At 50.4% G+C, this 106,782-nt stretch carries 87 protein-coding genes, 1 tRNA gene and 1 pseudogene (1 of these 89 only partly in view); 34 read left to right on the top strand and 55 right to left on the bottom strand.

Annotated elements, in window-relative coordinates:
* The first annotated feature begins 378 nt into the window (after positions 1-378).
* Together FW767_RS01340 and FW767_RS01335 are read left to right on the top strand one after the other, a co-directional pair.
* Positions 379-849: an NfeD family protein gene (locus FW767_RS01340; RefSeq protein WP_205523765.1), complete on the top strand. Its 471-nt coding sequence runs from the start codon at positions 379-381 to the stop codon at positions 847-849.
* A gap of 65 nt (positions 850-914) precedes the next feature.
* Positions 915-1,898 (top strand): SPFH domain-containing protein, encoded by a 984-nt coding sequence (locus FW767_RS01335; RefSeq protein WP_121700062.1) that lies wholly within the window; start codon positions 915-917, stop codon positions 1,896-1,898.
* Between the two features lie 1,506 nt (positions 1,899-3,404).
* Here FW767_RS01335 and FW767_RS01330 read toward each other — a convergent pair.
* From FW767_RS01330 to FW767_RS01320, 3 genes are read right to left on the bottom strand one after another with little or no spacing between them, the layout of a single operon-like run.
* Positions 3,405-4,298, bottom strand: a complete 894-nt coding sequence (locus FW767_RS01330; protein ID WP_121700061.1) for a Calx-beta domain-containing protein — start codon at positions 4,296-4,298, stop codon at positions 3,405-3,407.
* Positions 4,299-4,329: 31 nt separating this feature from the next.
* Positions 4,330-5,856 carry a RagB/SusD family nutrient uptake outer membrane protein gene (locus FW767_RS01325; protein ID WP_121700060.1) on the bottom strand — a complete coding sequence of 509 codons (1,527 nt, stop codon included), beginning with the start codon at positions 5,854-5,856 and terminating at the stop codon, positions 4,330-4,332.
* A 17-nt stretch (positions 5,857-5,873) separates the two neighbouring features.
* Positions 5,874-8,873 (bottom strand): SusC/RagA family TonB-linked outer membrane protein, encoded by a 3,000-nt coding sequence (locus tag FW767_RS01320; RefSeq protein WP_121700059.1) that lies wholly within the window; start codon positions 8,871-8,873, stop codon positions 5,874-5,876.
* 290 nt (positions 8,874-9,163) lie between these two features.
* Between FW767_RS01320 and FW767_RS01315 the strand changes: the two genes are divergently transcribed.
* The 3 genes from FW767_RS01315 to FW767_RS01305 are packed head-to-tail and all read left to right on the top strand — an operon-like array spanning position 9,164 to position 12,777.
* Positions 9,164-9,400 (top strand): hypothetical protein, encoded by a 237-nt coding sequence (locus tag FW767_RS01315; protein WP_235897933.1) that lies wholly within the window; start codon positions 9,164-9,166, stop codon positions 9,398-9,400.
* Between the two features lie 13 nt (positions 9,401-9,413).
* The gene (aspT, locus tag FW767_RS01310) at positions 9,414-11,108 is read left to right on the top strand and encodes an aspartate-alanine antiporter (RefSeq protein ID WP_121700057.1); all 1,695 of its coding nucleotides are present in this window, start codon (positions 9,414-9,416) and stop codon (positions 11,106-11,108) included.
* Between the two features lie 25 nt (positions 11,109-11,133).
* A complete protein-coding gene (locus FW767_RS01305) occupies positions 11,134-12,777 on the top strand; it encodes a bifunctional aspartate transaminase/aspartate 4-decarboxylase (RefSeq protein WP_121700056.1) in 1,644 nt (547 codons plus the stop codon).
* Positions 12,778-12,789: 12 nt separating this feature from the next.
* Here the strand turns inward: FW767_RS01305 and FW767_RS01300 are convergent, their stop codons facing one another.
* The 10 genes from FW767_RS01300 to FW767_RS01255 all read right to left on the bottom strand — a co-directional run bounded on the left by FW767_RS01300 (position 12,790) and on the right by FW767_RS01255 (position 25,601).
* Positions 12,790-13,890, bottom strand: coding sequence for a Wzz/FepE/Etk N-terminal domain-containing protein (locus FW767_RS01300; protein WP_121700055.1), 1,101 nt, complete (start codon positions 13,888-13,890; stop codon positions 12,790-12,792).
* Between the two features lie 28 nt (positions 13,891-13,918).
* On the bottom strand, positions 13,919-16,336 hold the full coding sequence (locus FW767_RS01295) for an SLBB domain-containing protein (RefSeq protein ID WP_235897929.1): 2,418 nt from the start codon (positions 16,334-16,336) through the stop codon (positions 13,919-13,921).
* Between the two features lie 37 nt (positions 16,337-16,373).
* A complete protein-coding gene (locus FW767_RS01290) occupies positions 16,374-17,498 on the bottom strand; it encodes an MraY family glycosyltransferase (RefSeq protein ID WP_121700054.1) in 1,125 nt (374 codons plus the stop codon).
* 174 nt (positions 17,499-17,672) lie between these two features.
* Positions 17,673-18,104, bottom strand: a complete 432-nt coding sequence (locus FW767_RS01285; protein WP_235897924.1) for a D-Ala-D-Ala carboxypeptidase family metallohydrolase — start codon at positions 18,102-18,104, stop codon at positions 17,673-17,675.
* Between the two features lie 82 nt (positions 18,105-18,186).
* Positions 18,187-19,542, bottom strand: a complete 1,356-nt coding sequence (gene wzx, locus FW767_RS01280) for an O-unit flippase-like protein (protein WP_121700053.1) — start codon at positions 19,540-19,542, stop codon at positions 18,187-18,189.
* A gap of 6 nt (positions 19,543-19,548) precedes the next feature.
* A complete protein-coding gene (gene uvrC, locus FW767_RS01275; RefSeq protein ID WP_121700052.1) occupies positions 19,549-21,375 on the bottom strand; it encodes an excinuclease ABC subunit UvrC in 1,827 nt (608 codons plus the stop codon).
* Between the two features lie 25 nt (positions 21,376-21,400).
* Positions 21,401-21,919: an adenine phosphoribosyltransferase gene (locus FW767_RS01270; protein WP_121700051.1), complete on the bottom strand. Its 519-nt coding sequence runs from the start codon at positions 21,917-21,919 to the stop codon at positions 21,401-21,403.
* A gap of 60 nt (positions 21,920-21,979) precedes the next feature.
* Complete coding sequence (gene mnmG, locus FW767_RS01265) at positions 21,980-23,857, bottom strand: tRNA uridine-5-carboxymethylaminomethyl(34) synthesis enzyme MnmG (RefSeq protein WP_121700050.1); 1,878 nt, start codon at positions 23,855-23,857, stop codon at positions 21,980-21,982.
* Between the two features lie 23 nt (positions 23,858-23,880).
* Positions 23,881-24,309, bottom strand: a complete 429-nt coding sequence (gene ybeY, locus FW767_RS01260) for an rRNA maturation RNase YbeY (RefSeq protein WP_121700049.1) — start codon at positions 24,307-24,309, stop codon at positions 23,881-23,883.
* Between the two features lie 59 nt (positions 24,310-24,368).
* Entirely contained in the window at positions 24,369-25,601 is a 1,233-nt protein-coding gene (locus FW767_RS01255) for a nucleoside recognition domain-containing protein (RefSeq protein ID WP_121700048.1), read from the bottom strand.
* Positions 25,602-25,929: 328 nt separating this feature from the next.
* Here FW767_RS01255 and FW767_RS01250 point away from each other — a divergent pair, with 328 nt between their 5' ends.
* Entirely contained in the window at positions 25,930-26,679 is a 750-nt protein-coding gene (locus FW767_RS01250) for a lipopolysaccharide kinase InaA family protein (protein ID WP_121700047.1), read from the top strand.
* Positions 26,680-26,688: 9 nt separating this feature from the next.
* Here the strand turns inward: FW767_RS01250 and FW767_RS01245 are convergent, their stop codons facing one another.
* The 4 genes from FW767_RS01245 to FW767_RS01230 form a co-directional block, all read right to left on the bottom strand.
* Positions 26,689-27,663, bottom strand: a complete 975-nt coding sequence (locus FW767_RS01245; RefSeq protein ID WP_121700046.1) for a glycosyl transferase family 90 — start codon at positions 27,661-27,663, stop codon at positions 26,689-26,691.
* A gap of 141 nt (positions 27,664-27,804) precedes the next feature.
* Positions 27,805-28,836, bottom strand: coding sequence for an MBL fold metallo-hydrolase (locus FW767_RS01240; RefSeq protein WP_121700045.1), 1,032 nt, complete (start codon positions 28,834-28,836; stop codon positions 27,805-27,807).
* Between the two features lie 16 nt (positions 28,837-28,852).
* On the bottom strand, positions 28,853-29,563 hold the full coding sequence (locus tag FW767_RS01235; RefSeq protein ID WP_121700044.1) for an SAM-dependent methyltransferase: 711 nt from the start codon (positions 29,561-29,563) through the stop codon (positions 28,853-28,855).
* A complete protein-coding gene (locus tag FW767_RS01230; protein ID WP_121700043.1) occupies positions 29,563-30,591 on the bottom strand; it encodes a hypothetical protein in 1,029 nt (342 codons plus the stop codon). The genes FW767_RS01235 and FW767_RS01230 overlap by 1 nt, the downstream gene beginning before the upstream one ends.
* Positions 30,592-30,758: 167 nt before the next feature.
* Here FW767_RS01230 and FW767_RS01225 point away from each other — a divergent pair, with 167 nt between their 5' ends.
* Positions 30,759-31,595, top strand: a complete 837-nt coding sequence (locus tag FW767_RS01225) for a phospholipase A (protein WP_121700042.1) — start codon at positions 30,759-30,761, stop codon at positions 31,593-31,595.
* A gap of 22 nt (positions 31,596-31,617) precedes the next feature.
* On the opposite strand, the gene FW767_RS01220 is transcribed toward FW767_RS01225, so the two are convergent.
* The 10 genes from FW767_RS01220 to argS form a co-directional block, all read right to left on the bottom strand.
* Positions 31,618-31,995 carry a DUF2752 domain-containing protein gene (locus FW767_RS01220; protein WP_121700041.1) on the bottom strand — a complete coding sequence of 126 codons (378 nt, stop codon included), beginning with the start codon at positions 31,993-31,995 and terminating at the stop codon, positions 31,618-31,620.
* Between the two features lie 5 nt (positions 31,996-32,000).
* Positions 32,001-32,444 carry a CD225/dispanin family protein gene (locus FW767_RS01215; protein WP_148464134.1) on the bottom strand — a complete coding sequence of 148 codons (444 nt, stop codon included), beginning with the start codon at positions 32,442-32,444 and terminating at the stop codon, positions 32,001-32,003.
* Positions 32,435-33,319, bottom strand: coding sequence for a deoxyribose-phosphate aldolase (gene deoC, locus FW767_RS01210; RefSeq protein WP_121700039.1), 885 nt, complete (start codon positions 33,317-33,319; stop codon positions 32,435-32,437). The genes FW767_RS01215 and deoC overlap by 10 nt, the downstream gene beginning before the upstream one ends.
* Positions 33,320-33,343: 24 nt before the next feature.
* Positions 33,344-33,679, bottom strand: coding sequence for a nucleotide pyrophosphohydrolase (locus FW767_RS01205; RefSeq protein ID WP_121700064.1), 336 nt, complete (start codon positions 33,677-33,679; stop codon positions 33,344-33,346).
* A gap of 5 nt (positions 33,680-33,684) precedes the next feature.
* Entirely contained in the window at positions 33,685-34,137 is a 453-nt protein-coding gene (dtd, locus tag FW767_RS01200) for a D-aminoacyl-tRNA deacylase (protein ID WP_121700038.1), read from the bottom strand.
* Between the two features lie 73 nt (positions 34,138-34,210).
* Complete coding sequence (locus tag FW767_RS01195) at positions 34,211-34,672, bottom strand: Lrp/AsnC family transcriptional regulator (protein ID WP_121700037.1); 462 nt, start codon at positions 34,670-34,672, stop codon at positions 34,211-34,213.
* 190 nt (positions 34,673-34,862) lie between these two features.
* Complete coding sequence (locus FW767_RS01190; protein WP_148464136.1) at positions 34,863-35,345, bottom strand: DUF6291 domain-containing protein; 483 nt, start codon at positions 35,343-35,345, stop codon at positions 34,863-34,865.
* An 897-nt stretch (positions 35,346-36,242) separates the two neighbouring features.
* Positions 36,243-36,316 (bottom strand) — tRNA-Asp (locus tag FW767_RS01185).
* A gap of 157 nt (positions 36,317-36,473) precedes the next feature.
* Positions 36,474-37,172, bottom strand: coding sequence for a Bax inhibitor-1/YccA family protein (locus FW767_RS01180; protein WP_121697942.1), 699 nt, complete (start codon positions 37,170-37,172; stop codon positions 36,474-36,476).
* Positions 37,173-37,243: 71 nt separating this feature from the next.
* Positions 37,244-39,028, bottom strand: coding sequence for an arginine--tRNA ligase (argS, locus tag FW767_RS01175; RefSeq protein WP_121697943.1), 1,785 nt, complete (start codon positions 39,026-39,028; stop codon positions 37,244-37,246).
* Between the two features lie 183 nt (positions 39,029-39,211).
* Between argS and nadB the strand changes: the two genes are divergently transcribed.
* Positions 39,212-40,783: an L-aspartate oxidase gene (gene nadB / locus FW767_RS01170; RefSeq protein ID WP_121697944.1), complete on the top strand. Its 1,572-nt coding sequence runs from the start codon at positions 39,212-39,214 to the stop codon at positions 40,781-40,783.
* A gap of 45 nt (positions 40,784-40,828) precedes the next feature.
* The gene (locus tag FW767_RS01165) at positions 40,829-41,461 is read left to right on the top strand and encodes a DUF4294 domain-containing protein (RefSeq protein ID WP_121697945.1); all 633 of its coding nucleotides are present in this window, start codon (positions 40,829-40,831) and stop codon (positions 41,459-41,461) included.
* Here FW767_RS01165 and FW767_RS01160 read toward each other — a convergent pair.
* The 6 genes from FW767_RS01160 to FW767_RS01135 form a co-directional block, all read right to left on the bottom strand.
* A complete protein-coding gene (locus FW767_RS01160) occupies positions 41,458-41,979 on the bottom strand; it encodes a hypothetical protein (RefSeq protein WP_121697946.1) in 522 nt (173 codons plus the stop codon). The genes FW767_RS01165 and FW767_RS01160 overlap by 4 nt on opposite strands.
* Before the next feature lie 82 nt (positions 41,980-42,061).
* Positions 42,062-44,407 carry a type IX secretion system anionic LPS delivery protein PorZ gene (gene porZ, locus FW767_RS01155; RefSeq protein WP_121697947.1) on the bottom strand — a complete coding sequence of 782 codons (2,346 nt, stop codon included), beginning with the start codon at positions 44,405-44,407 and terminating at the stop codon, positions 42,062-42,064.
* A 68-nt stretch (positions 44,408-44,475) separates the two neighbouring features.
* Positions 44,476-45,054 carry a non-canonical purine NTP diphosphatase gene (locus FW767_RS01150; protein ID WP_121697948.1) on the bottom strand — a complete coding sequence of 193 codons (579 nt, stop codon included), beginning with the start codon at positions 45,052-45,054 and terminating at the stop codon, positions 44,476-44,478.
* 34 nt (positions 45,055-45,088) lie between these two features.
* Positions 45,089-47,860 (bottom strand): leucine--tRNA ligase, encoded by a 2,772-nt coding sequence (leuS, locus tag FW767_RS01145; RefSeq protein ID WP_121697949.1) that lies wholly within the window; start codon positions 47,858-47,860, stop codon positions 45,089-45,091.
* 19 nt (positions 47,861-47,879) lie between these two features.
* Positions 47,880-48,842: a quinolinate synthase NadA gene (gene nadA / locus FW767_RS01140; protein WP_121698075.1), complete on the bottom strand. Its 963-nt coding sequence runs from the start codon at positions 48,840-48,842 to the stop codon at positions 47,880-47,882.
* A gap of 655 nt (positions 48,843-49,497) precedes the next feature.
* Positions 49,498-50,511 (bottom strand): malate dehydrogenase, encoded by a 1,014-nt coding sequence (locus tag FW767_RS01135; protein WP_121697950.1) that lies wholly within the window; start codon positions 50,509-50,511, stop codon positions 49,498-49,500.
* 169 nt (positions 50,512-50,680) lie between these two features.
* Between FW767_RS01135 and FW767_RS01130 the strand changes: the two genes are divergently transcribed.
* The 16 genes from FW767_RS01130 (at position 50,681) to FW767_RS01055 (ending at position 71,016) form a co-directional block, all read left to right on the top strand.
* On the top strand, positions 50,681-52,138 hold the full coding sequence (locus FW767_RS01130) for a tagaturonate reductase (protein WP_235897923.1): 1,458 nt from the start codon (positions 50,681-50,683) through the stop codon (positions 52,136-52,138).
* Entirely contained in the window at positions 52,113-53,597 is a 1,485-nt protein-coding gene (locus tag FW767_RS01125) for a UxaA family hydrolase (protein WP_121697952.1), read from the top strand. The genes FW767_RS01130 and FW767_RS01125 overlap by 26 nt, the downstream gene beginning before the upstream one ends.
* A gap of 70 nt (positions 53,598-53,667) precedes the next feature.
* Positions 53,668-55,131: a DUF1846 domain-containing protein gene (locus FW767_RS01120; RefSeq protein WP_121697953.1), complete on the top strand. Its 1,464-nt coding sequence runs from the start codon at positions 53,668-53,670 to the stop codon at positions 55,129-55,131.
* A 9-nt stretch (positions 55,132-55,140) separates the two neighbouring features.
* Complete coding sequence (locus FW767_RS01115) at positions 55,141-56,154, top strand: NAD-dependent epimerase/dehydratase family protein (RefSeq protein ID WP_121697954.1); 1,014 nt, start codon at positions 55,141-55,143, stop codon at positions 56,152-56,154.
* 6 nt (positions 56,155-56,160) lie between these two features.
* On the top strand, positions 56,161-56,433 hold the full coding sequence (locus FW767_RS01110) for a hypothetical protein (RefSeq protein WP_121697955.1): 273 nt from the start codon (positions 56,161-56,163) through the stop codon (positions 56,431-56,433).
* A 282-nt stretch (positions 56,434-56,715) separates the two neighbouring features.
* A complete protein-coding gene (locus FW767_RS01105) occupies positions 56,716-59,547 on the top strand; it encodes a glycoside hydrolase family 2 protein (RefSeq protein ID WP_235897921.1) in 2,832 nt (943 codons plus the stop codon).
* A gap of 8 nt (positions 59,548-59,555) precedes the next feature.
* Positions 59,556-61,889: a glycosyl hydrolase family 95 catalytic domain-containing protein gene (locus FW767_RS01100; RefSeq protein ID WP_235897919.1), complete on the top strand. Its 2,334-nt coding sequence runs from the start codon at positions 59,556-59,558 to the stop codon at positions 61,887-61,889.
* 96 nt (positions 61,890-61,985) lie between these two features.
* The gene (locus tag FW767_RS01095; RefSeq protein ID WP_121697958.1) at positions 61,986-63,125 is read left to right on the top strand and encodes an AI-2E family transporter; all 1,140 of its coding nucleotides are present in this window, start codon (positions 61,986-61,988) and stop codon (positions 63,123-63,125) included.
* Positions 63,126-63,264: 139 nt separating this feature from the next.
* Positions 63,265-63,609, top strand: a complete 345-nt coding sequence (locus FW767_RS01090; protein ID WP_235897913.1) for a helix-turn-helix domain-containing protein — start codon at positions 63,265-63,267, stop codon at positions 63,607-63,609.
* A gap of 157 nt (positions 63,610-63,766) precedes the next feature.
* The gene (locus FW767_RS01085; RefSeq protein ID WP_121697960.1) at positions 63,767-64,600 is read left to right on the top strand and encodes a lysophospholipid acyltransferase family protein; all 834 of its coding nucleotides are present in this window, start codon (positions 63,767-63,769) and stop codon (positions 64,598-64,600) included.
* The gene (locus FW767_RS01080; protein ID WP_121697961.1) at positions 64,597-65,826 is read left to right on the top strand and encodes a sigma-54 interaction domain-containing protein; all 1,230 of its coding nucleotides are present in this window, start codon (positions 64,597-64,599) and stop codon (positions 65,824-65,826) included. The genes FW767_RS01085 and FW767_RS01080 overlap by 4 nt, the downstream gene beginning before the upstream one ends.
* Before the next feature lie 42 nt (positions 65,827-65,868).
* Complete coding sequence (locus tag FW767_RS01075) at positions 65,869-66,405, top strand: LptE family protein (RefSeq protein WP_205523764.1); 537 nt, start codon at positions 65,869-65,871, stop codon at positions 66,403-66,405.
* The gene (locus tag FW767_RS13090) at positions 66,402-67,193 is read left to right on the top strand and encodes a hypothetical protein (protein WP_205523763.1); all 792 of its coding nucleotides are present in this window, start codon (positions 66,402-66,404) and stop codon (positions 67,191-67,193) included. Before FW767_RS01075 ends, FW767_RS13090 begins: the two co-directional genes overlap by 4 nt.
* A gap of 12 nt (positions 67,194-67,205) precedes the next feature.
* Positions 67,206-67,556, top strand: coding sequence for a preprotein translocase subunit SecG (gene secG / locus FW767_RS01065; protein WP_121697962.1), 351 nt, complete (start codon positions 67,206-67,208; stop codon positions 67,554-67,556).
* Positions 67,557-68,044: 488 nt separating this feature from the next.
* The gene (porE, locus tag FW767_RS01060; protein ID WP_121697963.1) at positions 68,045-70,027 is read left to right on the top strand and encodes a PorE family type IX secretion system protein; all 1,983 of its coding nucleotides are present in this window, start codon (positions 68,045-68,047) and stop codon (positions 70,025-70,027) included.
* Between the two features lie 2 nt (positions 70,028-70,029).
* The gene (locus tag FW767_RS01055) at positions 70,030-71,016 is read left to right on the top strand and encodes a GSCFA domain-containing protein (RefSeq protein WP_121697964.1); all 987 of its coding nucleotides are present in this window, start codon (positions 70,030-70,032) and stop codon (positions 71,014-71,016) included.
* A 111-nt stretch (positions 71,017-71,127) separates the two neighbouring features.
* On the opposite strand, the gene FW767_RS01050 is transcribed toward FW767_RS01055, so the two are convergent.
* Together FW767_RS01050 and FW767_RS01045 are read right to left on the bottom strand one after the other, a co-directional pair.
* Positions 71,128-72,408 (bottom strand): O-acetylhomoserine aminocarboxypropyltransferase/cysteine synthase family protein, encoded by a 1,281-nt coding sequence (locus tag FW767_RS01050; RefSeq protein ID WP_121697965.1) that lies wholly within the window; start codon positions 72,406-72,408, stop codon positions 71,128-71,130.
* Between the two features lie 37 nt (positions 72,409-72,445).
* A complete protein-coding gene (locus FW767_RS01045; RefSeq protein ID WP_121697966.1) occupies positions 72,446-74,551 on the bottom strand; it encodes a glycoside hydrolase family 97 protein in 2,106 nt (701 codons plus the stop codon).
* Between the two features lie 131 nt (positions 74,552-74,682).
* Here FW767_RS01045 and FW767_RS01040 point away from each other — a divergent pair, with 131 nt between their 5' ends.
* Complete coding sequence (locus FW767_RS01040) at positions 74,683-77,091, top strand: glycoside hydrolase family 2 TIM barrel-domain containing protein (RefSeq protein WP_121697967.1); 2,409 nt, start codon at positions 74,683-74,685, stop codon at positions 77,089-77,091.
* 15 nt (positions 77,092-77,106) lie between these two features.
* Here FW767_RS01040 and FW767_RS01035 read toward each other — a convergent pair whose 3' ends face one another.
* The 12 genes and pseudogenes from FW767_RS01035 to FW767_RS00980 form a co-directional block, all read right to left on the bottom strand.
* Positions 77,107-78,084 carry a calcium/sodium antiporter gene (locus FW767_RS01035; RefSeq protein ID WP_205523762.1) on the bottom strand — a complete coding sequence of 326 codons (978 nt, stop codon included), beginning with the start codon at positions 78,082-78,084 and terminating at the stop codon, positions 77,107-77,109.
* Between the two features lie 127 nt (positions 78,085-78,211).
* Positions 78,212-78,547, bottom strand: a pseudogene (locus tag FW767_RS01030) (thioredoxin family protein); the annotation flags it as partial.
* A gap of 64 nt (positions 78,548-78,611) precedes the next feature.
* A complete protein-coding gene (locus FW767_RS01025; RefSeq protein WP_121697969.1) occupies positions 78,612-79,073 on the bottom strand; it encodes a hypothetical protein in 462 nt (153 codons plus the stop codon).
* Between the two features lie 19 nt (positions 79,074-79,092).
* Positions 79,093-79,569 (bottom strand): hypothetical protein, encoded by a 477-nt coding sequence (locus tag FW767_RS01020; RefSeq protein WP_121697970.1) that lies wholly within the window; start codon positions 79,567-79,569, stop codon positions 79,093-79,095.
* Positions 79,570-79,696: 127 nt separating this feature from the next.
* Positions 79,697-81,583, bottom strand: coding sequence for a hypothetical protein (locus tag FW767_RS01015; RefSeq protein ID WP_121697971.1), 1,887 nt, complete (start codon positions 81,581-81,583; stop codon positions 79,697-79,699).
* Entirely contained in the window at positions 81,568-83,898 is a 2,331-nt protein-coding gene (locus tag FW767_RS13085; RefSeq protein WP_205523760.1) for a hypothetical protein, read from the bottom strand. The genes FW767_RS01015 and FW767_RS13085 overlap by 16 nt, the downstream gene beginning before the upstream one ends.
* Positions 83,899-83,998: 100 nt before the next feature.
* Positions 83,999-84,901, bottom strand: a complete 903-nt coding sequence (locus tag FW767_RS01005; RefSeq protein ID WP_121697972.1) for a helix-turn-helix domain-containing protein — start codon at positions 84,899-84,901, stop codon at positions 83,999-84,001.
* A gap of 385 nt (positions 84,902-85,286) precedes the next feature.
* The gene (serS, locus tag FW767_RS01000; RefSeq protein ID WP_121697973.1) at positions 85,287-86,558 is read right to left on the bottom strand and encodes a serine--tRNA ligase; all 1,272 of its coding nucleotides are present in this window, start codon (positions 86,556-86,558) and stop codon (positions 85,287-85,289) included.
* Positions 86,559-86,583: 25 nt separating this feature from the next.
* Positions 86,584-87,033, bottom strand: a complete 450-nt coding sequence (locus tag FW767_RS00995) for a GatB/YqeY domain-containing protein (RefSeq protein WP_121697974.1) — start codon at positions 87,031-87,033, stop codon at positions 86,584-86,586.
* Between the two features lie 89 nt (positions 87,034-87,122).
* Positions 87,123-89,705, bottom strand: coding sequence for a glycoside hydrolase family 2 TIM barrel-domain containing protein (locus tag FW767_RS00990; protein ID WP_205523759.1), 2,583 nt, complete (start codon positions 89,703-89,705; stop codon positions 87,123-87,125).
* Between the two features lie 169 nt (positions 89,706-89,874).
* The gene (locus FW767_RS00985; protein WP_121697975.1) at positions 89,875-90,654 is read right to left on the bottom strand and encodes a PEGA domain-containing protein; all 780 of its coding nucleotides are present in this window, start codon (positions 90,652-90,654) and stop codon (positions 89,875-89,877) included.
* Between the two features lie 29 nt (positions 90,655-90,683).
* Positions 90,684-91,610, bottom strand: a complete 927-nt coding sequence (locus tag FW767_RS00980; RefSeq protein WP_121697976.1) for a hypothetical protein — start codon at positions 91,608-91,610, stop codon at positions 90,684-90,686.
* Positions 91,611-91,714: 104 nt separating this feature from the next.
* Here FW767_RS00980 and FW767_RS00975 point away from each other — a divergent pair, with 104 nt between their 5' ends.
* The 5 genes from FW767_RS00975 to FW767_RS00955 all read left to right on the top strand — a co-directional run bounded on the left by FW767_RS00975 (position 91,715) and on the right by FW767_RS00955 (position 95,308).
* A complete protein-coding gene (locus tag FW767_RS00975) occupies positions 91,715-92,017 on the top strand; it encodes a hypothetical protein (protein ID WP_147438677.1) in 303 nt (100 codons plus the stop codon).
* Positions 92,018-92,363: 346 nt separating this feature from the next.
* On the top strand, positions 92,364-92,918 hold the full coding sequence (locus FW767_RS00970; RefSeq protein ID WP_121697977.1) for an NUDIX hydrolase: 555 nt from the start codon (positions 92,364-92,366) through the stop codon (positions 92,916-92,918).
* Between the two features lie 36 nt (positions 92,919-92,954).
* Positions 92,955-93,479 (top strand): shikimate kinase, encoded by a 525-nt coding sequence (locus FW767_RS00965; protein WP_121697978.1) that lies wholly within the window; start codon positions 92,955-92,957, stop codon positions 93,477-93,479.
* Between the two features lie 14 nt (positions 93,480-93,493).
* Positions 93,494-94,666, top strand: a complete 1,173-nt coding sequence (locus FW767_RS00960; protein ID WP_121697979.1) for a Rossmann-fold NAD(P)-binding domain-containing protein — start codon at positions 93,494-93,496, stop codon at positions 94,664-94,666.
* Between the two features lie 3 nt (positions 94,667-94,669).
* Positions 94,670-95,308, top strand: a complete 639-nt coding sequence (locus tag FW767_RS00955) for a ribonuclease H1 domain-containing protein (protein ID WP_121697980.1) — start codon at positions 94,670-94,672, stop codon at positions 95,306-95,308.
* A 145-nt stretch (positions 95,309-95,453) separates the two neighbouring features.
* Here FW767_RS00955 and FW767_RS00950 read toward each other — a convergent pair whose 3' ends face one another.
* The gene (locus tag FW767_RS00950) at positions 95,454-96,008 is read right to left on the bottom strand and encodes a porin family protein (RefSeq protein WP_205523758.1); all 555 of its coding nucleotides are present in this window, start codon (positions 96,006-96,008) and stop codon (positions 95,454-95,456) included.
* A gap of 74 nt (positions 96,009-96,082) precedes the next feature.
* Positions 96,083-96,544 (bottom strand): lipocalin-like domain-containing protein, encoded by a 462-nt coding sequence (locus tag FW767_RS00945; RefSeq protein ID WP_121697982.1) that lies wholly within the window; start codon positions 96,542-96,544, stop codon positions 96,083-96,085.
* A gap of 218 nt (positions 96,545-96,762) precedes the next feature.
* Between FW767_RS00945 and FW767_RS00940 the strand changes: the two genes are divergently transcribed.
* Positions 96,763-98,025 (top strand): glycosyltransferase family 4 protein, encoded by a 1,263-nt coding sequence (locus tag FW767_RS00940; RefSeq protein WP_121697983.1) that lies wholly within the window; start codon positions 96,763-96,765, stop codon positions 98,023-98,025.
* On the opposite strand, the gene FW767_RS00935 is transcribed toward FW767_RS00940, so the two are convergent.
* The 6 genes from FW767_RS00935 to FW767_RS00910 form a co-directional block, all read right to left on the bottom strand.
* Positions 98,006-99,391 (bottom strand): DUF389 domain-containing protein, encoded by a 1,386-nt coding sequence (locus tag FW767_RS00935; RefSeq protein ID WP_121697984.1) that lies wholly within the window; start codon positions 99,389-99,391, stop codon positions 98,006-98,008. The two genes, FW767_RS00940 and FW767_RS00935, sit on opposite strands and share 20 nt — an antisense overlap.
* Positions 99,388-100,875: a lipopolysaccharide biosynthesis protein gene (locus FW767_RS00930; protein WP_121697985.1), complete on the bottom strand. Its 1,488-nt coding sequence runs from the start codon at positions 100,873-100,875 to the stop codon at positions 99,388-99,390. Before FW767_RS00930 ends, FW767_RS00935 begins: the two co-directional genes overlap by 4 nt.
* A gap of 22 nt (positions 100,876-100,897) precedes the next feature.
* Positions 100,898-101,929 (bottom strand): Holliday junction branch migration DNA helicase RuvB, encoded by a 1,032-nt coding sequence (ruvB, locus tag FW767_RS00925; protein WP_121697986.1) that lies wholly within the window; start codon positions 101,927-101,929, stop codon positions 100,898-100,900.
* A complete protein-coding gene (locus FW767_RS00920) occupies positions 101,926-102,990 on the bottom strand; it encodes a glycosyltransferase family 9 protein (protein WP_235897911.1) in 1,065 nt (354 codons plus the stop codon). Before FW767_RS00920 ends, ruvB begins: the two co-directional genes overlap by 4 nt.
* The gene (locus FW767_RS00915) at positions 102,974-103,582 is read right to left on the bottom strand and encodes a DUF4254 domain-containing protein (protein ID WP_121697987.1); all 609 of its coding nucleotides are present in this window, start codon (positions 103,580-103,582) and stop codon (positions 102,974-102,976) included. Before FW767_RS00915 ends, FW767_RS00920 begins: the two co-directional genes overlap by 17 nt.
* A 90-nt stretch (positions 103,583-103,672) precedes the next feature.
* Positions 103,673-105,019 (bottom strand): MATE family efflux transporter, encoded by a 1,347-nt coding sequence (locus FW767_RS00910; protein ID WP_121697988.1) that lies wholly within the window; start codon positions 105,017-105,019, stop codon positions 103,673-103,675.
* Between the two features lie 146 nt (positions 105,020-105,165).
* On the opposite strand from FW767_RS00910, the gene FW767_RS00905 reads away from it, so the two are divergent.
* Positions 105,166-106,734 (top strand): YifB family Mg chelatase-like AAA ATPase, encoded by a 1,569-nt coding sequence (locus FW767_RS00905; protein WP_121697989.1) that lies wholly within the window; start codon positions 105,166-105,168, stop codon positions 106,732-106,734.
* A 36-nt stretch (positions 106,735-106,770) separates the two neighbouring features.
* Positions 106,771-106,782, top strand: partial view of a four helix bundle suffix domain-containing protein gene (locus FW767_RS00900; protein ID WP_121697990.1) — the beginning only. 561 nt of this gene lie beyond the right edge of the window; only the first 12 of its 573 coding nucleotides appear in the window; the start codon lies at positions 106,771-106,773; its stop codon lies off the right edge, out of view.

Genomic DNA, 106,782 nt, shown 5'->3' with positions numbered 1-106,782 from the left:
TTCGTACCTTTGTTCCGAGGTTAAGTGTTTCATTTTAGCAATACAAAATTACTTAATCTTAAGGAGACTTCGGTCTCCTTTTTTGTATTGCTGTTTTACTCGTTGATGAATCTCTTGAAACGGATCGCTCTTGGGGGCGGACTCGGCCGCCCCCGCCACTACGGCATCCCCCGCCGAGGAGAGTGGGAGGCTTTGGTTATGTGGATTGAAAGCTAATACTGTGCGTTTCTATTTGGATTCTTCAGGGTGCGTTGGTGTTTCGCTTGCGGAGGGCCATGCGGTAAAGCGGCGTATTTTCAGGGCATTTGCTTGGAAATGGCGAAATTTGTTGTATATTTGCATTATAGGTATAATCTTATAAAATCATACAGGATTGCTATGGAAGGATGGATAATTTGGCTGAGCGCGGCCGCGGTGTTGCTCATTGTTGAGGTGCTTACGCAGACTATGTGGAGTCTGTGTCTGTCGGCAGGGTGCGTTGCCGCAATGATAGCGGCGCTGTCAGGCCTTGATGCCGGATGGCAGTCAGCCATACTCATAGCCGGCTCACTTATAGCTTATCTGGTGCTGATACCGCTGTTCAGACGCCGCCACGGTCATGCGAAGACCGGCGACCCGCGCACTGGCATGGACGCTCTGCTCGGACGCCGCGCTATTGTCACCCACGAGATAAAGCCCGGAGAGTGCGGACGCGCCCGCATAGACGGCGACAACTGGCAGGTGCGCGCACCGGGAGCCGACAGAGCCATAGCCCGGGGCTCGGAAGTGACCGTGACAGGCTACGACAGCATAATACTCGATGTGGCAGCAGGCAATGACAGCACCGCCCCCACCATAACCACACATTAAAACAAACGTGAGGCAACCGGCGCCCAAACAGTGCCGGAAACCTCTATAAATACTCCAATATCATCATGTCATCAATCATTATTCTGATTATCGTGGTCGTCATACTGACCATAGTCATCATCTCGGCAGGCGTCAAGGTCGTGCCGCAGTCCGAAACCCGTGTCATCGAGCGTCTGGGCCGCTTCCACAGCGTGCTGTCGCCGGGTCTGAACTTCATAATACCCTTTATAGACCGCCCGAAGACCATTTACACACGCCGCGCCGAGACAGCGATAGGAGGCCGCGTCATAGTACGCACTACCGCCACCACAATAATAGACCTGCGCGAACAGGTGTATGACTTTCCGTCGCAGCAGGTGATCACCCGCGACAATGTCACCACCGAGATCAACGCGCTGCTATACTTCCAGATCACCGACCCCAAGAAAGCCGTATACGAGATAGACAATCTGCCCAACGCCATAGAAAAGCTCACGCAGACCTCGCTGCGCAACGTCATAGGCGAACTTGAACTTGACGAGACCCTGACCTCACGCGACACCATCAACTCCAAGCTTCAGCTGATACTCGACGACGCCACCAACAAGTGGGGTGTCAAGGTAAACCGCGTCGAACTACAGGACATAACCCCACCCGAGAGTGTGCGGGTGGCCATGGAGAAGCAGATGCAGGCCGAACGAAACCGCCGTGCCGAGATACTCAACGCCGAGGGTGAGAAGCAGTCGCTCATATTGCGCTCCGAAGGCGAGAAGACCTCCAAAATCAATCAGGCCGAGGCAGTGAAGCAGACCGAAATCCTGCGGGCCGAAGGCGAAGCCCGCGCCATAATCCTCAACGCACAGGCCGAAGCCGACGCCATAATGCGCGTGGCCGAGGCAGTCAGCGCATCCAAGACCGACCCCGCCACCTACATGCTCGCCATGAAGTACATCGACACCCTGCGCGAAATGACCTCCGGCAAGGACAACAAAACCGTCTACGTGCCTTACGAAGCCTCGTCGGTACTCTCGTCAATCGGCTCTATACAGTCACTCTTCGACAAAAAATAACCCGTCATCCACTTGCCGTAGCCATTTCCCGGCGGGAAATACACCGTGTCTTCGGGGGTACCAGTATTACGGCGCCCCCGAAGACACGGCTATTTGTAAAACACATTATTCAGATTGAAAAAACGGTGGAACGATTAAAATAAGGCAAGAATGTAGGGGCGCCAGTACCACGGCGCCCGCACAGACGGACGGCTATACCGGCTGGGCAATTATAAAATACCATACGGGGCGTAGCCGGACGCCGTGATACTGGCGTCCCTACCAACATTGTCGCTGTTTAGCAACCACATTTTTACAGTAATCGTTATTCAGATTGAAAAAACGGGGAACGTTTAAAATAAGGCAAGAATGTAGGGGCACCAGTACCACGGCGCCCGCACAGACAAACGGTCATACTGGCTGGGCAATTATAAAATAACATACGGGGCGTAGCCGGACTCCGTGGTACTGGCGTCCCTACCAACATTGTCGCTGTTTAACAACCACATTTTTATAGTAATCGTTATTCAGATCGAAGAAACGGGGGAACGATTAAAATAAGGCAAGAATGTAGGGGCGCCAGTATCACGGAGCCCGCACAGACGGACGGCTATACTGGCTGGGCAATTATAGAATACCATACGGGGCGTAGCCGGACGCCGTGGTACTGGCGTCCCTACCAACATTGTCGCTGTTTAGCAACCACATTTTTACAGTAATCGTTATTCAGATCGAAAAAACGGTGGAACGATTAAAATAAGGCAAGAATGTAGGGGCGCCAGTACCACGGCGCCCGCACAGACAAACGGTCATACTGGCTGGGCAATTATAGAATAACATACGGGGCGTAGCCGGACGCCGTGGTACTGGCGTCCCTACCAACATTGTCGCTGTTTAGCAACCACATTTTTACAGTAATCGTTATTCAGATTGAAAAAACGGGGAACGTTTAAAATAAGGCAAGAATGTAGGGGCACCAGTACCACGGCGCCCGCACAGACAAACGGTCATACTGGCTGGGCAATTATAAAATAACATACGGGGCGTAGCCGGACTCCGTGGTACTGGCGTCCCTACCAACATTGTCGCTGTTTAACAACCACATTTTTACAGTAATCGTTATTCAGATCGAAAAAACGGTGGAACGTTTAAAATAAGGCAAGAATGTAGGGGCGCCAGTACCACGGCGCCCGCACAGACAGACGGTCATACTGGCTGGGCAATTATAGAATACCATACGTGGCGTAGCCGGACGCCGTGGTACTGGCGTCCCTACCAACATTGTCGCTGTTTAGCAACCACATTTTTATAGATTGGAGGAAGGAGGAGTGAAACCATGATGTAGGTGGCGGAAAGCCGACATACAGGAGCGGTGCTGCAGGGAGGTGATGGGTCAATTAGGCGGATGAGACCAATGGGGAACATGTTGGCCGACGAGGTACATGGGCGGGAAAAGAGAGCGAGGGGATGCGCCATTGCGGTGCATCCCCTCGCAGATATAAAGGAAGTATGAAGTCTAAATATTTCTTATCTTGTCATGTCTATAAGATTGAAAGAGCCCCAGCCTCCCATAAACTCGTCATCCGCTTCATTAAATACAGCAAGATATAAATAAGGCGTATTTTCAAATTTAAGAGTCTTAAAGTCATTACTCCAATCCAAACGGAAAGTTCCTTCCTCTACCAGCATACCATCCTCGACTGTAGCCGCAATAACTTTGCCCATGAAGCTACCGAAGTTGACTCCGTCGGCAATCAAAGTTCCAAGTTCCACATTGCAGAAACCAGCCTTAGTCTCAATATCAAAGTGATAAGAGAGCTCAAGCATAGCCCATGAATAGCCATTGATGCCGCTAATATACAATACGTCATTATAGCCGGGCTCACCCTCTTCATATCCAATTACTTTTACTTTCCATGTTAATGGATTGCCTTTTGCATCTGTAACATGCATATCCCAATTGCCCCATAACTTCTCATAGAACTCCGCGTCATTGTCCTTTATCGTAATATCAGTAGCAATGTCGGTACCTAAAGAAGCCCCATCAGCAGAAACAATACGAACAACAAAATTTCGAGGATCATTTATTTCCTCATTATCCTGAGTTCTAATTTCGATATTTCCCAGCTTCGAATCGGCAGGAATAATAATTGACTTGGTTGTCACATAATAGTGAACATCATCCATTGCAGGATTTTCTGATGTTTCAGCAACCTCTACAGTAACCTTTATACGGCCATTGGCATCACCGGTTACTACAACAGGGACATTAAACAGCCCCTTGCTCTCCTTAACAGTCATTTCGGGAACACCCATACTAACTGTCACCCCACCGGCTGTATTCCAATCGTTCTTGTCATCTGAACAACCGGTAAAAGCAAGAGCGGCTAAGGCAATTGCAAATATTTTAGTTAATTTCATAATTATCACGTTTTAACTGATTAACTACAATTTAGTATCCGGGATTCTGTTGTCCGGCCAATTGAGGATTTATCTCCATCTCATCTGCCGGAATAGGCCATGTGTAACGGGTGTCACCGGCTTCATAACGCACTTGAAGACCTGCATAAACCAAAATATTCTGAGGAATATAGTCTCCATAATCTCCGTTTCTTGAAAAGCCCACTTTCCAACGTCGTAAGTCACTCATACGGAATCCTTCACCAATAAGTTCCTTAGCACGTTCATCACGTATTTCCTGCACAATCTGGCCGGCGCTGTAGTTACCGTCGGCATATCCGGTTATTCTGGCACGACGCAAGTCATTAAGCGCTCCGTTTGCAGTAGTAATATCGGTAGCAGCTGTAGCCTCGGCAAGTATAAGATATTGCTCGCTCAGACGGAAAGGCTTGGGCTTATTCTTATACATGTCCGTACCATTAATTATAGATTCATTTCCCGGAAATTTATTAAATACGGTTACACCGTAAGACTGACCTTCAACCGTAGCCGGGTAAGAGTCTATAAAGAACGCATCATACCTTATATCTTCCAATGCATAAGACATCAGCACATTGGCGGCAGGTATATAGTCAACCGTCGCCGTATTTGCCCACCAATAATTATAAGTCTGGCATGAAGAACCGATAGAACTATATTCATTTTTAGGTACCGCAGGTACAAACAGCAATTCCGAACCCTCATCTATAGACCACATATCAATGTAGGCCTGACCAGTTGTCAGACTGTAAGGACCATGTTCTATTATGTCTTTTGAAAGATTGGCAGCGGTTGTATTATCTCCCGTAGCCAAAGCAATACGAGCTTTTAAAGCCTTTACAGTCCATGTGGACAGATATGAAGCATTAGGCTGGCAGTTTTCTTTATTGCCTGCATTTTCATACTCTGTAAGCGCATCAAGAGCAGCGGTAAGATCGCTGTCAATCAACGAAAGGACGTCATTCATCGAACTACGTCCGGGATATGAACTTGTATCGCCGGTAGGATTAAAACGTTCAACGATAGAAAGGCCAAGTCCTTCCTGATCTCCCTTGTCAGATGAGTAAGCCTGACAATAGTGATCCATCAGCCAATAATAGTAATATGCACGAGCAAACTTGGCTTCACCTATGTAACGTTTGAGTCTTAACTGATTCTCGGGCGTCAGGCTACCGCTTTCAAGCATAGGCTCGGCATTTTCAAGAAAGAAAAGCACACCGTTAATAGCAGAATACAATGAAGCGTAGGGTGTTGTTATATCACTATAACCTGATGTTATCTGACTGTTGGAAAAATATGCCCCGCGCGCACCATTGCTGGTAAGGCCCAAGAACTGGTCCATCTGAAGCTCTGTATTTCCAATCCAGCTTCCACAACCAAGTGAACGAAGATTACTGTAAAATCCATTGCGGAAATACTCGCAATCCTCAATCGTATTTATAGCAGAAGTTGTATCTATTACACCTTCCGGCTTCAAATCCATATCGCAAGAGGTCAGTAACCCGCCCAGAGCGATTATTGAGAATAATATTTTTTTCATGTGTTTTTAATCAAATTTTAGAATGTAACTTCAAGACCAAACTCATACTGGCGAGTATTGGGATAAGAGAAACGCACACCATTGTTCTCGTACTCGGGGTCTGTTCCGGTATATCCTGAAGGTGTGAATGTCAAGAGATTACGCCCAGTAAAATGAAGGGCTAAACCCTGCACACCCAGTTTGTTGATGAGTTTTTTCTCAAAATCATACTGAAGAGTAAGATTTTTCATACGAACAAATGACGAATTCTCAAGATAACGAGAGTCAGCCTGAGGTTGCTGGTCAGCATTAGGTATGTCGGTGATATCACCGGGCTTGGTCCACACGTTAAGCATGTCAACACATTGGTTGGTCGATGTGGCACGATAAGCAGCACTTACCATCTGGTGCGCCCAGTTGAATATATACTTTTCAGCGGCCCAGTTAAAGTCTGCGCTAAGAGATATGTTTCTCCAACGGAGATTGGTGCCAAAACCACCTGTCCACGGAGCAATAAAGCTCTTGCCTGTCGAAACAGCATCACGCTCTCTGTTAAACTCTTTGGTAAGGTTACCGTCTTTGTCATACCACATCTGCTGTCCGTCGCGGGGATCCACACCGGCATACATAACGGTACGCAACTGATTGGCATCCTTTCCGATTTCGTAATACAATCCGTAATCAGGCATCGAGTAGAACTGCTTGCCGTTAAAGAGTCCGGTAATCTCGTTCTTGTTATAGTTGAAGTTCACACGTACTCCCCAATACCAGTCGCGGGTTTTAATGATGTGAGCACCAAGTTCAACATCAACACCGGTATTGCGCATGGACCCAATGTTACCCGAACCGGAATCATATCCGGTAGTAAAACTATAGGGTATCTCCATCAACATATCTTCGGTATTCTTCACATAGAAGTCAGCACTACCGTAGAGCTTGTCCAAGAACCCGAAAGAAAAACCTACGTCAAACGAGCGTACAGTCTCCCATTTCAAGTCATAATTGGGAGCCTGACCCAATATAAGAGTATTGCCTCCATTATAGAGATTACCTGAACCTATAGTACCGAAATACTTGTAGTTTCCAATGCCGGAGTTACCTGTAGTACCATAGTTGACACGGAATTTCAAATCATCAATCCAAGTATAGGGCTGAAGGAAAGACTCTGATTTGGCATTCCACATCACACCGGCCGACCAGAAAGTAGACCAACGATGATCGGGAGCAAATTTGGAGCTACCGTCGCGACGTATTGAGAAATCCAAGAAATAACGATTGTCGAAATCGTAAGACGCATTGAAGAAATAAGAGTTTATCGTTGTTTCCTCAATTTCCTGGCCTACATTATTTTTAAGGTCAATATCGGTACCATTGGTCAACAACATCTGCGAATTATTGGGTTGACCCGTAGTAGCCACATTGAACTGATTAGATTTATTGATTATAGATTCCTGACCGGCAAGTACCGATATGTTGTGAAGATTATTGATCGAGAAACGGTATTCAGCCGTATTTGTATATACGAACGAGTAGTATCTTTCAAAAGATTCTCCTCTTTGACGAGTAGTATACTGTCCGAAATCAGTGACATCACCCATTGGAGTTACAAAATTATCGACAGCAGTCCAGATAGAGGAATTGCGATAGTCATAAGCATCCAAAGCCTGCTGCGAACGGATAGTAAGCCCTTTTATCGGGGTTATGACCTCAGACAGCAACAAGTTGGCGGTAACGCTGCTTCGTTTACCTTTATTGAGCTTAGTAAGCCAATTGGCATCACCGTCACCGGTATACTTATACCATACAGCCTTATCACCATACACGATATCGCCATTCTCAATTGTATAATAATAGGGCGAATCATAAGGCATCATCATATACGACTGAACTATAGGGTTGTTGGTATAGAAAGTTCCGTCAGCTGCAGCAGCACTATTCGTCTCATATTCACGATAGCCTAAATTTCCCTGAAAGCCTATACGCAACCAATTATTGACTTTAGATTCAAGACTTGCTCTAAGTGACTCCCTACGCATACCCGAAGAGGCGATAAGACCGTCCTGATCGTAATGATTGAGAGATATAGTATAGCTCAGATTGTCACTACCGCCGGAAACTTGTCCTTCAAGAGAATATGTCATGGCATTGTCCTTGATCATCTCTTTCTGCCAGTCAGTACTGATACCATACTTTTCAACAAGTTCACGAACTTCAGCAGTTACAGGCTGATTGATCTTATCGCGGAATTCGATATACTGCTGAGAGTTCATCATTTTAATCTTATTCTCAACAGGAGAAGACCAACCTACGTTAGCACGGACAGTGACCTTAGCCTTTTGTCCGAATTTACCTTTTTTCGAAGTAATCACGATAACACCATTAGCAGCACGAGAACCGTAGATAGCTGTTGATACAGCATCTTTCAGAACCGTGACGCTTTCGATGTCATTCATGCTAAGAGTAGTAAATACAGATGAGGTTACGGGAGCTCCATCAAGGATGAACAGCGGGGTATTGCTTGCATCCAACGAGTTGACACCTCTTATACGGATGTTAGCGGGTGTTGCCGAAGGTTCACCTGTATTAGAGAAGATGCTAAGACCCGGAACCTGTCCTTGAAGAGCATCCACAAAGTTGGGCGCAGGAGAATTGGCAAATACATCTTCATTAACAACGTTAAGAGATCCTACAGCCGAGCCGAGTTTTTTGCCGGTACCGTAGCCGGTAACGATGACTTCGTCAAGGCGGTTATCGGACATCTCGAGTTTAACGACCATACCGTCGGTCAAGGGTAATGTGACGGTCTTCATGCCCACGTAAGACACTTTTACTTCTTTGACACTGCCGGGGACGGTGATATGGAATTTACCGTCGATGTCAGTGGCTGTACCGCTACCGCCTCCGACCGGCACGACAGTGGCACCGATAAGTGGCTCATTGTCGGCCGCAGCAACTACTGTACCGCTTACCGTACGTGTCTGCGCTGACACAACGGCAACCATAAGTAGCCCACAAAGCATAAGAAATAACTTCTTCATACTACAAAAATTGATAAAACTAAATAAAAATTAACCTAATAAAAATATTCGCACACTGGCGATGTCGCAAAATTACTAATAAAGTTTAATAAAATGGCAAAAAATCTAATTTATTTTCAAAAACAGATGTTTTTTAGGGCTAAAATGGCATAAAATTATCATTTTGACGAATAGGCGCGTAACATTTTAACATTTTGACAACGGGGAGTAAGATCAGGCTGATTGGCAGCGGGGCGCCATAGAACAGGATAAGGGGGTGAGGTGTTATGTTATTATTAATTTTTACCGTTATGAATGACCGATTGAGTTATGAAGAGAAGAAGGAGTTGCCCGACAGCGTATTCGGATTGCCAGAACGTCGTGAATATCCGATGCCTGACGCCGCCCATGTGAGGGCTGCGGAGGCTTACTTCAGGTATTGTCCAGAGGGTCTTAAGCCGAAATTGGCACAAGCTATCCTCGCGCGGGCCAAAGAATATGGAGTGGACGTGGAGAGTCCTACGGTATTGTCATATGCAGAAAGTTAAAACCTATTGAGTCATGTGGATCATAGATACATTCAGGGAATATCCTTCTCTGGCGATATTTCTCACCATAGGAGTGGGATTTCTGATAGGACAGCTGAAGTACAAGGGTTTTTCACTGGGCATAGTGACGTCGGTACTTCTTGTGGGTATTGTCGTGGGTCAGATGGACATATCGATTCCGGGGCCGGTGAAGTCGGTGTTCTTCCTCATGTTTTTGTTTGCCATCGGCTACAGCGTGGGGCCGCAGTTTTTTCGTTCGCTCAAGGGCGACGGCGTGAAGCAGGTGTACTTCGCGGTGCTTATGTGTGTCACGGTGCTTGTCGTCACATGGGGCACGGCCAAACTCTTCGGCTACAACACCGGCGAGGCGCTTGGACTGTTCTCTGGGGCACAGACAATATCGGCTGTCATAGGCGTCGGTGAGGATACGATAGGCACACTGGGAGTATCGGAGGAGACAAAGAAGCAGTGGCTCGACATGATACCTGTGTGTTATGCGGTGACCTATATATTCGGCACGATAGGGTCGGCCTATCTGTTAGGCAACATAGGCCCCCGGCTTCTTGGCGGACTTGACAAGGTAAAGGCACAGACAGCCGAGCTTGAGAAGAACATGAGCCAAAGCAGCATAACAAACGACCCGGCATTTATCGACGCGTCGCGTCCGGTAGCCTTTCGCGCTTATAAGGTGACGTCTGATTTTTTTGATACGCCAAAGTCGGTTGATGACATCGAGGCTCATTTCAAAGAACTTGGCCGACGTATATTTGTAGAGCGTGTAAGGACGCCCAAAGGCATAGCGGAGGTGAGTACTAAGCCCATGGTGGCCAAGGGCGACGAAATCGTGCTGAGCGGCCGCCGCGAATTTATCATCGAGGATGAAAGCTGGATAGGTCCGGAGGTATCGGATCTTGAGCTTCTGTCGTTTGCGGCGGAGGACATCCCGGTCATGATAACGAAAAAGACGGTCGACGGTCTTACGGTGGACCAACTGCGTTCAAAACCGTTCATGTACGGGGTGACGATAAAGAAGATAACCCGCGGAACAGTGTCAATACCCGTGCTTGCGCAAACACAACTTCTCGGCGGCGACATAATAGAGATTGTAGGTCTGCCGCAGGAGGTGACCGCAGCTGCAGAGAAACTCGGGTATATCGACCGTCCGACCAACAAGACCGATTTTGTCTTTGTGGGCTTCGGAATACTTATAGGCGGCCTCATAGGTGCGCTGACCATACATCTTGGCGGTGTGCCGATAAGCCTAAGTACAAGCGGCGGCGCTCTGATAGCGGGTCTTGTATTCGGATGGCTCCGGTCGAAGCATCCTACTTTCGGCCGCATACCGGATGCATCGCTATGGGTGCTCAACAATCTCGGTCTCAACATGTTTATAGCCGTCATAGGCATTACCGCCGGCCCGTCGTTCATAAGCGGTCTGAAAGATGTAGGGTTCATGCTTTTGTTTGCGGGAATTATAGCCACTACCCTGCCTCTGCTCATAGGTATATTCATGGGGGCGAAAATATTTCATTTTCATCCGGCCATAACGCTGGGGTGCTGCGCCGGCGCCCGTACTACGACCGCTGCGTTAGGAGCCATTCAGGACTCACTCAACAGCACGATACCAGCCATGGGATACACGATCACCTACGCCATAGGCAATACTCTGCTCATCATATGGGGCGTGGTGCTTGTACTTATTATGTAGAATAACCGAAAAACAAGAAAATGTCATGAGTTTTAAAGAAAGAGAGTGTCCGGTATGCCGGAGTTATGAAAAGGAACTTGAAAAGATGAGTCCTTTCGAGATAAAGAACAAACTGATAGAGATGGCACAGGAAGACGCCCGTAAGTCGACGGCCACGTTTCTTAACGCTGGCCGCGGTAACCCGAACTGGATAGCCACTTATCCGCGTGAAGCATTTTTTCTGCTCGGAAAGTTCGGCCTTGAGGAGTGCCGCCGTACTGCCGACGACAGTGACGGCATAGCCGGCATACCGTCAAAAAACGGCTGCGGCGAGCGATTTGCCGATTTTCTGAAGCGCCACAAAGACGATACTGGGGCCGCGCTGCTATCAGGTGCGTTTGAATACATAGCCGGCAAGGGCGTGATGGACCGCGACAGCCTCGCTCACGAGTGGGCCGAAGCCATAATGGGCGACCAGTATCCGACTCCCGACCGCATGCTTGCATCGGCCGAACTGATGGTGCGTGATTATCTGCAGCACGAGATGGGCGGCGATGACGACGACACGGTCTACGACCTTTTCGCCACGGAGGGAGGCACGGCGGGCATGTGCTATGCCTTTGACTCGCTACAGGAGAACTTCCTCATATCAAAGGGCGACAAGATAGCGCTGATGACCCCGATATTCACTCCCTACATAGAGATACCGCAGCTTGACCGCTTTGACTTTGACGTGATAAATATAAGCGCCAATGCCGTGGAGGGCGACGGTTACCATACATGGCAGTATCCCGACGAGGAGATAGACAAGCTGCGTGACCCGTCAGTGAAAGTGCTCTGTCTTGTGAATCCGAGCAACCCGCCGAGCTATACTCTCGCACCCGAGACGATAAAACGCATAACGGAAATAGTCAGAAATGACAATCCCGGGCTTATGATAGTGACCGATGACGTATACGGTACATTCGTTAAGGATTTTCACTCACTTATGTATGAACTGCCTGACAACTGCATGTGTGTGTACTCGTTCTCGAAGTATTTCGGAGCCACGGGATGGCGTCTTGCGGTGATAGCCATAAAACGTGACGGCAATGTCTTCGACCGTAAGACGGAAGCTCTTTCTGATGAACGCAAGGCTATCTTGGCAAAGCGTTACGGCTCTCTGTCGCTTGACCCGGCATCGATCAAGTTCATAGACCGCATGGTCGCCGACAGCCGTCTTGTAGCGCTCAATCATACGGCAGGTCTGTCGACTCCCCAACAGATGCAGATGATGCTCTTTGCCGCCTTCTCGCTCATGGACAAGGATAATGTGTATAAGTCAAAGATGCAGTCCATAATCACCGGCAGACTGGAGTCAATGTGGCAGACAACAGGCTTCACACTTCTTCCCGACCCTCTTAGAGCCGGATACTACTCGGAGATAGACATGATGGTATGGGCCAAGAAGTTTTACGGCGAGGAGTTTGCCAAGTTCATGGAAGAGCATTACGAGCCTCTTGACTTCGTGATGCGGCTTGCGGCCGACACTGCAGTGGTGCTGCTCAACGGCGACGGTTTTGACGGCCCCGCATGGTCGGTAAGGGCATCGCTTGCCAATCTGAACAAAGAGGACTATCTGAAAATAGGCAGCGCCATACGCCGCATACTCGAAGATTACTACAACGAATACAAGGCGTCGCAGGAATAAACGTATATCCCCCTATGCTTTCTTGCGGAATCCGTCGACGAGGTCGCGTCCAAACAGAATCCATGCCGACGCAGCCACGACTGCAAGGAATATAAAACCTACAAGAATGAGCATCTTGGAGGGCTTTGAGGGACGCAAGGGCACAGTGGCCGGCTGAACGACGGTATATACGGGTGTTGTCTGCTGTACTTTGGCACGTGCTATCTGAAGCTGCTGTGCCGTCTGATTATACAGGCTGAAAGCGAGTGACGCCTCATTCTGGAGGCGTTCGCTCTCGGTCTGTGCGGCACGTGTGACAAGTCCCTGATTGCGGTCCATGTATTCGGCATACTTCTGCTGCGCGTCGTAGTAGTCCTGCTTGGCTTCATCGTTGATGCGCTGTGCATACTCCATGTCGCGACGCGCTTTTTCGGTGCGATAATCGGTGACGTAGGTCTTCAGCCGCGCAGCCACCGTGTCGGCCAGCATGGCCGATACCATAGGGTCCTGCATGGTCACCGACAGTGATATGACCGAGGTCTTTGTGTCGACATCGGCGCCTATGCGGGTGGCAAGAGCGGACACTACGGCGTTTTCTTCGGGAGTGAGCTTGAATGGATTGACAGCCCCGTCGCCCTGCGCATTGTCATCGGAGCGCAAAAGCGACATGACACCGCCTATAGCCTTGCCGGGAAGAGCCATGACAGCGCTCCACCAAGGGGCCGAGGTGTCTTCCTCTATAAAGGCACGGACGGTAGTGTGACGGGCGCCGTCGGCATCGGTGACGGGCACATCAAAAAGACTAATGACAAACGGCACAGAACCGACAACATCGGGATAAAGCTGCGGATACACGGCATCGGCACCCGAACTGCCGCCGAGATTCACGCCGGCCATGGCCGCCAATGCGCCGAGGCCACCTGAACCGGCCTTATTGTCGCTCATCTCCGGAGCGAGCTTTATGGTAGTCGTGTATTCTTTAGGAATACTGAAGGCCACCACAAGTCCTACAACGGCACCTACGGCTCCCCACTTCAGTATGGTTTTGCGGCTGTCCCAAAGTTTGCGGGCAAGTTCAAGCAGGTCTATCTCCTGCTCGTCATCATTGCGCATAACGTCGTTTTCTTCCTGCATATCTAATTTTCAAGTGAAATTCAATGAATTACTTAACCATATTGGCTACTGCCGCGGCCATAGTACCGAGTCCGGTAAGAACGCTCGTCATCGACAGGATGGCCGACCAGTTGACGCCGTTGCTCTTATGCTTGGATGGCACAATAATCTGACACCCCGGCTCAATGACCGCATTGCCTTTGGCTCGGGCTATGGAGCCGTTCATATATACAATGAACGCCTTGCTCTTCTTGGCACGCTCACCGTAACCGCCGGCCTGATCTATATAGTACTTCAGCTTCTTGCCGGGCTTATACATGACTGTATTGGGAAACATCACATCGCCCGAAATCCTTACAGTGCTCACAAACTCGGGTATGACAAGTTCGTCATTTTCCTGCATCACAAGGTCGGCCTCGCTTCCGGGATGGGCAAGAGCCTCCTCAAGGTCGATGGCCACACTGTAGGAAGTGGGCAACTCGAGCTTTGATACCGCAATCGAGTCGCCGCCGCCCTGCATGGAAGTGGCAAGACGCAAAGTCTCGTCGCGGACGGCAATCTCCTCGGGGGTCATCTGACGCAATACGTGGGCTCCACGCATGTAAGCCGACTTTGTAACTCCACCTGCACGGCGTATGACATCGCTCAGACGCTCATTCTTGTTGGTAAGCGTATAGCCTCCGTCAAAGGCCACCTCGCCTCTTATGCTGATGCGTCGTTGCGGCTGGTAACCGGGACTGCGGCGCACCTCGACCATGTCATAAGGCTCAAGGGTGAAACCCGGTGTGCCGTCGATGACAAAACCGTCTTTGAGTCCAAAACTGTATACTTTGGCTATCTCGTCGGTAGGCATAAGGCTTGTGGGGTCGATAATACGCCGCGACACATCGACACGCGCGGTAGAAGCTCCACGCAGGAGGCCGCCGGCCTGAATGACGAGGTCCTCGATGGTAGTATTGCTGGCAAACGGATATGCTCCGGGCTTGTTGACCTGACCGTATATCTCAATCACGCCTTGGTCTTCAAGATCTCTTGTGTTCGGTATATCCACAATGTCGTTGCGCTTCAGCGTCACGTCGGGGCGACGGCCCGAAAGGATGCCCTCTATGTCAAGCGGTATTATCTGAAGCGACAGGTCGGGACCCTCGCGATATAGAAGGGCACGGTTGGTATAGGCGTCTTCAAGAAGCCCGTCGGCATTCTTAATAAGGTCACCTACAGTACGCAGATCGGTAGCGAGCGCATACATGCCGGGGCGGAATACAGACCCCTTCAGCTCCACACGATTGGCATACCGGTCAAGTATCGAACCTACGGTGACTATATCGCCGTCATTGAGGCGATAGTCAGAGAAGTCGCCGCTCACGATATTGAACAATTCGTTTTCGCGGCCGGTCTGACGGGCCAGTCTTACCTGCTCGGTATATGCATCGCCGGAGAATCCGCCGGCATAATCTATAAGGTCGGCAAGAGTCTCGTCGCTCTTTATTTCATATGACATGGGGCGTTTCACATTGCCTTCGACCGATACGAGCCTGTCATAGGGCGGTATTATGATGACGTCGCCCTCCTGAAGCCTTATGTTTCCGGTCTGCTTACCGCCGAAAAGGTATTCATATACATCGACGCCCACGATGCGACGTCCGCCGCGGAGCACCTCAATGTTTCTCATCGAGCCTATATCGTTGATACCGCCGGCCTTGTACAGCGCATGAAACACCGTCGAGAACGGCGACAGGCGGTATGTGCCGGGCACCACGGCCTCACCCATGACATCGACCTGAATAGTGCGCACCTGACCGAGAGTGAGGTTTATGTCGCTCTCCGGCTCGTTGCCTCCGATGCCGGCATATTTGCTCGAAAACTTGTTTTTGATATGGTTATTGGCCTCCGATATGGTCATGCCGTTAAGATAGACCGGACCTATCTGCGATACTATTATACTGCCCTCGGGCGATATCGTCTGGCGGATCTGATCCTCGCTCGCGCCCCATATATCGATCACTACCTCATCGCCGGGGCCGAGGCGGTAATTTTGCGGGGTAGCCACATTTTCATTCGGTTCAAACGAAAGCGAGCGGTTGGTAAATACATTCTGACCGAATATACGTCGGCTCGGCTCCTCAGTGACCGTATCGGTGATGACATAATCAAACCCGAGCATGGTGGAGTCGGGCTGCTGCGCGATGGCCGACGAACGCATGCGTGATTTATTGCCGGTCGCGGACTGGGTACTCTGCCCCGTAGTAGCGGTTTCTTCTTCATACCGCGATTTCAGTCGCTCGACCTGCTCCTGAGTCACACCGCGGGCTATAAGTTCTTTTCCTATCTGCTGCTTTGACTTTCCTTGTGCCGTGGCTGTCTTCACGTATTGTACTACCTGCTCGTCGGTCATGCGGGCATAGGACGACAACGACCCCAAGGACAGGGTCAGTAACAATAATGCTATTCTGAATTTACCTGACATATAAATGTATCGATTTTTGTACCTTTTATTATATACTCTATTTTGCCGCCGATATTGTATTGTCATGCGACGAAATTTTACGCGACAGCCATATATTGACCAATGTCCACACCAAAACATCGACGACAAGCAGCAAAGTCACGTTAACTGCATATGACAGCAGGATGTTGACCGCACTTATGACCAACGCTATAGCCACGATGAGAACCATGCACAGCCTCGGTTTTATGCCGAGAGCGAGCAGCTTGTGATGTATGTGGGTCTTGTCGGGCAAAAACGGATTGCCATGATGACGTATGCGACGCATAAATACCCTGACCACATCCATGCACGGTATAAGCAGAGGCGTAAAGGCGAGGATAAACGGATTGACGTCAAGCAATTTCGAAGTATCGGCCGAAGCCTGATACAGTTCAAGGCTCAGGAATGACAGCAGCAATCCCATGGTAAGGCTGCCGGTATCGCCCATGAATATCTTCTTGCGCTTCTTGACATCGCCGAATACGTTGTAATAAAAGAAAGGCACCAGCACCCCTAATGTTGAAAATGACAATATGGCGTATACATAGCGGCCTATCATGAAGAACGCACAGCCGTATATGATAAGTGCCGCGGCCGCCAGACCCGATGCAAGCCCGTCGATGCCGTCGATAAGATTGATGGCATTGACAATATAGACAATGACAATGACTGTCAGCGGCATACCCAGCCACCACGGCAAAGTATGAATCCACAACACTCCGTGCAAAGAATTAAGCCAAAGCCCTCCGGCCAGCAGCAACACCGCACAAAGTATCTGCATGATAAATTTGGCTCGGTAGCGCACGCCTATCAGGTCATCGGACATGCCGACAAGATAAAGTGTAAACAGCGAGCAGAAACCAAACGCCAATGTAGCTGCATTGCGGGCCATGTATGCGCACAGCTCTAGACGGCCGAGCAACGTGCTCACGCCCAACAGCAGCGCCAGCACCGAACATATGACCGGTGTAAAGGCAATTCCTCCCAGACGCGGCACCGCACCACGGTGAATTTTGCGTTCATCGGGCTGGTCGAAAAGATTACGTCTGAAGGCAACCAGCAGAATCTGCGGTATTAACACACCGGCAAAAAATACACTGATTAAAAAAGCCGCGATACAGTTAATAAGCCAATAGTTCATAGTCTAATAAATTAGTTCGGGTTTTAATACGACCAGCGCCCTCCCGTCATAAAGACAAGAGTCCTCTATACAAAATTTCATACCTCTAACAATTAACATATATGCTATTTGCGCTAATCTTAATCGCAAAATTAAGATATTTTAGCCGTTAAGCCAAATTTAACAATAGCAAATTTACAATGCCACATGAATCCATGCTCCGCCTCCCTCCCATATAAGCTCCGTATGAGGCAATTTATGAAGTATCGACCACAACACGCGATTGCCGGCAACGCTTCCTGTCGTTATGTCGGCCGCACGCCCCGCAAGATGATAGGAACGCTCCACTCCACCGACGGCCCTGTTGAGGGCCTTGCAGCGATATCCGCTGTTGACCTTTATGGGAGCGCCGAGCTGCCGGCGTGCCGGCTCAAGAACTTTGTCTATAAGCCTCCGCATGCACACAACCGCATCGGGCGGCGGTGTATTGTCGATGTCAAGCCTGTGGGCGGTGACACTGTATGTGAGCTCACGTATGGTGAAATGACTGACCGCCTCCTTGGTGCCTATGGGCGTGGCGATCTCCATGGCCGTTACGGCCGTAGCGATGATAGCTGTGCTTTTCATTGCGATAAGTATTGATTTTGATACCGCAAAGATAAGCCCCGCCACTGCCCCATTTATGCACAATCGGGCGTAACGGCAAAATTTAACATCTCAGGTCGCGGTATACTTCCAGCGGCCACTTCCAGTTCTGATACGCCAGTTGTACGATGCCCGGGGCAAGTATGAGCCCCCAAAGGCCCAAGTCGGTGAAATTCATGAACAGCAGAAGAAGCGCCACCGTACATAAGCCCGACACTATGGAAGGAATGAAAAACGGCACGTAGTTTTTTGTAAGAAGCACATTGCCGGCCATGGCATGGGTCATCTCCAGAAACGATATGACGGCGGCCACAGCTATCATGGCACCGGGAAGGAGCATGGTCTTGCTGCCGAGCAGCTCAAGAAGATAAGGACCGAGCGCACACAGTCCGCCCGCACTCACAATATATATCACAGCCGACACGGCCCAGCCGCGGCACACTATGGTCATTATGGGGCCCTTGTCGGCCCTGACCCTCGATGCGGTTATCTTAGGTATATAGGTCGACACATATATACCGGCCACCGAATAGATGCTCGACAGAATCTGCATCGTTATGCCGTAAGAGGCTATCATGGCAAGCGGCATAAACATCGAGCCTATGAAAATAGCCGACTTCGATATGAGAAAACTGCCGAGCGAGGTGATGCCTATCTTGACGGCGTTGGGAAACACGGTGCTCAGCACTGCCTTCGGGTCGGAACATTCCGATGCCCTTAGACGTGCTAATGTGTCGCGGTCATAGAAGAGTCTGTGGGCAAGCACACGCAGTATTATCGTGGCCGAAACCTGCGACGTGACAAGAGCCACAAGACCGCATCCGGCGAAAACAAGAACTATAGCCAAGGCAAGATAAGCGAGATGCGACACCACGATTATCTGCTTGATCTCTTTCACATAACCGCGCCCCTGAAGAAGGCCCTCGAAATAAAGTGTGTACAGTATCAGAGTATTGTTGACGATAAAGATGGCCCATGCCAGAAGCACCTCGTTGCGTATGGCGGGATAGTTTTCAAGTACCGACAGCAGATAAGGCGTGCCGGCACATACAAGCAAGAGAAAGAGCGCCGCCGCGGCTCGCTTGTAGAACCACTGCATGGCCTTTATGACTCCTTTTAGCAGCGAGTAGTCAACAGGGCTGTCGCAGTCAAGGGTCTCATAACCGCTCCTCTTTAAGGTGGTGCAACCGCTGAATATGTAGGTGACCGTACGCACAAAAGAGTTGTTGAAACCAAAATCGAGCAGATAGGTCAGCACCGATATGGACGAGAATATACTCCATACAGCCACTATGTCGGTCGGAAATTTTTTCAGAATTACCGGCAGCAACAACAGCGATGAAGCAATCTTCAGCAACGACGCGCAGAAATTCCACACGACATCGGCCCGGCCTATTTTATTTATTCTCTTTTGCTCCATAGCGGGTTATTGGTCTAATTGTTCACCCTCAGGATGCAGGGCATTGTAAATAAGCGATGCCCTTGAAGGTCCGGTTATACCGGCGATGGCGTCGATAGAGGCTTCACGTATACGCTTGACACTCTTAAAGTGCTGAAGCAGAGCCTGTTTTGTTTTTTCACCAACGCCCTTTATATCATCTAACTCGCTGACTATCTGGCCTTTGCTACGCCTGTTGCGGTGATGGGTTATGCCGAAGCGGTGAGCCTCGTCGCGCAATTGCTGCACCACTCGCAGCGACTCGGAATTCTTGTCAATATAAAGCGGCACACTGTCGCCCGGAAAGTATATCTCTTCAAGACGCTTGGCTATGCCCACTACCGCTATAGTGCCGCGCAGCCCCATGTCGTCAAGCGCCTCTACAGCGGCGCTTAGCTGACCTTTGCCTCCGTCGACCACAATAAGCTGCGGCAGCTCCTCGCCCTCCTCCATCATGCGGGTGTAGCGGCGGGTAAGCACCTCCTTCATAGAAGCGAAGTCGTCAGGGCCCTCGACTGTCTTGATATTAAAATGGCGGTAGTCGCGTTTGGATGGTTTGGCATTGCGAAACACCACGCATGAGGCTACAGGATTCGTGCCCTGTATATTGGAATTATCAAAACACTCCACATGTCGAGGCAGCACCGACAGACGGAAGTCGGCCTTCATTCGCTCAAGCGTACGTTCAACGCGTTTCTCCGGATCATGCTTCTCCATCATCTTGAGCGAGTCGATCTTGTTCTGTCGCGCATTGTGGGTCGACACTTCAAGAAGTTTCATCTTGTCGCCCCGCTGCGGCACAGTGTATATGACACCCTCAAGTTCTATATAAGGCTTAACAGGAATGACAATCTCGTCATACTCGATATCAAACTTCTCGGCGGCCTCCGTTATGGCATAGCCCAGTATGTCCTCGATCGGCTCGTCAAGACGGCGCTTGTACTCAAACGTTATGCTGCGCACGATAGCTCCGCGGCGTACATGCATGTAGTTGACATATACCATATCGCGGTCATCGTCCACGCCAAACACGTCGATATCATCGAGCGTCTGGCTCACGATGACGCTCTTTGACTGATAGCGGGCCACGAGGTCATACTTCTCTTTAAGCAACTGCGCCTCCTCAAAGCGGAGTTCGGCAGCCAGTTTTTCCATCTCGGCACGCAGGTAGTCGAGCAACTCCTGAGTGTCGCCTCGAAGTATCTGCCTTACATGATCCATCATCTCTCCGTACCGGTCCTGACCGATAAGTCCGGTACAGCACCCCATACAGTTCTTTAGATGATATTCAAGACACAGGCGCCCTTTACCCTTCGCCACATAATCGGGAGTGATGGCATGGCGGCACGTACGCACCGGATACAGCTCGCGGATAAGATTGAGCACCGCCTTGGCCACACCCGCATTGGTATAAGGGCCGAAGTATTTCGATCCGTCCTTGATGCGCGTGCGTGTCAGAAACACCCGCGGATAGTGCTCCTTGGTGACCACAATCCATGGATAGGACTTGTCGTCCTTGAGCAGCACATTGTAGTGCGGCTTGTACTCCTTTATAAGCGAATTTTCAAGATTGAGCGCATCCTGCTCGGTAGGCACTACGATATAACGCATATCGGCTATGTTGCGCACAAGCAGCATGGTCCTCACGGAGTCGTGGGTGCGGTTGAAGTATGACGACACCCGGCGCTTAAGGTTTTTGGCCTTGCCGACATATATGACATTACCGGCCGCATCATAATAAAGATAGCAGCCGGGAGTGTCGGGAAGGATTGATATTTTCTCCTTCAGCGCCTGTGATTTTTCTACTTTTGCCAATTAACGGTCAATTGTATGTATGGCGTCAATAAACTATAAGCGAGGTAACCTCGGCATCTGCGGGAAGATTTTCACGGCCATTGAGTGCGCTCAATTCCACAATGAAGTTGATGTACACCTTACGGGGGTTCATTTTTTTAACAAGCTCGTAGCAGGCGGCCATGGTGCCACCGGTGGCAAGCAAGTCATCGTGTATGACCACAACGTCGTCGGGCGTTATGGCATCGCGGTGAATCTCGATTTCGTCAAAACCATACTCCTTCTCAAACTTCGCGCTCACAGTATCGGCCGGAAGCTTTCCGGGCTTGCGCGCGGGAACGAAACCCGCCCCTATCTCATAAGCAAGGATGGAGCCTCCTATGAAGCCGCGCGATTCTATACCCACCACCTTGGTCACACCTTTGGCGCGGTAAAGCTGCGCGAGGTCCCAGCCCACTATATGCATGGCACGGGGGTCCTTAAACATCGTTGTGAGGTCACGGAATATGACTCCGGCTTTCGGGAAGTCATATACGTCCCTGATTTTTGATTTAACGTATTCCATAATGTTTATCGTGTTAATTATTTGTTTATTATTTACTTACCTATGTTTCACGTGAAACAATCATCTACCCATCAACAATAGAAGTATGTTTATGTCAGAGGGCGATATACCGGGTATGCGGCTCGCTTGAGCTACCGTCTCGGGCTGTATACGTTCGAGTTTCTGTCGGGCCTCGGTCGAAAGAGCCTTGATTGAAGAGTAATCAAACCGTCCTTTCAATTTTAGTTCCTCGAGACGGTGAAGTTTGTCGGCCACTTGCCGCTCGCGGTCAATATAGCCCTGATACTTGATAAGTATCTCCGCAGCTTCGACTATCTCTTCACGACGCAGAGGGTCGATATTCTCAACCGCACTGCGCAGAGGAGCTATAAAATCGCACAACGTCATTATCGACAATTGCGGACGCAATATAAGGTCATAGAGTTTGACACCCTGCTTCAAAGGCGACGTACCGAGAGCCTCAAGAGCAGGATTGATCAACGCCGGCTTAAGCGAGAACTCCTTGGCAAATGCTATAAGGGCGTCGCGCTGCACAAGTTTTTCCCGCATAAGGTCGTAGCGCTCTTTTGAGGCAAGTCCTATGGCATATCCTTTAGGCGTAAGTCTCATGTCGGCATCATCCTGACGGAGCAGAATCCGGTACTCGGCCCGCGATGTAAACATACGGTAAGGCTCGTCGACGCCCTTGGTGACAAGATCATCGATAAGGACCCCGATATAAGCCTCGTCACGCCCGAGCACAAACGGCTCACGTCCGAGGGCCGACGCCGCAGCGTTTATGCCGGCGACAAGCCCCTGCCCCGCCGCCTCCTCATAGCCGGTAGTGCCATTGACCTGACCGGCAAAAAAGAGTCCGGAGAGCAACTTGGTCTCAAGGGTATGATGGAGCTGTGTAGGGTCAAAGAAGTCATATTCTATGGCATATCCGGGGCGATATATCTGCACATCCTTAAGAGCGGGCACCGTCATAAGCGCGTTTATCTGGACATCAAACGGAAGCGATGACGAAAATCCGTTTAGATAGTATTCCTGCGTATCCTCTCCCTCCGGTTCGAGAAACAGCTGATGTTCATCCTTGTCTGGAAAGGTGACTATCTTGGTCTCGATACTCGGACAATAACGAGGGCCTATGCTCTGTATCTGTCCGTTGTAAAGCGGAGAGTCGGGCAAGCCTCCACGCAATATGTCATGCGTAGCAGTGTTGGTGTACACGATATGGCATTCGCGCTGCTTAAGCTCTCTATGAACGTCGGGCAGAAAGCTGAATTTATGAAAGTCGTCATCGCCGGCTTGCGGAGCGGTAAGCTCCCAGCGAACACTGCGGCCGTCGATACGCACCGGCGTACCGGTTTTCATACGGGCGGTGGCGAAGCCCAGATCGCGAAGTTGCTCCGTAATACCGTGCGACGCCGGCTCCGACACCCGTCCGCCCTCTACCTGCGCACGTCCCACGTGCATCAATCCGTTAAGAAATGTGCCTGCCGTAAGTATGACAGTCTTTGAACGGAACACAATGCCCAGAGCCGTCTTGACTCCCGTCACCCTGCCCTCATCGATAAGCAGCGACGACACCGAGTCCTGCCACATATAAAGATTGTCGGTATTTTCAAGTAAACGGCGCCACTCGGCACTGAACTTCATGCGGTCGCTCTGTGCGCGAGGACTCCACATGGCCGGTCCCTTGGAGCGGTTGAGCATGCGGAATTGTATGGCCGTACGGTCGGTGACTATAGCCATCATGCCGCCCAAAGCATCGATTTCACGTACTATCTGCCCCTTCGCTATGCCACCCACAGCCGGATTACAGCTCATCTGGGCTATCTTGTTCATATCCATAGTGACAAGCAGCGTGGACGCGCCCATGCGTGCAGAGGCCGAGGCCGCCTCGCATCCGGCATGTCCTGCTCCTACCACTATAACATCGTAGTCAAATCTCATATTTTTTATTCTATTTCCGCTTATTATACACCTGCAAGCATGGCCAGAGCTTCATCCTCATGGCGCTCCATTATGGCGCGTTCACCCGGTCCTTTGTCATTTATACCGCAGAGGTGAAGCAGTCCGTGTACTATGACCCGGAGGAGTTCGTCATCATAATTCACACCGAGCGACTGCGCATTGCTCCTAACCGTATCGAGCGAAATAAACATATCGCCGCTCACAAGCCTGCCACGCGAATAGTCAAATGTTATTATATCCGTATAATAGTCATGATTGAGAAACCGACGGTTTACATCGATTATCTCCTCGTCATTACAAAATATATATACCAACGGTCCCTTAATGCGCCCGTGAGCCGACGCCACTCTGCCAAGCCAGCTTTCAAGTCGTCCGGCATCAATCGCGGGCATCTCTACATTGCGGGTAAGCCACTCGATTTTATTATCCATAACAAATGATTATTACATACAAATGTACGTAATTTCATCAATATTGCAAAGCGAAAAAATCAGGAGAAAAACAGGTAAGCGGCTATGACACCGGCAAGCGAGCCCACGGCATCGGCAAGCAGCGCATAAGGCACAGCGTAGCGGGTCTTGACAACCCCCACGCTGCCAAAGTAAACCGCAAGGATGTAGAATGTCGTATCGGTGCTCCCCTGAATAGCGGCAGACACCCGCGACACGAAAGCATCGGGCCCGTAGGTATTCATGAGGTCCACCATCATACCGCGGCTGCCAGAGCCGCTAAGAGGCTTCATAAGGGCTGTAGGCAGAGCGCCCACCCACTCGGCGTCAAGACCAACAAAACTGAAACATGATGCTATGGCATCAGTGACCACATCCATGGCTCCCGAGGCCCGAAACATGCCTATAGCCACAAGTATAGCCACAAGATAAGGTATTATCATCACCGCAGTCTTGAAGCCCTCTTTGGCTCCCTCTATAAATGCGTCATACATGTTGATCCGCTTCTTCAGTCCGGCACATATGAACATAATTATAACACTGAACAGCAATACGTTAGCGACAAACGAAGAGTACAGCTCCACTTCCTCCTTCGGCAATGACGAAAAAAACCACACAATACCGCCCACAAGCAGGGCAAGACCGCCGAGCCATGCTGTCATCACCCTGTCCCACAGCTTTATACGCTGCTTTATACACATGGCCACTATGCCTACGAAAGTAGCTATGAACGTGGCCAGCAGTATCGGCAGAAACACATCGGTAGGATTGGCCGCTCCCGCCTGCGCCCTGTACATCATTATGCCTATGGGTATGAAGCACAGACCGGAAGCATTGAGTACCAGAAACATCAGCATAGCATCGGTAGCGGTGTCTTTCTTTTCGTTTAACGACTGCATCTCCTGCATGGCCTTAAGACCGAGAGGAGTCGCGGCATTGTCAAGACCGAGCATGTTGGCCGACACATTCATAAATATAGATCCCATGGCGGGATGTCCCTTGGGAATACCGGGAAACAGCCGGCAGAAAAGAGGGCTTATCATACGACCGAAAAACTGAATGACTCCGCCGCGCTCACCGATTTTCATCAATCCCATCCACAGCGACAGGATGCCGGTAAGTCCCAGCGAAATTTCAAAAGCAGTAGCTGCCGATGAAAACGATGCGCTCATTATTGAACTCCATATGCTGAAATCTCCGAAAAACAAAGTCTTTCCCAAAGCGACCAAAAATGCCACCAGAAAGAAAGCGATCCAAATGTAGTTAAGTGCCATTGCAAGAGTTTTTACAAATTTAATGTAAATTTCCCGTATTTCGGTATTACGCTAATTTTTTCGGAGATGCCAAGCAAGCGGGCAAATATCGCATAAACCACTGATATTAAATAAATTCCTTTATTTTTAGCTCTGTGAGAATCAAATATTTTTTCACTTTCGCACGGTTATACGGAAATTTTCAATTGTCAGAAGCGATAAACGGGCTGATGATTACAGCCGCATGACCTCTCCCCCACCCCATTCATATACGACCCGGATAACAGATTGCAATATCCGAAAAAAATAGTAAATTTGTAAATACAAGAAACCAGTACTATTGACCGCCATGATTAAGTACAAAATTCACATAAGCTCACGCTATGAACATATGCGGCCCTTGATAGAATCGATCGCAAAAAACGGTGTGCCCGAAGACACCGAAATCATATATCAGGGTCGCAATACAGTTTACCGCATGCTCACCGACAACCGGCCGATTATCATAAAGTCATTCAAGTTGCCGGGATGTATCAATTCTTACGTGTATACTACTTTGCGCAAAAGCAAGGCGGAACGCAGCTACCTGAACTCAAAAAAACTTCAGCAACTCGGATTCCGCACCCCTGCCATAATAGCATACGCTGAAGTAAGGCGCGGCCACAAGCTACTCAACAGCTATTACATATCAGAAGAGATAGCTGGCGGAAACATGCGTGATTGGGAAAACAACACCGATGCCGACCAACTGCTGCATGGTCTTGCCCAAGAGATGTTCAAGCTGTACCGCGCACAGGTGTGGCATAAAGATTTCTCCCCCGGCAATGTCATTTATACCGGCTCGGCCGAAAGCGGCTACAGATATTACTATATTGACGTAAACCGCATGAAGTTCAATGTCAGCTCACGAAAAAAACTCATGTCGATGTTTCGTTCCATGCACGACAGCTTCGAGGAGACCGCACGTCTGGCACGCTACTACGCACAGGTGTCGGGAGAACCTGAAGACCGGATAGTAGCTGAAGCTCTCGAAGTCCACAAACATTATATCGATTCACGTATCCTGCGCCGTAAGCTCAAGCACATGATTAAGCTCTGACACACGTATCTAACGACCGCCCGTCAGTCTGAAGTACTTGTCCAGCACAAGCAACGATATTATATTCTCGCGTTCTTTGTCGCGAAACTGGTCAACCCACTCATGGGCATTGTCGATTATCTTCTGCGCCTCATCATGATGCGAGGCGTAATAGCGCATTTTTTCGTCGAGGTCACTGAAGTCGGACTCTATTTCCACATAATGCACCCCGGGCTTCAGAAGTCCCTCCATAAACCATGTCTCATAAACCGGACGCGGCATTACGGCAAGAGAATTGGATGACATGACCCACTTAAGATTGCTCGCCACGTCATTTCCCTCCAAGGCCATGATAAACATGTAGTCGAGATGGTCGCTGATGGTCATCTTCTCACGATGCCACTCCGGAGGCAACTTAGGATCACGGCTCACGTCGCCGGCGTCACAAATGTCGCTTCCGTAAAATTTACGCATAAACTCCATACGCAATTCCTTGTCGCCGACTTTGCCGCGGAATATAGCTGTAGGCCTCTTGTCGGCAAACTTTTTCTTGTCCTTTACAAAGATGAAGTGGCGTATTTTGTCGAGTTTCATCACAACCGAATTCTCATTGTCGCCGGCTATCGGACGGCTCTTGACTATTGACGGACAGTCGGGTATGAAGGTCACGTCACCGGGACAGTAACCCCAATGGTAATCCTGCGGAAACCAACGGAGAAATTCATATGTGTCAAAATAATACACCTTCTGCTTGCGCGGTATGGCATGGTCCCTGACAAGCGGAGACTCCGGAGGAAGCACCACCGGACACCGGAGTTTGTTATAGTAGTCCACACGCCATTTTATATAGTCTATGTCATCACGCCGCGAGGCTTTTTCGAGCACCGACTCCAGTCTCTTCCGAAAAATAAACTCAGGGATAAGCTGACGCAGATAGTTTATGGCAAAATATTTCTGCTTCGAGTTTTTGCCGCTTCGCAGCAGGTAGGACAATTTTCCACTCATAAAGGGCTAATTTGCAGTTACGGTATCTTACGACAAAGGTAAACACAAATTAATAATTACCCCCCCCCATTAGTTAAACTAAGTTAAAAACAGAGGCTTTTTTGAAATAGCGGAAAGCCTGTCGAAACAATTGTTTGAAATCTACAGTGGACGCAGTATATACAGTTGCGAGCAATCAAAGCGTGGAAGCGCCACAAGCTGCACGTGCGAAGCATTGTCATCAGGAGTGTTTCTTCCCTCCCCTACTTTAAGCCCGAGTGCCTCGAGAGCCTTGCGCGATTCGTCGATTGCTATTTCCGGAGTATTGTTGTCCTGACTGAGATGACATAAAAAGATATATTTCAGACGCTCTGTGTATACTCTCGCGATATATTCGGCCGTCATCTTGTTGTCAAGATGTCCGTTGACATTGCGTATCCGCGACTTCAGATACTCGGGATAACGTCCGAAAAGCAACATATTAAGGTCATAATTGCTCTCTATCATAATATAATCGGCACGCCGCATATAATAGTCAGCCCGGTCAGAGATACACCCCAGATCGGTCGCTATAGCAAAAGCGCGGTCGTCATGCTGCACGTAGAAGCCCGCATTGTCAGTACCGTCATGCATAACTTCAAACGCGGTTATCGTGAAGTTGCCGAGTGTGAACGGTATCTCCTTGTATATGCTTACATGATAATCGCGAAGCCGGCGCGACACACTGTGCCGGCGCATTATACCGTTCATGGCGCGAGGAGTACAGTACAAACGCAAGTGACGGTACTTCTTCAGAAGCGTGTAAGCATAACGCATGTGATCGCTGTGGTCATGCGTTATACATATGCCTTTCACGATATCCATCGATATATTGTGCTCGGCAAGACCCTGCACTACCTGTTTGGGCTCCACACCGGCATCGATAAGAAATCCCGACAACGAGTCACCGATATATGCGCAATTGCCGCTGCTTCCGCTGCCAAACGACATAAACACTATCTTGTTGGGTACCGGCTTAACAACAATAGGACCGAGCGGCGACACCTCCGGCAATGAAAATGACGACTGGCCGCCGGTGAGTCTTACCTTCTCGGCAAGTTCTCCGCACGTCCGCACACCGTATGACAAGGGCGACTCCTCTTCATCGAAAAGTCCCGGAAAGTCATTTGGTTCATATTTGCCCCGTCGTGTCATTATATGCCCTGTATATTTATTTATAAAGTAAAAATATGGTCGGTATCTTATCGTAATTATACGAAGCGTTCTTCCAGTACGACAACGGCCGGGTGACTATGCTTTCGCGCTCACCGGTTATGTCAGAGGCCACACACAGCTTCATAGCACCCGGAAGTGCATGCGACAGTTCGCTGATGAGCCTGTTGTTTCGATACGGCGTCTCTATGAATATCTGGGTCTGATGCTCATGACGTATGCGCCGCTCCATCTCCTTCAACTTGGCCGTACGGGCTCCCGCATCAATAGGCAGATAACCGTTAAATGCAAAACTCTGCCCGTTGAACCCCGACCCCATAAGCGACATAAGTATACTCGACGGACCCACAAGCGGTACCACTTTATAACCGCGTTGCTGCGCTATAGCCACCACATCGGCACCGGGATCGGCCACAGCCGGACATCCGGCCTCCGATATAACACCCACGTCATGGCCTGCTTCAGCCGGAGCCAGAAGCTCTGACACCGCTTCGGCGGGTGTATGCTCGTTCAGTTCCGCAAAGACAAGCGAGTCTATGTCAATCGACCGGTCGCAACGTTTAAGAAACCGCCGCGCCGACCGCAGATTTTCTACAATAAAATACCGCAGCCCCCTGATAATATCAAGGTTGAAAGAAGGCAATACACGGTCGGCGTCCGTGTCGCCCAGCATAACCGGTATAAGATATACTGCAGGCACTTTATCCATTATTTTCCATTCTTTTTTAACCGTGAGTCAAGAGAGTCCATAGCCTGACGCAATTCGGAACCGCGATACACCTGCGCGCCAGTAGAGTCGGCAAGAATATAAAACGGTACACGAGGTATGTTGAGCGCGTCAAATGAGCTGTGGGCCACACCTCCGGGAGCCCACACCCGTGTCCAGCCGATGCTATCGGCAGATGCACGTTTCCACGCCGCAGAGTCGGGAGCAAACGACACCTCCACCACTCTGAACCGCCTGCGTGTATAATCGTCGTAAGGACGCTTTATCTGACGTACAATAGTATCGGACCGTTTCGTACCGTCAGTAAAATAGAGCAGAGAATACGCCGATTTATAAGGTGAATAACGCTCCAAGGAGTCACCGGCCGAATACAAAGTAAACGACCTTACTTTGGCATTCAATGCCGCACTGTTATTATATGACAGCAACAAACGGTAGTCATCAACCAATTTGGCAGGACGCGCCTCGGGCGCTATCACCGCAAAAAGCGAGTCGGCCCGCGATTCGTTATTGACCGAGTTGTAAGATGTAAGCATAAGAAGCGACGACACTATGTTGTCAGGATTGCTCTCCACATATTTCTTCACGGCAGAGTTCACCATGCCGGGAGTACCGTCATAAAGCACCGCCGCATTATCTCTGACAAACCTGCACCACTGCTCTGAAGGCTTGTTGCCTTTTATCTCGTTTTCCGAAGGGTTCTCAATGTCGAGCTTGCAATGAAGTGTTTGTCCGTTCTTGACAAGCATACGTGCCAAGGGCACATTGCCTTTGGCTCCGACAAACAGCTCCACCATTGTATAATCCGACGAATTGCCGCGCAAATCAAACTTGCCGTCTATAGCCGCCGTAGACACCGAACGCACCGAACCGTCAGCCACATAAAGCATATTGATAGCACGTGTGCCGAGCCCCTGCACTTCACCAGCAATGCGAAACTCGGTGTCATCGCCGCACGCCACAGCCAGAACAGCCAAAGCAAGAATGTATAAAGTCTTTAATATTTTCACAGCTAACTCACATTTATATTGTGTAGTACAAAGGTAGTCATAACCCGTCACCCCTCAAAGAAAAAACGGAATTATAGACGATAAAATTATACTTTTGAAATAATTGAAGTCAGTTTAAACTTTTTAACTTTGTAAAGCATTATAATTGCAATCGACAACCAACAGCTATGCGACGATTATTGCTTATAAGTGTTATAACATTAATTGCTATTGCCGCCCGCGGACAGATAATAAGTCCTTCGCCGAGTGAGGTGATTGACACCGACAGCGTGCGCAAAGCCTTCGACAACAGTCCGTTCTTCGGGCTGTACAAGGACAATTATTTTATTTTCGGTCCATCGGTAGGTCCTAAAGCCACAAAAGCCAATACAAACGTTAAATTTCAGATATCAATAGCGCAGCGGTTAACCAAGAGCGTGCTTCCTTGGCACACATACCTATATCTTTTCTACACGCAGAAATGTTTTTGGAACGTGCTCCAGAAGTCATTCCCGATGACCGACCTGAACTTCAATCCCGGTATAGGTCTTACAAAGCCGCTTTTCGTAAAAAACCGCTTTATCGGAAAGGTATCGCTTATTCTCGAACACGAGAGCAACGGCAAATCACACAAGGCGAGCCGTTCATGGAACCGCATATCGCTCGCGGCCAACATATTCATTGACCCAACGATGATGATCTACGGTAAGTACTGGATACCTATTGTCGACGGTGAAAACAACCGTGACCTCCTCGACTACTACGGCCTATACCAGTTCGGCATGAGCTACAACACTCTGTCAAAACGCTTCGGAGCGTCAATTATACTTACCAAACGCAAGGGCTGGAACCTCAACTACAATACCGTAGTCGAACTGAGTTACAAGCTCTCAAACAACGAAAACCAATATCTGTTTCTACAGTTTTACAACGGTTACGGAGAGGGGCTGCTCGATTATAATAAATTTCGCTCGCAACTGCGTGTCGGCTTTGTTATCAAACCCGTATTTTTCAGCGAATTTTAGGCCATTCACAGCCTCGCATATATCAAAATATATTGCGGCCTATCCACCATGCCGTAATGACGGCAAAACACCCCCAGATGGACCACTGCGAGTTGACGGCATGGTAAAAGCGCGGATAACGGCAGCGGAGCATCTCCGCTGTAAGCAAAACGGCTACCGGCACTATGGCCAGAACAAGCAGAGCATTGTAGCTCCACGCACCGGCTATGTCACCGTGTAGCAGGGCATGTATGGCCCGCTGACTGCCACAGCCCGGACACTGCCATCCGGTCAGGACAAGAAACGGACACTTCGGGAAAAACGCGCTGTCACCGGGATCGAAATAAAAATAGACACAACACAACAATGCCGCCGCAATGCACACAAGCAGCGCTATACTATAATTACGACCCGCAGTCATAGCTTCTAAACGAGCCAGTTAAACGGCATTCCGGTGATAAATGCAAACGGAAGCCCTATGATACCCAATACAAACGAGAGTATACACCATATCTGGGCATTCTGCGATGCCCTCTGTGCTCCGGCAAGGTCGCCCTGAGCATACTTTGACTCAACATTCGAAGAATATACTATGGCCACTATTCCCGCAGGAAGACAACAAAGCAGAGTCAGCACCACTGCCCACGCCAGATAAGTGGGCGGGCACTGCACCAATCGCGACACATGCTGAGGAAAAAGCTGCATCAGCTCCGGCACCCTATCCGCCGGCATCCATTGCCGAAGTCCTTCGCGCCATACAAGAGTGTCACGCTTTACTCCTATAGCACATAACTGGTCGAAGTAAAGCGGACCCACTTTTACGTTATTGATCAATGCCCAATACTGCATGACATCTATATCTAAAAACACTTGACGTTTTCACCCAAGATGTCGCCAAGCAGATTGTTGGCAAGACGACTCGCACCTATGCGGAACAGCGTATTGTCAAGCCATTCCTCACCAAGCACTTCCTTTATGACCGTATAGTACTTGACAGCATCGACAGTCGTCGATATACCTCCGGCAGCCTTGAATCCGACCTTGTTGCCAGTATTCTCGTAGTATTCTTTTATACACTGGGCCATAACGTAAGCTGCCTCGAGCGACGCTCCTTCATATACCTTGCCTGTAGAGGTCTTGATGAAGTCGGCGCCCGAATACATCGACAGTACCGAAGCGTTGCGTATGTTCTCGGCCGTCTTAAGGGCACCAGTCTCGAGTATTACCTTTAGATGAGCCTCGCGGCAGGCATGCTTCTGTTCGATAATTTCGTCAGCCACCTCTTCCCAGTCACCGTCAAGATAGTTGCCTACATTAAACACAATGTCGATTTCGTCAGCACCGCCTTCGACAGCCAGCGCGGTTTCGGCTATCTTGACTTCGAGAAACGACTGGGCCGAGGGAAAAGCTCCCGACACACAGGCTACCTTTACGTCCGACACATCGAGTACCGTACGCACCAGCTGGGCGAAGTTAGGATAAACACATATCGCGGCCACGTTTTTCAATTCGGGATGCTCGTTGTCAAAAGCATTGACCCTCTCCGTGAAGTCAGCCACCGACATCGGCGAGTCGGTTGTAGAGAGTGTGGTGAGGTCTATACAGTTAAGGATAGCCTTGTAGACATCCTTATTCATATTTTCAGCCAAGTGCTCCGAAAGTATCTTTTCGACTTCGGCTTTAACTACAGCGTCATCGGCAGTAACCTTTGATGCGGCTACGGTGTCATGATATTTATCGCTCATAACTAAATGGGTTTTATTGTTTATTTACAGTTTCTCATTTAAACGGTGTCGCAAGGCGTCTCGTTCGGTCTTCTTGTCAAGATTTTTGTAAAAGGCCTCAGTAAGGTCCACACCTGTCTGGTTGGCGATAGCCATCACCACCCACATCACGTCGGCGAGTTCATCGCCTAAAGTGTCGGCTTCCCCTGATTTAAACGACTGGTCACCGAATCGACGGGCCATTATACGTGCTACCTCCCCCACCTCTTCGGCAAGTATGGCCATATTGGTAAGAGGCGAGAAATATCGTACTCCTACCGTCGTTATCCAGCGGTCCACCATCTGCTGAGCCTCGCTTACAGAAAGCTCCTTGTGCTCCATATCGCTCATTCTTTAAGCCTTGAATCGATTACTATCGTTACCGGCCCGTCATTTACAAGGCTTACTTTCATGTCGGCTCCGAATATGCCTCGCTTCACTTCCCTGCCGAGAAGCCTCGACAATTCCATACAGAAATTCTCATAAAGCGGCACAGCCAGTTCATGACCGGCAGCCCTTATATAACTCGGTCTGTTGCCTTTACGCGTCGATGCCGTGAGAGTGAACTGACTTACGGCAAGTATATCTCCTCCTACATCTGCCACAGAGCGGTTCATCACGCCATTTTCATCGTCAAATATCCGCAATGACACCGTCTTGGCCGCAAGCCATTGCATATCGGCCTCGGTGTCGCCGTTTTCGACACCTACAAGTACAAGCATACCGCGGTCGACGGCTGAATGAAGTTTACCGTCGACGCTTACTGAAGCCGATGACACACGTTGTATAACAAGTCGCATTATTTTCGTATCTTATGACACAAAAATAACGATTTTTTTTGAATTGCCGCCTTTGTACGGCTATAAGATTGTATTATTCGTAGTTAATGGGTATCTCACGATCGATACTGCTGTCGAGCGAGATGAGAGTCTCTGTGCCGTTGACGCCGTGTATAGTCTGTATACGGTCATTTAACAACTCCATAAGATGCTCGTTATCACGGGCATACAATTTAATAAGCATGGTATATGGGCCGGTAGTGAAATGACACTCCACAATTTCCGGTATTTTCTCAAGCTCCGGCACTACATCGCGATACATGGCCCCGCGGTCAAGATTAACACCGATGTAAGTACATGTGCGGTAACCCAGTACTTTTGGATTGACATGGTAACCCGAGCCGGTGATGACCTTAAGATCGATCATACGCTGCAGACGCTGGTGTATGGCGGCACGCGACACACCGCACTCCATAGCCACATCCTTGGAGGGTATACGGGCGTTGCGCATAACTATTTCGAGTATTTTACGATCAAGGTTGTCAATTTTCTCCATAAAATTGCATGATTACAAATTCCTACCAATTTTTTAGCAAATGTACGCATTATTTTTAATATTTCAAGCAAAATGTTATAAAACAGCAAAAATAACCATACATCTACAATCATCACGGCGGTTTTATTCGATTCGATGGCCCTTCTGACCTCGGCATAACATGCAGGCGGCACAGATATACATCGCCGTATTATGTAGCACAGTTACCCACATCGGGTACCATGGGCGCCGTATTGCCGGCTATGTACTGTTCGAGGTACTCCTTGTACAGGAAGAGCGGTATGCGGTCTATGCCGTTGCAGGCAAGCAGCGACGACACACGGTCGACCTCCGACTTGAGCTGACCGTGCGTAAGGCTGCAGCGTTTGGCAAGATGGCGTATGTACTTACGGTCCTGCTTCACACGACGACCTGCTTCGACGACGGAGGGTGCCCGGTACACCCCAGCAGCGGCCTCGCGGCGACGGCGCTGATAGGACGCGGCCTTGGCCCGGCGGTCTATCACAGGTTTAAGAAGATTGAACACGCATTGTGCTATCGGATGCAGCCCGGCAGGACCGGCACCGGTCTTCTGATACTCCCTGATGGCATCGGTAAGCGGCTGCTGAAGTTCTGCGGGAAGCATGGCTATGGACTCGATCCATGCCCTATCAAATTTAGGCGTGCGTTTCATAATATGATGATTGGTTAAAGGGTTGTTTTCCCGCAAAGATAATATGACAGGCCACCGTTTTTATGCATAATCGGGCATTAACAGTTTATTTTCAGAATAAAGTACTGGTATTATGCGATTTAATCCGCGATTTAATGTTGGTTAATGCGAAAACGCACAATATGTTAACACATCTATTTATGAAAAAGAGCGACGGTATAGCGAGAGCCTTTTGCGGCTAATGTAAAACGTAAGCCGGAGACAAGGCATCTGCAGTATCCTGCAGCCTCCGGTAAACTACAGCCCCGCCATACGGATTCGCGGACCAATTCACTGATAACCAACCATGTTTGTGGTAGGGACGCCAGTACCACGGCGTCCGCATACGACACGCATGGCAATCCACAATTGTACCGTTCAGATAATTCTTTGGATTACAATATTGCATATGGCCACACGGATTCGCGGGCCAACTCACTGATCACCAACCACGTTCATGGTAGGGACGCCAGTACCACGGCGTCCGGATACGACACGCATGGCAATCCACAATTGTCAGGTTCGGATAATTCTTTGAATTACAATATTGCATATGGCCATACGGTTTTGCGGGCGCCGTAATACTGGCGCCCCTACCAATTTGCTGCATTCAATCTTTAACCGGATAATTGCGACGACGGAAATAGGATTGCATAAACACGACACGAATGGCAATACACAATTGTCAGGTTCGGGTAATTCTTTGGATTACAATATTGCATATGGCCATACGGATTCGCGGGCGCCGTAATACTGGCGCCCCTACCTGCCTGCTGCATTTTAATGTTTACACGGGTTACGAGGATTCGGAGGGTACAAAAAAGAATGAGTAAAAGTAAGCCGAAGCATTACAATTACTCATTCTTCCTCTCTCCTCAGCGGTGCGTACGGGACTCGAACCCGTGACCCCATGCGTGACAGGCATGTATTCTAACCAACTGAACTAACGCACCATTTTTTAGAGTTTAGCAAGCGACCTCTGTCGTTTAGCGAGTGCAAAGTTATGTATAATTTTTAATTCTCCAAAATTTTCAGACTGTTTTTTCAAAAAAATCTCGGCAAAACAGCATTTTTCACCATTTTGCCGAGATTATATCTAAAAAACAAGACTTAGTCTCTTGATGAACCGAAGAAACGAAGCAGGTACAAGAACAGGTTGATGAAATCAAGATATAGACTCAATGCACCTATCGTAGCCAGACGCGACGGTTCTATGGCATTGTACTGTGCCATCTGCTTGATTTTTTGTGTATCCCAAGCTGTAAGACCGATGAATATGAGCACACCGGCTATAGATACAATCCATTCAAGTGTACTGTTGGCCCAGAATATGTTTATCACACTTGCTATTATAAGGCCAATCAGAGCCATGAACAGAAACGAGCCTATTTTGGTAAGGTCGCGATTGGTAAAATAGCCGTACACACTCATGGCGCCGAATACACCGGCAGTAATAAGGAATGTCTTGAAAATAGACACCGGAGTATAAGCGGCAAATATCAGAGCAAACGTGACACCATTCAGCAACGAGTAGGCATAAAACAATACGGTAGCCATAGGCGAACTGATTTTATTGACTGCTCCACTGATGCCGAACACCATCAACAGTTCCACTATAAGCAATCCCCAATATACCCAACGGTGTGAGGCAAGAAAGTACATGAGATCGGGAATGCCGGCACATACCCACGCGGCTCCGCCGGTCACGATCAGAGCAAGAAACATCTTTACATAAACGCGCTTCATCACCTGAGACACTCTTGTGTCAAGCGCCTGCGATCCATAAGAATCCATGTTGTAGTTATTCATAATGATAAATCTTTAGAGAGATAACGTTTTATATAGGTCAAATATATCGTTATAAATGTTAATTTTATTTATTACATGCGCTCGGGCACCTCTATGCCAAGCAGTCCCATACCGCTCTTCACAACCTCGGCCACCTCGGCGCTCAGAGCAAGACGCATCGACCTCACAGCGTCGTCGGTCTCGTTAAGTATGGAATAGTCGTGGTAGAACTGGTTGTACTCCTTTACAAGGTCATAGACGTAATTGGCTATGAGCGCAGGCGAATAGCTGCGTCCGGCTTCGGCTACCACCGACGGATAATCGGCAAGATGCTGTATGAGCGATATCTCCTTGTCGTTGGGCACAACGGTGTCGTATCCTTCAGGCTTGTAACCGGCATCGGCGGCCTTGCGGAGAACCGAACGTATACGGGCGTAGGTGTATTGGATGAAGGGTCCCGTGTTACCGTTGAAGTCTATCGACTCCTTGGGATTGAAAGTCATGTTTTTGCGCGGGTCGACCTTAAGCAGGAAGTATTTCAGAGCTCCGAGACCAACTATACGTGCTATCTCCGCGGCCTCTTCGGTAGTGAAGTCGCCCTTGCCGCGCTCTGCCGATACCTCGCGGGCACCCTCGATCATCTCGTCCATAAGGTCGTCGGCATCAACTACCGTACCCTCTCGGCTCTTCATCTTGCCTTCAGGAAGTTCGACCATGCCGTAGGAGAAGTGCACGAGATCCTTACCCCACTTGAAGCCGAGACGGTCAAGAAGCAGTGACAGTACTTGAAAGTGATAGTTCTGCTCATTGCCTACGACATAAATCATCTTGTCGATGGGAAAATCCTGATAACGGAGTTTGGCGGTACCGATATCCTGTGTCATATATACAGAAGTGCCGTCGCTGCGCAGAAGCAACTTGTGGTCAAGACCGGCATCGGTAAGGTCGGCCCATACCGAGCCGTCATCCTTCCTGTACATGATGCCCTTGTCAAGTCCTTCGAGCACTTTCTCCTTGCCCTCGAGATAGGTATCGCTCTCGTAGTATATCTTGTCGAAGTCCACGCCGAGACGCTTGTAGGTAGCATCGAAGCCTGCATAGACCCAATTATTCATCATTTCCCACAATCCGCGCACCTCAGGGTCTTTGTTCTCCCAGCTGCGCAGCATCTCGCGGGCCTCAAGCATGAGCGGCGACGCCTTTTCAGCCTCTTCCTGCGACATGCCTTCATCCATCAGCTTTTTTATCTCGGCTTTATAGTGCTTGTCAAAGAGTACATAAAAGTCACCTATGAGATGGTCGCCCTTTTTGCCGGTCGACTCGGGAGTAGCTCCCTCGCCCCACTTGCGCCAAGCAAGCATAGACTTGCATATGTGTATGCCGCGGTCGTTGACTATATTGGTCTTTACGACACGGTTGCCGCATGCCTTGAGTATCTGCGACAGGCTGTAGCCGAGCAGATTGTTGCGCATGTGTCCGAGATGGAGCGGCTTGTTAGTGTTGGGCGACGAGTATTCCACCATGACCAGCGGACTTTCGGGAGTCACGGGCACTGTGCCATAGTCGGGAGTCTCGCTTATGTGGCGCAGCATCGACATGAAGTAAGTAGGCTCAATGACTATGTTGAGGAAGCCCTTTATGACGTTGTAGCGGTTTACTGCCGGCTCGTTGTCCACAAGCCAGTCACCTATCTCCTTGCCAACGGCTTCAGGGGCTTTGCGTGCGGCTTTCACCCACGGAAATACCACTACCGTAAGATTGCCTTCAAACTCTTTCTTGGTAGTCTGGGGCACTATTGACGACGGGTCAGTCTCAACTCCGTAAAGCGCGTTGACGGCCCGGGCCACCGCTTGCGCTATGATATTATCAATCGACATCTCTTTATCTTTTTATGTTTCAGTGTACAAAGATACTTATTTTATCGCTATTGAAAAAACAGCCTTTACCTATACTTAGACAAAAATCATGCCATAATGCCAAAATAATGTACTATTAAAACACACTTGATGCTAATTACTCAAAATTTATTACCTTTGCGCTTGATAATTAATCATTGAGCTATGACTTACGAATATGATTATCTCGTTGTAGGATCGGGTATAGCCGGCATGAGCTTTGCCCTCAAAGTAGCCCGCACAGGCAGAGTGGCGCTCATATGCAAGACCGACCTTGAAGACGCCAACACTTACTTCGCGCAAGGTGGCGTGGCTTCCGTGACCAATCTCGAAGTAGACAATTTTGACAAGCATATCGAAGACACCATGATAGCGGGCGACTTCCTTAGCGACAGAGAGGCTGTGGAAAAGGTGGTCAAAGGCGCGCCGGAGCAGATAAAAGCTCTTATTGACTGGGGTGTAAACTTCGACAAAAACGAAAACGGCGACTTTGATCTGCATCGCGAAGGGGGCCACTCCGAATTTCGTATTCTGCATCATAAAGACAATACCGGTGCCGAAATACAGGAGAGCCTCATAAAGGCCGTGAAAGCCGACAAGAACATCGACATATATGAAGGACACTTCGCTATCGAGATAATAACACAGCATCATCTGGGCAAGATAGTGACACGCCGCACTCCCGACACCACATGCTACGGCGCCTACGTACTCGACCCCAAGACAGGAAAAGTCGACACATTTCTCGCCAAAGTCACTCTTATGGCCACAGGAGGTGTAGGCGCGGTATACACCACTACCACCAACCCGCTTGTAGCGACAGGCGACGGCATAGCTATGGTATACAGAGCCAAAGGTACGGTAAAAGACATGGAGTTCATCCAGTTTCACCCCACAGCGCTGTATCATCCCGGCGACCGGCCGTCATTCCTGATAACCGAAGCCATGAGAGGATACGGAGCGGTACTGCGCAATCTGCGCGGCGAGGAGTTCATGCAAAAGTACGACCCACGTCTGTCGCTTGCTCCGCGCGACATAGTGGCCCGCGCCATAGACTCGGAAATGAAGCTGTACGGCGACGACCATGTATATCTCGACGTGACCCACAAAGATCCGGAAGAGACAAAAAAGCACTTCCCCAACATATATCAGAAGTGCCTTTCGCTCGGCATCGACATAACGAAAGACTACATACCCGTAGCACCGGCAGCCCACTATCTGTGCGGAGGCATAAAAGTGGACGCAAACGGAGAGTCATCAATCAAGCGTCTGTACGCAGTGGGCGAGTGTTCGTGCACCGGACTCCACGGAGGCAACAGACTGGCATCTAACTCATTGATAGAAGCAGTAGTCTATGCCGATGCAGCCGCAAAACACGCAATGGAGGTCAAGGATCACTATACATACCGTCATGACGTGCCCGAATGGAACGACGAAGGAACACGACACCCCGAGGAGATGGTGCTTATAACACAAAGCATAAAGGAAGTAGGACAGATAATGTCAACCTACGTAGGCATAGTAAGGAGTGATCTGCGACTAAAACGTGCTTGGAACCGGCTCGACATACTCTACGAGGAGACCGAACGTCTGTTTAAGCGCTCCAAAGCAAGCCGCGAGATATGCGAACTGCGCAACATAATCAACGTAGGATACCTCATAATGCGTCAGGCTATGGAACGCAAAGAGTCGCGAGGACTGCACTACACCGTCGATTATCCTCATGTAAGTCATTAACATTCACAATATACGATTCAGGGAACACACAGCGTTATATAACATATGAGAATATACTTCTTTCTGCTTATAATGATAGCTGGAATGCTTGGAGCCGGTGCTCAAAAAACCGACGCCAACGGTGTGCCGGTACCTCCCGATCCGAAGCAGAAAGAGGCCAAAGGCCGTTATCATTTTGTCGACGAACATGGCGACACCCTGATGATGGTCGTGCTCAACAATATAACAGTATTTCCGCAGCTTAAATTCAAAAACAAGAAGCAAGAACAGTTTTACTGGCGTACGGTACGTGATGTCAAACGCACCCTACCCTATGCCAAACTCATAGCCGAAACACTGCTTGAGACATATGAGTACATAGAGACTTTCCCGACTCAGAAAGAGCGTGAGGAGTATCTGTCACAGATGGAGAAAGAAATATTTGCCCAATATAAACCCGAACTGAAAAAGTTTACCAAGTCGCAGGGCAAAATGCTCGTAAAACTGATAAACCGTGAGACCAACCAAAACAGTTATTCTATACTGAAAGCCTTTTTAGGCACATTTCGCGCCGGTTTCTGGCAGACATTCGGACGCTTCTTCGGCGTAAACCTGAAAAGTTCCTATAGCCCCGATAAAAACAAAGATGACGCCATAATAGAACGTGTATGCGTCATGGTGGAGCAAGGACAGCTCTAAAGCATATTGAGTGACCGAAGCTGCTCGATAACCTCGCCGCGTGTAAGCCTACGCTGTTTTTTCAGTTCACGGGCAAAATCATGGGCCAGCTCCTGAACACCCGTGTGATTGAACACTCTGTAAAGATAATTGTAACTCTTATTGAACAGGCGCTCTATCTCGTCGCTTTCAAGAGAACATGTCTCGCGTCCTTCGTTATCGAAAAGCTCAAGAAGCTCCTTGCGCATGTCGGCGGTGACATCGTTGTGATGCAGCACATAACTGCGACAGAGTATATTGCCCAAAAGCATGCCCATAGTCACCTGATAATGCTGCAATATATGATTCCACGATACTTTGGCTGACAGTCCCGGATTGCCGTTGTAATAGAAATCGGGAGTAAACTCGACCGTTTCATCGGCGGGAGCATCAAGAGATACGGCCGCAAGCACATTTTCGGCATCCCATACCACCATACTTATGGCCATACCTGTTATGCCATAACATTTATCGTTTTCATCAATATATTTCAGTTTCATAATCGACGTACTATTATAGGGTCAGTTTATTAACGCCAAATATAGCTATTTGGACGGAAATAAATACATATTTTTTACTTTTTTAATTCACAACCAGTATTTTTGTCACCACGCTCTCATGACCGCTTCCGGCCGAGGACACAAGTACATAATACACTCCCGTAGCCACACGTCTGCCCGATGCCGAGGTTACATTCCAGCGAGCCATTCCACCTTGCGAACGGGTCTGATAAAACACATTTCCGGCCGCATCGGCTATCTTGACGAGAGAGCCTTCTTTAAGTCCTTTTATAACTACGTCACCGCTATAGCCGGTACGTACCGGATTGGGGTAAGCGGATATTTCCGAGTAATCTTCGGCGGCGGGAAGAGCATCGCAGCCATACTCCACCACTCCGGCACGTGTGCCTATATAAACGGAGTTGCCGCGAGGGTCACAGAGAAGCGACAGCACCTCATCAGAAGGAAGAAATCCGTTATCGGTATTGAAGTTGTAAAGTATCTCCTTGCCGTCGGCGCTTACCACATATACACCAGAGGTGTTTGTACCTAACCATTTGCGATTGCTTCCGTCGACCGACACGGCCGTCACGCTCATATTGCCGAGCAGATAGTCGGCATATGACGTACCGTCGTTTCTCGGCACTTTCACACGCTCTATAGGGCAACTGACGTCAAGCATATCGGCAGGATGTTTTATAACAAACACACCATTGTCTGTGCCTACCCATACGGCTCCCGACTTGTCTTCCGCCATAGCGAAAATACATACCGGGCCAAACGGTTTACCGTCTTGGTCATAAAACATATTTCTCACGTTGTACCGGTCATCGGAAGTACTCTCCACATTAGCGCCAGTATGATAAGTAACCAGATTACGGTCGCGGTAACCGTCTGATATCAGTACTATATCTTTATTCTGAGGCGACATACACGGAAGTATTATGGTATTTCTGGCATCGAATGAGCCGAAGCCGTCTATGTCGAGCACTATCCAGTCGGTGGCGGCGACACTTCCCGGAGTACGCCGCGAGTCAGGCAATACGGCAATTGTAATATCGCCCTTGGCATTGTATCCGTAACACCAAAGATTGTTCTGCAAGTCTATGGCAACGGCCGGAAAAGCCAATATATAATCGAGCTCCGCGGGCATATTGGTCCAGTCATATTTGTCGGTCTGCCTGCCGTCCTTGAATCTGAATATGCCTTCATACCATGTGCCTATATAAATGACTCCCTCCTCTTTGCGGTCAACCGCTATATTAAAGCCGGTTTTCAGTCTACCGCCTGAATTATGGTTACGCAAGGTCACCTCATCGGAAGCAGGTGTTACATCGCGTGTAAATCCGGCTTCGATCTCTGTCAGCGTCATAGGGCCGTTTTCGTTATAAAAACGGAGGTCATTACGCGAACTGCGGTTTGACACATAAATTTTGTCATTTAACGGATCGGCGGCAATATACCAAGCGCCGGTGTCAAGAAATGTAGCCTGAGGTCTTGCAGGCAAAACGTCTACAACACCCTCAGCCGTAAAGTGTCCGAGACCGCATGTGTTTATATACCACATGCTTCCGTCGGATGTTATCGAATGACAACGTGTATTGCCCTGTTTTCTAACGTTTTCAGGTATCTTATATGTCTTTACCGTGCCTGATGCGTCTACAATACCATATTCGTCGCGGTTTGCCAGAAGAGCCTTGCCGTCACATATCATTACATAGTCCGATGCCCCGGCTATTCTCTTCTTGACCGCTCTGCCCTCTGCAAAATCCAATTCCACCGAATATGAATCCTTACCGTCGGTGGCAATCATAAGCCTGTCAGACACAGCCTCCATCGACACGGCACCGGACTGATCCAAGACAACATACCTGTCAATATCGGAAAGACGCACATCGAAGGGTTTATACATAAGGCACCCGTCAATAGACACTACAAGCTTTCCATCGGCAACGGTAACGGCAGAAACCGGCCGGTTAAACACAGCCGACTCTTTGACAAGAAAATTCTTAAGGTCTATCCTCACTATGCCGAAATTACCCGCCACATAGCAGTCACTGCCAGAAAAAGCCACGTCATTAAGCGAACGGTCACCTATATTCGAGGCATCTTTTATATCACCTACATTGACTATGTCACCGGCATCCGTGATAACATCTATATTGCCGTTGTCATATAGCACGACAAGCAGTCCTGACGCATTATTGTAAAATATATTGTCGACGACCACATCATTAAGGCCGTTTACAAGGTTATAACCGTAAGTCTCACCGCTTTTTTTATCATAACCGTACAGATTACGGTCACAAACATAATATACCTTGTCTTTACAGTCGATCACCTTATAAGTGTCAGGACCGTAATTGTTGTAGTAACGCCACTCCCCTACCGGCACATCACCGTATAACGGCATTGTACCTGTCATCATGATACACAATGACAGTACAAAAAATCCAATAGCCGATACGACGGACCTTTTACCCAATGCCACGACTGTCAACTGACGAGTATATTCTTAAGTTTGGCGGTGGCACGCGCTCTGTGGCTTATTGAGTTTTTCTCTTTTGAGTCCATCTCGGCAAACGTCTTGTCGTAACCATCCGGAACGAACACGGGGTCATAGCCGAAACCGTTGTCACCGCGCAATTCGTCTATAATACGGCCTTTTACTATACCGTCGACAAGAGTTGCCTTATCGCCCTCCACAAGTGCTATGACGGTGCGGAAACGCGCGGCTCGATTGCTCTCTTTCTGAAGGTTCTTCATAAGAAGAGCCACATTTGCCGCAGAATCATGTCCCGGACCGGCATAACGCGCCGAATACACACCGGGAGCGCCGTCAAGCGCTTCGACTTCAAGACCGGTGTCATCGGCAAAACAGTCATAGCCGTAATGCTCTTTTACATATCTTGCCTTTATCTCGGCATTTCCCTCAAGCGTATCGGCGGTTTCGGGTATATCCTCTTTACAGCCTATATCGCCCAGTCCGAGTACCTGAAAATCTTTACCGAGTATGGCTCTTATCTCTTCAAGTTTATGAGCGTTATTGGTGGCAAACACTATTTTTCTCGTCATGAGCGATATATTTTGTAATTATTGTTTAGCGATGTTATCCTATGACTATGTTTACTATCTTTCCGGGAACTACGATAATCTTCTTAACCGACTTCCCTTCAAGCCACTTGGCCGCACCTTCGTGTTCGAGAGCTATCTTCTCTACCTCTTCGCGAGGAGTATCGGCAGCCACTTCAATATTGAAACGCGCCTTACCGTTGAACGACACCGCCATAGTTACCGTATCCTCCTTAAGATAGTCTTCATTGCATTCAGGCCATTCGGCATCGCATATGCTGCCTGAATTGCCTATGGCGTGCCATAGTTCCTCCGTGATATGCGGAGCAAATGGAGCAAGTACTACAAGCAGTTGTTCAAGTACCTCCTTGCTGTGACATTTCATCGAGGTAAGATCGTTGACACATATCATGAATGCGGCTATAGAGGTATTGTAAGAGAAGTTCTCTATATCCCAAGTCACCTTTTTTATGAGCTTGTGAAGCGCTTTAAGAGCCTCTTTCGAAGGTTTGTCATCGTTTACAAGCATTGTATCGCCTTTATAGAAAAGAGCCCACAGACGCTTCAGGAAACGATTAACACCGTCTATGCCGTTAGTATCCCAAGGCTTGCTCTGCTCCAGCGGACCGAGGAACATCTCGTACAGACGCAGCGTATCGGCTCCGTAACGCTCCACTATGTCGTCGGGATTGACTACGTTGAACATGGACTTGGACATTTTCTCCACCGCATAGCCGCATACATATCTGCCGTCCTCGAGTATGAACTCAGCATCATTGAATTCCGGACGCCATGCGCGGAATTTGTCCATATCAAGTATGTCATTGCTCACTATATTGACATCAACATGTATGGGAGTCACGTCATAATCCTTTTTCAGACCCGACGACACAAAAGTATTGGTGTCCTTAATACGGTATACAAAGTTTGAGCGACCCTGTATCATACCCTGATTTATGAGTTTCTTGAAAGGTTCGTCCTTAACCACCTTACCGAGGTCATAAAGAAACTTATTCCAGAAACGGCTGTATATAAGATGTCCTGTAGCATGCTCCGTACCGCCTATGTAAAGATCCACATCCTGCCAGTAACCGTTGGCTTCTTCCGACACGAGCGCCTTGTCATTGCGGGGGTCCATATATCGCAAATAATAGGCTGATGAACCTGCGAAACCGGGCATAGTATTGAGTTCAAGCTGATATCCGTCCTCGGTATGCCACTCTTTGGCACGTCCCAGCGGAGGCTCTCCGGTCTCGGTAGGCAGAAATTTATCCACTTCAGGCAGAAGCAGCGGCAGCTTGCTCTCGTCAAGCAGATGAGGTATGCCGTCCTTGTAATATACAGGGAACGGCTCGCCCCAGTAACGCTGACGGCTGAATATGGCATCGCGCAAACGGTAATTGACCTTCACCTTGCCTATGCCTTTCTGTTCTATAAAGCGTTTTGTAGCGGCTATGGCGTCCTTTACCTCCATGCCGTTAAGATTGAGTTCCTCGCCGGCGGAGTTTATCATTTTACCCGACTTGGCATCAAAACTCTCTTCACTTACGTCGCAACCCTCGATAAGCGGAATGACAGGCAGGTCGAAATGCTTGGCAAAGGCATAGTCGCGGCTGTCATGGGCAGGTACGGCCATGATGGCTCCCGTGCCGTATCCGGCAAGAACATAGTCGCTAACCCATACCGGTATATTCTTACCCGTAAGAGGATTTATGGCATAAGCTCCGGTAAACACACCCGATACATTCTTCTCGATCATACGCTCGCGCTCGGTCTTGTGCTTGACTTCGTTTATATAAGCCTCCACTGCTTCCTTTCGGTCAGGAGTTGTAATCATGTTCACATATGCGCTTTCGGGAGCAAGTACCATGAAAGTGACACCGAATACAGTATCGGCACGTGTAGTGAATATCTCAAGTTCCACGTCGCTGTCAGCAATCCGGAAGCGCATCTCGGCACCTTCGGAGCGTCCTATCCAGTTGCGTTGGGTCTCTTTAAGAGAGTCGGTCCAGTCTATGCTGTCAAGACCGTCGAGCAACCGCTGCGCATAAGCCGACACACGAAGACACCACTGATACATGAGTTTCTGCTCTACCGGATAGCCGCCTCTTATCGACAATCCCTCGCTCACCTCGTCATTGGCAAGCACGGTGCCGAGCTTCGGACACCAGTTCACCATCGTATTGCCGAGGTAGGCTATACGGTAATTCATCAACACATCGTTTTTCTCCTTATCGGAGTAAGCCTTCCACTCGTCTGCTGTAAACTGAAGCTCTTTTCCACAGGCGGCATTCACTTCTTTTGTACCGTTTTTCTCAAACTCGACCACAAGATCAGCTATAGGCATAGCCTTGTCGGCATTCCTGTCATAGTAGCTGTTGAACATCTGCATGAAAGCCCACTGTGTCCATTTATAATACTCCGGATCACAAGTCTTGATCTCGCGGTCCCAGTCATAGCAGAAACCTATCTTGTCAAGCTGACTGCGGTAACGGTCTATGTTCTGACGGGTGGTTACCTCAGGATGCTGACCGGTCTGTATGGCATACTGCTCGGCGGGAAGTCCGTAGGCATCGTAACCCATAGGATGCAATACATTAAAGCCCTGCAGACGTTTATAGCGCGAAAAGATATCGCTTGCTATATATCCGAGCGGATGGCCTACATGAAGTCCCGCACCCGATGGATAAGGAAACATGTCAAGAACATAAAATTTGGGTCTCGACTTATCTATTTCGGCTTTATACACATTGTTTTCTTTCCAATATTTCTGCCAGCGGCTCTCTATGTCTCTGTGATTGTATTCCATTTTTATACGGTAGTTTTATTTATATTCCTAATTTTTCGCTTATCTCAAGCATACGCTCGATAGGACGGCGTGCCTTCTCCGCTATTTCAGAGTCGACCTCCACTTTCGGGCTCTCGTTTTTAAGACAGTCATACAGCTTCTGCATAGTGTTGAGCTTCATGTACGAGCAGTCGTTGCACGCACAGGTGGAGTCATTGGGAGGAGCGGGAATGAAGGTCTTGTCAGGACAACGCTTCTGCATCTCGTGTATTATACCGCTCTCCGTGGCCACTATGAACTCATTGGCATCACTGTTCACGGCATAATTTAAAAGAGCGGCAGTGGATCCTATCTTGTCAGCGAGGATAAGCAGCTGCTTCTTGCACTCGGGATGTGCGAGCACCTTTGCCGACGGATACTGACGCTTCAGCCCGGCTATCTTTTCTATCGAGAATTGTTCATGTACATGACAGGCTCCGTTCCACAGCTTCATATTGCGACCGGTCACCGAATTTATATAGTTGCCGAGATTACGGTCGGGACCGAATATAATAGGTGTGTCCTCCGGAAAACTCTCTACTATCTGCCGTGCGTTTGATGATGTGACAAGCACGTCGGTAAGAGCCTTTACTCCGGCCGATGTATTGACATAGCTGATTACTGTATGATCCGGATTATCGTCAATGAACTTCTTGAACTCTTCGGCATCGCAACTGTCGGCCAACGAACATCCGGCATCCATGTCGGGAATCAGTACAGTCTTATCCGGACAAAGTATCTTCGCCGTTTCACCCATAAAGTTGACTCCACACAATACTATAACAGGCTGAGTGAGTTTTGAAGCTATCTGGGCCAAAGCAAGGCTGTCGCCTATATAGTCGGCTATATCCTGAATTTCGCCCTTCTGATAGTAGTGGGCGAGTATTACCGCATTCTTTTCTTCCTTAAGCCGGAGTATTTCCTCTCTGATATTTTTAATATCAGATTCATCTGACACCGCCATGGACACATAGCCTTTTTCAGTACTTGATTCCATTATTGAATATTTTATTAATCTCCTGATTGCAAAGATACGACATTTTTTCTTACTTATATATAAGTAGCAGCGCCCGGCTGTTGTCATCAACATCACTTTTTATTTTTATGAAAATTTTCTTTTAAAGATTTTCTTTTAGGGTAGTAGTTATTGATGTTGATAGTAAAGATAAAATTATAGGTGTTTTGTTGTATAATAAGTTATTACTCGAAGAATTAAGGTTATCATACTGTTATCTACATGTCAAATGACTTATAATTAAATACTTGAACTGTTTATTTACATACTGTTGATAACGCTGTGTGTAGATAAAAAACTTAGGTTGGGAAGGTTTATAAGTGTAGATTTCATGGTTTATAAGAGGGTCACATTTATTGTAAAACTTATTTTGATTATGTCATAGATGCATTGTATTGTTTATTTTCATATGAAATGCAAATCAAGTTGTCAAAAATTGCTTAAAACTTATCAAGGGTTATCTACAACTTTATTGACATAGTATTTTGACATTTATTAAAAACTGATTTATCATGGTGAATGATAGGTCTATATAAATGAACATCCGTTATACATTTGATAATGCAAATGTATAACGGATGCTTTGATTGTACTTTAATAAACTCTATATGGTAGGATTGTCGATATACTGATTGAGCTTATGCCATTCTTCGATGCGCGGCAGTACACCCATATCTATAACCTCATCACGAAGTTTGCACAGGTGTTCGTAACTCTTTTCAAGTTCTTTGTTCTCCTCGGGAGTACCGCTGACTTCTTTGTATGTGACACCGTCTTTTGTTATGGAGGTCTCCATAGCCATCATTATATGTTTGAATTTATCGTCGTTTACATATGTGCCGGCCGGCCAGCGGAACGGCTTGCCTCCCATAGCTGCGGCTATCATTTCTATCGACAGATAGGCGGGGCTTTGGAATGATGAACGTCCGCGGAGTTCTATGATATTTTTACCGCCTTGGATGACTCTTGTTTTCAATGCTTCCCAGTCGGCTGCCGGCAGTATGCCTTCATCTATAAGTTCTTTGAGAGGTTTGCCCTTTACGGTAGTTGTCGATTCAAAGACTGCCATCTGTTCGCCATGGCCGCCGTAAGTACGTGAATTGTTTATTTCCGAAGCGGGAATTTTGAAATATTTAGCGAGTTCGCTCTGCAGGCGTGTGCTGTCAAGCGCTGCAAGTGTAGTTACACATGACGGTTTTACTCCCGAATATATAAGGGTGATAAGTCCGGTGATGTCGGCCGGATTGAAAACCACTACGATGTGTTTTACATCAGGACAGTATTTGCGTACATCCTTGCCGAATTGCTCCGCTATCTCTGCATTACCTTTTAGAAGATCCTCACGGGTCATGCCTGCCTTACGCGCCGCACCGCCTGACGACACTATATATTTAGCACCGGTGAGGGCTTCTTTGATGTCGGAAGTATAAGTGATATTCACTCCTTCAAAACCGCAATGAAACATCTCCTCCGCCACTCCTTCAAGAGCGGGGGCATATGGGTCATACAGACATATGTTGGGAGTTAGGTGCATCATTAGTGCGGTCTGGGCCATATTGGAGCCTATCATACCGGCCGCACCTACAATTGTAAATTTGTCATTGGTTAGAAATTCCATAATTACGTAATTTTTGTTTGGTTTGGTAATAATTATTATGTAATATATTTCAACAATTGATAATGCCGATAGGTTTATAAAATTTATATGTTCTTGCTGATAATAGATTTTATTTTCTCCGGGTTTATGAATAAATTTGTGTACGTAAACGATACACTGTCATATTGATATGTCATATATAAAGAAATCCGTACGCCCCGTAAGGGTACTGCAGTTTGGCGAAGGCAATTTTATTCGCGGGTTTGTCGACTGGATGTTCGATATCGCCAACGAAAAAGGGCTTACCGATACTTCCGTAGCAGTTGTGTCTCCCAGATTTAAGGAAAACTCTACCATAAAAAATATGCAGTCACAGGATTGCATTTATCATGTATGGCTTGAAGGAATAGAAAAAGGTCGGCCCAAATCGGAAAAACGTCTTGTAAAATGTGTGACCGACGCATTTTCTCCGGCTGTTGATTTTAAACGTTATGAACGCTATATTCTGTCGCCTGAACTGCGGTTTGTGGTTTCCAATACCACTGAAGCCGGCATCCGTTATGAGGATGATGACATTCTTTCTGAAACACCCGTTACCTTTCCCGGTAAAATAACTTCTCTTCTGTATCGTCGGTTCAGGCACTTTAACGGCGATAAAACCAAAGGCCTCATATTTTTGTGCTGTGAGCTAATAGAAAACAACGGGTCGGCACTGCGTGAGTATGTACTTCGACATGCCGCAGCAACACACCTTGAACCTGAGTTTTCAGAATGGATAAAAGACTCGTGTATATTTTGCAATACTCTTGTGGACCGTATTGTATCGGGTTTTCCCCATGACACTATAGATGAGGTGAGAGATGAGCTCGGATTTGATGACAGGCTGGTGGTTAAGGGAGAACTGTTTCACATATGGGCCATAGGATGTGAGAAGTATGCCGAAGTGCAGAAAGAACTGCCTCTTGACAAAGCCGGACTCAATGTGCTTTTCATGCCCGACATAAAATCTTTCCGTGAAAAGAAAGTGCGTATTCTTAACGGTTCTCATACGGGTATGGCGCCCATAGCTTTGCTTTCAGGCTGTGACACTGTACTTGACGCATTTGAAACTCCCGATATAAATCGGTTCATAAATGACATGACAGAACGCGAGGTACTTTCTGTTATGGATGGTGACATATCGGAGCTAAGGAGTTTTTCAAGAGATATTCTTGAACGTTTCCATAATCCGTTCATGCGCCACATGCTAAAATCTATAGCGCTTAACTCGCTGTCAAAGTGGGAGACACGCAATTTTCCTACTGTCCGCGACTTTTACAATAAGAAAGGTCTTATAGCCGATTTCGAGATTTTTACTTTTGCCGCACTTATGGCTTTATATTCACCTTACTCCGGCTTTATAGCGGAGGATGATGCCGCTAATATTGACGTCATACAAGGTATATGGGCTGATGGCGGTGACTATATTGATATTGTAAGAAAGATAACAGGAAGCGGTATATTTACAGATAATTTTGAAGAGGCTGTTCCGGGTTTCTCACAGAGAGCCGGGGAATACCTCCGGTCAATAATGACCGACGGTATGGATAGATCGTTGACGCTGTTTTTGAATACCCGTTGTAATGAAAAGAATATTGAAAATACATGATTCCGACAATGTGGCGGTAGCTCTTTCGGATGATATAGGCAAAGGCGATACATTTGATGGAATAACCTTGTCGGAAGATATTCCGCAAGGTCATAAATTTGCATTGAAGCCTATAGGCAAAGGTGAAGAAGTAATCAAATACGGTTATCCTATAGGTCATGCCACGGTTTCGATAGCTGTCGGTCAATGGGTTCACAGTCATAATCTTGTCACTTCGCTCGGCCCTGATGTAAAGTATGGGTATCATGCGGGTACATCACACAGGTCATGGAAGGTTGACGGCGATATACCCGTTATAAACGGTTATCTGCGTACGAGCGGCAATATGGGTATACGCAACGAATTATGGATTGTACCGACTGTTGGGTGTGTCAACGGAGCTGCATGTGCCATAGCCGAACGTGTCAGAAAAGAGTGTGAGCTGGTCAACATAGATGATGTACGTGCATTTACACATAATTACGGTTGTTCACAGCTTGGCGAGGATCATGTCAACACACGCAAGGCCCTTGCGGCATTGGCAAAGCATCCTAATGCCGGCGGAGTGCTCGTGCTCGGTCTGGGGTGCGAGAACAACGGCATATCGGCATTACGCGGTGAAATGGGCGATTTTGATACATCGCGCATACGGTTTCTTAACGCTCAGGATGTTGAGGATGAAGTGTCGGCAGGTTTTGAAATATGTAAGGAACTTGCATGCGTAATGAACGGTGACAGGCGGCAACCGCTTCCTGTCAGTATGCTTAAAGTAGGATTGAAATGCGGCGGCAGCGACGGATTGTCGGGTATAACGGCCAATCCTCTTGTAGGCCGTTTTTCAGACAGGCTTGTGGAGTGGGGAGGTACTACTGTGCTGACCGAAGTTCCGGAAATGTTTGGGGCCGAAACCATACTTATGGATAGAGCCGTAGACTGCGTTGTGTTTGACCGCATGGTAAATCTTATAAACGGCTTCAAGGATTATTTTCGCTCTTACGGGCAGCCTATATATGAAAATCCTTCTCCCGGAAATAAGACTGGCGGAATTACCACTCTGGAGGAAAAATCACTGGGATGCGTGCAGAAAGGAGGCTCTTCACCTGTAGTGGATGTGCTTTCATATGCACATGCAGTGACAAAACCCGGACTTAATGTCATACAAGCTCCGGGTAACGATCTTGTGGCGTCGACGGCGTTGGCTCTTTCAGGATGCCATATGGTGCTGTTCACGACAGGACGGGGTACGCCTTTCGGTACTTTTGTGCCTACACTTAAGATATCGACCAACACTCCTTTATCAGAACATAAAGCCAACTGGATTGACTTCAATGCCGGAGAAGTAGTCAACGGAGAGTCATGGGACTCCGCTTTGGCGAGGCTTATAGACAAAATAACGGCTGTGGCAAACGGTGCCGCATTGCGTCACGAACTCAATGGCGCAAAGGATATTGCCATTTTTAAGTCAGGAGTCACTCTTTAGAATAATCTAAGAAAAAATATACCGGACAGGGTTGGATTAAAGCCAAAAACTTGTAACTTTGTAATCCGTTATGAAATACGGCTTTGACAACGAGAAATATCTCGAAATACAATCCCGACACATCAGGGAACGAATTGCCAAATTTGGCAATAAGCTTTATCTTGAGCTTGGAGGAAAGTTATTTGACGACCATCACGCGAGCAGGGTTTTGCCGGGTTTTCAGCCCGACAGTAAATTGCGCATGCTGTCTCAACTGTGTGACCATGCAGAGATCGTGATAGTGATCAGCGCGCTTGACATCGAAAAAAACAAGGTGCGCAGTGATCTCGGCATAACTTATGATATGGACGTGCTGCGTCTGCGTACGGAATTTCAGAACCGCGGTTTTCTCGTGAGTTCGGTAGTCATTACCCATTATAACGGGCAGAGCAGTGCCGACGCTTTCCGCCGTCGGCTCGAGCGTATGGACATAACTACCTATTATCATTATACAATAGACGGTTATCCGACCAATGTAGATCTTATAGCCTCGGAGGATGGATTTGGCCGCAACGATTATGTTGAGACCACGCGTCCGCTTGTCATAGTGACCGCTCCCGGTCCGGGAAGCGGCAAGATGGCCGTATGCCTGAGCCAGCTGTACAACGAGCACAAACGCGGTATAGAAGCGGGATATGCCAAGTTCGAGACTTTCCCCGTGTGGAGCCTTCCGCTCAAGCATCCGGTAAACATAGCTTATGAAGCCGCTACCGCCGACCTGAACGACGTCAACATGATAGATCCGTTTCATCTTGAGGCCTACGGAAAGACTGCCATAAACTATAACCGCGATATAGAGATCTTTCCGGTGCTTAACTCTCTTTTCGAGGGTATCTACGGTGAGAATCCCTACAAGTCGCCGACTGACATGGGTGTCAATATGGTGGGCTTCTGCATAGATGATGACGAAGTATGCCGCGAGGCTTCAAAGAACGAGATAATACGCCGTTACTATACGGCTCTCAACCGTTTGGCTCTCGGCGACGGCAATGACAGCGAGGTCAACAAGATAGCCCTGTTGCTGAAGCAGTCCAAGATTACTACTGCCTACCGCAAGACTACGGTTGCGGCAAAAGAACGTGCCGAACGCTCAGGGGTGCCGTGTTCGGCTATAGAACTATCCGACGGTACTATTATTACCGCCGAGACGAGCGCTCTGCTCGGTCCGAGTGCCGCGCTTATTCTTAACGCCATAAAGCATCTGGCGGGTATAGATCACGCCGTCAAGCTTATACCGCAATACATGATAGAGCCTATTCAGCATACCAAGATAAATTATCTGCGCAGCCGCAATCCGCGTCTGCATACCGATGAGGTGCTTGTGGCTCTGTCGGTGTTGAGCACTCATGACGACAACTGCCGCCATGCGCTTGAAAAACTTCCGGAGCTTGCCGGATGTCAGGTGCATTCTACTGTTATGCTTGGTGAGGTGGATCACAAGATATTCAAAAAACTCGGGGTAGGACTTACCTGTGACCCGGTCAAGAAAAACTGACACGGAGCTATGAAACGCGTACTTATCATAGGTGCCGGCGGATTTATAGGCGGTTTTATGGCCCGTAAAAGCCTCGATCTCGGTTACGAGACATGGGTCGGTGTCAGGGAGAGCACATCGCGCAGATATCTTGACGATGCACGTATTAAGTTTCTGATACTTGACTATGACTCGCCGCAAGCGCTTGCCGAAGCTTTTGACTCGGCATTGCCGCATGGCGACAAGTGGGATTGGATAGTGTATAATCTCGGGGCAACGAAAGTCACCAATTATTCTGACTTTAACCGCATAAACTACGGCTATCTTAAGAATACCGTAGAGGCTCTGAAGTCTTGTGACAAAGTTCCTGAACGTTTTCTATACATGAGCAGCCTGAGTGCTCTCGGACCCGGCGACGAAAAGGGGTATACTCCTTATACAGCCTCTATGATACCTGATCCCAACACCCGCTACGGAGTGTCAAAGATAAAGGCCGAGACGCTTCTTGAGATGACATCAGGATTTCCTTGGATTATCTTCAGGCCTACGGGCGTATACGGTCCGCATGAGCAGGACTATCTTATGATGATAAAGTGCATAGACCGCCATTGGGACTTCGGAGTTGGCTTCCGCAAGCAGTTGCTTACATTTATTTATGTGGATGATCTTGTCGATGCCGTGTTTGAAGCGCTTGAAAAGGGCACGGTGCATAAAAAATATATAATAAGTGAGGACAGGGCTTATACGCAAAAGGAGTTTCGCTCCATCGTGGCCCGCGCCCTTGGCAAGAAATTTGTCATTCCGGTACGGCTACCCCTGTGGGTCACCAAAATAGCTTCTTTTGTCGCCGAAAAGTATGGGGTGGCCAAACTGAAGCCTTCGACACTCAACTCCGACAAGTACAAGATAATGAAACAGCGCAATTGGAGCGCCGACATATCGGAAGCAAAGGCCAATTTCGGTTTCAACCCGCGATTTTCACTTGAAGAGGGTATAAAGATAACCGTGGCCGAGTATAAAAAATCAGTTGACAATAAAAATTGAAGTATTATGGGCAGCAATGACAACCGGCGTCCTCCCATGTGGATGACTGTAATTATGATTGTGATGCTTTTGCCGCTTTTTTCTTGGCCGTTTGTAGTATCGGATTATCCCGAAGGCAAGGACGAGTACTTGGTATTGATATATTTGTTTCCGATATATGCTCTTTTAAGCGTATATTGTGCCTATAAGACATATGTGGCGCGTAAAGAATTGAGTATTATTATTTTATCATTGCTGATGCTGTCATATATTGCTTGTGCATGGTGGCTTATTGCGTAAAAATATGTTAAATATAATAATATCTATTAAAAAATTATGTTTTATAACATAAAATGCGCTACCTTTGCATTGTGTTTTTCATGGTATTAGATTTAAGGTTAAGAAGATTATTCGTCGTGACGACGGGTAATTTTTTTTTATGCCTGATTTAAATGATAGGTCTAATTGGAGGACTAATTGGTACAATAGGTTTGGTATTAAAATGTCATGTTAATACAATATTACATGAATTGTTAATATAGCAGGGCTATTTTTGCAGTGTTAAAGACTTAAACCATGAATATGACATCACTGCAAGTATTAAAATTTATCTTTTTGTTTTCATCGGTGGGCATGTCGGCGCAGAGCATTGCCAACCGCGGTCTTACCCATCATCAGGATTCGTCCACATTGCCGCGCAGCAAAGCCGAAACAGTCATGCCGGTGCCCGTGTCTGTCAAAGCGCCTGAAGCGGTGCTTACGCCTTCAGGGAGTTCCGAGTTTGTTCTTTCCGGCGGCTGGATGCTCGCCGATAATGACTGTGTGCTTGGCGCCCGACAATCAGTTTTCAGCCATGAGTACAATCTTGAAGGATGGTACAATGCCACAGTGCCCGGCACGGTGTTGACCACACTTGTGGACATGAATGTATATCCTGATCCTTACTTCGGACTTAATAATCTTGCTATTCCCGACACACTGTGCCGCAAGGACTGGTGGTATCGTCTGCAATTCGATGCTCCCGATACGTCGGCAGGACGTCAGGCTTGGCTGATTTTAAACGGTATCAACTATGCTGCCGACATATGGCTTAACGGTACACGTGTGGGTGATATAAAGGGTGCTTTCATGCGTGGCCAATTTAATGTAACCGACATTTTACGCAAGAACGACAATGTGCTTGCAGTGCATATACTGCCGCCTCCTAATCCCGGTATACCTCATGAACAGTCGCCAAGTGCCGGCAACGGCATGAACGGAGGCCAGCTATGTCTGGACGGACCTACATTCATATCATCGGAAGGCTGGGACTGGGTGCCCGGTATACGTGACCGTAATATAGGCATATGGCAGGATGTAAGACTACGGTTTACGGGCGGAGTCAAAATAGGTGACAGTCAGGTGATGACACGCCTTAATCTTCATGATACCACAAAGGCTGAGATAACCGTCAGGGTAGATGTGGAAAATATATTGCCCGAAGCAAATGAGGCCAATGTAAAAATGTCGTTTGACGGCAAGCGTATGGAACGTCGTGTCATGCTCGCCCCACTCGAAAAGCGTACGGTGGAATTTTCTCCGGCCGATTATTCTGAACTCAAACTTGATAATCCCGAATTGTGGTGGCCTAACGGCTACGGAGCTCAGAAGCTTTATGATCTTGACTTGTCGGTAGAGGAAAAGAACCGTGTCAGTGATTCGGAGCGTGTACGTTTCGGCATCAGGGAGATGTCTTATGAAATGGAAGTCTGTTATCCTGATGAATCAGTAAAGAGGGTGGAATATCGTCCGTCAGCGGTTACCGACGGAAAGCCGGTGTTTGATAACATAAACAGAAAGTACGTGGAAGAGGGCATGTGCATGCCCCGCGTTGTGAAAGATCCGGGATGTGATGTGCTGATGCCGGCGCCTGACAGCCTGATGCGTCATTATCTGGTCATAAAGGTCAACGGCCAGCGTATATTCTGCCGTGGCGGCAACTGGGGCATGGATGACGCTATGAAGCGGGTGTCGAGGGAGCGTCTTGAGCCATACTTCCGCTTGCATAAAGATGCTAATTTCAATATGATACGTAATTGGACCGGCGAGAGTACGGAAGAAGTGTTTTATCAGCTGTGCGACGAATACGGCATGTTGGTATTCAATGACTTCTGGCTCAGTACCGCCGGTTATAATCTTGAAGTGAACGACGATGATCTGTTTCTCAAAAATGCCGGCGATGTGGTGCGTCGCTTCCGAAATCACCCGTCGATAGCCGTATGGAATCCTCGTAACGAGGGGTTTGCTCCCGAATACATAGAGCGAAAACTTGCATCAATGATTGCTTCCGATGACGGTACACGTCTTTACAGTCCTAATTCCACTCACTGTAATCTGCGGCCCAGCGGTCCGTGGAATTATTTCAAGGAACCGGCCCGATACTTCACTGAGCGGGCCCACGGCTTCAACACCGAGCAGGGTTCCACGTCGATACCTACCGAAGAGTCCGTTCTCGCCATGATGGATGTCAGCGATGCTTGGCCTATAAGTGACACATGGTATTATCATGACCTGCACGGAGGACAGGGTGAATTTATGGATGACTTGCGCGAAAAGTTCGGTGAAGCCGACAATCTTGCCGATTTCAGCCGTAAGGCTCAGATGCTCAATTATGACAGTTTCCGAGCCATGTTTGAGGCTTGGAACAGCAATATGTGGCAGTCCACGAGCGGAATGCTCCTGTGGATGAGCCATCCGGCATGGCCAAGTATGGTGTGGCAGATATATTCATGGGATTATGAACCGTTTGGCTCCTTCTACGGTTGCCGCAAAGCATGCGAGCCTGTTCATATACAGAAAAATCTTGACGACAACAAGGTCGTGGCGGTCAATACCACGCTTAAAGATATAAAGGGTGCGCGCGCGGTATATGAATTGTATGACATGTCGGGGCGTTGTCTTTCACGCCGTGAGGCAAAAGCCGATCTGTCGGCCGACAGGCTTACGGAGTGTTTTTATGTAGAGAGTACTGAAGCGGCCGATAATGTGCGTCTTGAGCGTTTGACACTGCGTGACCGCAAAGGCCGCATACTTTCTGTCAACGACTACTGGCTCCCCGGCGGAAATGGCGATTTCAAGGAGTTCAACTCACTTGAAGTACCCGAAATAAACGCACGCATGACCGATTATAAGAATGGCGCATTTGCAGTTGAGATCAGAAACACAGGTAAGGTTACCGCCGTAGCTGTCAAACTGAATCTGCGTGATGGCGCCACAGGCGAGCGTATTTTACCGGCTTACATTTCTGACGGATACTTCAATCTGCTTCCCGGCGAACGTCGTGTCGTCACTGTTGAGTATTCGCCACGCAAGGATGTGGCTGTTTCCGCCGAGGGATATAATATGCCTCGCACTACATTGTTGAACGTTAAATGAGCCGGATTATGAGAAAGTTTCTTTATGTCATTGCGGCCGTGCTGGCTGTATCGGCCGGTGCGTATGCCCAAGGTTATTCAGTTACATATCCCAGAGAGTACGGTAAATGGCAGGATGCACTTCTTGCCGGAAACGGCACCACGGGAATAATGGTATTCGGCGACCCGCAGCATGAAACGGTGGTGTTTACAGGGCGTCAGTTTAATTTTCCCGGTATAAAGCCGCGAGAATTTGCCGACGTCCCGCAAGATACGATAATGCTTATAAAACGTTATTGTGCCGAAGGGCGTTTTCAGGAAGCCAATTACCTCGCCGTGCGTTCGGCGCAGTGGAGCGACGGCGGTGAGGGCGGCCGTCATCCGGGTTTTGCTCTTGAGATTGACATGCCGGCCACAGGCGATATAACCGGTTATAGCAGAAGTACCGATTACAATACGGGAGAAATAAAAGTACAATGGACCGATGCACAGGGCGATTGGATGCGTCGCGCGTTTGTATCGCGTGTTGATGATGTGGCGGTGATGGAGATTGTGGCTCCGCGGCACGGTGTGCTTGACTGCTCGCTTGATCTGGCGCTTCTTGAAGACATGCATTTCCCCGCAGGCATGGGGGTAAGTCATAATACCGCGTCGGGCTATACCGGTATCGATATCAATTATCCGGCTCCGGCTGATAATTCGGGTTATTGCGGCGGCATCAAGGTTTATGCTTCTGACGGTGTGGTCGATATGAGAGGCGATACGATTGATGTCAAAGGGGCGTCATCGTTGCTTGTTGTAGCCATGACCGAGAAGTACAACGACCGGCCGTCATATTTTTCCGGCAGTATTAAGTCAAGACTTGAGTCCGTTGCTCCCGATTATTGCACGCTTATGTCACGTCATGCTCCTTTGCACAGCGACATAATGACACGCGTCACTCTCGATCTCGGAGCGTCGCCGCGTGAGCGGGCCATGTCTAATGAAGAATTGCTGGGCCTTCAAAAACGCAGTGCGACTATTGTGCCGGCTCTTGTCGAACGTCTTTTTACCGCCGGACGCTATCACTTTCTTGCCTCTGGCAACGGGCTTACGCCGCCCGACCTGCTCGGTATATGGACCGGTGACTGCAATGTAGGGTGGGGAGGATACTATCATCTTGACGCCAATCTTAACCTTCAGGTAAGCGGAGGTAATGTGGGTGCCATGCCCGAAGTCATGGAGGGATACTTCAATCTGAATGAGGCATGGTATGATGATTTCCGCACAAACGCGCGTAAACTGCTTGGTTGCCGCGGGCTCCTTGCGTGTGGCAACACCCCCGGACTGTCATCGGGGCTTATGGCTTCAATCAATACATTTTATCCATATCACTATGCTACGGGCGAGGAGGCATGGCTGCTTTATCCTTTCTGGGAACATTATCTTGTGACCCGCGATAAGGAGTTTTTACGTACGCGTCTTTATCCTGTGCTTAAAGAGATGGGTGATTTTTATGAAGATTATCTGAAATACCGCGACGAGGACGGATACTTCGTATTCGCAGGTTCCATATCGCCTGAAAACCAACCCTCCAATCTGAAAGTGTCGTTGCTTAACAACTCCGCTTTTGATGTGGCCGGTGCAAGGTTTATAATGTCCTCATTGATCAAGGCAAGCGATATACTTGGCGAAGATGCTTCATGTCGAGAACATTGGCGCGACATGCTTGCGTCATTGCCTCCTTACCGCATAAACGGTGACGGGGCCATAAAAGAATGGGGCTGGCCCGGTCTGGACGACAGTTACAATCACCGTCATTCGAGTCATCTGATGATGGTGTGGCCTTATAGGGAAGTGTCTGAATTCACTGCCCCCGAGTATTACGAAGCGGCTCGCAATGCCTTGAAGATGCGTGACCGGCATCCTTACGAAAATGCCGGTCATGGATTGCTGCACGGTGCGCTGATAGCCGCCGGACTGCATGATGCCGGGTCGTTGGGCGACAAGCTCGTCAGGCTTGCCGGCAGTGACTTCTATTATACGGGACTTGCCACGTCGCACTATCCTGACTTCGGGGTGTTCTGCACTGATGTGTGTCATGCACTGCCCGGCATAATAATAGAGATGCTGGTAGGGTCCGATGAAGAAACCATCGACCTGCTGCCGGCACTTGCCGAAGGGCTCGACAAAGGGTCGATAAGCGGGGTGCTTACACGCTGTGGAGTTACTGTGCGGAAGCTTTCGTGGAACCGTGCCGCTTCACACGCCGAGGTTACGCTCAACGCCGTGACCGACTGTAATATAAAAGTGCGCTGCGGCTCTGATGTGCGCGAAGTGAAGTTGAATAAAAATAAAGAAAAGAAATTGGTGTTCACTATTTAGATTGAAGCGGCCGCACCGGTGCAAGAACTTTTTGTAAGGGTTAACCATTATTAAAGTATCAACTTTGAGAATGAGGAACTTTACAAACTTGCAGTCATGTCATCTTCACGCCCTTTTACTTTTGACCGTGTAGTCCGTATACTTATTACGGTAGCATTGGTCGTGGGGCTGGTATGGTTTGTCAACATACTTAAAAACGTACTTCTCCCGTTCTGCCTCGCATGTCTTATAGCCTACATCCTTGATCCCATACTCGAATTCAACTGTAGGCTCCTGCATCTGAAAGGTAGGGTGATAGCTACTTTTGTCACTCTGTTTGAGGTCACTGTCATATCGGGCATATTGTGTTACATATTTGTGCCGTCGGTCATTGACGAGACTCACCAGCTGGCACAGATGCTCCGTGACTACTCCTCCGATACCAATACTTCTGTACCGCTTATACCCGAACGCCTGCATGATTATATACGCAATAACGTCAATCTCGACCGGCTGATAGATGCTCTTGAGGGGGAACACTTCGATACGATAATAGATAAAAGCACTACGTTCATATCGGAGTCGATCGACTTTGTGCTTCATGTGCTCGAATGGTTTCTGACATTCGTTTATGTCATATTTGTGCTCATAGACTACAAACGGCTTATGAAAGGGTTCAGGCTTCTTGTGCCGCCTAAACTACGCCCTATCGCCTATAAGGTGGGCGACGATATCAAGAACAGCATGAACCGCTACTTCCGCGGTCAGGCGCTGATAGCTTTCTGTGCGGCCATATTTTACTGCATCGGCTTCTCCATCATAGGGCTTCCGCTGGCCATAGTGCTCGGCATCGTGGTAGGCATACTGTATCTGATACCCTATTTTCAGTACATCACACTTATACCGGTGGCACTGATCTGTCTTATATCGTCGATGAGCGGCGAAGTGGCTTTCTGGCCCGAACTCGGCAAGTGCCTGCTGGTTTATGTAGTCAGCCAGTCCATATGCGACTATATTCTGACACCCAAAATAATGGGTAAGGCTCTGGGACTTAATCCTGCCATAATACTGCTGTCGCTGTCGGTATGGGGAACCTTGCTCGGACTTATAGGCATGATAATAGCCCTCCCGCTTACCACACTGCTGCTTGCTTACTACGAGGAGTACATAATAAACCGCGGCGACGAGCCTCAGTCAGAGAAGCAGGCTGTCGAAAACACCTTCAACGACATCACCAACAGCCACCCGTTGAAGTAGGGAAGTAGGCGGTCGTCTGTTGTGAAGCTTTGAAGTTAATGTTGCATGGACATTTTTTGCGAGTATTCAATAAAATGACTATATTTGTAACTGATAATATTTAATTATTATTTGGTTGTATATGGGAGTTTCAGATAATATGTTATCAGTTTTGGATGGTTATACTCTAACTGATGCTGACGATATATCGCGCAAATTGGCGGAGGATTTCCGTCACCGGCGTGTGGAGCGTGGACTGACAAGAGAGGCTGTGGCTGAGAAATCGGGTGTGGCTCTTGCCAATATCACACGTTTTGAACAAAAGGGTCTCATATCGCTGAAAAATCTTGTACTTCTCGCTATCTCGATGAATTATCTGCAAGAGGTGCGCGACATTTTTTCTACTCCCAAGTACTCCACTATGGATGAGCTTGAACAAATCCGCAGAAATTCAAGCAAGAAGAGAGCATATCCACGAAAGCCTCACTCCTATGAAGAATATTGACAAGTTATCTGTGAAATACCATGACCGGGATGTCGGCACGATATCGCTGACGCCCGACAACCGCTTATGTGTATTTGAATATGACCGTGGAAGTAACGTGATTTTGTGATATTGGGGAGTTTTTGTAATTTTGTATTTAATACATTGATACCGAATTATGGAAACCCCTATAAAACGTAGCGTCCTTGATTACAACGACATCGTGGAGATGGCGCCCAAGTTGCGCGGCCACGAGAAGCTGGTGAACCGTGTGCTTCATCTGCTGTCGGTCGACAAGGTAAACGCCGTTCACGATAAATACTGCGACAATCCGGGTCCGGAGTTTGCCTGCAACCTGCTGAAAGATTTCGATATAACTCTCGACATAGATGGTCGTGACATACTTGACAGCCTCCCTGAAGGATCATTTGTCACCGTGAGCAATCATCCTTTCGGGGCGCTCGACGGCATATCGCTGATAGCTCTTTTGGGCACTATAAGGCCCGAGTTCAAGGTCATGGTCAACATGGTCCTCAACCACATATCGGCCATGCGCCCCAATTTCATAGCCGTCGACGCTCTTGCTTCCGATGACCCGGCCAAGAAAGCCGTGTCGATGAAGGGCATCAAGGAGGCCATAATGCATGTACGTTCCGGCAAACCCATCGGGTTCTTCCCCGCGGGAGCGGTAAGCAAGCTCAACCGGCGTCTGCGTCTTGAAGACCGCGAGTGGCAGCCCTCTATAATAAGGCTTATCAAGCAGTTCGGCAAGCCTGTCATACCCATATACTTCCATGGCGGCAACAGTGCTTGGTTCAATACTCTCGGAGTCATTGACTGGCGGCTGCGCACACTGCGTCTGCCGGCCGAGGTGTGGAGAAAGTGTCACACCACTATCAGAATATCGGTAGGAGAGCCTATAATGCCTGATGAACTTGATAAATATAACGACATAAAAGAACTCGGAGAGTTTTTAAAACGTAAAACCTATCAATTGCGCGACAGAAAATGAACCGAACCGATACATCTGCCGAAATACGGCAGGCAAAGGCCCGCTTTGGCATTGTGGGCAATGCCCCGTCGCTTCTTGAGGCGGTGCAGCGTGCTCTGCGTGTGGCTCCCATCGACCTGTCGGTACTGATAACAGGTGAGAGCGGTACCGGTAAGGAATTCTTTCCGCAGATAATACACCAATACGGCTCGCGCAAGCACTCCAAGTACATTGCCGTAAACTGTGGAGCCATACCTGAGGGAACCATCGACTCTGAACTTTTCGGACATGAAAAAGGAGCGTTTACCGGGGCTGTGGCCTCGCGAAAAGGTTATTTCGAGGAGGCCGACGGCGGCACTATATTTCTCGACGAGGTGGCCGAACTGCCTCTTACCACGCAGGCCCGTCTGCTGAGAGTGCTGGAGAGCGGCGAGTTCATTAAAGTAGGCTCGTCGACAGTACAGAAGACCAATATAAGGATTGTGGCCGCTACCAATGTCGACATGAAGCGGGCCATAGATACAGGCAAGTTCCGCGAGGATCTGTACTACCGCCTTTCGACCGTGCTTATAAACGTGCCGGCGTTGCGCGACAGAGGCAGCGACATACTTCTGCTCATGCGTAAGTTTGCCGCCGGTTTCGCCGAGAAATACCGTATGCCGGCAGTGTCTTTTGACGATAACGCACAACGCGCCCTGATGCACTATTCATGGCCCGGCAACGTAAGGCAGCTTAAAAACGTTATAGAACAGATAGCCCTGTTCGAGGCCGGCAACGAAGTGACCTCCGACATGCTGAAAGGCTACATTCCCGAGGGTGCCACGGTATTTGCTCCGGTACTTCCCGCCGACGGAGCGCACTCTTACGGCGCTGAACGGGAGTTGCTGTTCAATATGATATTTCGTATGCGCAACGAGATAGACTCGCTACGCGCCACGATAGAGACCCTTGAAAACAAAGGACGCACCGCTACGTTCAACGAGGCTGTGCCGGTAGAGGATCTGCATGTGCCGCATTCGCTTGTAAAATATTCGCCCGTACGCGACATAATAAGCGACGCGGCTCCGGTAAACTTAAGCATAGAACCGTCTTTGTCCGACACCGGAAAGACCCTTGAGGACACCGAGCGCGAGACCATAATGCGTGCGCTTGAACGAAACGAGGGACGCCGCAAGGCCACTGCCGCCGAACTGAACATATCGGAGCGCACTCTCTACAGAAAAATAAAGGAGTACGGGCTTGAATAAGCCTACTGACAAACTAAGAATCTATAAATACGAACGGATATTATGACTGTTTCGCCAAAGTATAAAAAGCATCTGCCCACACTGTGTGTGCTGCTGATGACGGTAATGCTTATCGTACAGAGCTGTACGATAAGCTATAAGTTCAACGGTACGGCCATTGACTACAATGTATACAAGACCATAAGGGTATCGCAGTTTCCTATACGTGCCGCGCTTGTATATCCGCCGCTTCAGCAGACTTTTGAGAACGCTCTGCTCGATTATATATCACGCAATACGCGCCTTCAGGTGGTCGACACGTCAAGCGACCTTGAGATGGAGGGCGAGATCACCGGCTATACATTGTCGCCTCAGGCTGTTACTGAAAACGCTTTCGCGTCAAAAACACGCCTCACCATATCGGTACGTGTAAAGTATACCGATAATAAGAATGACAAGAACGACGTGGACCAGACTTTCTCGGCATATCAGGATTTTGACAGTTCCGAAATGCTTACCGACGTACAGGACCAGTTGTGTGAGGAGATTACCGAACAGCTTGTCGACCTTATATTCAACGCCACACTCGGTAACTGGTGATACATACAGCTATGGACCGCGACCTCCTCGATAAACTGAAAGAACTGCTTGCCGACAGATCGCTGCCGGTCGATGACCGTTGGGTCGACGATATGATGGCGGCTTGTCCTTACTTTACACTGCCTGCAACCATGCAGCTTGAGCGGGCCCATGACCTGTCAGAGGAGCGGCGGCATATGCTCATGCAGCGTGTGGCTCTGAGAAGCGCGTGTCCCGACATGCTTTATCGGCTTACCGAGCCGCTCGGATCGCTTCAGGCCGATTTCTATCCTCCGTCTGACGATAAGCCGGCCCCTACGACCGATGAGGCCATATCCATGTTTATCGACAATTACGGCGGCTCGGCCGATCGTGAGGAGGAGATACTCGAACGTCTCATATTCAACCCTACGCCCGATTATGCGCAGATACTTGCCGAGGAGGAAGAGCGCAGCCTGCCGTCGGCTGACGAAGCCGGCGCCGGCGGTCAGGACAGCCTCATCAATGCTTTTATTCTTAAAAGCCGCGACAATAACGGCCACTTCCCGATGACTGATGAGGAGGAAGCCGTTACGGAGCATGCCGAAGAGGTGCACGAGGAGTCGATACAGCCCCCCGTGCAGCAGGATGAGAGCCTGTTAAGCGAGAGTCTTGCTAAAATTTATATAAAACAGCGTCGTTACAGCAAGGCTTTTGAAATTATAAGCAATTTAAGTTTGAAATATCCGGAAAAAAGTATTTACTTTGCAGACCAATTGCGTTTCTTACAGAAACTTATCATAAATCAGCAGTATTTAAAACAAAAATAAACATAAAAAACAATGTACATAGTAGTAATTACTCTTACTGTCATAGCATCCATCCTGATGATCGGTGTCGTGCTTATCCAGAAGTCCAAAGGCGGCGGTCTGTCTTCGCAGTTCGGAGGCGCCAATCAGGTTATGGGCGTACGTCGTACAAATGATTTTATCGAAAAGGTTACTTGGTGGCTTGCTGCAGCAATAGGTATCCTTGCTATATTGGGCGTATTTTTCATGCCCCGCAATATCATACAGAGTACTTCGCGTGTGGTGCCGCAGGCCGTTGAGCAGACTCAGCCTGCCGACTTCAATACCGATGTAGCTCCTGCCGCCACTCTTCCCGTGGCGCCTGAAAGCACTCCCGCTGAATAAATCGCAGTGGGTACGGCATAAAGCTGTTTAATTTTATTTTGTAGCCGTCGTTATCGGTTGATATCGACGTTAACGTATTGATCAAGCTCATGTTTATCGAAGTGTTATATACACTTTTCGGGAAACATGAGTTTGATTATGTCGTTTTAGTACGTGCCGCATCATCCAGTCCGCCACTGTTTGACCGGCCGTAACATAACGGACAAAAAGGCATCAGCTCGCAAAACCGGGTTGAAGTGTAAAATGCAACAGGCATGCAGCCTGACGCCATACTACCGGCGTCCTTACCACAGACATAGTCGTTGTCTAACAACCGCATTTTTACATTGATCCGCGAATACCCGTTATCCTGTCATGTCAGCTGCATTTCTTCTGTCGTGATGCTAAAACAGCCCTTGCCGGTAACGGTGGTTATGCCTTCAGCCGATTTTTACAGTAATCCGGTGATTCAATAAATAGACAGGTAAATCCGTTAATATTGTATGCGCATGTGTGGATCGACATCATTAAGGTTGCTTGCCGGGACACTGCTGATGCTGTCGCTGTTGTGTTCGTGCTCGACCGCGAAGCTATCGGTGGCCGACGGACAGATGGCGCGCGGCGAGTATTACGACGCATCGCGCACCTACCGTAAGATATATAACCGGCTGAAGAAAAAGTCGGAGCGTCCGCTTCGGGGCGAGGTCGCATTCAAGATGGGCCGCTGTTACAGCAGTCTCGGTATGAGCGCGCGTGCTTCGGTCGCCTATCGCAATGCCTTGCGCTACGACTATCCTGATTCTACAACCCTACTTTATCTCGGACGCTCGCTCCATGCCGAGGGCAAATACGCTCTTGCCGCCGATGCTTATTCGTCATATCTTGCATTGTCGCCGGCCGACTCTGTCTGTGCTCTCAACGGACTTGCCGGTTGTCGTCTTGCAGCATCGCTGAAGGAGCATCCTACGCGGTATGTGGTTAGGAATGCCAAGATTTTCAACTCGCGTCGAAGTGAATTCGCTCCGATGTTTCTTGACCGCAGCGGCGATGTTCTGTACTTTACCACCACCAACGAACGGGTCACCGGTACATTGCGTAGCGAGATTACCGGAATGAAAAGGAGCGATCTGTGGATGGCCCGCAAAAACGAGCGCGGTGAGTGGATGCGGGCCGAGCCGGCGGAGGGCGACATAACTACCGCCCACGACGAGGGCATAGTGTCGTTTTCGCCCGACGGCCACACCATGTATCTCACGCGTGCCCGGCGTGAACAGGATGCCGATACCGGAGTGGAGATATGCACGTCGCAGCGTTCCGACGCTCGCTGGAGTGCGCCCGTGCGGCTTGATGTAAGCGCCGATACGCTTTCGAGCTACGGACATCCGGCGGTGTCGCCTGACGGTACATGGCTATACTTCACCTCTGACCGTCCGGGAGGATATGGAGGCAAGGATCTGTGGCGTGTCAGCCTTAAAGAACGTGCGTCGGTGCCTGAAAATCTCGGCGACTTTATAAATACCCCCGGTGACGAGATGTTTCCTTACGTGCGCGATGACAGTGTGCTGTACTTTGCAAGCAACGGTCATGCCGGTCTCGGCGGTCTCGACATATTTCGTGCCGAGATGCAACCGTCGGGCTCTTGGCTCGTGACCAATATGGGTGTGCCTGTAAATTCATCGGCCGACGACTTCGGCATAACATTCGGTTACGGCGAGAGCGGATTCTTCAGCTCCAACCGCGGCGACAGCAGGGGCTACGATCATCTCTACTCGTTTATGCTGCCCGACCTTAAAATAGAGATAGGGGGCATTGTGGAGGACCTTGACGGTTATCCTGTGGACGGTGCGCTGATACGCATAGTCGGTGATGACGGTTCGATCCGCAAGTCACGGAGTAAGCCTGACGGCACATTCTCGTTTCCTCTTCAGCGGGGAGTGAGCTATGTGATGATGGCCGGCGCCGCAGGATATCTCAACGCTAAGCAGGAGTTCATGTCAGGAGTCGAGGAAGAGGACGCCCGCTATGAGGTAAACTTCACGCTCGCATCGATAGACAAGCCCAATGTCATCGACAACATATTCTATGATTTCGATAAAGCCACTTTGCGTCCCGAGTCGCGTGCGGCGCTTGATTCAATGGCGCAGGTGCTCCGTGATAATCCCCGCGTCAGCATAGAACTCTCGGCCCATACTGACCGTAAAGGCACGGAGGCTTATAATATAGACCTTTCTATGCGGAGGGCCCGGTCGGTCATAGACTATCTTGTGGCGGCAGGCATAGACTCTGTGCGCCTTACACCTCACGGTTACGGGAAGTCGCGCCCGAAGACAGTGACGCCACGCCTTGCCAAGGAGTATCCGCAGTTTGCCGAGGGCACTGTGCTTGACGAGGAGTTCATAGAACAGCTGCCTGATGCCGACCGCGAAATTGCCGACCAGATAAACCGTCGTACCGAGTTTAAGGTACTGTCGATCGATTATAATATATACTGAATATGATACAATTTCGTACACCGATAAAGCCTCTGGAGGACTGTCAGGGGCTTGTCAGCCACAGCCGGCCTATAGTGATGCTCGGCTCCTGTTTTACCGAAAATATTGGCTCACGGTTGGAAAACGAGCTGTTTTACACTATCATCAATCCGTCAGGCACTCTGTATAATCCCGCAAGTATAGCATCGGTCCTGCTCGACCTGCTCTACGGCCGCGACTACACCGAGGACGACCTGTTCATGCACGACGGGCTGTGGCACAGCTACTCGCATCATTCGCGCTTCTCGGGCACTGACATCGAGTCGGTGCTTTCGGCCATGAATAGTGCCGCCGCTGAAGCTCGTGAGGCGTTAGCATCAGCTTCGGCACTTATAATAACTTTCGGCACATCTTATATATATCGCTTGAAAGAGGGCAACAGGGTGGTGGCAAACTGCCACAAGATGCCTGCCGGCACCTTTAACCGCGAGATGCTTACGGCCACACAGACCGTAGGACTGTGGAAGAAGATGCTCCGTGAGCTATCGGCCCGCTTCCCGCATATGAAAGTCATCTTCACTGTAAGCCCTATACGTCATCTTGCCGACGGAGCGCATGAGAATCAGGTAAGCAAGGCGGCCCTGCTTCTTGCCGTTGACCGGCTGATTGCAGAGTATCCCGATACGGCGCTGTATTTTCCCTCATATGAGATTATGCTCGACGATCTGCGCGATTACCGTTTTTATACCGCCGATATGGTGCATCCGTCTGACACGGCCGTCGACTACATCTATGACATCTTCAAGCAGTCGTTTATGGACTATACGACACTTGAACTTGCCGTCGAAAGCGCTAAACTCGTCAGGCGGCTACGCCACCGTCCCATGACGCAGTCGCAGCAGCTGCGCGACCGCTTTCTTGCCGATACTGAAAGCGTAAAGGCCTCTCTGCTATCCGCTCATCCATGTGTGGCCAAAGCCCTTGGACGCCTTAAGATAAACCGAACGTAAACAAAGAGCCGCGCCGTTAAAACAGGCGCGGCTCTTGATGTGTTTTGCACCGCTGTAGTTCAGAAGTATATCCCAACTCTTACTTCTGTGAGTATACTTTTGTGATTTATTTTATTTGTCGAGAGCCTGAGCTATATCGGCGATAATGTCATCGGCGTTTTCTATGCCGACAGAGAAGCGTATGAGGTCGGGACGCACACCGGCTTCGAGAAGCTGTTCGTCGGTAAGCTGACGATGGGTGTGGCTTGCGGGATGAAGCACACAGGTGCGGGCGTCGGCCACATGGGTCACTATCGCGGCAAGCCTCAGATTGTCCATGAACCTGATGGCTACGTCGCGCCCTCCTTTCAGGCCGAACGACACAACTCCGCAGGAGCCTTCGGGCATGTATTTACGGGCCAAGGCGTTATATTTGTTATCGGACAGGCCGCAGTAATTGACCCAAGCCACTTTGTCGTTCGTTGACAGGTATTCGGCTACGGCCTGAGCGTTGCGGCAGTGTTGCGGCACACGCAGGTGCAGTGTTTCGAGTCCGAGGTTGAGCAGAAACGCATTCTGGGGCGACTGTATGCTGCCGAGGTCGCGCATGAGCTGGGCGGTGGCTTTGGTTATGTAGGCCATCTTGCCGAAAGCCTTGGTGTAGGTGAGGCCGTGGTATGACTCGTCGGGAGTGCATAGCCCGGGAAATTTGTCGGCATGGGCGTCCCAGTCAAAGTTGCCGCTGTCTACGATAGCGCCGCCCACACTTGTGGCATGACCGTCCATGTACTTTGTCGTGGAGTGGACGACTATGTCGGCGCCCCATTCAAAGGGGCGGCAGTTGATCGGAGTCGGGAAGGTGTTGTCGACAATCAGCGGCACACCGTGGCTGTGGGCTATGCGGGCAAATTTCTCTATATCAAGCACCTCAAGCGAGGGGTTTGATATGGTTTCGCCGAAGAGTGCTTTGGTGTTGGGTCGGAAAGCCGCCGCTATATCCTCTTCCGATGCGTCGGGATTGACAAATGTCACTTCGATGCCGAGCTTCTTCATAGTCACGGCGAAGAGATTGAATGTGCCTCCGTATATGGCCGATGAGCATACGAAGTGATCGCCGGCCTGACATATGTTGAACAGCGCGTAGAAGTTGGCCGCCTGACCGCTGGAGGTAAGCATGGCGCCTACGCCGCCTTCGAGTGCCGCTATCTTTGCGGCCACGGCGTCGTTGGTCGGATTCTGCAGGCGTGTGTAGAAGTAGCCGGTATCCTCCAAGTCGAAGAGGCGAGCCATCTGTTCGCTTGTATCATACTTGAATGTGGTGCTCTGATATATGGGGAGGACACGCGGCTCTCCTTTGCCGGGTGTCCATCCGGCCTGTACGCACAGGGTTTCGGGTTTCAGTTTTGCTGACATAGGTTATGTTTTGTATAATTGTGTGGGTAATAGGCGCTTACAGCGGTTTGACGCTTATCGCATAACCGCCGCCGGGTGCTGCCTTCATTTTGAGTTTTGTTTTGGCCGTAACTTTCTTTTTAGTAATGGTATAGGCTTGCGGATTGTCAAGATAGTGGGCATCGGGGGCGTCGGCATAGATGGTGGCCTCATACTTGCGCCCTTTGTCGAGGAAGTCAAGCACGAGCTCCGATTCATGGCCGTTTTCGGCCGCGGTGCAGCCGATGAACCAGTCGTCGGTACCTTTGGCCTTTCGTGCGGCCACGATGTATTGTCCCGGCTCGGCCTCAAGGTAGCGGCTTTCGTCCCAGTCAACTGCCACATCCTTTATGAACTGAAAGGCATCAAGGAAGCGGTTGTAGACTTCAGGCACGTCTGCGGCCATCTGAAGCGGGCTGTACATGGTCACGTACAGGGCCAGCTGGCGTGCGAGCGTACTGTTGACGTTGCCGGCGCTGTGGGGGTTGACCTTCTTCATGTTCATCTCGAATATGCCGGGAGTGTAGTCCATCGGTCCGCCCTGCAGCCGGGTGAATGGCAGTACCGTGGTGTGCGAGGGCTTGTTGCCCGCAAAGGACTCATACTCCGTGCCTCGGGCCGACTCGTTGCCGATGAGGTTAGGATAGGTGCGGCACAATCCTGTGGGGCGTACCGCCTCATGTGCGTTGACCATGATCTTGTGCTTTGCCGCCTCGGTCACGGCATAGAGGTAGTGGTTGTTCATCCACTGGCCGTAGTGGTGCTCGCCGCGCGGTATGATGTTGCCCACATAGCCGCTCTTGACGGCATTGTAGCCGTACTTGTCCATGAGGTCGTAGGCGGCCTGCATGTGGCGCTCGTAGTTGCGTACCGAGCTTGATGTCTCATGGTGCATCATCAGCTTAACTCCTTTGGAGTGTGCGTAGCGGTTCAGCTCCTCGATGTCAAAGTCGGGATACGGAGTCTGGAAATCAAAGACATAATCTTTCCACTTGCCCGACCAGTCCTCCCAGCCTATATTCCATCCCTCTACGAGCACTTGGTCAAAGCCGTGCTCGGCGGCGAAGTCTATGTACTTCTTTACGTTGTCATTGTTGGCCGGATGCTGTCCGTGAGGTTTTGTCTTGGAGTAGTCGAGACTCTCAAGTTTCACCGACGGCAGGTCAAAGGTGTATGACCATTGCTTTCCGTGGCCTATCATCTCCCACCATACGCCTATGTACTTCACCGGCTTTATCCACGAGGTGTCGGAGTATCGGCACGGTTCGTTGAGGTTGAGTATGAGATTGGACGAAAGCATGTCGCGGGCGTCATCGCTGACCATGACAGTGCGCCACGGTGTCTTGGCCGGCGCCTGAAGATAAGCCATATTGCCCACTGCGTCGGGTGTAAGCCACGACTCGAACACCATGTTCTTGTCATCGAGGTTGAGGTGCATGCACGAGTAGTCCACGAGTGCCGCTTCGTGCAGGTTTATGTACAGGCCGTCGTCGGTCTTCATCTGCAGCGATGTCTGTACTCCTGTAGGGGAGAAAAGAGTCTGCGATACGTTGTCGCATATAGAGGCTTCGAGCAGGGGGCGTATCTCCGAGAGCCGTGACTCCGTGTAGCTGTACTCCTGAGTATCGTAGTCGCCGGCTATCCACCATGCCGTGTGGTCGCCTGTCATGGCAAACTGCGAGTGCTCGGCCTTCACAATGAAGTAAACGAGGTTGTCCTGCAGCGGAAATTCGTATCGGAAACCCATGCCGTCGTCATAGACGCGGAAACGGATGTTCATGTAGCGGTCGGTCGACGGCTGTCGAAGCTCGACGAGAAGCTCGTTGTAGCAGTTGCGTATGTCGCGCGACTCTCCCCATACCGGCTGCCAAGTCTCGTCATATGACGAAGCGGATGTATTGACAATCTCGAAGCCGTTCATGAGGTCATCGCCGTCGGTCAGTTCGATTCCGAGAGCACTCGGCTTGATCACGGCCTTGTCCTTGTATTCCATGGAGTACAAGGGCACTCCGTCTACTACGTTCATGTCTACGGTAATGTTGCCGTCGGGCGATGTGATGTCGGCGGCTGTCATCGACATAGTCGAGGCGACCGCTATGAGCGGAAGGTACAGTAACTTTTTCATATGCACGGTTGTGTATAAATCGGTTGTGATGCAAAAATACACAAATTTATCCGTTTTCAGTGAGTGTATACAGCTATAATTGCGTATTATTTATGTAACTTTGTTTTAATTACAAATATAATCCGATCATTATGTACCGATTTATTGCTTTGGCGGCTGTGTTGCTGTCGTTTGTTATTTCATCGCAAGGGGCTTATCTTACCAACCGCTCTCTTGATGAGGGCTGGAGATTCTCGCTTGACGCAGATTCAACCGCTCTCGCTCCCGGCTATGACGACTCGTCGTGGCGCATTGTCGACCTGCCGCATGACTGGAGCGTTGAGGGCGACTTCGACCGCAATGCTCCGGCCGGCAACGACGGCGGCTATCTGCCTACAGGCATAGGTTGGTACCGCCATGGTTTTGACTACAAGCCTGATGAGGAGTGCGACCGTGTGCTTCTGTATTTCGAAGGGGTCTACATGAACTCCGAGGTGTGGGTCAACGGACACCGTGCCGGCGGCCGCCCCTACGGATACTCGCCGTTTTACATAGACATAGCGCCCTACCTGAAGCCGGGTCCAGACAACGTCATAGCCGTCAAGGTCGATAATTCGGCGCAGAAAAACTGCCGTTGGTACTCCGGTTCGGGCATATACCGCAGCGTGTACTATACGCAGGCTCCGAGAGTGGAGATAATACCGGAGTCGATGGTCATCACCACTCCTGTGGTAACGGCCGACAGCGCACGCGTCGACGTAAGGATGCTTGTCGAGAACCGCACCGACACCGTGGCCTCGCTCAAAGCCTCGTTCAGCTCGCTGTGCCGCCATCGCGACATGCCCACGATTGAAAAGAGCTTCACCGCAGCGCCCCGCGACACCACCGAGGTCAGAGTGTCGTTTACCGTCGATGACCCCGCGCTGTGGTCGCCCGACTCGCCGACGATTTACCTTATGTTGACCTATTTAAGCCAAAACGATAATGATATAGACGTGAGCCATAGCATTTACGGGCTACGCCGGTTTGAGTACTCGGCCGACAAGGGACTCCTGCTTAACGGAAAGCCCATAGTGCTGTCGGGCGCATGCGTGCACCATGACAACGGCATACTCGGAGCGCGCAGCTACAGTGGCGCCGAAATACGCAAGGCGCGCCTGCTCAAAGAGGCAGGATTCAACGCCGTGCGCACGAGCCACAATCCTCCCGCCGCAGCTTTTCTCGACGCATGCGACGCTCTGGGACTCATAGTGATCGACGAGGCATTTGACGGATGGCGCTCGTCGAAGACCGCCCATGATTACGCTGAGCTTTTCGACGAGTGGGCTGTCGAGGATGTGAAGGCAATGGTGATGCGCGACCGCAATCATCCGTCCATACTGGCATGGAGCATAGGCAACGAGATCATAGAGCGCAAGTCGCCCGAGGCGGTCAGGACCGCACGGCTGCTTGCCGAGACCTGCCGCAAGTATGACCCGACACGCCCGGTGACGTCGGCGCTCGCATCATGGGACAGCGACTGGGAAATCTATGACCCGCTGGCCGCCGAACATGACATAGTGGGCTACAACTATATGATACATAAGTCGGAGAGCGACCATGAACGTGTGCCGTCGCGCGTCATGTGGCAGACGGAGTCTTATCCGCGCGACGCCTTCTCCAATTGGGTCAAGGTCAACGACAATCCTTACATAATAGGTGACTTCGTGTGGACAGGCATAGACTATCTCGGGGAGTCGGGCATAGGACGATATTTTTATGAAGGGCAGACCGAGGGCGAGCACTTCGAGCGCGACCAATGGCCGTGGCATGGCTCGTACTGCGGCGACATCGACCTCATCGGTACCCGCAAGCCTGTGTCGCACTACCGTCAGGCGCTTTACGACACAGACTCCGCAAGAGTATACATAGCCGTGCGTGAGCCTGACGGCTACCGCGGCAAGATAAAGGAGACTATGTGGGGTGTGTATCCTACTTGGGAGTCATGGACATGGCCGGGACACGAGGGCAAGCCGGTGGATATAGAGGTCGTGTCGCGTTGTGACAAAGTGAGGCTGTATGTCAATGGCCAAGCGGCGGGCGAGGCTGCCATGAACCGCGACAATGGCTACCGGGCCGTGTTCAAGGTGCCATACGAGCCGGGAAGCATAAGGGCCGTGGGGCTGGATGCCGCCGGCAAGGAGACCGATGTGGTGTCAGACACCCTGCATACTGCCGGAGAACCCTTCGCCATAAGGCTTACGCTCGACCGCACCGGGCTAAAGTACAAAGATGTGGCCTACGTGCTCGCCGAGATAGTCGATGCCCGGGGTAATGTCGTGCCCGATGCGTCCAACCGCCTTACGTTTGAAGTCAACGAGGCCGGACACATACTCGCTACCGGAAGCGCCGACATGACGAGCGGTCATGTGTATACCGACAATGTGTGCGATGCTTGGAAAGGGCGTGCACTGTGCGTGCTGAATTCGGGTACGGGCGCCGGTGACATAGCACTTCGCGTAACATCGCCGGGACTTACCGACGCCACGGCCACTATCAAGACAATCATAACGGTCCGCTGACGCCACGGCCGGCGTTCAGGCCGTGTGGGCCAGCAACCACGCCACATAGCCTACGTAGCACAGTGTCAGCACCGCGCCCTCGGCGCGTGTGATGGTGCGCTTACGGAAAAACCAGCCAAACACCCAGAAGAGCAGACTCGCGCCGGTGAGCGTGAGCAGGTCCGCGTTGCCTATGGAGCCGAACGGCAGCGGCCTTATCGTGGCCGTGCAGCCGAGTACGAGAAATATATTGAAGATATTGCTGCCTATGACGTTGCCAAGCGCTATGCCTGTCTTGCCCTTTAGCGCCGCGGTGACGGAGGTGGCAAGTTCGGGAAGCGATGTGCCCGCGGCCACGATGGTAAGACCTATCACGGCATCGCTGACGCCAAGCCCGGCAGCTATGCCGGAGGCTCCTGCCACGAAGCGGTCGCCTCCGTATATAAGTCCCGCGAGGCCTCCTATGACCCAAAGCGTCGATTTCCACACGGGCATGGCCGTTGTCGTAGGGTTGTCTACAGCCTCATTGCCCGTGGCTCCTGCCGAAGTGGCCTGCGAGAAGGTGTATCGCATGAATATGGTGAAAAACAAGAGCAGCAGTATGCCGTCGGCACGAGTCACGACAGGAGCCGCGTCTGCATCAAGCAGAGGGGTGTTGCCGATGACCAGCAGCACGAGTGATGAAAGTATCACGAGCGGTATCTCGTTGGTCATTATGCTTCGTTGTATCTTTATCGGTACCACCATGGCCGTGACGCCGATTATGACGAGTATGTTGAATATGTTGCTTCCGACCACATTGCCTATGGCAAGTTCGGCGCTTCCATGAAATGCCGACACCATGCTGATGACAAGCTCCGGTGCGGAGGTGCCGAAGGCCACTACGGTGAGTCCTATGACGAGGTCCGATACTCCCCAGCGTCGTGCTATGGCTGAAGCGCCGTCGGTAAGAGCGTTGGCGCCGACCAAAATCAGCACCAATCCCAAGATTAAAAATATAATGTCGAGCAGCATAATAATTAAGATGTTACCATTAAATGTTTTCGGCTGCGCAAAGGTAATAAAAAATAGGCTAATCGGACTAATCAGCCTATTTAACCGGCGTTATATACGCCGCGGTATCCAATAAATGACGCAGGAGTCAGATGTATGACTCTACCTGATGCAACAGTGTGTCTACATCCGTCTCACCGGCATGACGCCATACTTCGCGACCGTCTTTGTATATGATGAGCGTCGGTATGGTATCAACCTCTTGCTGACTTGCGAGAGATTTGTTTTCGTCGATGTCAAACTGATGTACCTGCGCTTTACCGTCAAGCTGCTTTTTTACTTGCTCGATCACGGGCATCATGCGGCGGCAGTGGGGGCACCACGATGCGTAAAACTCGACGAGTACCACGTCGTTTCCGTTGATAATTTCGTTGTAGTCCATAATATATACATTAATTTGGTTATCGTAAAGTGAAAACGCCGACGGGCATTTATGGTTGACTGACTGCGGTTATTTTAACGTCCATTAAAATTTATGGTTTCGCGGGTCACCGATGAGGATTTATGCGTATGACCGCCGGAGTGGAGCATAGCATGTTGAGTGCGGCTACGGCCGACAGAGCCGTGGCGCGGTATCGCTGCGACATGGTGTCGTCGATGCCGAGGCAACATGTGTGCATGGCATATGCCACTACCGCATCGCGCAGGGTATGGCGCAGCAGGTCGAGTTTGCGCCGGGCCGTATCGGTGTTTACCTTCAGCGTCAGGTTTATGCCGTGGTCGTCGTTCAGGTCTATGTCGGCTATGAGAGGCAGCATATTCAGTGATGTGAATATGAACGCGCTTTTCAAGGCAGGAACGAGAGCCTGCTCGTTGTCGGGCACAATCATAGGGGGAAGCGGCTTGTCTTCGGGTGAAAGATAGCTGTGCAATGCCGAGGCCGCATATATGTCACGGGCCATGTCGGAGTAGTCGAGCACTATTGCTACTTCCTGATGTGATGAATTCATGATGGTTATGGCTTTACTGTTAATGTTTTATGTTGTGACGAAATCTACGGCGTGTGCTGCGGATGACCAGAGCCGGGGACAAGAGCGTGGTAAGGGCGCATGTGCGGCGGCGAAGATGGGTGCGCAGGATTTTGGCTCCGCACTCCGGTGATATGAAGAATGAGCCAGCCGGCTCGAAAGCGGCCACATGTATGACGGCATCGCGAAGCGACTCTCCCTTACGGCGCTTCATTCGTGTCATGACTTTGCGGTAAAATTCGGCCCATTTCATCTGTGTCGTGCCCGTACCTTTTATGCCGCCGTTACGCCTTATGGCGAGAACGATCCTGTATGCGTAGTCAGGTTCGACATAGTAAGAGGGAGCCTGACTACGCGACACGGCAATCGACAGAGCCAGCAGCGAGTCAAATTGCCTGTCAGGATTCTGTTTAAGTACCGATTGACATGCTTCTAAAAAATCGTGGTCGCGGGTACTGTAAAAAATGTGTGTTCTCATTGTATCGATAAATATTTGTGGTTAAAATACAATGCAAATATACAACATAGTATGGGCGTAATACAAGCACACGACTGTTAAATATGGTTAACGGAGGAGTTAAGAGTCTGTTGTGAGGAGCTTATGGTCAAAAACGGAATTTGCGGCGGAAGCGTGTATGCTCCACAATGGCCGGCGGATATTGTGAGGCAGCATAGAGGGCTATGGCTCTTGTCATGAGTATGTCGTCGTGATATCCGGCTTTAGCTCCGAAGCGTCCCGACGGGTCGCTCTCGTATACGGCGAGCTCGTCGCAGGCGTCAAAGTCACGTTCGATGTAGCCGTCATCCCTGACCATGGCTATAAGATGGTTTATAATCATGGCCTTTGTGGCCCGGTTGGTGTGAAAGCCCACCCGTGTCTCATAGCCTGTGCTCACGGAGTCGGTTATACGCCGCCTATACAGATTGCGGTACACGTGGTTCAGCTCGGAGAGCACGTACAGGCCGTGTTCGCCTCCCGTAGATGATGATTCAAGCGAGTTGCTCTCGATGACGAGCAGGGCCTCGCAATACCACTGGGCTATGGACGCTGCGGTCCATGCCACTATGTCGTGGTCGCCATGGCCTCGCCATTGAGCCGCTATCTCGGGGGTGCCTTCAGTGCCGAGCGCGTCAAGTACCGATATGACAGTGTAGTCGCTGCCTTCTGAGCGTCCGCCTATGTCGACAGCCGCCACATAACGGTTCCGGCATGCCGGCGACTTTTCCGGAAACCGCCATACTTTCAGCAAGCCGTTGGGGTCATCGCGGAAGCCGTCGATATTCAGTGCGCCGTAGCCTTTGGCAGATTGTGCAACGAGTCTTCCTACAGCCGCGGGCGGTATACACGATCCGCGCATGCGCTCCACCTGACCGAGAGTGAACACACCTTGACCGGTATTGGCAAAGGCCTCTATATCGTCGGTAGGAAACTCAGCGGCCATAAGTGCCGCCGTAGGATACTCGCGTCGTTTGTCTTTGTACCAAGCTATCTGCTCGAGCGTGCATCCGCGCTCCCAAAGTGACTTTTCATATGAGTCGAGCGACATCCATAACTTGCCGTAGTCATTGACGGCGGCAGAGTAAATGTCTATCTCATACCACGGCACGAAGATGGCTGTCTTGTCGCTCTCGCCACGTTTGGAACGCAACCACTCGGAGTGAAAGTAATTGCCCACGCCGTTGGCTGTGCTTTCGAGCACCACAAGGCTCTCCGGCACTCTCGCTATGCCGGCACAGATGGCTCTTACGAAGCCTTCGGGAGTGCGTGATGGGGTATCGGCCCAGAATGCCACTTCGCTCAGGTGGGCCATGGCCACATCAGCACCTCGCACCGACTCCTGACGCTCGCTCGACGCCACTGTCACGCGGCAGTCGCGTCCACGTATGAGACGGGTGTTGATAGAGCGTTCGAAGGCAGTGAAGCCCGGCTGCTGCTCCTCGTCCCAGAACTCGGGGGGATAGGCGTCGAGCATCTTGGAGTATATGCCTCTTATCGTGGCTGCCACGTCCTTGACATGAGCACAGATGAGAGAGTGCCAGTTGCGTGCGCGGCAGCACTGAATCCACGCCATATACATCTGTACGAGCGTAGAGCCTCCCCACTGCCGGGCTTTCAGCATTATAACCCTTACGGGGAGTCCCGCGCAACGTTGCTCCTCAAGCAGAGCCACCACGCGCCGCTGCGGGCGGTTGAGCATGAATTTAACGTCGCGTCCCGTCAGCTTGTCCTTTACGGTGACGCATGCGGCCGCCCAGTACTCGAAGTCATGGCGCACCCGCAGCAGCCTCCATAGCCGCTCGTCGCGTGAGGCGGCTTCTATGTCGGCATCGTCGAGCATGGACTGCGGCACCCACACCGTTTCGCCGCCGGGTGAAAGAGTCTTCACTCTCCTGCCGCAGCAGCCTGTGCCTGACAACTGGTCATAGGGAGCAGAAAGGAGTGTGTTGCGGCGGGTGTTTTCATCGATTATGTGTGTCAGTGACCGGTCCATGATAAAAGTGTCAATATGATTTCTTCAAGTTGCATAGACTCGTCGGCACTGCCCGATAGCCGCAGGGTGACACTCCTCACAGGCCGGGTGACTATGCGGGCACGGAGCGGGGCGTGCACTGCCTCGGCAGCATTAAGTGCGTTTATGAGGGCCGGGCGTCGAGAACCGTTGTCGCTCTCGACTGCGGCGCGCAGACGGCAGTCATCGGCCCTCACACGCCATGTGACCGCTCCGACAGAGCGAGGCCTCTGTCCGGGCAGGGCAAACGTTGTCGCGTAGCTGACCGTGCGGGAGCCGTCGTGGTACCGTACACACCTGTCGCTGTCAAGCACAAGCCAGCGGCCGTCGGGCATAAGACACCACAATTCCTGCAGTCCGGGCCGGTAGACAAGATGTCGAGCCCTGCACCGCGACATAAGTGCGGCTGTCTTGGATGCGGTTATGCGCAGCAGTGTGTCGTCAAGGGCCGAGGCATATACTCCGTCGGGTGTCACGGCCACTTTCCGGGCGTCACCGACTCCCCGCCGGTCGATGATGTGGGCCGATGACAGAGTGCGCGAGGCGTTGACCGAGAGTGCGTAGATGCCGTTGACTGAAAAGACATAAAGATGGCGCCGTGCAAAGTCCCATGCGCTTGACGACTTGGCGGCCGGAGTGACAGCCGTGATGCGCCCGCATGTTATTTCGGCCGTTGAGTCGATGTCGACGGGCGATGAGGGCGAGGCCGCGAGCACTGTGCCGGCAAGCCGCGGCGGATGTCCTGCAGAGAGGGGCGCGAGGGGTTCTTCGCAGGGCTCAAGGTCCATATGGGCGCAGTTGTCGGAAAGATGACAGGCCATGCGCCGGCACGGTGAAGGCGACAGCGGTATGTCGATGTGGCGGTGAGTGCCGTCGGCATAGCTTACTCCGAGCTCCATTCTTATTGCCGCCGGATGCGGATAGGCTGTCAGAGGGCTGAGCCGGAGTGGTGCGTTGCCGCTTCCGGAGTGTATGGACGATACAATCTCCTCGGTACCGTCGTCATGACGCAGTGTCACTCTTGTCACGGATGTCCATGCCATGGCTGGTATGCTTTTTACGGCCCTGACGAGAGGTGACTGCGGGAGTGCCCTTACAGGTGTTATGTCGGCCCACACAAGCATGTCGCCGGTGACGAGTGCCGTGCGGGCCGCGAACGAATGGGGCGCTTCAACGGCGCCCTTGAGTGGCGGATACATACCGGGGTCTTTACGCATGACTGAGGCGAGACCGGCACCGGTGTCATAATTCATAAAGGCGAGTCTGCGCGCGGCTTCCGGCATAACCGGCACACCGCCCGTAAACGGATCGCTTATACGGGCTATGCACCGGCATGCGGTTTCGAGCCTGTCGATGACCGGCAGTGTTGCGAGTGCGGGAGTGTGTTTCAGCGGCAGGGTGGCGGTGACCGTGCCGTACGAGCCATCGGCGTCACCGAAGTCGAATGACGCGTCAGCACCGGCATCGACGACAGCCAGTGCCGGTGATACATACACCTCGACAGCAGCCGCCTTACGGGCCCAAGAGGAGTCGGGCACTGCGGCTATACGCATAGCTATCGAGAAGGCTCTGACGCTTACCTGACCGGCAAGGACATGGGTATAGCCGCCATCGCCTGAGGAGAGTTTTATAACCGCCCGGGGAGGGCGGTATTCTTCGGCAGGAGCAAGCATTACCGGCGACGAACGGTGAAGTGTATTGCCTGAGGCATCGGTTATGCGGTACCATACAAGCACGGGTGCCGTAAAGCAACCGGCCGACGAAGCTTTGACAGCCGCCCTGTTATATGCCGAATAGAGCGCAAAGGTTATGCGCCGGCTGTCGGTGGCGGAGAGTGTGCCCGGCCAGCGTTCCACGGGCCGGTCGAGCCGGCACGCCGGAGCTATGACATGATACTCGCCGGCATCGGCGGCTTCTATGACCACAGGAGGAAACTCCGGTTTCGTACCGAGTGCGGTGAAACTGTCGGCAGCCTCGTTGTAATCGACATGCCACGGTCCTGCATCGGTCATGAACAGGATTGAGCGTGCTGTGACTGCCGCACACCTGAAGTCGGCGGGCAGAGTACCCAATAATGTGTCGGAGCCGCCGCGCGATACGACGACTTCACGGTCATTAATGGTAAATACCGACCGGGAGCCGTCGGTATGCGTATACTCGGCCGCCACATCGCTTGCCGGCGGGGAGTCCATGGCTGGTACAAGACGACCGTTGCGGTTGCGCATGTTTATCACGATGGTCGAGGAGTCACCTGCTTCAGGCAGAGCGGGTGTTATCGAAATGTCGGTGTTTTTCATTTGCTGATTGCGGTTGGTTATGCCGCAAAGTTACAGCACGGAAGGGCGGTTTTTATGTATAATCGGGCGGAATGCGTGTAAAATGCATGCAATCAGGTATTTATGAATGACGAAATTCAGATGGCGATACTCCGGTGATGTTTTTGAAGTATTTTCCGAAGGCCGACTGATTGCTGAAGTTAAGATCGTAGGCTATCTGCTGTATGTTTTTGCCGGAGTAGCGCAGCATGTTTTTTGCCTCGAGTATGACATACTGGTCTATCCAGTCCACGGCGCTGTGTCCTGTGGCCTCGCGTATGAGCACCGACAGGTATTTTGGGGTGATAAACATTTTTTCGGCATAGTACTTCACTGAGCGCTCCTGACAGTGATGACGGCTCACCAAGTCGAGAAACTTATGTACATAAGCCACTCGACGGCTTTGTGAGGCAGACAAGGTGCTGCCGGCTGTGATGCGGGTGCCTATGTTGAGCAGCTCATAGAAGAGTGCGGCGAGCAGATTGCGCGCTATGCTCTTGGTGTAAGGATTTCCGTCAGCTTCAAGTGCGGCGAGGTGGAGCGACTCAAACATGCTCCGCAGCATGCGGCATGCCCGAGAGTCGACCGGTACTGTAGGAGCATGGCTGAACGTAAGCACTTTCATGTTGATGACGTTGAGGTCAAGGTTTATGTCGTACATGAACTCGCGCGATATTAACAGCAGAGCCACATCAAGGGGCTGGCGTTCGTTGGTGACGGCTTTTACGAAGTGGTTAGGGCCTATGATGACGAGCGACTCGGGCGCTACGTCAAAGGTCTCCGTATTGACCTCGATGGCTCCCAGTCCTGACTTTACGATCATGATGCAGAAGCCGTCGATGCTGCCTATGTCGGTTATGGCATGGGTGGCGCGCGCCGGGGCGGAGATATAGGCGTATATGTAGCGGTTTTCGTAGTTGCTGAAGTCGGTGGCTATGCTCTTTATGTGGGCAAGACCTGATATGTCGAGGATATTGTTGTTCATTATAGCGACATTGTTTTTATTACAAATTTGGCATATTATGCTATTTTTTGCAACATCAAGCTGATATAGTGGACTAATTGACCAATTGTTATGCCATTTCCGCCAAAAAAAGTAAACAGCAAAAACGGATTAACCAAAAACGAGGTTGTCAACCGGCGACAATGTCGGTAGGGACGCCAGTACTACGGCGTCCGGCTGCGGCCCGTACGGGCCACAGACACCTACCCGTATGGCCCTACGGTTTCGCGGGCGCCGTACTACTGGCGCCCCTACCCGCCTTCTGCACTTAGCGCTTCGACCTATTATGTGAAAAGACGTCCCGAAACATATCGACATGCTCCGGGACGTACCAATCCTAATATATTAATGTGTGAAAAATATCCGGTCAGTCGATTATATCGAAGCCGGTATAGCGGCGCAGTACCTCGGGGACTATGATGCCCTCGGGGGTCTGGTTGTTTTCAAGAAGAGCGGCCATGATGCGCGGCAGTGCGAGAGCAGAGCCGTTGAGGGTATGGCACAGGCGGGTTTTCTTGTCGTCGCCGCGGTAACGGCACTTCAGGCGATTGGCCTGATATGTCTCGAAATTGGATACCGACGACACTTCGAGCCAGCGTTTCTGCGCGGCCGAGAACACCTCGAAGTCAAAAGTTATGGCCGAGGTGAACGACATGTCGCCTCCGCACAGCCGCAGTATGTGCCACGGGAGTCCGAGCTTGTCAAGCAGGCCCTGTACATGGGCTTTCATCTCCTCGAGGGCGGCATAGGAGTCCTCGGGGCGCTCGATGCGCACTATCTCCACCTTGTCAAACTGATGCAGGCGGTTGAGTCCGCGCACGTCTTTGCCGTAGCTGCCGGCTTCACGGCGGAAGCATGCCGAGTAAGCGCAGTTCTTTATGGGGAGCTGCGATGCGTTGAGTATGACGTCGCGGTATAGGTTGGTGACCGGTACCTCGGCGGTGGGTATGAGATATAGATTGTCTTCGTTGATATAGTACATCTGACCCTCTTTGTCGGGGAGCTGGCCTGTGCCGTAGCCCGAAGCTTCGTTGACAACGTAAGGGGGCTGTATCTCGAGGTATCCGGATTTACCCGCTTCGTCGAGGAAGAACTGGATAAGAGCGCGCTGCAGACGTGCGCCCTTGCCGATGTATACGGGGAATCCGGCTCCTGTTATCTTTACACCGAGGTCGAAGTCGATGAGGTTGTACTTCTTGGCGAGATCCCAGTGGGGAAGGGCGTCGGCGGGAAGGTCGGGCATGGGGCCGCCGGTACTTTCCACAACGTTGTCTTCGGCTGTCTTGCCTTCGGGCACCATGTCGCAGGGCACGTTGGGTATCGACAGGAGTATGTTGCGAATCTCGGCCTCTATGCCTGATAGCTCGTCGGCTATGGCTTTCTGCTCCTCTTTCAGGGCAGCTACTGCGGCTTTGGCTTTTTCGGCCTCTTCCTTGTTGCCTTCCTTCATGAGCTTGCCTATCGATGCGGCGAGACGGTTGAGCTCTGCCGCTTTGTTGTCGTTGGTCAACTGTGCCTGACGGCGTCGGGAGTCGAGGTCTATGACCTGTTGTATGGTCACAGTACCGTCATAGCCTTTCACTGCAAGACGCTCGACTATGCGTCGGGGATCTTCTTTTATTTGCTGTATGGTAAGCATCGGTTTATTGGTTTTGAGAGGTTCGTTAAGCCAGCAGTTCTTTTACTTTGGCGGAAATGGCGCGTCCGTCGGCTCGTCCTGCAAGCGCTTTTGAGGCTACGCCCATGACCTTGCCCATCTCTTTGGGCGAGGTGGCGCCTGTCTGCGCTATAATCTTGCGCAACTCCTCGGTGAGCTCTTCGTCAGACAGCTGTTTGGGGAGGTACTCTTCGATTACGGCGGCTTGGGCAAGTTCGTCGCCGGCAAGGTCGGCTCTGTTCTGGCTCTGATATATCTCGGCGCTTTCTTTGCGCTGTTTCACCATTTTAACAAGTATCTTCAGGGCGTTGTCGTCACTAAGTATGCCGTCGGCTCCCGGTGCGGTCTTGGCCTCCAAAAACTCTTTCTTAATGCCGCGCAGAGTCTCAAGACGCACGCGGTCTTTTGCAAGCATGGCCGATTTGATGTCGGCGCTGATTTTGTCAAAGAGATCCATTTTGTGATTAATTAGTACGCAAAATTACAAAAAAATACTGTTAATGCCGATACTACAGTGCGTTTAACTTGACGTTTTTCTACATGATTTTATAATTTTCGCACCTTTATGGCGGCAATAGCGGGATTGCCTTTTATCGGGCGGAGGCTTACGGAGATGCAGCCCTTGTTGTTGTCGATTATGTAGCGGCGTTTGAAAGCCGTGCGGTAACGGCCTCCATCGGCGGGCGAGAAGTCGGTCTCTACGGGATTATCATCGATGAGTATGTCAAAGCGGGTATCGTCTGACGATTGTTCAGACTCGGCCTTGTCGAGCAGGTTGGCAAGCTGCCGGGCTGGACGGGTGACGTCGGCCATAAGCAGCTCTACCTCATAGCGTCCCTCCGGGGCGTCGATGCGGTAAGCCACAGGGCCTTGCCGCCATGTCTGATACAGAGGTCCGTCGACGGTGCCGGCGATCTCCGAGGTCGTGCTGCGTTCCTCGCCCGAGGTGTAGCTCCATGCGCCGGGTGTGTACGGACGGTCAGGGAGCCATGTAAGGCCGGTGACGTCGGAAGTGAAGTAGCAGTTTGACCCGAGGTTGACGGCGAGTTCGCCGCTTGCGGCTTCGGGCATTGACAGTACGTCGAGCGTCGCGGCATCGGTGGCCTTTACGCCGTCAAGTGTGCCCTTGGCGGTAAGCACAGCTGTTCCTTCAGGCAGATTGATATTGAACAGGGCCTGTCGGTTGTCGGTCTTTTCGGTGGCTACCTCCGCGCCGTTGACCCGGAGAGTGACTTCGGGTGTGTTGGCGTACACTTTTATCGTGGCTGATCGTCCTGGCTCGGCTATATATGCGGGCATGTCGCGTACGGCAATGTGCACTACCGGTATGTCGTCGCGCCACATCGACTTGAAGTAATAGGCCACGTCTTTGGGTGTGCGGTCGTTGTAAAACAGCCCTTTGTTGTTGACCCGGGGCATCGACTCCTGACGTGCGGCCACATTGAAGTCGATGAAGTTCCAATACGTGGAGCCGTTGATCCACTCGGTGTTTTCGATGAAAGGCAGATAATGCTCTATATAACGCTGCTGGTACTCGATGCTGAAGTCAAATGCCTTGGAACGGTCAGAGTGCAGACGTCGGTCGCTGCCGGCTCCCCACTCGCTGATGATAATCGGATGGTCGGGATAGCGGGTGTGCTGGTCCTCGCACCAGCGGTTGAAGCCGTCGAGTTCGCCCACATACCAGCCATGGTACAGATTCCATCCTGCTACATCCTCAAGGTCAAGGCCTATCTCGTTGTATAGGTTGGTCATGTTGAATGCCATGACGCTGGCGCGCGAGGGGTCCTCGTCCTTGAGCTTCTTCTCAAGGCGTTGCGCCAACTTTACGGTGCGCTCACGGCATGCGGGCCATTTGGGATCGGTGACATTCGGAGCGGTTAGGAGTATCTCGTTCATGTAGCCCCAAGCTATTATGGAGGTGTGATTGTAGTGCTGACGTATCATCTCTATGAGGTTGACCTCGCAGTTATCGTCATAACCGGGAGTGTCGGGCACTATGTTGACTATGGGTATCTCCTCCCAAGCGAGCAGTCCGAGCCGGTCGCAGGCTTCAAGCAGGGCGTCGTCCTGCGGGTAGTGTGATATGCGTATGAAGTTGCAGCCTATATCTTTCATCAGCCTTACGTCGCGGCGGTGGGCTTCGTCGGCAAGCGCTACGCCAGAGGGCCATTGGTCCTGATGTCGGTTGACGCCGCGCAGTTTGTAAGGTTTGCCATTGAGCGAGAAGCCCTTGTGTCCGTCAAACTCAAACCAACGGAAGCCGGTGTGGTGGGTGCGCGAGTCGAGTATGCTGCCGGTCTTGGCGTCGACAAGGGTGGTCTTGACGGTGTAGAGCAACGGACTCTCGGGCGACCACAGCGCGGGTGAGTCGATTTTGCGTGAGAGTGTGGTGAATTCGGCGGTTTCACCGGCTTTTACCTTTTTCTTTTGTGTCAGAGTCTGTAGCAGTTTTCCTGCGGGATCGGATATTTCGCTTCTTACTTCAAGAGTGGCGTCGGCGCGGGAGTCGTTGGAGACTTTGCCGTGCACCTGTACGGTGGCGAAGTCGTCACAGACCTCGGGAGTGGATATGAATATGCCGTCGGATCCGTAGTCGTTCATGGCGAAGTGGCGGTCGGGTACGGTGACAAGCCATACGTCGCGGTATATACCGCCCCAGAAGGTGAAGTCGGCCGATATCGGGGTTATGTCGGGGCGGTCGTTGTCGACGGTCACCTCGATGAGGTTGTTTGTGCCTACAAAGTCGGTTATATCGGTTATAAATGCGGAGTAGCCGCCGTTGTGCGAGCCGGCTTCACGGCCGTTGACTTTTATGACGGCCGATTTGCTTGCAGCGTCGCACTTGAGGTAGTAGCGCATGCCGGGCGTCACGGAGTCCATGGCGAGTCGGCGGCGATAGTGAGCCTTGCCGCGGTAATAGTCGCGGGTGGAGTAAGCGTCATGATTGTAGGTGTGGGGCAGGTTGACATGTTGCCATGACTGCGCGTCGGGAAGTCGGAATTCCCAACCGTCGTTTATGGTTTTTTCGGTTCGTTGTCCCGTCATAGCGGGAATACAGCAAAGTGTCAAGGCGGCCGCGAGCCATATGCGCGGCGACAGGAGTTGTGATTGATTCAGTGTGAACATGGGGCAGCCTGTTTTGAGTAATGTGATGTATTTTACAAAAATAGTTATTATCTCGGACTTAATAACGGAATATTATTTTTTAATCGAGCTTTGTCATGACGAAAAACCGCCGCTACATGCGAGGCATGCGCGGCGGTCAGGCTATCGGGCGGCGATGGCTCGGCCCGGCCTATTCTCCCTTTTCAACCAGTTCAAAGAAACCACTTATTTCTTGCTGGTCAAGCGCTTGACGTACATTGTAGCGCTTGATTTGTTCTTCATAGCCTTTCTTGGATATCTTTATCTCTATTGTCACATTTCTTGAGTTCTCATAGGTCAGGCCGGGAATGCCGAAGCCTTTGGTCTCTTCATAAGGGGTATTGGTGAGATATACCTCATTGGTGTTCTTCACCTCTGCGGGATTGGCTGAAATCACGCGGTAGAATATGCGTGCGCCACGTGGGTCTGAGTCGAAATACCATCTGATGATTGATTGCTCCATTGTAGTTTTTCCGGCTTCGTCGCGGCTCACTCTGGCATCGGCTTCACCTGCGGGTATTGTGGGGTCTTGTCGATATATCTTGCGCTTTGCCTCACGCTCGGCTGCCTCTTCCTGCACCCGCTGCATCGCTTCCTGTGCCCGCTGTGCGGCCAACTGGTCTTTTTCAAGTTTGCCGTATATTATAGGTCCTTTCTTCATTTCTTTCTTATCAAGCGATATTATGACCGTTTTGTTTTCGTAACCCTCTTTCTCGAAGCGGAATATGATGTTTTTGTTTGTGAGTTTGGAGTCGATGCTTATTATGGCCGGAGTGGTATGGGCCACCAACATGCCGTTCATATAGACGGTGGCTCCTTCGGGGTCTGAGACAACGGTAGCCTCATAATCTTTCGCATTTGCGTCGGGCGACATGGCGAGCACAACCGTGAACGCCGCCATCCATGTTTTGAATAACTTTGTAATCTTCATAATGATATGGTTTTAGAATAAAAATAAAATTACTTCTTTTCTACAAGTTCAAAAAATCCGCTGATTTCCTGCTGGTCGAGCGCCTGTCTGACATTATAGCGCTTTATCTGCTCCTCATAACCGCGCTTTGTGACTTTTATCTCGATTACTACATCGGCCGAGTTCTGGTATGTCAGGCCCGGTATGTTAAGTGACTTGGTCTCTTCGAGAGGGGTGGTCGTCATGTAGGATTCGTTGGTATTCTTCACCTGCTTAGGTATATTGGAAATCACGCGGTAGAATATTCGTGCCCCGCGTGGGTCGGAATCAAAATACCACCTGAGAATCGTTGCGGGAGAGTCGGACTCTGATTTATTTTCCTCCGTATAGGACGTCATATAGGCGCTCGGATTAAATTCCGCCATTATGACATCCTCCGATACACGGGGATAGGGTGGAAGGCTGCCTTCAACCCGAAAATCATAGACTAAGGTAGGAACTCCATTCTCCAGATATACAATGGCATAGTCGCCGTCCCTGATGTCAGCCATAGGCCTCATCTCATAGATTTCGTCAGTAATCTTGGTGGTCATCATCGGCACATCGTCGAGATCGGTCTTCGAACCCGAATAGGCGCTTGTCTTCATGTAGGGCAATTCACGGTTTTTCTTCTTTGACTTCAAGGATACCATCTTCCAGCCCTGTACTGAAAATTTACTCGGGTTGAACACATAAAAGATTGCCGATGACTTTGGAAGGATGGTGGTTGACTGCTTGCCGTCAATGACAAGACTTGAGGTGAGTTTGGCGCCATAAGCCGCCAGCAGAGCTTTGCCGGAAGTTTTGGTACCCGTTATCACGGCTCTGGACACAGGAGTGATGTCTCCCTTTGAAGTAGGGACAAATACTTCCTGAGAAAATAGCGGACATGCCATGACCGTCAGTGCCATGAACAGTACAGATAACTTGATTTTCATTGGTTGTGTTGATTGGTTAGTATTATGTGATTTTAATATTGATGCATGGATGTGACGAAAACTCCGGAAGAAAAGGGTTCTTTCGGTCATTGGCAAAATCACAAATGGCAGAGATTGAATGGATAAACGCAGGACTCTCGTTAGTTTCATCAATAGCCGCAGTGCCTCGGTCATCCTCTCGTCGGCATTCTTTTTTTACAAAAAAAAGCGTAGGAATCTGTATCTGTTACCGTCCTTCTGTTGGAGGCTTCTCGCATTGCCTTTCTCTGTTGGACGGCAACGCAGAAGCCCACGCTTGTATATGTAATCAGGACTTCCGGACAATATTTCTCCCGAAATATCGTGCCGAAAGCATATATTACATATCCACGGGCATCTACCGTTGCTCAACCCTTGACAGAGAGTGAAATTTTGCGAGAATTTCCAACAATCAAGAATCAGCGCGGATAAACGCTTTCTATATATGTTCACAACATACCGCTCCACTTAACCCCGGCCCGAGGCTTCTGCAAGTCGGTCTGCATCGACAAATTTAAATATAAATTCTGATATTACAATCAATTCTGTCGAAAAACATGATGCAACGCAGGTAGACGCATCTACAAGGTCACAACCGTTGCCTCTACGAGTCGCAGCACGCATGTCTCCGGCCGGTCATATCGATAATCCTGATAGGATTAGTATCGTTCAAATAAATTTGGCATTGCCCTCGACTTATTCGTATCTTTGCAATTACTCAACAAGTTCTACGACATGGATGAAAATGCAAAATGCGAGATACTCTCGTCGGAATACCTTATCAGGCGCCCGTGGCTTACGGCGCGGCGCGATTGTATAAAACTGCCTGACGGGGTGGTTAACGACGAGTATTACGTGCTTGAATATCCCGATTGGGTCAATGTCATAGCCGTCACCGACCGAGGCGAGATGGTGATGGTGCGTCAGTACCGTCACGGGCTGCAGCGTACCGACTTCGAACTGTGTGCCGGTGTGGTGGAGGATGGGGAGGCGCCGATTGATGCCGCCCGTCGTGAACTTCTTGAGGAGACAGGTTATGCCGGAGGGGTGTGGACCGAGGCCATGGTGCTGTCGCCCAACCCGTCGACATCGACCAATCTCTGCCACTGCTTCGTGGCGGAGAGGGTAAGCCATGTGGCGGACCAGCATCTTGACCGCACGGAGAGCATAACGGTGCACTTGTTTTCGCGCGATGAAGTGTATGGCATGCTGTGTCGCAACGAGATAATACAGGCGCTCATGGCGGCTCCGCTGTGGAGGTGGTTTATGAAAGAGAAGCACGGATTGTAGTCTTGATATACCGATTGATGTATTTATTTTAGTATTATGCGACCGATATTTCTTATAGGCTACATGGGGTGTGGTAAATCGACGCTCGGACGTATGGTGTCATCACTGACCGGAATTGATTTCATAGACCTCGACAATTATATAGAGGGGCGTTATCATGCTTCGGTGTCGCAGCTTTTTGCCGAACGCGGCGAGCATGGATTTCGCGACCTTGAACGTGCCATGCTTCATGAGGTGGGTGAATTTGAGGATGTCATAGTGGCTTGCGGAGGAGGTACTCCCTGCTTCTTTGACAATATGGACTGGATGAATGCTCACGGCACGACTGTGTTTCTTGATACGTCGACCGACAAGCTCTTTGCCCGGCTTAAACGCGGACGCCACAAACGACCTCTGATTGCTGACAAAACCGATGACGAGTTGCGTGAGTTTATCATCACGGCTCTCGACGGGCGTATGCCTCATTACTCCAAGGCGGCCATAGTCTTTAAGTCGGATCTTATGGAGTCGGAAAAGCTCGCCACAGGGCGCCGATTTGTCGAAGAATTGAATATACACTAAATATGTGACCGTTTATGTTGTCTGACACATCCTATACTCCTCAGCCGCAGGACGCGGCCGTGATGACAAACTTCCGTAGGCTTACCATCGGTCTTCCTTCGTGCTGCGATGCGGGAGAGCGGCGTTTTCCGCTGACTCCGGAGGCTGTAGCCGTGCTTACCGATGCGGGTTATGGCGTAAGGATACAGGAAGGTGCCGCGCGGGTCATACATTATACAGATGCAGCTTATGTGAAGGCCGGAGCTGAAATCGGAAGCCGTGAAGATGCTTTGTCATGTGACATTGTCATTGCTTTGGCGCCGTTAAGCGACCCCGATATACGGAAAATGCGTCGCGGCTCCATGCTGCTGTCATTGCTCAACGAGAGCCGCCAGTCGCCGCAGTCGGTCAACCGGCTTCTTGACCGCCATATAATAGCTGTAGCTATCGATCTTATCACCGACCGTCGTGGCAACACTCCGTTTTATGACATACTGTCGGAGATTGACGGACGCGCGGCTGTTGCGCTCAGTGCGTCATTGCTTGCCGATCCGCTCCACGGCAAGGGCATATTGCTCGGAGGTGTGGCGGGCATAGTGCCTTGCGAGGTTACCGTCATAGGGTCGGGTATAGCTGCCTGTGCCGCCGCGTCGTCGGCTCTCGGGGCAGGGGCCATGGTGCGCATGTTTGACAACGATGTATACCGTCTGCGTGAAGCTTCTCGCTCTGTTCCGGGCATAATAACTTCAGCCCTTCATCCTCATGTCGTGGCCAATGCATTGCGTAGTGCCGACGTGGTTATAGCTACCGAGATGCCGTTAAGCTACAGGATTGACGCCGACATGATAAATGTTATGAAAAAGGGTGTTGTCATTATGGATCTTAACCATGACCGCTCGCCGATGTTTCCTTCTTTGCCCGAGGCTGATGTGTCGTCATCGCCGGTCGACATCGGTTCGGGCCGGCGCGTATGCTATACTGGTATCAGCAATGCCGTGCCCCGCACCTCCGCGATGGCTCTAAGCAATACGTTTCTGTCGCTTATGCACGACATACTTTCCTGCGAGGGTATTATCAATACGGTCAAGATGCGTCCCGGACTGCAGTGTGCCGTCTATACGTTTCACGGCAAGGCTGTGAATAGGCGCATAGCGCGCATTGCCGGAGTCAGGGCCATGGATATGTCATTGCTTTTAAGTTGTTCGTAAGTTATGGAGACACGTAAATTTTATGTAGTGTGGGCCGGACGCGCCCCCGGCATCTATGACTCGTGGGAGGAGTGTGAGGAGCAGGTACGTAATTTTCCCGGGGCACGTTACAAGGCTTTTCGTTCGCAGACCGATGCCACGGCTGCGTTTCGCGGCGACAGTGACAGCGAGATGTATGCTCTTCGGGCCATAGCCTCGCGTCAGGCTCCACAGGTAGACTACAGCGAATTTCCTGAAATAAAGCTCGAAGCCATAGCCGTCGACGCTGCTTGTGCGGGCAATCCCGGCCGCATGGAGTACCGTGGCGTGTGGGTGGCTACCGGCGAAGAGATTTTCCGTTTCGGACCGGTCGATAACGGTACCAACAATATCGGTGAATTTCTCGCGCTCGTTCATGCACTCGCATTGTGCAAGCAGCGCGGGTGGAATTTTCCTATCTACAGCGACAGTGTCACGGCGCAGGCATGGGTGCGCAACCGCAAAGCCAAGACCACCCTCGCCGACAATGCCAAGACACACAATCTGCTGTCGCTCGTGCGTCGGGCCGAAGCATGGCTTGCCACTAATACCTATGTCAACCCCGTTATCAAGTGGCGTACCGAGATATGGGGTGAAATTCCCGCCGACTTCGGTAGAAAATAGCCCTCCGCTTCTGATTGATGTCACTGTAATTGTAAAATCCGGTTGAAGTGTTATTACCGGCGTCCCTACCTTTACATTGACCCGATAAAATAAAAAGAGCCTGCGGCCAAGTAGACGCAGGCTCATGCAAGAGTGCTTACGTTATTTAGAAATTGTATCCGAGAGATATGGCAAGGTTGTTGTATTTGGGATCAGCGTTGTCAAAAGCTTTTGTAAGGCCGAATTGATACTGGATGCCGACGAGAAATTTGTGGAAGGTGTAGCCGGCACCTACGCCGAGACCCATCTGGAAACGCTTGCCGTCAACTTCGTCTTTAAAAGCGTCGCCCGCTATTCCGAAGTCCAGATAGGGACCAAAGTTTACCTGAAGTTGTGATGCCTCGGCAAAGTTAAGACGATAGGATGCATAGACGGGTATCTCGATAAATTCGGCAGAACCGTCCTTGACACCTTTTCCTGTATAAAAAATACCGGAGTTGACCGAGAAACTGTTTACGATATTCCAGTCGGCTGAAAGTCCGGCATGGAAACTGGTCCTTGAATCCACACCTGAAGGCATATCGGTCATTTTGGCGATGTTAAGACCGGCACGAACACCGAGAGTAAATTGCTTTTCGGCGGATTCTCCGTCCCACAGAGTCTGAGCCGACACTCCGAGAGCGCATACGGCTGCAAAAACGGCAAGAAATAACTTTTTCATAATCATGAATTTTTGATTGGTTAATTGAAATTTATCGATTGCTTGATATAGATAGCCGAAACTATGTCATATGTTTAATCTGCGGAGCTTATTCTTTTGAATTTAAACGATACATAGGCTTCATAGTGGCTGCCGTCTTCATTAAAGCTTGCATAGGATTCGATTTCGAGAGTTGTGGCGGTAAGCGCTTTTACAGTAGCTGAATATGACTCCTCTTCATCTTCGTCAAACATGGTCAAGGTGCCCTTTTTATAGCTGTATGTGCCGTTTTCGTCGTTATACCAAGAGCTGCCTGATTTGTAATAGCGGTTATAAGTGCCGTTGGCTTTGAATTCATAGCGAAGGTCACCGTTATAGTCGTCGTCTTCGTAAACGATCTCACCATCTTCCTTTTCCCATTCGGTGCCTTCGACAACTTCCCACATGCCTACGAGTTCTTCGGTCGAGCCGGGGCCTTTGTCATCGTCAGAACAAGATACAAGGGTAAGCGACATAGCAAGTACACTTAAAAATAAAAACTTGTTTAAAAATTTCATAGTTGTTTATTGTTTATAATGATTACTGCTGCAAATTTATAACAAAAATTACCCCCCCCAATTTATTAACACTTGTTGTGTATATTTAACATTTTGCGTAGCCGGTAAGATATAGATTTGCCTCCGCCATGTTTACTCTCGCTCGGCAAAAGCCAAGTTTACTTGGTTTTGCTCTCGCTTATCACTATATTTGCATACAGTATATAGTTCTCGCGATTATGAAGGTGCTGATAATTAATACCGCCGAGCGTAAAGGCGGGGCGGCGATTGCCGCCAACAGGCTGATGAAGGCTCTCAGTCGCAACGGCGTTGAGGCTAAGATGCTTGTGCGCGACCGCGCCACGCATGACGTCAGGGTGGTGTCGCTGCCTGCCGATATGAAGCGCAGATGGCACTTTCTTGAAGAGCGTATGCGCATATGGATAGCCAACGGCTTCAGCAAGGCCAATCTTTTTGGGGTTGACATAGCATCGTCGGGGAGCGATATAACCTCACTTCAGGCTTTTAAGGAGGCTGACGTCATACACCTGCATTGGGTGAATCAGGGCATGCTGTCGCTTGACGGACTGCGGGCCATACTCGGTTCCGGAAAGCCGGTGGTATGGACCATGCACGATATGTGGCCTTTTACAGGCATATGCCATTATTCTGATGGATGTGACCGATATACCGCCGATTGCGGCGACTGCCATTTGCTCCGTTATCCGGGAGAGCGTGATCTGTCAAGGAGGGTATTTGACCGTAAGAAAGCCATATACGGTGGCGGTGATATCGCGTTTGTGGCCTGTAGCCGTTGGCTGGCATCGCTTGCCGAAAGAGCAGCGCTGACGGAGGGCCATTATGTGACCGATATACCTAATGCCATAGATACCGAAGTGTTTTGTCCGGGTGACAAAGAAGAGGCGCGGCTGAGGCTTAAATTGCCTGCCGACAGACAGATGTTGCTGTTCGGTTCGATGAAGACAACCGACAAGCGCAAAGGCATCGACTACCTCATCGAGGCAAGCCTGCTGCTTGCGGAGAAATATCCCGAATTGGCCGATACTCTCGGCGTGATGGTGCTTGGTGCGGCTTCGGCCGAATATGCGGAGAGTTTTCCTTTTCCGATATATTGCCTTGGCTATGTCAATGACGAGCGAGAACTTGTCGATATATATAATGCCGCCGATCTGTATGTGACACCGTCGCTTCAGGACAATTTGCCTAATACTATCGTAGAGGCCATGTCGTGCGGCACACCTTGTGTCGGATTCGATACGGGCGGGATTCCGCAGATGATAGCTCACCGTGTCAATGGCTATGTGGCCCGGTACAAGTCGGCCGAGGACCTTGCCGAGGGCATTTACACGACCCTTTATGCGGGGTGTTATGATGACATGTGCCGCAATGCGCGCGCCGAGGCTGTGGCGCAGTATTCGGAGCCGGTGGCGGCCCGACGTTACATTCAGGTCTACGAGAGACTTATTTTAAAGGGGCGGTGACGAGCGACTTGCTTGCCACGATGGTTATAGGATGGGTGTTGAGGCGCGCTTCGAGGTATTCACGAAACTTCTGAGTCTGGGCTGTGCTCATAGGGCCGGAGTACTCCACGAGGGCCACGTTGATTGTGTCAAGACGGCGGCTGTCGATGTCGCTGGCTATACCTCGGGTGATGGCAATCTCTTTTACATTAGGAAACAGTATTTTTATCTCGGGCGATATGGTGGCGCTCATGGTGTCGTTGCGCGCCATCAGGGCCGTTGATGCACGGAGCGAGTCTATAATCTCCTGCTGGCGGGTGATGGTGGACTGTGTTACCTGATACATGTCGCGCAACATGCTTGACGTGGCCTGTGTAACGTCGAATCCCGACGAGTTGTCGCCTTGTATGATGCGCAGTTTGGTGCCTGCGATATGATAGTCATTCATCTTGTCGGTAAGGGCCAGCAGCAGCGAGTCCTGCGGTAGTATGCGTCCTACGAGCGACACGGTGAGCGATTTCCGGCCGTTTTTCATTACCGCCTTGTGGCTTAATACCTGAGTGCCGTCGAAGTTGCATTGCTGGTCGACAAACCGGTCGCAGTTGGACATGAACATGTTTTCCTTATACATGTTCACCGTGAGGTAGCAAGCCGGCAGCATTGTCAGAAACGCTATTGTGTATACGACGTTGCGCACTTTGTGGGCCCGTTGCGGATTGGTAAAGTCCTTTGGATGGTATTTCATCAATTTGACGCCCATGGTGGTGGCGCATGCTATGAATACTGAATTGATGAAGAACAGATACAGCGCTCCAAGAAAATAGTTCAGCTGCCATGTGGCAATACCGTAGCCGACCGTGCACAGAGGCGGCATAAGAGCGGTGGCTATGGCCACGCCCGGAATGACGTTGCCTTTGATTTTGCTGCCTATGGCAAGTATGCCTGCCGCACCGCCGAAGAAGCCTATAAATACGTCATAGATGGTAGGTGATGTACGTGCCAGCAACTCGCTGTGGCCCTCGTTGACTGGAGATATCAGAAAGTACACACATGACGTGGCCACGCTGAAGAGCGTAGCCATCATAAGGTTGCGGAAAGAGCGTTTGATGAGGTCGAAGTCATGGATGCCTACCGCAAGCCCGATGCCGATGATAGGACCCATGAGCGGCGATATAAGCATGGCGCCTATTATGACCGCCGTGGAGTTGACGTTAAGCCCCAGCGATGCTATGAATATGGCTACTATAAGTATGATTATGTTTATGCCGCGAAACGACACTCCTTCTCTGATAGCTGTTTCGGCTTCGGACTGCGGTATGAGGTAACCGTTCAGATCGAAGTAACCGAACATTTTTGTCTTCAACTTCTGAAAATCTATATTTTTCATCGTCTGATATGGATGAGTTGCTTAATTGTTATATGCTCCGTACGACATACAATGCCCATATATAAAATCAGTAACACTGTGCGGAATATAAGGTTGACCCATTCGGCATGAAAATCCGCAAACATGGCTGCGACATAAAGCACTGCCGCTACCGCGCAATAGAAGAGCAGTCTCGGGATGTTGTAGTTTATGGGAAATACCGAGCGCCCCACAAAGTAGCTTGCGAGCATCATTATGCCATAGCATGCCAGCGCGGCCCAAGCGCAGCCCATATAGCCCCATCGTGGCACGAGGACTATATTGAGCGTGACCGTGATGACGGCCCCGAGCAGCGAGAACCATGCGCCCCATCGTGTGCGGTCGGTGAGCTTGTACCATAGCGACAAGTTGAAAAATATGCCGAAAAACAGCTCGGCAAGCATGATTAAGGGCACGACCCTGAGCCCCGAAAAGTAGGCAGGCGATATGAAATACTTGATTATGTCGAGATAAAACATCACTCCGAGGAATATGAACAGCGCGAAGATAAGAAAGTACTTCATCGCGTCGCTGTAAGCCTGAAGTTTGCCGGTCCCTTTCTCCTTGTTCTGGGCGAATATGAACGGTTCGTAAGCGTAGCGGAAGGCCTGAATGAACATGACCATGACTACGGCTATCTTGTAGTTGGCGCCGTATATGCCAAGTTCGGTCATGGCCTCGGCTTTGTCCGTGATTAGTACAGGGAGCAGCAGCTTGTCGACGGTCTGGTTCATGATGCCCGCTATGCCGAGAATGAGAAACGGCGATGAGTACCGCAGCATGTCCTTGAGCAGCCGGCCGTTGAATACGAGCGGTACCGACATGATGTCGGGAAGCAGCAGTACAAGCATCAGAGCCGATGTTATAAGGTTGGCCAAGAAAATATAGCCTATGCCATAACCGGGGTCATAGAACCATGATATGGATTCGGGGCATCGGTTCCAGAGCCACGGGCACAGCAGTATGAAAAACAGGTTGAGGCCTATGTTGAGACCTATGTTGAGCAACTTCAATGTGGCAAACCGCATGGGGCGCTTCTTGAAGCGCAGATAAGCGAAGGGTATGGAAGTGTATGCGTCGACAGCCACGGCAAGAGCCATAAGCCAGATGTAGGACTCGTGACCCGCGCAGTTGAGGGCATCGCTTATCGGATGCAGGAATATGAGCGTGAGCGCGAAAAATATCGTTGAGGTGACCCCGAGCGATACGAGTGAGGTTGAGTAGACTTCATCGGGATTATCATAGCGGTCATGGTTGGCAAACCGGAAAAAGCCGGTCTCCATGCCATAGGTGAGTATGATAAGAGCAAAGGCTACCACAGTATATATATATGTGACTACGCCGTACTGTGCGGCCGGAAACATGTTGGTGTACAGCGGCACGAGACACCAGTTGAGAAAACGTCCTACAATACTGCTTAAGCCGTAGATGGCTGTGTCCTTTGCCAAACTTTTTACTCCTGCCATCGCTGAAACGTAAAATAAGTTTTTAACCGAATAACGACCCTGCACGTCCTTCCGTGCCGTGCCCGAGGTGTATGTAGGCCAGTTCTGTCACTTCACGACCGCGGGGAGTACGTTTTATGAAGCCTTCTTTTATGAGGAAAGGTTCATATACCTCCTCGATAGTGCCGGGGTCTTCGCCAAGGGCCGTGGCTATGGTGTTGAGGCCGACGGGGCCGCCTTTGAATTTGGTTATTATTGTTGTAAGTATCTTGTTGTCGATCTCGTCAAGACCGTAACGGTCTATGTTGAGCGCTTCGAGAGCATAGCGCGCTATCTCCGGCTCTATTATGCCGCTGCCCTTTACTTGTGCGAAGTCTCTGACACGCCGTAGCAGGGCGTTGGCTATACGCGGGGTGCCGCGGCTGCGGAGTGCTATCTCATGGGCGGCTTCCGCCGTGCATTTTACATTCAGCAGCCCTGCCGAGCGCAGCACGATGCGCTCCAATACTTCGTGGTCGTAGTATTCGAGATGACAGTTTATGCCGAAGCGCGCACGCAGTGGCGAGGTGAGAAGTCCGCTACGCGTGGTGGCTCCGATGAGAGTGAACGGCGACAGCGAGAGCTGCACCGACCGTGCGCCCGGACCTTTGTCAATCATAATGTCGATGCGGTAGTCCTCCATAGCCGAGTACAGATACTCCTCGACTACCGGGCTGAGGCGGTGTATCTCGTCGATAAACAGTACGTCGTTTTCCTCAAGCGATGTAAGTATGCCGGCCAAATCGCCGGGCTTGTCGAGTACGGGTCCGGAAGTTATTTTTATGCCAACTCCGAGTTCGTTGGCTATGATTTGCGACAGCGTGGTCTTTCCGAGTCCGGGAGGTCCGTGCAGCAATACATGGTCGAGCGACTCGCCACGCAGTTTTGCCGCGGCTACAAATACCTGAAGGTTGTCGACGACTTTGTCCTGACCGCTGAATGAGTCAAATTCAGAGGGGCGCAGGGCTTTCTCTATATCTTTGTCACGGTCGTAGCCGGTCTGTGAGTCGCGTATGTCGAAGTCTTCTTCTGTCATTGGCCGTCAAGGATGGAGTTGACTTTTGAAAATATGATCTGGGGAGGAAGTCCGGCGAGGCAATAGTAGTCTCCGCGGCTGCACGGTTTGTTGCCGAACACGGAGCACGGACGGCACGTCATGGGTAGCTGTACGATGTCGCTCTCGCGCTGTTTGAAGCCTTTGAAGCCGCAGTATGGGTGAGTTGCTCCCCATATGCTGACTACTCGCACGCCCACGAGTGAGGCCAAGTGCATGTTGGCCGAGTCCATCGACACCATTGTGTCGAGATGACTCAGCAACGCCAGCTCCACCGGAAATCCGTGTCTCTTTTCTGACAGATTTATGACCCGGGGGTATTTTGCGGCCCATTCGCCGAGTATGCGTTTCTCCTCCTCGCCGCCGCCGAAGAGAAATATCGTTATATCTTCGCGTCCTGTCAGTTCGTCAATGACCCTCTCCATCAGTTCCGGAGGATATATCTTGCCTTTATGCTTGGCAAAGGGTGCTATGCCCACCCATTTTTCACCCTCTTTCTTGGGGGGAGTGACGGAGGCGAATATCTCCGGGTCGGCTTTGCCGCTGTCGTAGATGCTTGTGAATTTTTCTTCAAGGGCGAAGCCGAAGTTGAAGAACACCTCGCGGTAACGCGCTCTTGACGATATGAGCGGAAGCATGACCTTGTTACGCGGTCTTGTAAGAGCACGCTTGTGGCGGCGTCCTTTTCTTATCGACCTGCATCGTATGCCTTGAAGCATGCAGGCGGCCCGTAGCATGTAGGTGCGCAACACGCCGTGCAAGTCGGCGAACGCGTCAATGGCGTAGACGCGGCGAAGCTCTTTGAGCAGGCGCACGTAGTCGCCGAAAGTACGGTATTGCTTGACGTCGATGCCTAGTACGGTAAGGTTTTCGGGCGGATTGACAAACATGGACGTCTGCCCCGACTTGGTTATGAATATGAAGCGTGTGCCCGGATTGCAGCGGCATACCGAGTAGACCACGGGTATGGTCATGGCTACGTCGCCGAGTGCGGAGAAGCGGGCGACAAGAACGTTTTTCGGCAGGTTATTGTTTCTGGCCATAGAGTACCGGATTGGTAGCCGGGTCGTTGTACATTTTCATCTGACGGTATACCTTCATGTATTTTTTACCTGCTGCTATATCGTCAAGCAGTTGGTCGATGGCGCTGATCAGGTCGGCACGCTGTTCGCTGAGCACGTCAAGTTTTGCACGGCATTTGGCTATATGCTCAGGCGAAGCGTCGGTACGGTCCACCTCGGCCTGCATGTGATATATCTTGAGGGCGAGTATCGACAGTCGGTCGAGGGCCCAAGCCGGACTTTCGGTATTTATCGTTGCGTCAGCAAGGACGGCCACGTCGTCGTACTTCTCGCGGAAGTATGTGTCGAGCTCTTCGACCATATCTGTGCGGTCTTGGTTGGAGCGGTCGATGCGGCGTTTGAGGGCGAGGGCTTCGACCGGGTCTATGGCCGGGTCACGTATTATGTCCTCAAGATGCCATTGCACCGCGTCGATCCAGTTTTTGGCAAACAGGGTGTGCTCTATCGAGCCTTCCTTGTAAGGGTTTTCCACTTTTGCGTCCACATTGTCGTAGTCATGATACAGAGCGGTCGTTTCCTCAAATATCCGATAACTGTCTTTTGCAAAATCCATAGATAAAACTTTTGTATTATATTTCACAAAGATAATGAAATTTGTATTGCAACAAGCCGCTATGTCGAAAATTTAAGCATGACGGCATGGTCATGCGGCTTTTTCGCGGGTGGATTTCATAAAAAAGTACAGAAACAGGGCCGCGGCCATGAACAGACTCACCGAAAAACTGAGTATTATGCCATAGGTGCCCAGTCCTGCCGTGAAAGCCAGCAGATATGTGGCCGGTATGCCTCCGATTATATAGCATACAAAGGCTATCCATATCATTGGCATCACGTGTGATGTGCCTCGCAGGGCGTTTGCAAAGTTTATCTGTGTGGCGTCGCCGAGCTGGTATAGCACGAGCGGCACTATGAGTACCATAGTGGCGGCTATGACCTCGGGGTCCTCGGTGAAGGCGTGTATCATGGCCTCTTCAAAGAAAATGAATATGAGCGATGACACAGTGGCGAGGGCAAGCATTATGTGGTAGCCTGCAAAGGCGGTGCGCCGCATGCCTGTGCGGTCGCCGAGTCCGGCGGCGTTTGATACGAGCACCGATACTGCGGAGCCCATGCTGTAATATATGCAGAAGCCGAGTGTGCCGGTGATGACTATTATCTGAAATGCCGCAAGGCTTATGGCTCCGAGCCATCCGGCCATGACAGCGGCGATGGTGAATGACCCCGACTCGAAGGTCATCTGAAGTGCCACAGGCCATGACGTACGGTTGATCTGTCCTATGGTGAGCGATGACAATGAGGAGCTGATGAAGCCGTCGCGGTATAGGCGGAAACGTTTTGCGCAGAAAAAGATGACTATCACCGCCACCGGACAGAGTACGCGGGCGAAGAGTGTGCTGTAGCCGGCTCCTATAAGGCCGAGTTCGGGGCATCCCCAATGTCCGTATATGAGCATGTAGTTGCCTATGATGTTGCATAGGTTTGATGCGAGTATTATCCACATGGGTAGTGCCGTGCGGTTTATGGCGAAGAGCCATTGTGCAAATACATTGAAGAGCGCTACGGGCACCATGCCGCACAGTACTATCAGGTAATAGGGACGTATTAGCGGCATAAGTTCCACGGGCTGTCCGAGCCGGTCGAGATTAAGCCATATGACACCCATTATGGCCGATACAAGCAGCGCGAAGATGATGTTGACGAGCACTCCGTTGCGTATCATGGCGCCGATGGTGTCGAAGCGCTTCTGTGAGAAAAGGGCTCCGATGAGCGGCGTGAGTCCGTAAGTAAAACCGATACAGGCAAATGTGGCTACGTTAAACACGTTGTTGACAAACGAGGCCGATGCAAGCGCTTCGGTTGAATAGCGCCCTACCATTATATTGTCGGCAAAGGCCACGACAATCATGCCGAGCTGCCCTATGAGGATGGGTATGCCGAGTTTGATGATGGCGGCATAATTTTCGCGATATTTTCTCCAGACTTGCTTCATAATATTTAAATTAAGAGTGCAAAGTTACTCAAATGCGGCGACAGTACAAAAACAGGCTGTTCGGCAAAAAGTAAATTTATTTGCTTTTGCTCCGGACTTATTCGTATCTTTGTGAAAAACCATCGTTATACTAAAATCATAATCCTATGCTTATAAAGACTTACGGAGCCGCGGTGCAAGGTATTGACGCCATAATCGTCACGATAGAGGTGGCCGTGGAGATAGGTGCATCGTTTAATCTTGTAGGTCTGCCCGATACGGCCGTCAAAGAGAGCTATCAGCGTGTAAGGTCGGCTCTGAAGCAGTCGGGGCTGGAGTTTCCGCGCCGTTCGGTGGTCATCAACATGTCGCCGGCCGATGTAAAGAAGGAGGGAGCGGCCTACGATTTGCCCATCAGCCTTGCCATACTCGCCGCTTCGGAACAGCTGGCCTGTTGCAACCTCGATGACTATCTTATCATGGGCGAGCTGTCGCTTGACGGCTCTGTGCTTCCCATACGCGGCGTTTTGCCTATGGCTGTAAAGGCGCGTCAGCTCGGCTATAAGGCCATGATAGTGCCAGAGGACAATGTCACCGAGGCGGCGGTGGTCAATAACATCGACGTTTATGGAGTGAAGAGTCTCGTGCAGGTTGTGAAGTTTCTTAACGGAGAGATGCCTTTGGCGCCCACCGTTGTCAATACCCGCGAGGAGTTTGGTCGGGCTGTCACCGATTTTGACTTTGACTTTGCCGAGGTCAAGGGTCAGGACAACGTCAAGCGTGCTTTTGAGGTGGCTTGCGCCGGCGGCCATAATATACTGCTTGTGGGTGCGCCCGGCTCCGGCAAGTCGATGATGGCTAAGCGTCTGCCGTCCATATTGCCGCCGCTCACGCTTCAGGAAGCACTTGAGACCACCAAAATACACTCCGTGGCCGGAAAATTGAAGAGCGGTTCGAGGCTCATGACGCAGCGTCCGTTCAGGTCGCCTCATCATACCATATCGCCTGTAGCTCTTGTAGGCGGTGGAGCCAATCCTATGCCCGGAGAGATATCGCTGGCTCACAACGGAGTTTTGTTTCTTGATGAGTTCCCTGAATTTTCACGTTCGGTGCTCGAGGTCATGAGGCAGCCGCTCGAAGACCGTCGCATAACAGTGTCACGAGCCAAGTATTCGATTGATTATCCGGCCGGATTTATGTTGGTGGCTTCGATGAATCCATGTCCGTGCGGCTACTATAATCATCCCGCCAAGGAGTGCACCTGTGCCCCGGGACATGTGCAGAAATATCTTAACCGCATTTCCGGTCCGCTGATGGACCGCATTGACATTCAGGTCGAGATCATGCCGGTACCCTTTGACGAATTGTCGGCCATGAAGCGCGGTGAGTCAAGCGCCCTCATCCGCGACAGGGTTACCCGTGCCCGTGCCATACAGTCGAGGCGCTTTGCCGGAGAGCGGTCGGTTTACTGCAACGCCCAGATGAACGCCCGGCTTATCGAAAAGCATGTCAGTCTTGACAATGCGTGCATGGACATAGTCAGAAACGCCATGAAACGCTTCGACATGAGCGCCCGCGCCTACGACCGCATCCTTAAGGTAGCGCGCACCATAGCCGACCTCGACGGCAGCGAGCCCATACTCCCCCGCCATATGCAGGAAGCCGTCAGCTACCGCAACCTTGACCGCGCCTCATGGGGCAGCACTTTCAACTACAAGGCCAATAAAACAAATTAGACCAATTAGTCCAATTGGACCAATAATAATCATACTATGCACGATAAT

The organism is Heminiphilus faecis (assembly GCF_008728965.1).
In the GTDB taxonomy this organism is placed as follows: Bacteria; Bacteroidota; Bacteroidia; order Bacteroidales; family Muribaculaceae; genus Muribaculum; species Muribaculum faecis.
The sequence above is the reverse complement of the archived record's forward strand: the minus strand, read 5'-3'. Positions and strand labels throughout refer to the sequence as shown.

What these genes read in the sequence shown, in the direction of transcription:
- FW767_RS01340 (WP_205523765.1), top strand. Translation starts at nt 379, where the DNA reads ATGGAAGGATGGATAATTTGGCTGAGCGCGGCCGCGGTGTTGCTCATT.
- FW767_RS01335 (WP_121700062.1), top strand. Translation starts at nt 915, where the DNA reads ATGTCATCAATCATTATTCTGATTATCGTGGTCGTCATACTGACCATA.
- FW767_RS01330 (WP_121700061.1), bottom strand. Translation starts at nt 4,298, where the DNA reads ATGAAATTAACTAAAATATTTGCAATTGCCTTAGCCGCTCTTGCTTTT.
- FW767_RS01325 (WP_121700060.1), bottom strand. Translation starts at nt 5,856, where the DNA reads ATGAAAAAAATATTATTCTCAATAATCGCTCTGGGCGGGTTACTGACC.
- FW767_RS01320 (WP_121700059.1), bottom strand. Translation starts at nt 8,873, where the DNA reads ATGAAGAAGTTATTTCTTATGCTTTGTGGGCTACTTATGGTTGCCGTT.
- FW767_RS01315 (WP_235897933.1), top strand. Translation starts at nt 9,164, where the DNA reads ATGAATGACCGATTGAGTTATGAAGAGAAGAAGGAGTTGCCCGACAGC.
- aspT (WP_121700057.1), top strand. Translation starts at nt 9,414, where the DNA reads ATGTGGATCATAGATACATTCAGGGAATATCCTTCTCTGGCGATATTT.
- FW767_RS01305 (WP_121700056.1), top strand. Translation starts at nt 11,134, where the DNA reads ATGAGTTTTAAAGAAAGAGAGTGTCCGGTATGCCGGAGTTATGAAAAG.
- FW767_RS01300 (WP_121700055.1), bottom strand. Translation starts at nt 13,890, where the DNA reads ATGCAGGAAGAAAACGACGTTATGCGCAATGATGACGAGCAGGAGATA.
- FW767_RS01295 (WP_235897929.1), bottom strand. Translation starts at nt 16,336, where the DNA reads ATGTCAGGTAAATTCAGAATAGCATTATTGTTACTGACCCTGTCCTTG.
- FW767_RS01290 (WP_121700054.1), bottom strand. Translation starts at nt 17,498, where the DNA reads ATGAACTATTGGCTTATTAACTGTATCGCGGCTTTTTTAATCAGTGTA.
- FW767_RS01285 (WP_235897924.1), bottom strand. Translation starts at nt 18,104, where the DNA reads ATGAAAAGCACAGCTATCATCGCTACGGCCGTAACGGCCATGGAGATC.
- wzx (WP_121700053.1), bottom strand. Translation starts at nt 19,542, where the DNA reads ATGGAGCAAAAGAGAATAAATAAAATAGGCCGGGCCGATGTCGTGTGG.
- FW767_RS01270 (WP_121700051.1), bottom strand. Translation starts at nt 21,919, where the DNA reads ATGGAATACGTTAAATCAAAAATCAGGGACGTATATGACTTCCCGAAA.
- mnmG (WP_121700050.1), bottom strand. Translation starts at nt 23,857, where the DNA reads ATGAGATTTGACTACGATGTTATAGTGGTAGGAGCAGGACATGCCGGA.
- ybeY (WP_121700049.1), bottom strand. Translation starts at nt 24,309, where the DNA reads ATGGATAATAAAATCGAGTGGCTTACCCGCAATGTAGAGATGCCCGCG.
- FW767_RS01255 (WP_121700048.1), bottom strand. Translation starts at nt 25,601, where the DNA reads ATGGCACTTAACTACATTTGGATCGCTTTCTTTCTGGTGGCATTTTTG.
- FW767_RS01250 (WP_121700047.1), top strand. Translation starts at nt 25,930, where the DNA reads ATGATTAAGTACAAAATTCACATAAGCTCACGCTATGAACATATGCGG.
- FW767_RS01245 (WP_121700046.1), bottom strand. Translation starts at nt 27,663, where the DNA reads ATGAGTGGAAAATTGTCCTACCTGCTGCGAAGCGGCAAAAACTCGAAG.
- FW767_RS01240 (WP_121700045.1), bottom strand. Translation starts at nt 28,836, where the DNA reads ATGACACGACGGGGCAAATATGAACCAAATGACTTTCCGGGACTTTTC.
- FW767_RS01235 (WP_121700044.1), bottom strand. Translation starts at nt 29,563, where the DNA reads ATGGATAAAGTGCCTGCAGTATATCTTATACCGGTTATGCTGGGCGAC.
- FW767_RS01225 (WP_121700042.1), top strand. Translation starts at nt 30,759, where the DNA reads ATGCGACGATTATTGCTTATAAGTGTTATAACATTAATTGCTATTGCC.
- FW767_RS01220 (WP_121700041.1), bottom strand. Translation starts at nt 31,995, where the DNA reads ATGACTGCGGGTCGTAATTATAGTATAGCGCTGCTTGTGTGCATTGCG.
- deoC (WP_121700039.1), bottom strand. Translation starts at nt 33,319, where the DNA reads ATGAGCGATAAATATCATGACACCGTAGCCGCATCAAAGGTTACTGCC.
- FW767_RS01205 (WP_121700064.1), bottom strand. Translation starts at nt 33,679, where the DNA reads ATGGAGCACAAGGAGCTTTCTGTAAGCGAGGCTCAGCAGATGGTGGAC.
- dtd (WP_121700038.1), bottom strand. Translation starts at nt 34,137, where the DNA reads ATGCGACTTGTTATACAACGTGTGTCATCGGCTTCAGTAAGCGTCGAC.
- FW767_RS01195 (WP_121700037.1), bottom strand. Translation starts at nt 34,672, where the DNA reads ATGGAGAAAATTGACAACCTTGATCGTAAAATACTCGAAATAGTTATG.
- FW767_RS01190 (WP_148464136.1), bottom strand. Translation starts at nt 35,345, where the DNA reads ATGAAACGCACGCCTAAATTTGATAGGGCATGGATCGAGTCCATAGCC.
- FW767_RS01180 (WP_121697942.1), bottom strand. Translation starts at nt 37,172, where the DNA reads ATGAATAACTACAACATGGATTCTTATGGATCGCAGGCGCTTGACACA.
- argS (WP_121697943.1), bottom strand. Translation starts at nt 39,028, where the DNA reads ATGTCGATTGATAATATCATAGCGCAAGCGGTGGCCCGGGCCGTCAAC.
- nadB (WP_121697944.1), top strand. Translation starts at nt 39,212, where the DNA reads ATGACTTACGAATATGATTATCTCGTTGTAGGATCGGGTATAGCCGGC.
- FW767_RS01165 (WP_121697945.1), top strand. Translation starts at nt 40,829, where the DNA reads ATGAGAATATACTTCTTTCTGCTTATAATGATAGCTGGAATGCTTGGA.
- FW767_RS01160 (WP_121697946.1), bottom strand. Translation starts at nt 41,979, where the DNA reads ATGAAACTGAAATATATTGATGAAAACGATAAATGTTATGGCATAACA.
- porZ (WP_121697947.1), bottom strand. Translation starts at nt 44,407, where the DNA reads ATGATGACAGGTACAATGCCGTTATACGGTGATGTGCCGGTAGGGGAG.
- FW767_RS01150 (WP_121697948.1), bottom strand. Translation starts at nt 45,054, where the DNA reads ATGACGAGAAAAATAGTGTTTGCCACCAATAACGCTCATAAACTTGAA.
- leuS (WP_121697949.1), bottom strand. Translation starts at nt 47,860, where the DNA reads ATGGAATACAATCACAGAGACATAGAGAGCCGCTGGCAGAAATATTGG.
- nadA (WP_121698075.1), bottom strand. Translation starts at nt 48,842, where the DNA reads ATGGCGGTGTCAGATGAATCTGATATTAAAAATATCAGAGAGGAAATA.
- FW767_RS01135 (WP_121697950.1), bottom strand. Translation starts at nt 50,511, where the DNA reads ATGGAATTTCTAACCAATGACAAATTTACAATTGTAGGTGCGGCCGGT.
- FW767_RS01130 (WP_235897923.1), top strand. Translation starts at nt 50,681, where the DNA reads ATGTCATATATAAAGAAATCCGTACGCCCCGTAAGGGTACTGCAGTTT.
- FW767_RS01125 (WP_121697952.1), top strand. Translation starts at nt 52,113, where the DNA reads ATGAAAAGAATATTGAAAATACATGATTCCGACAATGTGGCGGTAGCT.
- FW767_RS01120 (WP_121697953.1), top strand. Translation starts at nt 53,668, where the DNA reads ATGAAATACGGCTTTGACAACGAGAAATATCTCGAAATACAATCCCGA.
- FW767_RS01115 (WP_121697954.1), top strand. Translation starts at nt 55,141, where the DNA reads ATGAAACGCGTACTTATCATAGGTGCCGGCGGATTTATAGGCGGTTTT.
- FW767_RS01110 (WP_121697955.1), top strand. Translation starts at nt 56,161, where the DNA reads ATGGGCAGCAATGACAACCGGCGTCCTCCCATGTGGATGACTGTAATT.
- FW767_RS01105 (WP_235897921.1), top strand. Translation starts at nt 56,716, where the DNA reads ATGACATCACTGCAAGTATTAAAATTTATCTTTTTGTTTTCATCGGTG.
- FW767_RS01100 (WP_235897919.1), top strand. Translation starts at nt 59,556, where the DNA reads ATGAGAAAGTTTCTTTATGTCATTGCGGCCGTGCTGGCTGTATCGGCC.
- FW767_RS01095 (WP_121697958.1), top strand. Translation starts at nt 61,986, where the DNA reads ATGTCATCTTCACGCCCTTTTACTTTTGACCGTGTAGTCCGTATACTT.
- FW767_RS01090 (WP_235897913.1), top strand. Translation starts at nt 63,265, where the DNA reads ATGTTATCAGTTTTGGATGGTTATACTCTAACTGATGCTGACGATATA.
- FW767_RS01085 (WP_121697960.1), top strand. Translation starts at nt 63,767, where the DNA reads ATGGAAACCCCTATAAAACGTAGCGTCCTTGATTACAACGACATCGTG.
- FW767_RS01080 (WP_121697961.1), top strand. Translation starts at nt 64,597, where the DNA reads ATGAACCGAACCGATACATCTGCCGAAATACGGCAGGCAAAGGCCCGC.
- FW767_RS01075 (WP_205523764.1), top strand. Translation starts at nt 65,869, where the DNA reads ATGACTGTTTCGCCAAAGTATAAAAAGCATCTGCCCACACTGTGTGTG.
- secG (WP_121697962.1), top strand. Translation starts at nt 67,206, where the DNA reads ATGTACATAGTAGTAATTACTCTTACTGTCATAGCATCCATCCTGATG.
- porE (WP_121697963.1), top strand. Translation starts at nt 68,045, where the DNA reads ATGTGTGGATCGACATCATTAAGGTTGCTTGCCGGGACACTGCTGATG.
- FW767_RS01055 (WP_121697964.1), top strand. Translation starts at nt 70,030, where the DNA reads ATGATACAATTTCGTACACCGATAAAGCCTCTGGAGGACTGTCAGGGG.
- FW767_RS01050 (WP_121697965.1), bottom strand. Translation starts at nt 72,408, where the DNA reads ATGTCAGCAAAACTGAAACCCGAAACCCTGTGCGTACAGGCCGGATGG.
- FW767_RS01045 (WP_121697966.1), bottom strand. Translation starts at nt 74,551, where the DNA reads ATGAAAAAGTTACTGTACCTTCCGCTCATAGCGGTCGCCTCGACTATG.
- FW767_RS01040 (WP_121697967.1), top strand. Translation starts at nt 74,683, where the DNA reads ATGTACCGATTTATTGCTTTGGCGGCTGTGTTGCTGTCGTTTGTTATT.
- FW767_RS01035 (WP_205523762.1), bottom strand. Translation starts at nt 78,084, where the DNA reads ATGCTGCTCGACATTATATTTTTAATCTTGGGATTGGTGCTGATTTTG.
- FW767_RS01025 (WP_121697969.1), bottom strand. Translation starts at nt 79,073, where the DNA reads ATGAATTCATCACATCAGGAAGTAGCAATAGTGCTCGACTACTCCGAC.
- FW767_RS01020 (WP_121697970.1), bottom strand. Translation starts at nt 79,569, where the DNA reads ATGAGAACACACATTTTTTACAGTACCCGCGACCACGATTTTTTAGAA.
- FW767_RS01015 (WP_121697971.1), bottom strand. Translation starts at nt 81,583, where the DNA reads ATGGACCGGTCACTGACACACATAATCGATGAAAACACCCGCCGCAAC.
- FW767_RS13085 (WP_205523760.1), bottom strand. Translation starts at nt 83,898, where the DNA reads ATGAAAAACACCGACATTTCGATAACACCCGCTCTGCCTGAAGCAGGT.
- FW767_RS01005 (WP_121697972.1), bottom strand. Translation starts at nt 84,901, where the DNA reads ATGAACAACAATATCCTCGACATATCAGGTCTTGCCCACATAAAGAGC.
- serS (WP_121697973.1), bottom strand. Translation starts at nt 86,558, where the DNA reads ATGCTTACCATACAGCAAATAAAAGAAGATCCCCGACGCATAGTCGAG.
- FW767_RS00995 (WP_121697974.1), bottom strand. Translation starts at nt 87,033, where the DNA reads ATGGATCTCTTTGACAAAATCAGCGCCGACATCAAATCGGCCATGCTT.
- FW767_RS00990 (WP_205523759.1), bottom strand. Translation starts at nt 89,705, where the DNA reads ATGTTCACACTGAATCAATCACAACTCCTGTCGCCGCGCATATGGCTC.
- FW767_RS00985 (WP_121697975.1), bottom strand. Translation starts at nt 90,654, where the DNA reads ATGAAGATTACAAAGTTATTCAAAACATGGATGGCGGCGTTCACGGTT.
- FW767_RS00980 (WP_121697976.1), bottom strand. Translation starts at nt 91,610, where the DNA reads ATGAAAATCAAGTTATCTGTACTGTTCATGGCACTGACGGTCATGGCA.
- FW767_RS00975 (WP_147438677.1), top strand. Translation starts at nt 91,715, where the DNA reads ATGGCAGAGATTGAATGGATAAACGCAGGACTCTCGTTAGTTTCATCA.
- FW767_RS00970 (WP_121697977.1), top strand. Translation starts at nt 92,364, where the DNA reads ATGGATGAAAATGCAAAATGCGAGATACTCTCGTCGGAATACCTTATC.
- FW767_RS00965 (WP_121697978.1), top strand. Translation starts at nt 92,955, where the DNA reads ATGCGACCGATATTTCTTATAGGCTACATGGGGTGTGGTAAATCGACG.
- FW767_RS00960 (WP_121697979.1), top strand. Translation starts at nt 93,494, where the DNA reads ATGTTGTCTGACACATCCTATACTCCTCAGCCGCAGGACGCGGCCGTG.
- FW767_RS00955 (WP_121697980.1), top strand. Translation starts at nt 94,670, where the DNA reads ATGGAGACACGTAAATTTTATGTAGTGTGGGCCGGACGCGCCCCCGGC.
- FW767_RS00950 (WP_205523758.1), bottom strand. Translation starts at nt 96,008, where the DNA reads ATGAAAAAGTTATTTCTTGCCGTTTTTGCAGCCGTATGCGCTCTCGGA.
- FW767_RS00945 (WP_121697982.1), bottom strand. Translation starts at nt 96,544, where the DNA reads ATGAAATTTTTAAACAAGTTTTTATTTTTAAGTGTACTTGCTATGTCG.
- FW767_RS00940 (WP_121697983.1), top strand. Translation starts at nt 96,763, where the DNA reads ATGAAGGTGCTGATAATTAATACCGCCGAGCGTAAAGGCGGGGCGGCG.
- FW767_RS00935 (WP_121697984.1), bottom strand. Translation starts at nt 99,391, where the DNA reads ATGAAAAATATAGATTTTCAGAAGTTGAAGACAAAAATGTTCGGTTAC.
- FW767_RS00930 (WP_121697985.1), bottom strand. Translation starts at nt 100,875, where the DNA reads ATGGCAGGAGTAAAAAGTTTGGCAAAGGACACAGCCATCTACGGCTTA.
- ruvB (WP_121697986.1), bottom strand. Translation starts at nt 101,929, where the DNA reads ATGACAGAAGAAGACTTCGACATACGCGACTCACAGACCGGCTACGAC.
- FW767_RS00920 (WP_235897911.1), bottom strand. Translation starts at nt 102,990, where the DNA reads ATGGCCAGAAACAATAACCTGCCGAAAAACGTTCTTGTCGCCCGCTTC.
- FW767_RS00915 (WP_121697987.1), bottom strand. Translation starts at nt 103,582, where the DNA reads ATGGATTTTGCAAAAGACAGTTATCGGATATTTGAGGAAACGACCGCT.
- FW767_RS00910 (WP_121697988.1), bottom strand. Translation starts at nt 105,019, where the DNA reads ATGAAGCAAGTCTGGAGAAAATATCGCGAAAATTATGCCGCCATCATC.
- FW767_RS00905 (WP_121697989.1), top strand. Translation starts at nt 105,166, where the DNA reads ATGCTTATAAAGACTTACGGAGCCGCGGTGCAAGGTATTGACGCCATA.